42 protein-coding genes, 1 other RNA gene and 3 pseudogenes (1 of these 46 only partly in view) are annotated in these 86,106 nt (G+C 39.7%); 12 read left to right on the top strand and 34 right to left on the bottom strand.

Going from position 1 to position 86,106, the window contains the following annotated elements:
- The 5 genes and pseudogenes from NSP_RS27110 to NSP_RS21850 form a co-directional block, all read right to left on the bottom strand.
- Positions 1-213, bottom strand: a pseudogene (locus tag NSP_RS27110) (RNA-guided endonuclease TnpB family protein); the annotation flags it as partial.
- Positions 206-604, bottom strand: a complete 399-nt coding sequence (gene tnpA, locus NSP_RS21870) for an IS200/IS605 family transposase (RefSeq protein ID WP_006194806.1) — start codon at positions 602-604, stop codon at positions 206-208. The gene tnpA and the pseudogene NSP_RS27110, both read right to left, overlap by 8 nt.
- A gap of 374 nt (positions 605-978) precedes the next feature.
- Positions 979-2,124 carry a SpoIID/LytB domain-containing protein gene (locus NSP_RS21860; protein WP_044482860.1) on the bottom strand — a complete coding sequence of 382 codons (1,146 nt, stop codon included), beginning with the start codon at positions 2,122-2,124 and terminating at the stop codon, positions 979-981.
- Between the two features lie 252 nt (positions 2,125-2,376).
- Positions 2,377-4,575 carry a GumC family protein gene (locus tag NSP_RS21855; protein ID WP_006199150.1) on the bottom strand — a complete coding sequence of 733 codons (2,199 nt, stop codon included), beginning with the start codon at positions 4,573-4,575 and terminating at the stop codon, positions 2,377-2,379.
- Positions 4,576-5,288: 713 nt separating this feature from the next.
- Positions 5,289-6,248, bottom strand: a complete 960-nt coding sequence (locus NSP_RS21850) for a ribonuclease Z (RefSeq protein WP_006199151.1) — start codon at positions 6,246-6,248, stop codon at positions 5,289-5,291.
- Positions 6,249-6,372: 124 nt separating this feature from the next.
- Here NSP_RS21850 and NSP_RS21845 point away from each other — a divergent pair, with 124 nt between their 5' ends.
- Positions 6,373-8,025 carry an RluA family pseudouridine synthase gene (locus tag NSP_RS21845; RefSeq protein WP_017804421.1) on the top strand — a complete coding sequence of 551 codons (1,653 nt, stop codon included), beginning with the start codon at positions 6,373-6,375 and terminating at the stop codon, positions 8,023-8,025.
- Positions 8,026-8,080: 55 nt separating this feature from the next.
- Here the strand turns inward: NSP_RS21845 and NSP_RS21840 are convergent, their stop codons facing one another.
- Entirely contained in the window at positions 8,081-8,614 is a 534-nt protein-coding gene (locus NSP_RS21840; protein WP_006199297.1) for a PadR family transcriptional regulator, read from the bottom strand.
- Between the two features lie 124 nt (positions 8,615-8,738).
- Between NSP_RS21840 and NSP_RS21835 the strand changes: the two genes are divergently transcribed.
- From NSP_RS21835 to speB, 5 genes are all read left to right on the top strand, one after another.
- Positions 8,739-10,055 (top strand): efflux RND transporter periplasmic adaptor subunit, encoded by a 1,317-nt coding sequence (locus NSP_RS21835; RefSeq protein ID WP_017804420.1) that lies wholly within the window; start codon positions 8,739-8,741, stop codon positions 10,053-10,055.
- Between the two features lie 221 nt (positions 10,056-10,276).
- A complete protein-coding gene (locus NSP_RS21830) occupies positions 10,277-13,369 on the top strand; it encodes an efflux RND transporter permease subunit (protein WP_006199169.1) in 3,093 nt (1,030 codons plus the stop codon).
- Between the two features lie 79 nt (positions 13,370-13,448).
- Positions 13,449-14,624, top strand: a complete 1,176-nt coding sequence (locus NSP_RS21825; protein ID WP_006199168.1) for a carboxylate-amine ligase — start codon at positions 13,449-13,451, stop codon at positions 14,622-14,624.
- 11 nt (positions 14,625-14,635) lie between these two features.
- Complete coding sequence (locus NSP_RS21820; RefSeq protein ID WP_017804419.1) at positions 14,636-16,153, top strand: FAD-dependent oxidoreductase; 1,518 nt, start codon at positions 14,636-14,638, stop codon at positions 16,151-16,153.
- 183 nt (positions 16,154-16,336) lie between these two features.
- Positions 16,337-17,389: an agmatinase SpeB gene (gene speB / locus NSP_RS21815; protein WP_006196378.1), complete on the top strand. Its 1,053-nt coding sequence runs from the start codon at positions 16,337-16,339 to the stop codon at positions 17,387-17,389.
- Here speB and NSP_RS21810 read toward each other — a convergent pair.
- From NSP_RS21810 to NSP_RS21800, 4 genes are all read right to left on the bottom strand, one after another.
- Positions 17,366-18,190: a M90 family metallopeptidase gene (locus NSP_RS21810; protein WP_006196376.1), complete on the bottom strand. Its 825-nt coding sequence runs from the start codon at positions 18,188-18,190 to the stop codon at positions 17,366-17,368. The genes speB and NSP_RS21810 overlap by 24 nt on opposite strands.
- 106 nt (positions 18,191-18,296) lie before the next feature.
- Positions 18,297-19,478 (bottom strand): GNAT family N-acetyltransferase, encoded by a 1,182-nt coding sequence (locus NSP_RS21805; RefSeq protein WP_006196374.1) that lies wholly within the window; start codon positions 19,476-19,478, stop codon positions 18,297-18,299.
- Positions 19,479-19,525: 47 nt separating this feature from the next.
- On the bottom strand, positions 19,526-19,663 hold the full coding sequence (locus NSP_RS26110; protein ID WP_157133655.1) for a hypothetical protein: 138 nt from the start codon (positions 19,661-19,663) through the stop codon (positions 19,526-19,528).
- A 46-nt stretch (positions 19,664-19,709) separates the two neighbouring features.
- On the bottom strand, positions 19,710-20,441 hold the full coding sequence (locus NSP_RS21800) for a RibD family protein (RefSeq protein ID WP_017804418.1): 732 nt from the start codon (positions 20,439-20,441) through the stop codon (positions 19,710-19,712).
- Positions 20,442-20,735: 294 nt separating this feature from the next.
- Between NSP_RS21800 and NSP_RS21790 the strand changes: the two genes are divergently transcribed.
- Complete coding sequence (locus tag NSP_RS21790) at positions 20,736-22,682, top strand: sensor histidine kinase (RefSeq protein ID WP_006196368.1); 1,947 nt, start codon at positions 20,736-20,738, stop codon at positions 22,680-22,682.
- Between the two features lie 5 nt (positions 22,683-22,687).
- Here the strand turns inward: NSP_RS21790 and NSP_RS21785 are convergent, their stop codons facing one another.
- From NSP_RS21785 to groL, 6 genes and pseudogenes are all read right to left on the bottom strand, one after another.
- On the bottom strand, positions 22,688-23,731 hold the full coding sequence (locus NSP_RS21785; protein ID WP_006196366.1) for a Gfo/Idh/MocA family protein: 1,044 nt from the start codon (positions 23,729-23,731) through the stop codon (positions 22,688-22,690).
- A gap of 102 nt (positions 23,732-23,833) precedes the next feature.
- Positions 23,834-24,553, bottom strand: coding sequence for a ribonuclease III (gene rnc / locus NSP_RS21780; RefSeq protein ID WP_006196365.1), 720 nt, complete (start codon positions 24,551-24,553; stop codon positions 23,834-23,836).
- A 135-nt stretch (positions 24,554-24,688) separates the two neighbouring features.
- Positions 24,689-25,126: RNase P RNA component class A (gene rnpB, locus NSP_RS23765), an RNA gene on the bottom strand.
- A gap of 49 nt (positions 25,127-25,175) precedes the next feature.
- On the bottom strand, positions 25,176-25,880 hold the full coding sequence (locus NSP_RS21775) for a hypothetical protein (RefSeq protein WP_006196360.1): 705 nt from the start codon (positions 25,878-25,880) through the stop codon (positions 25,176-25,178).
- Positions 25,881-25,930: 50 nt separating this feature from the next.
- The gene (gene corA / locus NSP_RS21770; protein ID WP_006196359.1) at positions 25,931-27,079 is read right to left on the bottom strand and encodes a magnesium/cobalt transporter CorA; all 1,149 of its coding nucleotides are present in this window, start codon (positions 27,077-27,079) and stop codon (positions 25,931-25,933) included.
- Between the two features lie 350 nt (positions 27,080-27,429).
- Positions 27,430-29,110: pseudogene (gene groL / locus NSP_RS21765) on the bottom strand (chaperonin GroEL).
- 157 nt (positions 29,111-29,267) lie between these two features.
- On the opposite strand from groL, the gene NSP_RS21760 reads away from it, so the two are divergent.
- Positions 29,268-30,350 carry an MraY family glycosyltransferase gene (locus tag NSP_RS21760; protein ID WP_006196355.1) on the top strand — a complete coding sequence of 361 codons (1,083 nt, stop codon included), beginning with the start codon at positions 29,268-29,270 and terminating at the stop codon, positions 30,348-30,350.
- 312 nt (positions 30,351-30,662) lie between these two features.
- Here the strand turns inward: NSP_RS21760 and NSP_RS21755 are convergent, their stop codons facing one another.
- The 17 genes and pseudogenes from NSP_RS21755 to NSP_RS21680 form a co-directional block, all read right to left on the bottom strand.
- Positions 30,663-32,339: a GUN4 domain-containing protein gene (locus tag NSP_RS21755; RefSeq protein ID WP_006196354.1), complete on the bottom strand. Its 1,677-nt coding sequence runs from the start codon at positions 32,337-32,339 to the stop codon at positions 30,663-30,665.
- A gap of 24 nt (positions 32,340-32,363) precedes the next feature.
- Positions 32,364-34,148: an ABC transporter ATP-binding protein/permease gene (locus NSP_RS21750; RefSeq protein ID WP_006196353.1), complete on the bottom strand. Its 1,785-nt coding sequence runs from the start codon at positions 34,146-34,148 to the stop codon at positions 32,364-32,366.
- A gap of 18 nt (positions 34,149-34,166) precedes the next feature.
- Positions 34,167-35,147 carry an MvdD family ATP-grasp ribosomal peptide maturase gene (locus NSP_RS21745; protein ID WP_006196351.1) on the bottom strand — a complete coding sequence of 327 codons (981 nt, stop codon included), beginning with the start codon at positions 35,145-35,147 and terminating at the stop codon, positions 34,167-34,169.
- Positions 35,148-35,264: 117 nt separating this feature from the next.
- On the bottom strand, positions 35,265-36,242 hold the full coding sequence (locus NSP_RS21740; RefSeq protein WP_006196349.1) for an MvdC family ATP-grasp ribosomal peptide maturase: 978 nt from the start codon (positions 36,240-36,242) through the stop codon (positions 35,265-35,267).
- A 252-nt stretch (positions 36,243-36,494) separates the two neighbouring features.
- Entirely contained in the window at positions 36,495-36,656 is a 162-nt protein-coding gene (locus tag NSP_RS21735; protein WP_006196348.1) for a microviridin/marinostatin family tricyclic proteinase inhibitor, read from the bottom strand.
- 512 nt (positions 36,657-37,168) lie between these two features.
- Positions 37,169-39,385, bottom strand: coding sequence for an ABC transporter ATP-binding protein/permease (locus tag NSP_RS21730; protein WP_006196345.1), 2,217 nt, complete (start codon positions 39,383-39,385; stop codon positions 37,169-37,171).
- 236 nt (positions 39,386-39,621) lie between these two features.
- Positions 39,622-40,800, bottom strand: coding sequence for a 2-isopropylmalate synthase (locus NSP_RS21725; RefSeq protein ID WP_006196343.1), 1,179 nt, complete (start codon positions 40,798-40,800; stop codon positions 39,622-39,624).
- 64 nt (positions 40,801-40,864) lie between these two features.
- Positions 40,865-45,049 carry a non-ribosomal peptide synthetase gene (locus tag NSP_RS21720; protein ID WP_006196342.1) on the bottom strand — a complete coding sequence of 1,395 codons (4,185 nt, stop codon included), beginning with the start codon at positions 45,047-45,049 and terminating at the stop codon, positions 40,865-40,867.
- On the bottom strand, positions 45,046-52,722 hold the full coding sequence (locus tag NSP_RS21715) for a non-ribosomal peptide synthetase (protein ID WP_006196341.1): 7,677 nt from the start codon (positions 52,720-52,722) through the stop codon (positions 45,046-45,048). Before NSP_RS21715 ends, NSP_RS21720 begins: the two co-directional genes overlap by 4 nt.
- A 121-nt stretch (positions 52,723-52,843) precedes the next feature.
- Complete coding sequence (locus NSP_RS21710; RefSeq protein WP_006196340.1) at positions 52,844-56,071, bottom strand: non-ribosomal peptide synthetase; 3,228 nt, start codon at positions 56,069-56,071, stop codon at positions 52,844-52,846.
- 77 nt (positions 56,072-56,148) lie between these two features.
- On the bottom strand, positions 56,149-62,736 hold the full coding sequence (locus tag NSP_RS21705) for a non-ribosomal peptide synthetase (protein ID WP_006196339.1): 6,588 nt from the start codon (positions 62,734-62,736) through the stop codon (positions 56,149-56,151).
- A 373-nt stretch (positions 62,737-63,109) separates the two neighbouring features.
- Positions 63,110-63,532 (bottom strand): hypothetical protein, encoded by a 423-nt coding sequence (locus NSP_RS21700; RefSeq protein WP_017804417.1) that lies wholly within the window; start codon positions 63,530-63,532, stop codon positions 63,110-63,112.
- A gap of 313 nt (positions 63,533-63,845) precedes the next feature.
- Positions 63,846-64,256 (bottom strand): hypothetical protein, encoded by a 411-nt coding sequence (locus NSP_RS21695; protein ID WP_231859509.1) that lies wholly within the window; start codon positions 64,254-64,256, stop codon positions 63,846-63,848.
- Positions 64,257-64,428: 172 nt separating this feature from the next.
- Entirely contained in the window at positions 64,429-65,706 is a 1,278-nt protein-coding gene (locus NSP_RS21690) for a 3-isopropylmalate dehydratase large subunit (protein ID WP_232288162.1), read from the bottom strand.
- 132 nt (positions 65,707-65,838) lie between these two features.
- Positions 65,839-65,988, bottom strand: a pseudogene (locus NSP_RS27575) (3-isopropylmalate dehydratase); the annotation flags it as partial.
- Positions 65,989-66,136: 148 nt separating this feature from the next.
- Positions 66,137-67,228 carry an isocitrate/isopropylmalate dehydrogenase family protein gene (locus NSP_RS21685; RefSeq protein ID WP_173403316.1) on the bottom strand — a complete coding sequence of 364 codons (1,092 nt, stop codon included), beginning with the start codon at positions 67,226-67,228 and terminating at the stop codon, positions 66,137-66,139.
- 633 nt (positions 67,229-67,861) lie between these two features.
- Positions 67,862-70,309, bottom strand: coding sequence for a hypothetical protein (locus tag NSP_RS21680; protein ID WP_044482858.1), 2,448 nt, complete (start codon positions 70,307-70,309; stop codon positions 67,862-67,864).
- Between the two features lie 837 nt (positions 70,310-71,146).
- Between NSP_RS21680 and NSP_RS21675 the strand changes: the two genes are divergently transcribed.
- Positions 71,147-72,517 carry an AAA-like domain-containing protein gene (locus tag NSP_RS21675; protein WP_006199156.1) on the top strand — a complete coding sequence of 457 codons (1,371 nt, stop codon included), beginning with the start codon at positions 71,147-71,149 and terminating at the stop codon, positions 72,515-72,517.
- Positions 72,518-72,540: 23 nt separating this feature from the next.
- Here the strand turns inward: NSP_RS21675 and NSP_RS21670 are convergent, their stop codons facing one another.
- Positions 72,541-74,403, bottom strand: coding sequence for a patatin-like phospholipase family protein (locus tag NSP_RS21670; protein WP_006199155.1), 1,863 nt, complete (start codon positions 74,401-74,403; stop codon positions 72,541-72,543).
- 463 nt (positions 74,404-74,866) lie between these two features.
- Here NSP_RS21670 and NSP_RS21665 point away from each other — a divergent pair, with 463 nt between their 5' ends.
- The 3 genes in view from NSP_RS21665 to NSP_RS21660 are tightly spaced (at most 1 nt apart) and all read left to right on the top strand, a layout consistent with a single transcriptional unit that may run on beyond the window.
- Positions 74,867-78,295 carry an SDR family NAD(P)-dependent oxidoreductase gene (locus NSP_RS21665; protein WP_231859508.1) on the top strand — a complete coding sequence of 1,143 codons (3,429 nt, stop codon included), beginning with the start codon at positions 74,867-74,869 and terminating at the stop codon, positions 78,293-78,295.
- Positions 78,273-79,073 carry a phosphopantetheine-binding protein gene (locus NSP_RS27105; RefSeq protein WP_231859507.1) on the top strand — a complete coding sequence of 267 codons (801 nt, stop codon included), beginning with the start codon at positions 78,273-78,275 and terminating at the stop codon, positions 79,071-79,073. The genes NSP_RS21665 and NSP_RS27105 overlap by 23 nt, the downstream gene beginning before the upstream one ends.
- Before the next feature lies 1 nt (position 79,074).
- Positions 79,075-86,106 carry the 5' portion of a non-ribosomal peptide synthetase gene (locus tag NSP_RS21660; RefSeq protein ID WP_006198652.1) on the top strand. Its footprint extends 5,484 nt past the window's final position, so the window shows 7,032 of its 12,516 coding nt (coding positions 1-7,032); its start codon is at positions 79,075-79,077; its stop codon lies off the right edge, out of view.

The raw sequence follows: 86,106 nt of genomic DNA, 5'->3' as shown, positions 1-86,106 counted from the left end.
GTGGGAATAAAGAGCCTGAAAATGAGCGTTAGATTTCAATAGCCGATGCAACTCAGCTTTGCTCGGTATCTTGCCAGTTTTAAAGAATAACTGGCGAGAATAATATAGTCCACAGTTAGCAAGTTTGTTTGACTGTTCGCAAACAAACTCTAAGATGGCTCTCAATTCTTTGTCTGGACTGATTAAAACTTGTTGGCAACCATAATTAGACATTTTTTTGATTTTCGATGTATTGCTTAATAACTGAAATCGGCGCACCCCCAACAGTTGAAACAAAATAGCTATTTGTCCAAAGTGTTGGTAGCCGACTTTTTAGCCAAGGAAACTCTTGTCTCAAAAACCGAGATGAACGTCCTTTCATATATCGAATTAATTTTGCAATTCCAAATTGAGGATCTACCTCGACTAATATGTGTACATGATCTGGCATTACTTCCATCTCGATAAGTTCGCTCTTGAACTCTGTAGCTACTTCCTGCAAAATAGCTTTAAGGCGAACATCTACACCTTGAACTAAAACTTTCCTCCGATATTTGGGACACCAGACAACATGGTATTTACAAGAGTAGGTAATATTGTTGTTTGATTTGTATTTTTGGATCATTCCGTAATTATACAGCTTTGAGCTAAATAACAATTTAAAGATTATATGAAGCTAGTCCTATATATCTTTTTAATTGCGGCTAAAGCCGCACCCGACTTATCCCCATGTCTGAAGCCAGGGGCTTGCGTCTCGTTTTTCGGTCAAAGAAGAGACAGGGGGGAAGGGGCAGAGAATAGGGTTTTCTCATGCCGTGGAGGCGAGCAGAACATGAGTTTGAATCCCCCACTTCTACTAGAGAATGAAATACCCTTGCCCTGTCCCTCTCCCCAGTCCCTCATACAGGACGGCGTAAATAAACCGACCATTTAAAATCAATAAAAAGCCTACATCATCTGACTTTTGACTTTTGACTTCACGGCGGTACTAGTCCCTAATTACTTGGTTTGAATTGGTGTGAGGGCTACTCCTTGATAGTAATGTCCTAAAATTTGTAGGTGGTTGGCTCCCTGTCGAGCTAGATTGTACGCTCCCCACTGACTCATTCCTAAGCCATGACCAAAGCCTAAACCTTGTAGTACAAAACTTCCATTTGCGCCTTTAGTGATATTAAAGCGAGTACTTCTCAGTTTGAGTGCAGTCCGGACTTGTTCGCCTTTTAGCACCCTTGTACCTTTGTCACCGACAATTCTTAAGGATTTAACACTACGGAAAGGCGAGAGGGCTTCTGCAATCATGTCTGTGACATTTCCTACACCAGAAATTCTAGAGCTAATTTCGTTAGAGGTAAAGGTTCTCTCCCAATTACAGGCGCTGATGTTTTGATCGTAGTCTTGAACAGCACGCAGGTAAGCGAGGGGATTTCCCCAAACATCTTCGACATTTTCAGTGTGTCCCCCCGAACAAGCGTGGAAAACTGAAAGAATAATTTCGTTATTATGTGTTAATACTTTTCCGGCTGTGGCATCAACTGCGGCGTAAATAGAGGGTGATTCGCTGATCACTCCTTTATAAATTTGCCAACGGTCGGGACTATCGCCTAAGTCGTAGGTGGGGTTGTTGCGCTGTTCGTTGCGCTTGTAGAGGGCATAGGTACGAGCTGCGATCGCTTGGGCTTTGAGAGCCTCCTGGGGCCATCCAGAATCCATTTCGCCACCGATGACACTGTAAAGATATTCTTCTAAATCAACCCAGTTAACGACATCTAAACCTTTATCTGTGGGAACAACCAGCGTTCTGCCACGATACCAGCGATCGCCAATATAAACAAATCCATCACCTGTTGGTTCAATCCAAAATAAGCCAGATTGCCACCTATCCAAAGCTACACCACCGGGGATAGTTTGAGCATTAAATGAACTCATAGCCGGCAATTGTCCGAGAGTACGACCAGTACTATCTTTAACAACCGCAGTTGTGGAACTACCAACTTTCACCTGATTAACTCCCCTCTCAATTGCCACGCGCAGGATTACAGATGCTTGAGCTGGGGCGACTAAAGCCATCCACAAGAAGATACCTATCCACCAATGACGGACTTTGATCTGGGAAAATAGAGAGCCTAATAACAGTTGAAATTTCATACTGACCATTTAAATCACATTTAGTATCTGTTTGATGCTCTGGACTATAGTGTCTACCACTTAAGATGAGACAGTTATCCACCCTGGGAAGTTGCCACTTCTTCATAATTATGCGATCAGTATGGAAAATCAGCTATAAGTCATTAGTCATTAGTCATTAGTCATTAGTCATTGGTCATTGGTCATTGGTCATTGGGAAGTTACCCTCTTGTCCCCCCTGCTCCCTGCTCCCCTGCTTCTTCTCCCTACTCCCTACCCCCTGCTGACATCGTTAGCAATAATTCCCACTAAATTCAAATTGCTTAATATTTCTGTAGTTTGCATGAGTTCATTGGGCGTGATCTGACCAATGCGCCCTACGATCACAATTCCATCACAGAATGATGCCAAAATCCTAGAATCGACTGTGCCTAAAATGGGCGGAGCATCTATAATCACTAGATCATAGGTCTGCTCAAACAACTCTATCAGTTCTTGCATTCGTTGAGAACTCAGCAGGTTGATTGTGTCTTCGGCTGTAGGGCCAGCAGTCAAAATATCAATGGAAGGGTGAATCGGCTGGATATAATCTTGAACTTGGGTATTTGTTTCATCGACTAATAACAGAGATAGTCCCCAGTCATTAGATAGTTGCAAGTTTTTGTGTAGGTTAGGACAACGCAGGTTAGCATCAATCAATAGTACGCGCCGATGCATCCGAGCCGCACTAGCCGCTAGTCCCAGCGCTAAGGTTGTCTTACCTTCTCTAGATAGGGCGGAAGTTAACATCAGGGACTTGAAGGGGTAAGGATGCTTGAATATTTGAATGTTTTGGTACACCATATTCAAGCTTTCGTGACAAGGTAACCAAGTGGTCGCTTCTACCAAAGAAGGAGCTAAATTTTGTTGTTTCTGCCAAAACCTGATGGGTAAACGCTTTTTGAGACCAAGGGGCGCTAGTTTTGGTACTGAACCGAGTAATCGCAGTTTCGTTAGCTTCTGTAATTCTTGTACTGAATAAATAGTGTAATTAAACATTCCCCAAGTGAGGGCGATCGCCAGCCCTAAAATCGGGCTGACTACAACTCCTCCCAATAAAAGTATGGATCTGCGGTTACTTGTAGAAGTCCCCAAAGCAGGTTCCTCTAATACTTCCCAATCAAAGCCTCCCTGAGAGATCTTTAATCCCAAATACTGTTGCGTCTGGAGTAATTGCTCAAGTATTTTACGTTTATTTTCTACTGCTGGTAGTAAGCGGTTATACTCAGATATCAGGCTGGGATATTTGCTTAGTTGCGAACTGAGTCGCTTTTCTGATTCAGATAAACTATTTTCATGAGCAATGAGTCCTTTAACAATTGTTTGTACCTGAATAAACTCTTGTAGCAGTACTGGATCAATTTCTGCTGTTTGCTTTTGGATCAATAGTAAATTTTTGGTACTGGTGGTATTGATAGCTTTGTCACCGAGCAATTTTTTCACTTCTTGCTGTAACAGCCTTTTTTGATTCTGGTTTTGCTGTCTGAGTTGTTGTAATATTGGGGACTCCTCTGTGTAGCGGATTTGCTCTGTAGCGATCGCCAATTCAGTCTTTTGAACTTCATTCAATAGCGATTGGTAACGAGTTGACTGATTTAAACGAGAAGCAATTTTTGCATCCTCAGATAAAACAGCTATTTTTTGTTCTAGGTTATTGTACTGAGCTTCTACATCTTTTAGCTGTGCGCGGGTGGTTTGTCGCTGTTGTTGAATATTAGCAAGAGATTCTAGCAGGATTTTACTTTGCACTTCCGGATCGAGTATATTATGCTTGGTGCGAAAGTTTTCTAAGTTTTCTTCTGCTTGACTGAGTTCTTGTTTAATCTGGGGTAAGCGAGTGCTAACAAAAGTTAGTCCTTGGTTGAGTCGTTCTTTTTGTTGCTCTAGATTGTAGTCTTGATAAACTTTTTGTAGAGCTTTCAGCACTCTTTGTGTTTTAACTGGATCGTCATGATTAAAGGACACTTCAATTACTGGACTAGGAACTTGATTAACTCCACCCTTACCTTCTAATTGACTGACTACCAAAGGTGATTCTTTGTTGTTCTTATTATTACCCTTAATATCTTCTACGGTAATATCTGGATAATCAGAATGAAGAATATCTACAGCTTTCTGGATCAATTTAGAACTCACCATCAGTTTCATCTGAGCGCTGTAGTCAAATACTGGTAGGTTTGGTTCAGTAAATTCACTATTTCCACTTAATTGGATATTATTTAATCTGACACCTTCATATAAATTGGAATTTACCAGTATCTGCATAGAGCTTTGGTAATTCGTTTTGGTATTGACAGCCAGGAGAGCAGCAATTGACATCAAAATTCCGGAAACACCTAAGCACAAAAAGCGTCGACGAAGCAAACTTTTAGCTATTCGTCTGACATCAACTGCGTTTATTGAAGAGTGATGAACCAGTTGGTTTTGATTCATACTTGTGTTAGCCACTATCAAATTCCTCTAATATCTAAATCCAGACACACTATATATGAAAGATTATGAGATCCTTGCCGAAAAATGATTTGTTTTTAATCTATAGACCAAACATCATACTAAATGTTTCTCCTTCCGATTATGAAGAGTTTATCCAAAAATAAATTGGCTATTTTTGTGACATTTTTCCAATATTTTAATGATTAAAAATAATACTAAGAATAATAATTATTTCCAAAAAAAGCACATTCAATTACTGGTTTTGTCAATAAAATTACCTGAATATTCAACTAAAATAATTAGCTATTAATGGCTGTGCAAGCATTTCAGCAAATTTCTTTATTAACTACTTAGATTTTTACTGTGTATTTATTTGAAAATTAGGAATTAGCAAAATATTGGTTTTGGATAAAAAAATACATATGTTTAATTGTCAAATAATTAAACATATGTAATAAAGAAGTCTTTGATCACGAATATTTACTATTAAGATTCAAGTTTGTGTGAAATTACGCCATAATTTCCTGTTTGCCAGTTAAACTGTTTGATCATCCGATAGATGTAATTTATCGAGTTCCATGATAAAACGGAATGATTAGGAGTTTTTTGTCTGATCGGTAATGAGAGAGGACGGGCAAGATGCCCGTCCCACAATTGGGAATAATTTATTTTCTGTTGTTCCCCAAAGTCAGAGACTAACCTTTAGGGAAATATTACTTATTTATTGGAGTTAACTCGGCTTCTCGTCTCCTGGGTACACCATAATCCATGAAATCATAAGCCATATCTGTTTTTGGGAAAATCGCCCTAGCTTCATGAAGTAAATCTTTTAATTCTATTGTGTTTCCCGGCGCATAGCGGGGACTGAAATGTGTCATAATTAATTTATGCGCCCCAGCGACTAAGGCTGTTTGCGCCGCCATTGTGGTTGTGGAATGCAATCGCTGAAAGGCTAAATCTGCATCTTGGTGGGCAAAGGTAGCTTCATGAATCAAGACATCGGCATCTTGTGCCAATTCTACCGCGCCTTCGGAATAAATTGTATCTGTACAATAAGCTATCTTACGTCCAATTTCTGTGGGACCACATAATTGATTCCCGTTAATGACTCTTCCGTCGGGAAGTGTGACTGTTTCACCACGTTTGAGTTTACCGTAAATCGGACCGGAGGGAATTTGCAAGGCTTGGGCTTTTTCTATATCAAAGCGTCCTGGTCGGTCTTTTTCGGCTATGCGATAACCAAATGCTGTAATACGATGATGTAAAAGACTACAGCTAACGGTGAATTCATCATCTTCATAAATGATTCCGGGTTGGACAACATGAACTTTCACCGGATAGGAAAAGTGTGTGTGTGAGTAACGTGTAGCTGCTTGGATATATTCATTTAGTCCCGGTGGTCCATAGAGATCAACTCGTTGCACATTTCCGGCTAAACCGCAACTAGCAAGGAGTCCCATTAAGCCAAAAATATGGTCACCGTGCAGATGGGTGATGAAAATTCGCGATAGTTGACTCATTTTTAGGTCACTCCGCAATAGTTGATGCTGAGTGCCTTCGCCACAGTCTAATAACCACAGTTCTGCTCTTTGGGGTAATCTCAGCGCTATGCTGGAAACATTGCGCGATCGCGTGGGTACTCCAGAACTTGTCCCTAAAAATGTGATCTGCACAGCGTTTTTTGGCCTTCCTTTTGCTGAATTTTATGCTTATTGTCTCTATATTGGCATGGTTGGTAAGATTTAACGAACCGCCAAGTCGCCAAGTTCGCCAAGAGAGGAGGAATATTTTAGTTCTATGGTCGGTGATTTAAGGGTTAGTTATTGGTATGAGGGGTTTTGTCCTGTCAGTGGGGAATGCCTGAGATTGCCCCGCACTGTTTTTGTGGAGGCGATCGCTCGTGATTTAATGCAGCAATTAGCGACCGATGCGGTTTATAATCGGGAGGGGAAGATGTACGGTGTTTTGCTGGTTGAACTTCCTACGGGCGAAACACAAGTTTTAAAAGCGTTTTCTGGTGTTCTCAATGGTTTCAGTGTAATTGAGGGTTGGGTTCCACCAATTCCGGGACGAGATGACGTAGCTTTAGAGGAAGCCCACACTTTAGCTGAATTAGAGAATATCAAGCAGGAATTAATTACTCTCAAGCAACTCAGAGAACGACAGCAGTGTGAAATTCTATCTTACGATTTTGAGCAGCAATTGCAACAGATGAGTAATTTCCATCGCCAGTCTAAACAAGAACGCGACGCAAAACGTCAGCTATTTTACCAAGAAATCACAGGGGAAGCACTGACTACTGCATTGGCAGAACTGGAAGAGGAAAGCCGTCAGCAAGGAATTGAACGCCGCAAACTCAAAGCTCAACAAAATGCTGTGTTGCAACCTTTACAGGAATTCATCTCAGCAACAGACAGACAGATACAGCAACTAAAACAACGGCGTAAAGCACTATCTCGCCAATTGCAGGCGCAAATGCACGCGGCTTATTCCCTAATGAATTTTTTAGGGCAATCGGCATCTTTACAAAAATTAATGCCAGCCGGGTCTATACCAACGGGTACGGGAGATTGTTGTGCGCCGAAGTTACTGCACTATGCGGCACAGCAGGGACTGAAACCTCTAGCAATGGCGGAGTTTTGGTGGGGGGAATCTTCAGAAAATCAGGAGAAAGTACAAGGAGAATTTTATCAAGCCTGTGTTGAGCGTTGTCAGCCGTTAATGGGGTTTTTGCTTTCTGGTTTAAAATCTCAGTCTCCAGTACCTTCAACACCAATGCAAAGCAGTTTAAGCAGTAATTTAAATGATAGAGCAGGGTTTAATTTACCGATTATTTATGAAGATGAATGGCTGATTGCTGTGAACAAACCCCCAGGGCTACTTGCGGTTCCTGGTCGTTATCGGGATACTCAAGATAGTGTTCTGAGTCGTTGGCGTTATTGGTTTCCAGATGATGCGGAAATTATGGCTGTGCATCGGCTAGATCAGGAAACTTCTGGTATTTTACTATTGGCGCGGGTTAGGCAAATTCATCGACAACTGAGCCAGCAATTTCAACAACGCCAAGTTCACAAGGTTTATGAGGCTATACTTTTCGGTGCTGTGACAGATGAACAAGGTGTAATTGAATTACCTCTGTGGGGAAGTCCGGAAAATCGCCCTTATCAGCAAGTTAATTGGCAATATGGTAAAATCAGTGTGACTCAATTTCGGGTGATAGGAAGGGAAGGAAATTATACACGTGTTGAGTTTATTCCCGTCACAGGACGCACGCACCAATTGAGAGTTCATGCTGCTGATCAGCTAGGATTGGGGATGACTATTTTAGGCGATCGCCTGTATGGATGCAATGCTGCTGCGAGTCGGTTACATCTACACGCCAGACAACTTAGTTTTAAACATCCACAATTGGGTGAAACTATTGATCTAGTAGCAAAAACGCCGTTTTAACGGTAAAGACTTTGAGCGCTCATCGTGGTTCAGTTTCTGCGGTTCTGGCAAAAGTTTAACATTTTATTAAACAGGCGATCGCTTCATCGCACCATTCTATCCACATAGTTTCGTAGCGAATACCGCACCGCAAGGTGAGATACATATGTCGTTGCGGGCGAGACAGATGATCCACATCGCCAAATTCTAGTTCGCGGGAGCGATAATACGCCAATTTTTGCTGATGGAATTGCTTGCGGCGTTCAATTTCACGGATGAGGATATCTTCAGGAATTATAAACCCACCGCGTACCTTTACCAGTAAATCCTCACGGATTGCTGTTGGTTCAGAGGGTTGAGCAATCCAAGAAATCAATTCTTGTCTACCTACATCGGTAAGAGAATAGATTTTTTTGTCAGGACGAACCGATTGTGGTAATACTTCCACTTCTACCCAGCCTTTTTCCTGCATTCTTGCTAGTTCTCGGTAAATCTGCTGGGAGGTAGCTTGCCAATAGCAACTGACTCTTTCACTAAATTCTTTGCTCAGATCGTAACCTGTCTGAGGAGATTGAAGCAAGATAGTGGCGATCGCATGGGCTAGGCTCATAATTCTTTCTTGACATGAACAATTAGTTGCATATACGCTTTGATTTATAAAACTAGGTTTATAACAGTTAATTGAATATCACAACACTTCTTGTAAACGTAGCACAAAAAAGAGTGGTCAGCTGATGGAAGCCCAAATACCAGAAATAGATGAGGCCGCCTCGCCTCGGAAATATCCAAAAAAGACTGGCGTGAGGAATCTGCTAATTGCGAGTGGGATGGTGGTGGCGATCGCCTTTGGAATTTATCAACGGTTATCTGCTGAACAGGAAGTTGCTGTTTCTCCCCCATTGACAGTGCAAACCCTGAAGCTCAAGCCTGTACAGTCATACCAAGTAACGCGTTTTTATACAGGCGAAGTAGTAGCCACTCGCCGCAGCGACTTGGGCTTTGAGCGGGGAGGCAAAGTCATTGAAATCATCTTCAATCAAGGACAAACCGTAGAAAAAGGCGCAGTAATTGCCCGGTTAGATACGCAAAGTCTCCAAGCACAATTGGCACAGTTAGCAGCGCAAAAATTGCGTGCAGTGGCAGAATTACGAGAATTGCAGAATGGTCCACGCCCAGAAACCATTGCTGCGGCTCGTTCTCAAGTAGCAGATTTAGAAAATCGGTTGCGTTTGGAAAATATTCGCCGCGATCGCCGCAGTTCCCTGTACGCAGAAGGCGCGATTTCCCGTGAACAGTTGGATGAAGTGGCATTTAATCGAGATGCCCTCGCCGACCGCCTGTCCGCCGCTCAGAGTGAATTAGAAGCATTGCAGAACGGTACACGCTCTGAACAAATCGCCGCCCAAGCTGCTACTGTGACGCAAATTGCAGCCAGTATACGCGATGTAGAAATCAGTATCGAGAAAAGCACCCTCCGCGCTCCCTTTCGTGGTGTGGTTGGGGAACGAAATTTAGACGAAGGCACTGTGGTACAAGCCGGACAGGCTATTGTGCGGCTAGTGGAAAATGTCACCCCGGAAGTAGAAATTGGCGTACCGCCCCAAGTCGTGCAGACCCTGAAAGTAGGCAGCCGTCAACAGGTGCAGGTAAGCGATCGCATTTATACTGCCCAAGTCCTGGCTCATAAACCAGAAATCAACCCCCAAACCCGGACTAGAACGGTGGTTTTGCAATTAGTTTCTACAGGTCAAACCATGCCAGCATCAGGAGAAATCGCCCGTCTGCAAGTGGAACAAATGGTATCTACCCAAGGATTTTGGTTGCCAGTATCCTCCTTAATTAAGGGAGAACAAGGATTATGGTCTTGCTTTGTGGTTGCGTCAGAGGGAGAAACCGATGTTATTGAACGACAGGATGTGGAAGTGTTGTATACCGAAGGCGATCGCGTTTTAGTGCGCGGTACAATCACCGCCGGGGAAGAGGTTGTTAATAGTGGCACTAACCGCTTAGTTTCTGGGCAAATCGTAAAATCAGTGAACAGTGAACAGTGAACAGTTGGTGATTTAGTAAAGAATTTCCTTCTTTCCTTCTTTCCTTCTTTGTGTACTTTGCGTCCTTTGCGGTATGCGCTTCGCGCACGCTACGCGAACGTTTCTCATATAATTTGGCGCATCCTCATAAAGAATTGGTATTAGGTGGTTGAGTGTTTTTTTATTTAAAAATCCCTTATCTCTCTTGACTGATAACTGATAACTGATAACTGATAACTGATATGGCACAGCTATTTTTTCGCAACTTGCGCTTGCTATTGTTGGCGATTTTTTTGATTGTGGCTTGGGGAACTGTCACTTTTCAATCCTTACCCCGACTGGAAGACCCAGAACTGACTTCTCGTTTTGCTCTAGTTACTACTTTTTTGCCAGGAGGAACGGCTGAACGCACGGAATCTCTGGTTACTGACCCGATTGAAGCCAAGATTGCCGAAATTCCCGAAGTCAAAACCTATGAGTCTACGTCACGAGCTGGGGTTTCGACTATTTCCGTAGATTTACTTGATAGTGTGGGTAAAAATCGTGTGCCTTTGGTGTGGTCACGGGTGCGGGATAAATTGCGGGAGGTGCAAGGGGAATTGCCCAGGGAAGCCAGTGAACCAAAATTAGTTGAGGGAGAAGTGCGTGCTTATGCTCTCCTTACCGCTCTGACTTGGGAACAGTCTGATGCACCGAACTACGCCATTTTGCGGCGACGGGCAGAGATGTTAAAAAATGCCTTGCGATCGCTCTCTGGTACAGATGAAGTGGAAATTTTTGGCGCACCCCAAGAAGAAATCACGGTGAATGTGAATACAGAAACTCTTGCTAGTTTGGGAATTACCGCCTCAGAATTAGCAGAGCAAATTCAACAAAGCGATGCGAAAATCTCCGCCGGACAGTTTCGCGGTGATAATACATTACTCTATGAAGTCCAGGGAGAATTGGATACCCTGAACCGTTTGCAGCAAATACCTGTGGGCTGTTCTAACTGTGAATCTAACCGGGAATTTCGGCTTTTGGCAGACATCGCCACTATTGAAAAAGGAATTGCCACACCGCCCACAGAATTGGCATTTACTGCCGGTAAAGCTGCGATCGCCGTTGGTGTTTATGTCCAGTCCCAATATCGTCTGGATCGCTGGATAGTAGAAGCTCAAAAGGCGATCGATATTTTTCGGGCTGATTTACCTAAAGGGATAGGGTTAGAAATTGTCTTTAATCAGAGTCGTTATGTGTCGTCGCGATTAAATAATCTGATTGGGAATTTGCTATCTGGTGCTTTGATCCTGTTTGTGATTTGCATGATCATGATGGGTTGGCAACAAGCATTAGCCGTACAGATTGCCTTGCCTCTTTCAGTAGCGATCGCTATCATTGTCATGGGTTTATTGGGTATTCCCTTACATCAAATGTCAGTGACGGGGCTAATTGTGGCCTTGGGCATTCTGGTTGATAATGCGATTATTCTCGTGGATGAGATGAATATCCGCCTGAAAACGGGAATGTCTTTAGAAACTGCCATCGCCGAAACCGTGCAGTATCTGCGTGCGCCTTTGCTGGGGGGAACACTCACCACTGTATTCTCCTTTGCACCCATTGCCCTACTTCCCGGTGCAACTGGTGAATTTGTCGGGACGATTGGTTTAAATGTAATTGTGGCCGTGCTGGCTTCGCTGTTGGTGGCCTTAACGATTTCCCCAGCGATTACCGCCAAAATTTATCAGTGGAATCATCGTCGCTCTCTCACTTCTAAAGGCGTGATTGACAAAGAAAGATGGTGGGAATCAGGATTTTCTCATCCTGGACTTAGCGCTTGGTATCGTCGTTCTTTGCACTGGTCTTTGAGGTATCCCAAACGAGCGATCGCCCTCACGCTGATTTTACCAGTAATGGGGTTTACTTTGATGTCTACCCTAAGTTTACAATTTTTTCCCCGTGCCGACCGCGAACAATTCACTGTGGAGTTAGAACTGCCTCCTGTTAGTTCTCTAGGGCAAATTCAAGAGCTGACACAAGAAGTAGAAGCCGCTTTACGCCGCCATTCTGAAGTTGAACAAGTGTATTGGTTCTTGGGTAAGAGTCCGCCGAAAGTCTATTACAACCAACTCACGAATCGGGAGAACGAGAGCAGTTTTGCTGGGGCGATTGTGCAGATGAATGGCATTGCTGGCGATCGCTTCATTCGCCAACTGCAAACAGAATTTAACAGTGCCTTTCCCAATGCTCGTGCTTTGGTGCGGTTGTTTGAACAGGGGCCACCTTTTGAAGCCCCGATTGAGTTACGCATTTACGGCTCTGATGTGGAGCGTCTACAACAATTAAGTGAGCAACTTCGTTCTATTTTGGCAGAAGTTCCTACCATTACTCACATTCGCAGTCGCGTCAACGATGTGCTTCCCCAACTGTCCCTGAATATTGACGAACCAGAAGCGCGATCTCTGGGTTTGAGTCGTCGCGAAACAGCACGGCAATTGCAAATTATCACTGAGGGGGTAAACGGTGGCACGATTTTAGAAGATAGCGAAGAAGTGCCTATACGAGTCCGTTTGAGTGATAGCGATCGCTCTGACTTGAGCCAATTACAATCAGTGAATCTTCTCCCAAGCAATAGCAAAGGCTACATTCCCTTAGAAACTATTGGCAAACTGAGTTTAGTCCCCAAAAATGCCGCTATCACTCGCAAAAACGGTCGCCGAGTCAGCACCGTGCAGGGCTATCTCACCGCCGGAACCTTACCAGCCAATGCTTTGGCTGATTTTCGCCAACGTTTGCAAAACTCTTTCTCACTGCCTCAAGGCTATAGCCTGGAATTTGGTGGTGAAGAAGCAGAACGTAACAGTGCCACTGGCGGACTAATCGGTTATGGCATTGTGCTAGGAATTGCCCTGGTGGTAACTTTGGTAATTTCCATGAATTCTTTCGCCCTTGCGGGTTTGATTGGCATAGTGGCGATTCTGTCCATCGGTGGGGGTGGATTATCGGTTTGGCTATTTGGCTATCCTTTTGGCTTTAATCCCATTATCGGCACAGTCGGATTGATTGGGGTTGCGGTGAATGATGCGATTACTGTTCTCACTGCTTTGAAGACTGATATTCTTGCCCAAACAGGCAATCGCGAAGCGATGGTAGAAACAGTCATTCACACTACGCGCCACGTACTCACAACCACATTCACCACAATGGCAGGTTTTATTCCCCTGATTCTCGGCGGTGGTGGATTTTGGCCGCCTTTAGCAGTGGTGATTGCCGGCGGTGTGGGTGGTGCAACCATTCTCGCCCTTTACTTTATTCCCAGTGCCTATTTATTATTGCGATCGCCATATCAGCTTTAAAGTAGAAGTACAGAATACAAAATGTCAATTAAACTGGTAATTCACTTCTGCTGACCTGTACTAGCAAGAAATAAATAGCATGACAGGCATAGAATTTAAAAGCTCTCCAGAATTCTCTCTGGGTATGGAAATTGAGTTACAATTGCTTAATCCCCACACCCTGGAATTGGTAGATGGAATTTTACCTTTATTGGCACAAAAACCTGAAATTCCTTGCATTCAGCCAGAGTTTAAGCAAGCGTCAGTGGAAATTAGTTCCCAGGTTTGCAGGAATATCCATGAGTTAGAAGCCAATATTTTGGCAAATCTTTGTTACCTCAAAGCCAAATGCCAAAATTTGGGGATGAATATTTGTGCAGCTGGGACTCATCCATTTTGCGTAGCTTGCGGCCGTAGGCATCACTTTACCCCTGTCACCCCTATTCCCAGATATCTCGCCCAGCATACCGCATCCGGCTATATAGCCGATATAATGACAACTTTTGCCCTTCAAATCCACGTGGGAATGCCATCAGGTGATGTAGCTGTAGATATCATGGGTAAGCTCAAACCTTATCTGCCAATTTTACTGGCGCTGTCTGCTAGTTCACCTTTTTGGTGGGGTCATGATACCGGCTTTGCGTCTTATCGGCGATGCTTTCTATCATCCTTTAGAACTTATGGTAGCCCTCCCAGCTTTCCCACCTGGCAAGATTTTTCTGATTTCTTTATTACCGCCCAACACGCCGGAATGTTTGAAATTATCCGCGATATTCATTGGGATTTGCGACCCCAACCCAATTTGGGAACCCTAGAAATCAGGATCATGGATGCTCAACCAACGGTGAAAGAGTCAATTATGCTGGCAGCTTTTGTCCATTCTTTAATATTATATCTCCATGACTACCCCCAAGGAACACAAACAGGATTTTTGTTATCTCCCCTACCCTCGTGGATGGAAAAAGAAAACATTTTCAGAGCGTCTCGCTGGGGTTTAGATGCCAATTATATTGAAGATCAGGAAGGCAACAGCAGACCAATGAGGAGTATAGTTAAGGATATATTAGATGCGATAGGCATGACTGCCGATACTTTAGGAGAAAGGCCGTATTTGCATTTACTGGAGCAAAGATTAGACACAGGGGCTAGCTATATCCGCCAGCGACGGGTATTTGAAAGTACAGGTTCTTTGAAAGCGGTAGTTGCTTCTTTAGTAAAGGAATTGGCAGAGGAATTGACAATCTCACCATATTATTTAGCTTATATCCCCAAATAATTTGGATCAATATGTCAGCAACTAAATCAGACAACCGTATAAATACAGACAGCCAGACCTTAACCGGGGAAATCTACGATGTTGTCATAGTTGGCGCTGGGCCTATCGGGTTAGCAACAGCTATTGGCTTACGCAAATGTGGTATAGAAAATATTCTGGTTGTTGATCAAACTCGCGCTTTTCGTAAAGTTGGTCAAGTATTGGATATTCTTCCCAATGGCTTAAAATCTCTCAAATATTTAGATAATCAAGCTTACGAAGCAGTTAAGAACACTGGGATGGGGTTCATGAATTCCCCTCAGTCTAATGGCGAAAAAACTCAGGGAGAAAAACCTGCTAAAACTTCACCCGAATGGGTTTATAAGAATTTGCAGGGGGAAACTATTCGGTCAACTCCTCTGGGGTTTGATCACTGGTTTCAACAATATGGTGAGGGTCGAGTATCAATTGCTTGGTACAATTTGCAAACCACCCTCAGAAATCTCATTCCTGAAGACAGAGTTAAAGCAAATCATCGTTGTATAAATGTTATTGATGAGCCAGAAAAGGGCTGTGTTCGGATAGATTGCATTTCTGATCTAAGAACAGAAGCCAACCCTTATGCTTATTGGGCTGATGGACAAAAAGTCGATAATAACGAGCCTCAGAATTTAGATCCGACCTCTCAACAATTAGGTTCAAAATCATTCCGAGCCAAACTAATTGTAGCAGCAGATGGTATTAACTCGACAATTCGCAAAGTACTTTACAAAGATACTCCTGATAGTGATTTTGCCCAACCTAAATATTCAGGATTCGCAGCTATATCTTGTCGGGAAATCACCGAAATTCCCCAGGAATTACAGACACAAATTGAAGAGAAGTTTTTTCAAGATTCACCCATTGTCACTATTAGTAATGCTTCCGAAATTACCGATTCTCTGAATGAGCTAAGGATGATGTTATTTCGCAGACCAGGTAGCCACATAGGATACATTTTACATCTGGCTGTGTCTTTGGAATCGTTAGAAGATAAATCTGAAAGTTCTTTGCTGGATTTAGCAATGCAGCAGTTAGAAAAAGCTGGTTATCCCGATGTACTTCAGGAATTAGTTCGTCTATCTCCTCCTGCTAATATGCAGCAACGCCCATACTACATTCACCACGCAAGCACATCTGACGGCGAAAGTCAACCTACCTGGAGTAGAGGACGTGTGGTATTAGTGGGTGATGCAGCTCATGGTATGCCTCCTTTTATGGCACAAGGGGTTAATCAAGGATTTGAAGATGCGCTAGCAGTGACAACGTTAATTGCTCATATTGCCGAGACAAATAAATGGGATAATGGGGAAGCGATGGGCTACGCCCCGCCAGAGGCGATCGCTACAGCCTTTGAGAAATACGAAAATCTGCGTCGCCCCATGATGAAATATATTCAACACGCAACATTAACAAGGTTTCCCCACTCCTCAGACGAAGCATGGAACAACTATGGACAACAGGTATATCAGCGCAATTTTGACGAAATAATTGCTGCATTGTCATCATGACAGCAAACTTCATCTGAGTGAGGTAGATAAATTTATCCTTGAAATCACCAGCACCATTTTTTAGTTAAAATATTTGGGATTGCCGAATTAGAGAATGAAAGTCAAAAATTCAAACTCTCAAACTCTCATTCTCTGCGCCTCTGCGCCTCTGCGTGATAGAAATCCATATTAAATTACAAAACGATGACTATTCAACAACCAGACTACAATCCCAGTGGCGTAGGTGAAATCAATGGTAACATCTTCGGTTTACCATGCGATTATGAGTCTGCAAACTTGATTGTCATTCCTGTACCCTGGGAAGTCACAGTATCCTATGGTGCTGGTACAGCCAAAGCACCACAGCAAATACTCGATGCTTCCATTCAACTAGATTTATTCGATTTCGATCATCCTGATGGCTGGAAACAAGGAATTTTCATGATGGAAATTCCCCAGGATATTTGCGAAAAAAATGAATATTATCGCACCTTAGCAGCCAAAATTATTGCCAGACTAGCACAAGGCGAACAACTGACCGCTACACCCGATTTAACTCCTGTGCTGACAGCAATTAATCAAGCTGGTGAACAGGTGAATCAATGGTTATTTACCCAGTGTCAAGCAGCAATGAATCAGGGGAAGCGTGTTGCAGTTATTGGTGGTGATCACAGTGTACCATTAGGTTACTTCCAAGCTTTAGCCGCTAAGTATCCCAACTATGGCATTTTACATATTGATGCCCACGCAGATTTACGCGATGCTTATGAAGGGTTTGAGTTTTCCCATGCTTCGATTATGTTTAATGGGTTGAAAATTCCGCAGATTTCCAAATTAGTCCAGGTAGGCTTGCGTGATATTTCTCATGATGAAGTGAAAATGATTGATCAATCAGGCGATCGCATTATCGCTTATTACGACCCAATTATCAAACAAAAGCTTTACGCCGGCAGCACTTGGATTGATATCTGCCAAGAAATTATCAGTCATTTACCAGAGTACGTTTATCTTAGCTTTGATGTGGATGGACTTGATCCCAAACTTTGCCCCAGTACGGGTACTCCTGTTCCTGGTGGGTTAGAATTAGAGCAAACTTTTTGTTTATTCCGGGAATTGGTCAAAAGTAATCGTAAAATTATCGGTTTTGATGTCTGCGAAGTCGGTGATGCTGAGTGGGATGGTAATGTCGGGGCGCGAATTGTTTATAAACTAGCTAATTTAATGGATTTATCCTTAAGTCCACTGCACAGGGTCTAATTGATAATACCTTTGTAATTGCTCATACAGCGCCGGATGCTTCCCCCTTAACTGGCGAGGTTTTTCATAAAATGTTTCCGTAGCTACAGCAAAAAACTCAGCCGGATTAATTGTACCATAGCCATCCATGACAGTTTTGACGTTTCTGGGAATATCATCACAAAGTTGTTGATATTCTGCTGTCATCACCTGCGCCCACACAGTATACTCTGAGTTGCGTTGCAAAATAGGCACTCCGTTGGCGGTTCCATCTTCTTGGTCTAACTGATGGGCAAATTCGTGTAGGACAACATTATGTCCATCTTGCCAGTTACCAGTATCTTTTTCAACCTGTTCCCAAGATAATATTAATTGGTCTTGAGTCCATGATTCCCCTAATCTCGCCTCGCGTTTTTCTTCGACTACATAATTTCCCGTTGCTACAGTTTGATTTACAAAATATGTCCTGGGGTAAATTAAAATAGAACGCAGTTTAGGGAAGTATTTTCCTCGCTCGTTCAGTAAAAGTAAACAAGCTACAGCAGCAATAGTTACCTTCATTTCTGGTGTGACTTGCAATCCTCCACAGCCAATGAATTGCTTTTGTGCTAAAAATACTTGAATATGTCCCTGAAGTCTCCGACGTTCATCAGGTGAAAGCTGGAGATAAATGGGGAGATGATTTTCAATGATAGCACTCCACAGTGGCGGGAATGGACGGCGTTTAACACGGTTGTGACGCTGTTTCACGAGGATAGGATTGGCTAAAATACCAATCACAATCAGCCCAATGAGCATAAAAACAGCAATTATCTCCACCATTGATTTTTGAGTGCCTCAATAATTAAATCTTGTGTAATTAGAGGTGCTATTTTTTATTATCTCAGATTTGTAAGTGTTCAGGTTAGGGATTTTACTGTCATATGGGTTATTCATTTTTGAGATTAAATGGTAAATCCTGATTAATCGCCGCCATCTCTTGTTGTTCTAGTTGATTAACTTCCCGAATATATGGGGGGATAATTTGTTCTAAACGACTATTGTAAAAGCGGTGCAAACTGTAATTTGGCATAGCGGGAAAACCACGGCGTTTTTTGTGTCGTCCCCCAGCACCGGGATCAAAACTTTGGATATTATGAGCGATCGCCCACTCAATCGGTGTATAATAGCAAGCATCAAAATGTAAGCAATCTATTTCTTGGAAACTACCCCAGTAGCGTCCATATAAGCGATCGCCTTTAAATAAACAAAAAGACATCCCCACAGGTTGACGCTCATCTTGTTCTGTATACGCCGGAAAAAATACCACTCGATGCCGGTAATTGGTATGTAGTTGCTCAAAAAACTGCTTTGTGAGGTATTTACTACCCCACCAGCCAAATTTATCACAAGTATCAGCATAGAACTCGTACATCAAAGGAAATAAAGACTGAGGAATTGCATCACCAGTCAGTGGTTGTAGTCGTAAACCCACTTTTTCCACAGCTTTGCGTTCTCGCTTGATATTGCGGCGCTGATTGGCGTTGAATAATTTTAAATAATCATCAAAAGTTTTAAACCCGACATTTTCCCAAATGTAGCTATGGTGTAACCAAGTTGTAAAACCTTGGCGTTCCAGCACAGTCCGCCATTGGGGATCGACATAGAGAAAATGACAACCAGAAATCCGATGCTTGATGCAGAAAGCATCAATCTCATGCACCATCAGGGCTGTAATTTCATCCTCATCTTCCCCTGGGGCGATTAAAAAACGATAACCTTCAGCCGGGGTAAATGGTGTCATTCCCAGCAATTTAGGATAATACTGTACTCCAATGCGATCGGCTAATTCTGCCCATTGGTGATCAAAGACAAATTCACCATAACTGTGTCCTTTCAAGTAAAGTGGCGCAACTGCAATCAGCGTTCTGTCTCGCCAAAGAGTTAAGTGATTAGGTAACCACCCAGTTTTAGCCGTAGCACTCTGGGAAATTTCGAGATTATTCAGCCAATCCCATTCTAAAAACGGCGTTTTCAGTGGCATTGCTAAAGCATCCCAGGCATTTTGGGGTACTTCCGCAATTTTGTTAATCCAACGGCTAGAGTAGCGAGGCTTGATTTGTTCCACCATTGTGGGGCTTTTTTGAAGAATAAGGGACTGGGAGCGCTGCGCGAAAGTCAAAAGTCAAAAGTCAAAAATCGAAACAGGGTTAAAAATTTCCCTCTACCCAATGACCAATGACCAATGACTAATGACCAATGACCAATGACTAATGACCAATGACCAATGACTAATGACCAATGACTAATGACCAATGACCAATGACCAATGACTAATGACTAATAGGTTAATCTAATTTGCTCAACGTTGCAGCCGATAGTGCAGAAACACTTCTTGCTCAACTTGATGAACTTCTAAAAGTTCTAATTTGGGAGCAAATTGAGATAAAAATCCGACTCCTTCTACTGGTGTTGGTGCAGATGCACCACCTAAAATCAATGGACAGACTGTGAGCCAGAGTTCATCAATTAAATCTAATTGCAACATAGAAGCGACTAACTCACCTCCCCCCAAGATCGCTAAACGTGTTATATGTAGAGATGCCAGGTGTTGCAAAGCAGCAGACGTGTCAACCTTTCCCGTTGGTGTGTCAAAAATTATCATCTGCTCAAATTTGGGAGGACACTCCCGTGCTGGTGTTAACCCTGTAGAATGAAGTGTCTGTTCTCGTCTTTGCCAAGAACCTGCTCCCATTGTTGTTGTCAGCAACCAGCGTTCTATTGGCTGTTGAAAAAACTTAATTTCCGGATTGATATCAGCAGACTGTGTAATGACTATATGAACCGGTTGGGCGGGCTTACCCCCTTTTATTCGATGTTGCAGCAGAATTGGTTGTGATACTGTAAGTGTTGTACCGTAAGCACGAAGAGTGCCAGCACCTATTAAAACGGCATCAGAGGCAGCAATTTGTTCTTCCAGGTGTGCTTTATCAGCCCCTGAGCCAAACCGCGCAGGCGATCGCCTAAAATCTGCTATCTTGCCATCTGCACTCATTGCCAAAACGACTGTAGTATGAGGACGATTGTGCATCATTGGCTTGGTTTGATAGTCTTGATATTTGGCTTGTTAGTGGATTGATTGGAGAAAAATATTTGCCCGCCAGCTACTGTGAGTGCAATTTCATAACTGTATCTATATGCAACACCAGTCACTTTCACATCTACCTTATATGAGTTTTGGTATGCCTGATTCCTTGTTATACCTTCAAGATTTGCCATTTTTGGGAGTTGACCAGCAAATTATTATAACTTAGCAGAATATCTCCTTGAGCTATTCTAATTGCACATCGTTACTTTTGTGGTTTACAGATGCGAAGTGAGATCCTCGATGGCTAAGGCTTGTCAATCATCCTTTAGACGTATTTTAGTAACAAGAATTTTACTGTTGTTTGTCCCAGCATTATTGTTGGGGCAAATTGTAGCCTTGAATAAGGCTAGGTCTAGCCTATTAAAAACTGCCCGTCAAAATCTGACAGAGAGCGCTATTTTCAAAGGTGAGACAATTGCTAATGCGATCGCTACCCTACAAACTCACTTGCTCACTGTCAGTCAAACAACCGTTATTCAGACTGGTTCATCTAAACAAGCACAAAAATATCTCACTCAGCTAGCAAAACAATTACCAACGCATATTGAGTGCCTGCAATTAACTCATCTACAAAGCAGTAAAATCATTGCCAGTACCTGTGGAAACCAAGCAATTGCCGAATCGAGATTATCTTTTCCTGATCAAGGAGAAAAAATTGTTATCAAAAAAATATTACCTCCCAAGGCAGGAACCACAGGTAAAAAAAATACCCATAATCAACTGCAATTAATGCTATCCACTCCAGTGTATAGTCGCACTGGGAAAGTGCTATATGCCTTGAGTATTCAATCAGCACTATACAAACAAAGCAAAAATCAGCCGGGGTCCTTAACAGGCGCTACTGTAGTAATTGCTGAAAACGGGATGATTTTAGCACACCCATCAGCCGAGCTAGTAGGGACGAATATTCAACAACACCCAGATGCTGCCCAACTGGAACAGATTGTCAAAAAGGCAATGGCTGGACAAAGTAATTCTATAAATTTGCCGAATCAAGAGGGCAATGGATTCATAGTTGGTTACACAGCTATCGCCAACCCCATTACAAAAGAGCAAGGGCAAAAATGGATAGTCGTCGCTGTGACAACTGTGGATAATGCTCTGCTAGGTTTGGAAGAAATCAAACTGATCCTGATTGTTTTAACAGTTGGTTTAATTGGTGCGAGTTTGTTGGCATCTTTATATCTAGCTCCTTACCTGGCCAATCCTCTAGAAGAATTGCGCGACTATGCCCTGAATCTTCACAGCCACCACGCCGCACAACCAGTACCACGCAACTTCAAAATCCGGGAGTTCAACCAACTGGCGCAAGCAATAGACCAAATGGTTGAGAGACTCAAAGCCTGGGCAGAAGAACTAGAAATTGCTTGGAAAGAGGCAAAAACTGCTAACCAGATCAAAAGTCAGTTTTTGGCTACCACTTCCCATGAATTGAGAAATCCACTCAATGTGATTATTAACTGCGTGCGCGTAGTTCACGAGGGCTTGTGCGATAACCGAGAAGAAGAAATAGAGTTTCTCAAACGTGCCGACGACACAGCTATTCACTTGCTAGGTATTATTAATGAACTACTTGATATCTCCAAAATTGAAGCAGGTAAACTGTCAGTAGTTAAAGTACCGATTGATCTCCGGCAAATACTGCTGGAAGTGATTAATTTACAATCAGTAAATGTGCAGAACAAAGGCTTGCAGTTAAAAACTGATTTAGGTACTGACTTGATTCCCGTAGAAGCAGACGCAGCAAAGTTAAAGCAGGTACTAATTAATATCATTGGTAATGCTACTAAGTTTACCGACGAGGGAAGCATTAGGATTGCTACAATTTCCCACAAATTTCAGGTGATTGTCAGCATAACAGATACAGGTTTAGGCATAGAACCTGACCAGCAGCACAAACTATTTCGCCCCTTCGTGATGCTAGATGGAGGCGCAACACGCAAGGTTGAAGGTACGGGACTAGGACTAGCGATTTCCCGCAACTTAATTGAACTCATGGGAGGTACTATTACTCTGGAAAGTGCGGGTATAAACCAAGGTACAACGGTGAAGATTACCTTGCCGATGATTGATATTACCCGATTAAATGCTTCTACAACAGAAGGGAATTTACATAATCGGGTAGTTGCTTCTGAGGATGAGGGGGTAAGGGCTGGTAACTGTTCGCTAATTTCTACCAAGAAATAGAGAAATCAGAAACCGTTGATTTTTAAAACCACAGGTTGTCCGCCCTGGTTTAGAGATGCTGTCAGACCAGAGAGAATCTGTACTAATTCTGTGCCTACCCAACCAGATGAGATGTCTGGGGTAGTGTTCTGAATAATACTGAGAATAAAGCGATCGCAAACTCGCTGCAATGGTTCCCCTGTTTTTAATTCCAGCATTTCTGGTTTTTGATTCACAGGTAAAAACTGATTTCCTTGACGTTCAAACTCACCATGTAACAGAGTTAAAGGCGATGTAGTGGACATTTCATCAAAAATCAAGCAACCACGGCTACCCACAACCGCCAGTCTTCTCTGTTTATCAGGATTTCCCCAGCACAGGTGAATATATACCTGAAACTCATCCGGGTATGTCAGCGTTACCCAGACTAAATCTGCTAACCCTGATGGTGAGTGTGTCAGTTCCCTATTCTCTACTCCCTGTAACCACACCGTACCCGTAGCCTGTACTTTCACTGGGATCTGACCCAGCCAGTTGTTAAAAATAGCAATATCATGAATAGCTAAATCCCACAAAGCATCAACATCTTGGCGGACTGGCCCTAAATGTGTACGTGTGGCGTAACCATAGCGTAAATTACCTAATTTACCTGCCTTAACAACAGTTTGCCCTTGTTCAACAGCTGGATGAAATAAATAAGTATGGTCAACCATCAAGATTAAATGCTGTTGTTCTGCTATCTGGCAAAGTTCCAGACATTCTCCTGGGTCTAGAGTTAAGGGTTTTTCTGCTAAAACGTGGTAGCCCAGATGCAGCGCCTCTTTAATTAAAGCATAGTGGGTAGTAGCTGGAGTGGCGATCGCCACTGCTGTCAGCCCCGCTACTTGCTGTAAAGCTGACCACTGAGTAGTCAATAATATATTTTCATCTAAATTAAACTGTTGCTTGACTGCTGCCAATCTTTCTGCTTGGGGGTCTACTACCGCCACTACACTCACTTGGGGATGTGCTAAAAAATTCCGCAGTAAATGTACTCCCCAACGCCCCACACCAATCACAGCAATTTTCATTTCGTTAGTTATTATTTATTAGTTATTTACTACTTTAGTAGTCAGAGACTGCCAAAAGAAATACATCATCTAAAAATAATAAAAACAGTAAAAATGCTGAGTTTAGGGATTTTCCGGCTGAGAAATTCCTAAGAAAGCGACTTTAGCGGCGGCTTGTTCAGCAGCTTTGATGGAACGTCCTTTACCTTCACCTAGTTTGTTGTCATGTAGCCAAACTTCAGCCGCAAAACGCTCTTGATTTTGGTTACTTTGATTAACTTCCGTTACCCGATACTCAGGCAAAACTTTAAATTCTGCCTGTGTCCATTCTTGCAGGGCGGCTTTGTAATTAAGTCTAGCGGGATCGAGGCGAATTTCCGTTGCTAGCTTTTTCAAATGAAAATCTAGCCAAGGACGAATTAATTCCAAATTGTTCGTGCTGAGGTAAAGCGCACCCAGAACAGCCTCAAAAGCATCTGCCAATCGTGATTCTAGACCAATTTTGTCACTTGTAGCACTACCAGCCACAAGTAAGTATAATTGTAAACTATATTCTCTTGCCAGTTGCGCGAGGATGCGATCGCTCACCAAAACCGAACGAATGGCCGCAAAATCCCCCACTGGACAATCAGGATAAGTTTCCCACAACACTACAGCCGCAGCTAATCGCACCACTGCATCACCAACAAATTCCAATTGTTCATAATTTGCCGATTCCGAAACCGTAGGATGAGTCAGAGCCAAATCCAACAGATCCCACTTAATGGGTAAACCTGGTGGTAAACCTAACCTTCTAACTAAACTTTCGAGCTGTCGCTGACGGCGTGGATAAACAAGTGTCATCAAGGGGACTGGTAAGAGGCAGAGGGGCAGAGGGGCAGGGTGCAGGGGGCAGGGGAGAAAGGGACTGGGGGAACTTGTTCAGCACTCAGAACTTTCTTGACTCAGCACTCAGCACTCAGCACTTAAAAATTAGGGGGAGAGAGTCGGACATAAGCCGGGTTCTGTTCTCGCCAATGTTTAAAAACACCTTTGAGGGCAGTTATCTATCTGGGACGCTTGTTACCAAACGCCTCTAGCGGCTCTAATGCACGGAAACTGGTAAAAGACCAACCGTAGTTTCCTCTGGCCTTGCTCCCTACCGGGGTTTACCGAGCCAGCGCCTCTCGACGCTGCTGGTGCGCTCTTACCGCACCTTTGCACCCTTACCATTTTCAGTTATCAGTTATCAGTTATCAGGTTTTGACTGTTCACTGTTCACTGTTCACTGTTCACTGAAGATGGCGGTATCTTTCTGTGGCACTATCCTCACGATCGCTCGCACTGGGCGTTACCCAGCAAGTTTGGTCTTTCGGGAGTCCGGACTTTCCTCAAACCAGTCACTCTGACTGATCTGCAACCGCCTGCGCCTACTCCCTCCCTAACTCCAGTGTAATCTGGGATGGCATCATGTGTCCGGTTTGGATTATTTCTTTTTCTTCCAAGGCAGAGCATAAGTCCAGGGTAATTTTCTAATGGTGAAGGGACAATTAATAATGCACATCGGTGGGATATTCACACCTGGAGCTAAACCTACACGGACTTCAGAGATGCGTAGCACCAGTTGTAGTGAAAATTCTAACTCCTTTCTTTCCTGCATAAAGTCGTTATATAATTTTTTTTGCGGTCCTCCACCTTTGCTCAATGCAGTAATATTAATTATGGGTTTTGTAGCCGAGTAAGTTCCAGTATCTTTATTACGCTCAAAAACATCTTCTGCTGTGACTGTTTCGGACAGTGTTTTCTGAGGAGCAATCAAACTAGGACTTTGTGGTACAGCTAAGTCACGGGTCAAATCTGGTGATTTGCGAATAACTCGGCGCGATTGCTTGCTATGTTCGACAACTAACGAGCTATTATCCCAGTCAACATATATAGCAATATTATCAGATTTATTATCGATACTCAGCGATAACTCCTTGACATCATCTACAGAAGATGAGGGTTTAAATTTAAAAGAAATCCCTATTTTGTCTTGAAGATTTTGTTCTTTGAGTTGTTCATCAACGACTGCTTTTTTAAATTCAAATTTAATTTGCTCGTCAATAGACTCGACCATACGATTAAAGACGTAGGAAACGCCAATAATATAAAGGGTCAAAACAACTAAATTTTGGTCGCCATTACTCATAAATCAGAATATTAACTCCCTATAAAAATTTTGTATATGGGACGCATGAGCTATTTCCCATCTTGGTTAATTGTGGAAGAGTCTTTGAGCCAGCCTCGCCGCCAGAAAAAGAATAGCAAACCAAAAGCGATCGCTGCCATTACAGCCAAGCAAATTGGGTAGCCCCAATACCAATTTAGTTCAGGCATATTATATGGAGATCTTTCGGTATTAAAATTCATGCCATAGATTCCAGCCACAAAAGTTAATGGAATAAAAATAGCAGAAACCACCGTGAGCAACTTCATGATTTCATTCATTTTGTTACTCACAGCCGATAAATAAACATCCATCAATCCAGATGCTAGTTCCCGGTAATTTTCCACCATATCCATGACTTGCACGGCATGATCGTAACAATCTCGCAGGTAAATTTGCACTTCTGTTCCTATTAGTTCACTACCATCTCGAATTAAAGAACTAATTGCATTTCTCTGAGGCCAGATAGCACGACGTAGTTGCAGAAGTTCTCGCCTAACTTGATAGATTTGTTGTAGTGTTTTTCGGGTAGGGTTAAGTATTACTTCCTCCTCTAATTCTTCCAGTCGTTCCCCATACAGTTCCAGCACTGGGAAAAAGCCATCAATAATTGCATCTAACAAGGCATAAGCTAAATAATCAGCCCCCTGTTTGCGAATGATCCCTTTACTTCGCTCAATTCTTAACCTCACGCCTTCAAAGCAATCATGTTCTGGTTCTTCCTGCACTGTGAGCAAATAATGTTTCCCCAAGACAAAACTCACTTGCTCGCTGTAAAACCCACAGTTTTTTGCCATTGGAACTACCATTTGGGAAATTATCAGTAATTGATCTTCATAATCTTCAATTTTGGGACGTTCTCCCATATTGACTACATCTTCTAAAACTAGAGGATGTAAATCAAAAACTTTACCCAATCGTTGTAATATGTCTGGATTCCCTAATCCTTGTACATCCACCCAAGAGACAGATTCTTGATCTAGATAAGTGGTACATTCTTCAGGAACTTCTATTTGTTTGCGAAGGCAGTTATTTTGGTTATAGTCAAACAAACAAATTGTGGGTTCTTCAGCATTTACGTCAACGATGATAGTTCCGGGAAGAGTTCCTGGTTGGTGATAGAATTCCTTTTTGTAGAACTTCTTCACTGCTTTGGGTATACGGCGAATTTTTCTTACCATGCAGTTTTACTTAATAGTCATTAGTCAATGGTCATTAGTCATTGGTCATTAGTCATTGGTCATTAGTCATTAGTCATTGGTCATTAGTCATTGGTCAAAAAATTGCGCTTTTGGATTTTGGCTCCTTCATGCTAGAAAAGTAGCTGTGTTTATTTAACCTTTTGTCAGAAATTTTACAAGTTTTAATATCAAGATGTCATTGATAGATGACCTAGTTTTGTCAAATATAACATCAGTATGCAAGCGGTTATCATATCACTTAATTGTCTGGGAATCAGCAAGGGTATAAAAAAACAGTTTGCCATCATAAGACAAACTGCTCACAAAATATTTACATGAAGCAACAGAGATTAGAACATACCCATGCCGCCCATGCCACCCATGCCGCCCATGCCGCCCATGCCGCCCATGCCGCCCATACCGCCCATGTCAGGGGCTGGAGCCGCAGATTTAGGCTCTGGTTTTTCGACTACGATCGCTTCAGTGGTAATAACCATACCAGCAATGGAACCGGCATTTTGCAAAGCTGAACGCACTACTTTCGCAGGATCGATGATACCAGCTGCAATCAAATCCTCAAATTTTCCAGTAGCGGCGTTGTAACCGATATTGCCAGCGCTTTCTTTGACTTGAGAGACAATCACGGAACCTTCGTCACCAGCATTATCTGCTATTTGACGTAAGGGAGCTTCTAAGGCTCGTTTGACAATATCAGCGCCTAATTTTTTCTTCTTCGCTGAGGTGGGCTTTGATTGCGTCTATTTTGGTAATCAACTTGATTAAGGTTGTGCCACCACCAGGAACTATGCCTTCTTCGACAGCAGCTTTAGTGGCGTTGAGCGCGTCCTCAATCCGCAGTTTACGGTCTTTGAGTTCGGTTTCTGTGGCCGCACCCACTTTAATAACTGCGACACCGCCAGCTAGCTTGGCGATGCGTTCTTGGAGTTTTTCTTGATCGTAGTCAGAATCAGTTTCTTCTAATTGCTGACGAATTTGAGCAATTCGGGTTTGTACTTCTGGTTTGGTTTCACCAGCAGCTACGATTGTGGTGCTTTCTTTGTCAATGGTGATTTTGCGGGCTGTTCCCAGCATTTCCAAAGTAGCGGTGTCTAGGCTTAAACCGATTTCTTCAGAAATCATCTGTCCATCGGTGAGAATAGCAATGTCTTGTAACAAAGCTTTGCGGCGATCGCCAAATCCTGGTGCTTTAATCGCAGCCACAGCCAGCACACCCCGTGCCTTGTTGACTACCAAAGTTGCTAAAGCGTCGCCTTCTACATCTTCAGCAATAATCAGCAAGGGTTGACCAACACGGGCAACTTTTTCCAACACGGGAACTAAATCCTGAATGCTGCTGATTTTTTTGTCAGTAATCAGGATGCGAGCGTTTTCAAACTCGACGATCTGGCGGTCGTTATTGGTGATGAAGTAGGGAGAAATATAACCCCGGTCAATCTGCATCCCTTCCACTACTTCCAGTTCTGTGGTGAGAGATTTGGATTCTTCAACAGTGATTACACCGTCTTTGGTGACTCTTTCCATTGCTTCGGCAATCATCGCGCCGACTTGTTCATCATTACCAGCTGAAACAGTGGCAACTTGAGCGATCGCACTGCCTTCTACAGGCTTGGCCATCTCGGCAATTTCTTTGACCAGAGCTTCAATAGTTTTGTCGATTCCGCGCTTCAAGCTGATGGGGTTAGTACCAGCTGCGACGTTCTTTAAACCTTCTCTAATCAGCGCCTGTGCTAAAACTGTAGCGGTAGTGGTGCCATCACCAGCAATGTCCTTGGTTCTGGATGCGACTTCCTGGATTAGTCTTGCACCAGTGTTTTCTAAGGGATCTTCTAATTCCACTTCTTGGGCGACAGTGATCCCATCGTTAACGATTTGAGGTGCGCCAAATTTCTTTTCTAAAAGGACGTTGCGACCTCTTGGTCCCAAAGTAATTTTCACAGCATCAGCCAGGGCGTTGACTCCCCGTTCTAAAGCCCGCCGTGAATCTTCATCAAAGGAAATAATTTTTGCCATGTTTAATTTCTCTAGCGGTTCCATTAAACAATTTAGCACTCACAAGAGCAGAGTGCTAATTACCCAATTAGCTCAGATTATAAATGGAAATAAAAAAATTGATTAATATACTATTGATACTCATACAGGATACTGGCAGTAATGCTTGAATTGGGGGATGAACCTAGACAACTTTCTTGAATCCCTCGGCATTGCCGACCCTCGCGGCTCCGGCTGGTTGGCAGTAGTATTTACATTTTGTTTGGCTTGGCTGGTAACGTGGCGATTAATTCCCACAGTCCGCCAATTTGCCCTGCGGGTAGGTTGGGCTGACCAACCAAACGCTCGACGGCTCAACCAGCAGCCCTTGCCCAATGCCGGGGGTTTAGCTATTTACGCGGGAGTAATTGCCGCAATGGTACTAGCTACCCTCTTACGACCGATTGCCCTGCAAAACGTATTAGCTCAGGTGCTAACTATTCTACTAGGAGGTTCAATCCTAGTGCTGGTTGGTTTTATTGATGATCAGTTCGGTTTACCGCCCTCTGTGCGCTTGTGGGCGCAGATTGTCACGGCTTTGTTACTGTATGCAAATGGCATCAGTATCGAGGTTGGTTTCAGTACACCCATTGACTCGCTGCTTTCCATGTCGGTGACGGTACTTTGGGTAGTGGGGATCACTAACGCCATCAACTTGATGGATGGTATGGATGGATTAGCGGGAGGGGTAAGTTTTATCACCGCTATGAGTTTATTAGGAGTTGCAGCCCAATTTCCCAATCGCGCCGCCGCTATTTTAGTGCTAGCAGCTTTAGGGGGTGGAGCCTTGGGCTTTTTGCGTCATAACTTCCACCCCTCACGGATTATCATGGGTGATGCGGGTGCATACTTTTTTGGCTATGTGCTGGCTGCAACCAGTATTTTAGGTAATCTGCAAGAAAGTACTATTTTCGCCCTGGGACCGACTGTGTTATTTCTGCTGTTGCCTGTACTGGATACTACACAAGTGTTTGTCCGCAGGTTATTGGCAGGAAAAAATCCTCTCAGTACCCCAGGTAAAGACCACCTACACCACCGTTTATTGGCTTTGGGATTTTCCCAGCCCCGTGCGGCGTTCACTCTTTGGTCAATCACTCTCGTTTTTAACTTGCTGGCGATGAGAATACAAGGTGTGAATTTTATGGTGATAATTTCTACCGCCATTAGTATCATTTTTCTGTTGGGCTTTACTGTCTGGCGAAAAGATACTCAACCCTCTTGAGCTATTTTATGTCTGTTTTAACACTGACAATGGTAGCAATTTTATTTAAATAAAACCCATTGTAGGGGAAAGTTTTTTGCGCCCCTACTCAATTTTTTTGTGGTGAAAATATGGGAATTATTTCAGAATAATAACGTAATATAAGGATATTCTCATCAATTGACAATTAAGTTTTTCAGTATGCCTTTTGTTCGGTATAAGCAACTTTTTTAGCTTTTCTTGTTCTCGTAATTTATACGCGAACAAAATATCTTTGACTTTACCCCCTATCTCCCCTTAACCGAACAGTATTGCGTTTCTCCCTAGTGAAGTTTAGTGACAGCTTTTTACACGAGAAAAGAATAAGTGCATCTGCCAAATCAACCAAGATTTTACCCGCCAAGCTGCCATTGAAAGGTGTTCTGTCGATGATGGTGAAGATAATTCAAGGCTGTGTGGTTCATAGTGTAACCATTTGGCTGGTAGGTGTCCCATCGGTGTTATGGGGGACAATTGAAAAGTTAGTGCTTCATAGTCTAACCATTTTCCATCTTTTCGCCACCCCAGGCGATCGCCTAGTTTCTTTTCTGTTTCATAATCTATTTGACCACCCATTTGACTCCAGATAGTTTGTTGAATCCTAAAACCAAAATAACCATAACTGTATTGTTCCCAAAGTCGATCAATAATATCCAGGTCTTGACAAGGGAAGTTTTCAATATCTTCTTGATAAACGTCATTCCAATAATTCTTTTTCATGACTTTTAGCATTAATATAGCAGTTTCAATATCAGCTTCTTTCCATTTATTTCCTGCCAGCAGATCCCGCAATCTTGTATAGTCAATATCTTGATCACTCAAAAATTCTGGCTGGGAACTAATATGCTCATTAGCTACTTCCATTAATTCTGTCTTTTTAGTCGTAGCTAGAGATGGTGTAGAGATAAAATTTACTTCTGCTTTGTCTAGAGTTTGGATTTGATCAGTTATTTGTTGAGATATATAATTAGAGATTAAATCAATACCGTGACCTAAAAAAACACCGTTTTCACCATTTACATTGGTATCAAAATTAGGGCTTTGCCACTCTAATAATTGAGATTGAATTAAAGCATCTTTTAATCTAGAATTCTTCTCATAACTTTTTACCATAAAATCGAGGAAAGTTTGAGAAAATGCTTCATTATCTTCGACTTTCAATAAATTGGACTGATAATTTAAAATATTTTCCCCTAGACTTTTAATATCTCCAACAGTTGCATAAAAATATTCATCTACTTTCACTACTTCTTCTATTAAAGATTGAAAGGGACTAAAGTAATCTTGGATAGAATCTTCAAAATTAATGGCATTATGGGCAAGTTGCGCTATTTCCTGACGAATTTTATAAGCTTTTTGTTGATATTCGTAAATTTCTTGATATACCGCTAAATCTTTTACTATTTGCTGCACAATTTGTCTTTGGTTCTGAGTATCTTCTGCCAGCTTGCTAATTCCTTCACTAATTAATTTGATTTTTTCTAAAGTTAATAAATAAGCATTGCTCAATACAATAACAGCTTTTAAATTTTCTTTATTTTCCCATCTGAGTTCATTTAATATTCGCGGATTTTGTTGGTTTTTTAATTCTAATTTATTTCTGGCATCTTCTAGGTTTTTGATTTCTAAATATTTTTTTTGAAATAATTTCTTTAAATTATCCATCAGGGTTAACAAAAAATCCTGATAACTTTCCTGATAATTTTCGAGAAAATCAATAATATGATTATAGTCTATGATAAATAATTTAATTTCTCCTAAAATCTCTCCTTGGGTAATAGCTTTCTTTCGTTTAATTATCCCAGCAATATGATGATAACGAACACCTTCTTTAATTAATTTTTGACGTTCACGAATTTTATTTTGTAATGTTTTTACACAATGATTTTTCAGAACTGGTAATTGGTAGGTTCGTTGATAAATTTTGATGCTTTTATAATTAATGAATTGTCTTTGTTGTTTGGTAAGCATAATTATGATTTTTAAAATTTATGATTATGATTTAACAAGAAAAATTGATTTTTTACGACGATAATCTGCGACTGATACAAGTTCCCAATGATTATTCTCTGTAAGTTCTAAAACCCATTGATGATAATTAAACAAACTTTCTCTATGTCCCACACTAATAAAAGTTGTGTTTGTAGCTTGTAATTGAGAATATAAATTTTCTTCGTTTTTTAAATCTAAAGCACTCGTTGCTTCATCTAAAATAGTAAAGTTAGGCAGAGAAATTAATAATCTGGCAAAAGCTAAACGTTGCTGTTCTCCCAAGGATAAAATATTTTCCCAAGCAACTTCTGTATCAAAGCTATTGACGCGGGTGAGCAGGTTTTGTAAATTCACTTTATGGAGAATTTCTTCCAGTTGGCGGTCGCTCATTTTCAGGTCTGGATGCGGATAAAGTAGTTGTTGACGCAGAGTTCCTAAAATTATATAAGGACGTTGGGGAAGAAACAACATTTCCTTTAATGCAGGTCTTACTAACCTACCACTTCCGGCATTCCACAAACCAGCGATCGCTCTTAACAAAGAACTTTTACCCCTACCACTAGCACCAACTATCAATAATCCTTCTCCTGGTGAAACAGATAATGATAAGTCTTTAACTATCACTTGTTCATAATTGGGTGTTTTTAAGGTGACATCCTCAAACCCTAAACGCGGTTCTTCTATGACTTTGATAGTACTAATATTTTCAGGTTTTTTGCTTACCGATGCTAACGCATCTGAAAATTCAGCTAAACGCTGGACGTAACTAGAAAATCTTCCTGAATTGCCGAATTCAGCTATTAATACACCTAAAGCATTAGAAAACATAAAACTACAAAATGTAGCTTGGCTAATTTCTCCATAGTTTATCTGATCTTGAATAAATAAAGGTGTAAGAATAAACATAGAAAATAAACTGATTGCCGACTGATAGGCACTGTTAAAAATATCTTGACCCCTTTCCCAATTTAGCCTCCGTTCCGCATTTTTCAGTATATTATCAAATCTGCGGTTAATAATATTTATTTCTTCGGTTTCTCCTTGGAAAAAGGCAATTGATTCAGCATGATTTCTGACATGAGTTAGGCAATAATTAAAGTCAGCTTTAAATGATAGCTCCTCTCGATTTATTTTCGCTAATTCTTGACTTAGAAAGATTGCCAATAAATTACCTATAATTGTATAAATAATCAGATAAATTGCCACTTGTGAAGAAATAGTCCAAAGAATGATTACAGCAGCAACCATATCCATGAACTTCTCTATGAAAGTAGTGGAAAATCTTAACGCATTGATGGTAATAGGTTCAATTTCTTGGGCTATGCGTTGGTCTGGATTAGTAATTTTAGACTTAAAATTGATTTTATAATAGGCTTGATTACTCAAATATTTGTTTAAAATATGATTATTTAGCCACTTGTACCAATCCATAGCAATTTTCTTTCTAATATATTTAGAAAAGGCTACTAAAAGTACAGTGACGACAATAAAAATCACAGATATCCATAATGTACTGAGATACTTTTCTAGGTTTTTCTCTTCAATGACAATATCAAAAACGTAGCGACTCCAGAAGCTACTGAGACTATTGATACCCACAATGCAAGTGATTAATATGAGCAGCAGAATAAACATTCCATAAGAATAAATCACTTCGGAAAATGCTCTTGTTCCTACCTCTGTTGGATACCAATAGGGACCAGCGACTAATTTCAAATCCCGCCAAAGTTGTATAGCAGTAGAAAACGGATTAAATTGTGTTTGATCAGTAACACTACGAGTTTGCATAATTCGATATTTATTACTTTAATTTTTACCAGTTAGAAGAATTTCCGCGATCGCTTGAGAAATTGGGAAATGTGGTGCAAATATTTCTAACCAGAAAAATTCCCCAACTGGATTAATTTCCAGAAAAACATAATCTCCATCAGGTGTGACAATCATATCAATTGCTCCATAGTTTAAACCAAATTCAGCCATCAATTGCAATAGTTTTTTCTCAACATCTGGCGGTAAATCATAAGATTGCCAAGCGTCTTTTAATGCTCTCCCTTGTTTACGCCAATCATAAGTAGCTCCTTGACAACTTTGGGAATTTACTGCTGCTGTAAATACGCGCTGTCCTACAATAGTTATCCGCAATTCTAGCGCCTTGGGTACGTTTTCTTGAAACGTCATCGGACAAAAACGCAGTCCTTCCAGATTCTCCAAATCCTGATCTTTAACTGGACTTGTAAACACAAAAAACTGCTCTCCCTGTTCGCCAAAAATAGCAAAGGAAGAAAGCATTTTCGTTACTATACCTTGTTTATGACATTCAGCAGCAAATTGCTTAACTGCTTCTGGGTTGTTAGTCGTCAGAGTGCGTGGGATAAGCAATCCTATTTTTCGTGCTATTTGTAGCTGTAATTGTTTATGATGAGTTCGTTGTACATTGGACATCAAATCAAAATGGAAACCAGGAAGACTGGCAATCATACCCCGAATAGTAGCGCGAGATTCGTTAATTGATGCTTCTCTATATTGCTTTTCCATTGTGTTGGGGATTTTTGCCCCATAACGCATTCTTCGATACCAAACCGCAGAAACTTGACTTAAATCAAGTTGCTTATCCTCATCACTGATAATTACCTGTTCTGTATCACCTTGGTAAATATCTAATTGGACTTCTGTAGGATATCTGTCAGTGTCAAACCGAAATGCTTTTTCTCCTTGTGCTTCAATTGCTTTGATGACTAAGGGAATGCTTTCATTATCGTTGCTATATGTGACTATCAAAACTGTCATAAATATATGTTTTTAATTAAATTAGGAATTATAACCGTAGACAAGGCGTGAGGACATTCACCAAAACTAAAAGTTAGACAATAGAAGACTGCTAACACTGTCACCTGTCCTTAGTAACTATAAAAGTAGAGTATCAGCGATCGCATTCGCAATAGGCAAATCCAAGTCTTTTTCTAGCATTCCCCATTCACCTATGGGGTTAATTTCTAAAAATACATAGTCTTCTGATGGTGTGACGATAAAATCTAACGCTCCAAACAATAGCCCCAATTTATCCATAAAGATTTGCAAACGACGCAGCACTTGTTCAGGAAGCTCATAGTTTTGCCATACACCAACATCAACACCAGGTTTACGCCAATCAACTTTAGATGTGTCATAAACGCTGGCATCTAACGCACCGACAAATACTTTACCATTTACGTACACTACCCGCAATTCCCACTGTTTAGGAATTTGCTCTTGAAACACCATCGGACAATAACGCAAGGACTCAGCATTTTCTAAGTCTGATTGTTTAATAACACTGGTATAAAGAAAAAAAGAAGTAGATTCCATAGTCCGGGATAGAGGAGTTAATAACTTACTCACCATCTTGCCGTTAACTTGTTGAAAAAACTTCCTTGCAGCTTCAGCTTTGTTAGTAACAAGAGTTTGAGGAATGACAAAACCTGCCTGAGTAGCAACCCGCAGTTGGCGCAACTTATCACTGGCAGCATTTATACATTCTAATTTATCTACCCAATGAGCTTTCCGCAGACTATCCCAGAAACCATTTAAAGTTGCTTGTGATTCTCTTATGCAAGCTTCTCGAAACTTGGGTGCTAAGTCTGCACTTAGTTTTGGTTCCCATATTCGGCGCAGCCACACCGCTTGCACCTGTTCTGTACTGATACAATAACCGCCATAGTCTATAGTGTGATAGGTTTTGTTGTTATCAAAATGTGCTGTTAATTGTACTTCTAGGGGAAACCTATCAGTATCTAAGCGAAATGGTTGCACCCCTTTTTTTGACAATGCTTCAGCCACTCTATCTATTGTGAAAAAATCACCCCTGTGAGTAATTAATAAAACAATGTCACCAGATAAGTGCATAAAAACTTTTTTAATTGGGATTTGATTAGCTAAATATTCGTAACTACCTAAAAAAGTTACTTTTTAATTATAAATCCCCGATTTCTTGTAGACACCTGTATAGTGGCTGTCCAACGAGTAGAATTCGGGGATATTCAACCAGCAGCGATCGCTTAAATATTATTGATATCTGAATATGCTATCTATTCAGAAACAATCAGCAGGTTTCAATTTCTTGATTCTGCTATTTTTGCAATTTCAAATTTACTTTATTTAGCAATCTTCCCAATCAGAAGGCCACTTTAAAGTAAATATTGGTGGAGGTAATGGCTGTTCTTCTGGTTGTGGTGCTGGTGTTTCTGGTGGTTCTTCTGCTGCCAAAAAGCGAGCGAAGAAAGGCACGGCTTCAATATTTGCTAATGTTGCTGTTGTCATAAGATATTCCTGTTTTCCTGAGAGGAACTTTATGTTACCCATGAAATATATATCAGTAAATGAGTGTTAAAGCAAGGACATTTAAGATATTTAAGATATAGCAGGAGTTAGGAGTCAGGAGTAAAACCCTTTTGCAGTAAGAGTTTCATGATTAAATAAAATGTAAAATCTAAATCGGGTATATCGCCAGCTTCTTCAAGAAGTAGGGGATCTGGATATTCAGTAAACCAAAAAGTCTTTCCCAAAGAGCGATTCCTATAAAATACTGGCGCTATATGCCAAGTATTTTGTAGCGTCAGATGCTCTTCACCTCTCAGTGTTCTAACCAGTAGATATCATATAGATAATAATTACTTATGATTAGCTGGGTAATAATTTCTTGAGGCTAACCGGATGGAAGATAAATGCTTTCAATGACTTGATATTTCCTTTGTAGGACTTGAGATAAAAAGGCTAACATTGGGAAAAACTTTTTGGTTTACTGATATTACGTTTTTTTACTTTTGAGTTACTTAATTCTCAAGGTGTTCAACTCTTACCCATTTCAAAACCTTTGAGTCTTTATTATAGCGGTAGGTAGAACCATCCTTTGTAGCAATGGTTTGACCTTTGCTGGCCTTGCTTCTGACAGTACCTAGTGAATAGTCAGTTAATTCCTGCATTTTTCGATGAGAAAGTCCTACAATTTCACCTGTATCTGCTGTTAATGTTTCTGGTTTATTTCCAGTTTCATCGTCAGGTAAAGAATCTATGATAATTTCTGTATTTTCAGAAGAAGCGGTTAATGTTTCTGGTTTATTTCCAGTTTCATCGTCAGGTAAAGAATCTATGATAATTTCTGTATTTTCAGAAGAAGCGGTTAATGTTTCTGGTTTATTTCCAGTTTCATCAGCAGATTTATTATTGGATACAACTTCTATAGTGATACCAGAATTTTCAGAATTATCAGTAGCAATTTCTTGTGCTTTTTGCCGTCTATAATCCTCAACAGATAGCAGATGCCAACTAGAATCTTGTGATAGTTCTAAAACCCATTGATGATAATTAAATAGGCTTTCTCGATGCCCTACACTGATATATGTTGTGTTTGTTTCTTGTAATTGGTGATATAAATTACCTTCATTCTTCAAATCTAAAGCACTTGTAGCTTCATCTAAAATAATAAAGCTAGGACGAGTAACTAATAAGCGTGCGAATGCTAAACGTTGTTGTTCTCCCAATGAAAGGATATTTTCCCAAGAAAGTTCTGTATCAAAATTATCTATTCGACTCAATAAATTTTGCAGATTCACTTGTTTTAAAACTGCTTCCAGTTCGCGTTCGCTCATTCCCCGTGTTGTATGGGGATAGAGTAACTGTTCTCGCAAAGTTCCTAAAATGATGTAAGGACGTTGAGGTAAAAATAATACATCTTCTAGGGGTGGTCTGACCACACGACCGGTTCCTGCGTTCCACAAACCAGCGATCGCTCTCAACAGAGAACTTTTACCCCGACCACTCGGACCAACAATTAATAAACCCTCACCAGGTTGAACCGTCAGCGATAATTCTTCAACAATTACCTGTTCATAATTGGGAGTTTGTAAAGTAACATTCTCAAAAGCTAGTCGTTTTTCTTCTTGTGTCTTAATCGTACTCACATTTTCCGGTTGTTGAGTGACAACTGTTAACCCTTCCCAAAGTTCAGCTAAACGCTCAATATAACTAGCAAAACGCCCTGAAGTCGCAAATTCTCTGATTAATTCTGCCATAGCATTAGAGAACAGATTACAAGCTAAACTAGCTTGGGCAATTTCGCCAAAATCAATTTCTCCCTTAATCTGTAAAGGACCAAATACTATAAATGGAAATATTTGAATGACAGCCTGATATCCTCGATTAAAAATATCTTGACTTCTCTCCCAATTAATCTTTTGTTTAGCACCTTGAATAATCTTATTAAATCTGCGCTGAATGATATTTAATTCTTGGTCTTCTCCCTGGAAAAAAGCAATTGATTCAGCGTGATTGCGAACATGAGTTAAACTATATGTATAGTCTCCTGTACATTCGAGTTCTTTTTGTCTAATTTTATTTAATTCTTGAGCTAAATAAAGACCAATTAAATTACCGATTATAGTATAACAAACCAAAGCAATTGCTACCCACGGAGACAGTATCCAGAGAATAATTAAAAAAGCCGTCATTTCTATAACTTTTTCTAGCAATGTAGCTAAAAAGCTGAGAGTATCTCTGGTCAAAGGTTCGATTTCTTGCGATATTTGTTGATCGGGATTATTAACATCAGATTTAAAATTTAATTTATAATATGCACGATTGCTTAAATATTTTGATAAAATATGATTATTGAGCCATTCATACCAATCAAGAGCAAGCTTTTTCCTCACAAATCTAGAAAAGCCTAATAATATTGTTACTAGAACCAGGGCAGAACCGTAAAGAAATAATATATCAGTAAATTTCTTTAAATCTTTCTCTTCAGTAATAACATCAAGTAAAAAGCGGCTAACAAAGCTATTAAAAACTGTTACCCCCACAAGTGAAATGATTAACAATATGAGGAGAATCAGCATCCCCCATGTGCGAATTACATCTGAAAATGCTCTGCCATTAGCATCTGTAGGATACCAGTAAGGTCCGATAATCTGGTGGAAATTTTTCCAAAATTGATTAGTACCTGGAGCAGAATTATTATTTGCGGACTTATTAATAAAAGTTGTTGCTTGCATCTGGATAAAATTCTTTGATTCTTCTAAAGTAAGTAATAGAGAAAACTAAAACAAGGCTAATGTATATGTGATTTGTCAACGAAAGCCCAGGCTTCGCTCACAAAAATCAAACCGCATTCCTGTAATTAAGATTCAGGATTGACACACCATAAATTAACAAGTAATTCAGGATTCAGCCAAGATGCTCCTGAGTTGATAACGATTTGGAATTTTGAATTGTAAATTATCACAACGGGCTATTCAAAGATACCATCCTTCCAGAGTTTTAAAACTTCGTTAGCGGTAAAATAACATTCTTGTTCCGTCGCCAAAGATTTGATTACAGAACGCATTTTCTCATACTGTTGTCTGGTTTGCGGATTTTGCAGTTGCTTTTCAAATAGATATTGAAAATTACTGACTCCACTCCATTTGCCAAAGACAACATCTATCTTATTGTGAGGAAATATGGCATAGCTCTGAGGATCACGAAACAAAGAATTGACGTGGATACCTGATTCATGACGTTGGGAAGTTTGAGAATAGGGGGGTGCAGGACGAATCCCCATCTCCTCAATGTAATTAGTTACTGCGTCAACAGCATCATAGTTTATGCCCTCAACTTCAATGCCAAAACGGACTCGCAACCCATTTAATACTTGCTCAAGGGCAACATTTCCGGCTCGCTCCCCCAAACCACAAAAAGTCCCAGATACTAAAGTTGCTCCGGCCATTAGAGATTGAAGAGTATTCTCCAGAGCCAATCCCATATCATTGTGGTAGTGTACCCCAAATGCTACCCCTGTAGTGGATTGGAGCAAATCGTTAATCCAGATATAGCTCTTTTCTGGACTCAGAACCCCCACCGTATCGCACAGTAGAAAGTGTTCAATATAAGGACTGCATGAGCGAATACATTGGACTAAAAAGTCAAAATCGGCTCTAGAAGCATCCTCAGCCGCAAAATCTACTCTCAAACCAGCGACTTTTGTGGCATAGTGCAGATTTTCCACAATCACATCAAGAGCATCTTGACGAATTTGATTGATGATGTGAGATGGGATATCGTCATCAATGGTTTTGTCTTGGAATTCGCTCATCAGACGAACATGGGGATTGCGTAAAAACAGCAAGCGATCAGAAACAGCATGGAAGAGAATGATGCGCTTAACTCCGCAGTTCTTCGCATAATCTATGTAGTCTTTTCCCATCATCGTATCAGCAGTGATGAGATCATCCCATCCTTCTGATATTAATGTTTTGACTAGTTCTGCTTCTTGTTCACAGACACTGGGCATGATGCAAAGTTCATCAACTCCTGTTTGAGCAATCAGATGGGCAAGTTTGTGTTTGGTTGGTAAAGAGAAAAAAACACCTACTTGTTGTTCTCCATCGCGCAGGGTTTCATCGGAAATTTTGATTGGAAGAGTTTGCATTGTTTTATACCAATTTAGAATTAAGAAAATCAGGTTAATGATTGTGGGCAATCGTCTCGACAGGTTAAGTCATCATCATCCGTAATTGCGAGGCTAAGATTTTTACATTTGGTTCATAAAACATTCGACCGTGGTTTCCAGATATAGATATCACCTTGACAGGATTTTGGGTGTATGCTTGCCATCCCCAATCCGGTAAATCGTAATCAGAAATAGCTCGGAGTTCTTGCAAAACAATTTCATGCACTTCTTGAGCGCGGAATAAAACAATCGGTGCAGAAATTCGATGAGAAGGCTGATAATTTACGTAATTGTGCGTTAGCACTTTCATCACTTGTATATTGGTTTTGAGTAAAGAAAGGCTTGAGTGTTCCGGTAGGACATTGTATTTGTATAAATACTCTGCTGCCAAATCCCAACGGGCTTGATCATCGCATTGAGCAGCTAAATCAGCGTATTCTAAACCTAAAGAAACTCCTTTTAAAGCTTCAATCCGTTGGAGTAATTGCCAAATCCAATCAATCTCTGCTCTATCAGTTAAATATTCAGGGTGAGAAACTAATCCAGCGTCCAAGATAGCTAGTAATCCTACCTTTTCACCTTGCTGTTCCAGTTGGGAAACCATTTCAAAAGCAACAGCACAACCTGATGAGTATCCTGCAAGTATGTATGGACTTTTGGCTGGCTGCTGATGTAATAACTCAATTAGTTGATTTGCATGACGCTCTACTGAATCTGGAACTTTGCTCAGTCCGTCTCTCCCTGGAGTTTCCAAGCTATAAACTGGATGCTGTCCTAAATTGATAGCCAAATCTTGAAAATAGAAGCCGTGTCCGTTTGCTCCAGGTAGACAAAATAGAGGAGTTGCATCTCCTTGGGGTTGGAGTGACAGCAAATCGGGATGGGACTGTTGTACCTCAGTATTACAGAGTGCTTCTGCTAATTGAGCAATAGTAGGATTCTGAAATAGACTGCTTAAGGCAAGTTGTTGCCCGAACTCCTGTTGAATATTATTGAGCAATTTGATCGCCAATAAAGAATGGCCACCTAAGTCGAAAAAGTTATCATGAATTCCAATCTTTTGACGTTCGAGTACAGCAGACCATAATTGCTCTAGTTGTTGTTCAACTTCGTTGCGTGGGGCTACATATAAGCCTTCAACCCCAACATTAGGAGCAGGTAAAGCTTTACGATTAATTTTGCCATTAGGAGTTAAAGGCAACTTATCCAATACCATGATCTGAGCAGGAATCATGTAATCGGGTAAACGGGATTTGAGATGATTTCTTAATTCAGGACATAAATCATGGGTAATTCCCGTTACATAAGCAATTAAACTTTGGTTGCTCTCAGTTTTATATAAAATTACAACAGCTTCTTTAACTGATGGATGTTGTAATAATTGTGATTCAATTTCACCGAGTTCAATTCTAAATCCCCGTAATTTAACTTGCTCGTCAATGCGCCCCAGGTATTCCAGGTTGCCATCAATACCCCATCTTGCTAAATCACCTGTTTTGTAAATTCGCTTAACTTTACCGAATAATTCCACTTCAATAAACTTTTCGGCGGTTAATTCAGGACGATTGAGATAACCCCGTGCTAAACCAACTCCGGCAATACACAATTCTCCTGGTATTCCTGGGGGTAACGGTTGATGATGAGCATCTAAAATATAGATTTGGATATTAGGCCAAGGTTTACCAATGGGCGGTTTTTTGCCATTGGGTTGACAAAGAGCAATACTTGTACAAATCGTAGATTCTGTGGGACCGTAGGCATTAAAAAACTGCCTTCCCTTTGCCCAGCGGGTCACTAATTCTGTTGGGCAAGCTTCACCTGTAGCAATGATGATTTGCCAATCCGGGAAGGGTGCTTGGGGTAGTAGGGATAAGACTGAAGGAGGTAAGGTTGCGTGGGAAATTTTATGATTCGTTAAAAAGTTTACTAAGTCTTGATTGGGTAATAAGGTTTCTTTTTTAGCAAGATACAAACAAGCTCCCGCAGCAAGGACAGGAGCAAATTCCCAAATTGAAACATCAAAACTGAAAGAAGCAAACTGAAGCAACCGGCTTTGGGGCTGAATTTGCAAAACTTGATTAACTGCCAAAGTCAGATTGACCAGTCCTCCATGTTCAATCATTACCCCCTTAGGTCGTCCCGTCGAACCAGAAGTATAGATCACATAAGCTAAATTCTCAGGCGTAATTTTGGGACTGGGATTATCAGTTAATTCTTCAGCAAAAGCTTCTTTATCTAAACAAATGGCTTGGTATTTCTGTTCTGTGATGGGCAATTGCTCTAATATAAAACTTTGGGTTAATAATACTGATACCCCAGAATCTTCTAACAAGAACTTAATTCGTTCTTGGGGATAATTAGGGTCAATCGGTACATAAGCACCACCAGCTTTAAGGACACCGAGTACACCAATAATCATTTCTAAAGACCGTTCAACACAGATACCCACTAAAGTGTCTGGCTGAATCGGGTAATTTTGAATTAAATAATGAGCTAGTTGGTTCGCTTTTTGATTTAGTTGTTGATAAGTTAGCTGTTGAGATTCAAAGACTAAAGCGATATGATCAGGATTTTTTTCAACTTGTTGTTCAAATAAGTCAACTAAAGTTTGATCTTCAGGATAATCGGCTTGATTTTGATTCCAGCGTTGGAGTTGTAGGAGTTCGGCTGCTGTCATCAAAGGAAGAGTATTAATCGCTTGGTTCGGATTGTCAATAATTCCCTTCAGAAGAACTTCAAACTGTTCCGCCATCCGTTGGATACTACTCTTTTCAAATAAGTCGGTAGCGTATTCCCAAGAGCAATTTAACTGGTTGTCATATTCCATCACCAGCAGTGTTAAGTCAAACTTAGCGATCGCACCCTTGACTCCCAGCCATTGAATCTCTAATCCTGGTAAACTCAAATCTGGACTTTCATTATTCTCCAGCGCAAACATTACCTGGAATAAAGGGTTATAACTCATGCTGCGTTCTGGTTGTAACTTTTCTACCAGAACCTCAAAGGGGATATCTTGATGAGCGTAAGCATCTAAACAAGTTTGGCGAGTTTGTTGCAGGAACTCGATAAAACTTTGCTCTGGTTTAATTTGCTGACGCATAACCAATGTATTGACAAAAAAGCCAATCAATGCTTCAGTTTGGCTATGGGTGCGGTTGGCTATGGGAGAACCAATACAGAGATCCTCTTGGCGACTGTAACGAGACAGCAAAATACTTAAAGTAGCCAACAAAGTCATAAATAGACTTACGCCTTGTTGTTGGCTAAAAGCATTAACAGCGGCACTTAATTCTGGAGAGAGAGAGTAGAGATAGCGATCGCCTTGGTAGCTTTTTTGTGCTGGACGGGGATAATCGGTAGGTAATTCCAGTAATGGGGAAGCATCGTTAAGTTGATGTTTCCAGTAATTAATCTGGTTTTCTAATACCTCCCCTTGTAACCAGTTGCGTTGCCAAGTTGCATAGTCGCTGTATTGAATATGTAAGGGAGAAAGGTTTGGGGTCTGACCTTGAGAATAAGCTGTATAAGCTTGCCGTAACTCCCGCACAAATACCCCCATTGACCAGCCATCACTGATAATATGGTGCATATTAATCACCAACACAGATTTCTGATCCTGTAATTGCAGCAGTTTGGCTTTAAACAAAAGTCCAATATTTAAGTCAAAGTGTTCTTGTGCATGAGCATCAATTAAATCTTGGATATTTGGGCATTGTAAAAATTTCTCCCCTGCTTCTTCCCGGCAGTCTTGTACAGTTAAAACTTCGATTTCGTCTAAATTAAGAAATGCAATTTGGGGTTCTCCTGCCACTGTGGGAAAATACATCCTGAGACTCTCGTGCCGATTGAGCAGATAAGCCAAACTAGAGTGCAGGGCATCAATATTCAGATTGCCGTTCAGTTGTAAAGCAATCGGCATATTGTAAGCGGCTGATGACCCTTGCAGTTGTGCTAATAGCCAGAGGCGTTGTTGAGCAAAGGAAAGAAGCTTGGGAGAGTCAGGACTTAAAGCCGGAATTTCTTCTGCGGAAACAGCTTGTGTCTTAGCAGCTTTCAAAAAAGCGAGAATATCTGCTTTGTTATGTTGAATTTCCTGCTTGAGTTCGGCAGTGAGGGCGTTTTTGCTAGTACGAATCCGTAACTTATCATCTTCAGCCCAAATTCGGCAGCCCATGTTCTGCAAACGAAGCATTAAAGAAACTACTTGCTGATTTTGTGTTATAGTCATAGTTCAATTTCCTCTTCATCTGAGTTTAAAGGTTGTATATCTGTGGTTGTGGAATTAACCCAAATGCAGCTATCTATATAATTTGCTAAGTCAATGAGAGTGGGAGACTCAAATACTTGACGCAGTGGAATCTCTACTTTGAAAGTGTCGCGGATGCGGTAGCACAGTTGGGTAGCTAATAAAGAATGTCCTCCTAAGTTGAAGAAGTTATCTTGTCTGGAAATCGCTTCATATTTCAGTAACTTTGCCCATAGTTGAGCCAGCAATTTTTCTGTCCCTGTTACAGGTAATTCAATGTCTGTGGCTGCAACTGCTGTATCGGTTGCAGGTAAAGCTTTGCGGTCTACTTTACCATTTGGTGTCAGTGGTAGTTTTTCCAAAACAACAAAATGGCTGGGAATCATATAATCAGGCAGAGTTTTGCCCAGAAAATCCCGCCATTCTGCTAATAAAGCTGGATCAACTTGATTGGTACGATATTGCAAAGGTTGGTTGGCGTAATGTTGCCAAGGTTTCAACCGCCAATTACCTTTGGTCGCAAATCGTGGTGTTGTCACCTCTTCGGGGATATTCCGTTGAAAAACAACATCGTAACCAGAAAATCCTGTAGAGCTATATTGAATAAAAGCCGTATAGGGCAAATCTGGTGCTAAAGTTCGGAATGCTTCGGGTTCTATCCCTGATGTGGCTTGGGCAATTGCCGCTTTTAAATCTGTAACAGTACCATCTAATTGAGGAATTTGTTCTAACAATGCCATTTCTGAGGTTAGACGCGCATTAGGAATATCTTTAATGCCTAGTAAATCTGGTTGCTCGGTTATTAAAATTCTCTCGATTGTTTCCCGATTCAACTGATGCTCTTGCCAATCTAACCATTCAGGTTGTGTCAGGGGAGTATCTACCTGATCTAAATGTAAAACAACGTCATAACGAAAACGACTCATTTCCGTATGACTGTAGCCCCGTTTCAATTGAATTTGTACATGACTAATCCGAGGAAATCTTTGTTTGAGGGCGATAAAGAAATCAGGGTCAATCAGTAATTCTTCTTCGGTGCGAATGCTTTTTTGAATCTGTTGGCGTAAATCCTGAATTGATAAATCATCAGCAGCACGATAAAACTCAACTGCGGTATGGAAAGCCTCCAATAAATGGAGATTTCGCACATCTCCCATGAAGATTTTTCCCTGATTACTTACAGTTTTGATCGCCCCTTCGATGACTGACAACAAGTAATCCAAAGAAGGAAAATACTGAATCACAGAATTGATGATTACCAAGTCATAAGCATTGGTTTCAATACCATCAAACTGGTGGGCTGCACTAGTTTTTAAGGTAACTTTCTCCTGGAGAGACTGCTGTTCTAGATGTTGTGCTATGTACTGCAAAGCCTCTGGAGCAAAATCTGTACCGAAATAATGCTGACAATGGGGTGCGACTTTAAATAATAACATCCCTGAACCGCAACCGATTTCCCAAACTCTTTCGGGTCGAAGTTCCAGAATTCTATCAACGGTTGTATCTCGCCATTCTTGCATTGCTGCTGGGGGAATGGGTTGTGCTGTGTAGCTATCATTCCAACCAACTATATTCAGGGTTGGGTCATCGGTTGGGGTTTGTTGCCCAGAGTAGTTATCATTAAACAGGTGTTCCCACAATTCCACCAATTCATCTGGGTTTGTGCTATCTTCTGTTGCTGTTGGGACAATATAACCTACCAGACGTTTATCAAGGTCAGTTTCTTCCCTAACAATGACAACTGCTTCCTGAATTTTTGGATGTTTGAGTAATGAGGCTTCAATTTCACTTAATTCAATCCGAAAACCACGCAGTTTGACCTGATGATCGATCCGACCTAAGTATTCTAAATTGCCGTCAGGTAGCCAACGCGCTAAATCACCTGTTTTATAAATTCGCTCAACTTTACCGAATAACTCAATTTCAATGAACTTTTCGGCGGTTAATTCAGGACGGTTGAGATAACCTCTGGCTAAACCAACACCAGCAATACACAACTCACCAGGAATACCAGGGGGTAATGGTTGATAGTCGGTATCTAAAATATAGATGCGAAGATTAGATAATGGTTTACCGATAGGCGGTTTTTTGCCATTGGGTTGACAAAGAGCTAAGGCCGCAGTCACGGTGGTTTCTGTCGGACCGTAGCAATTATATAAGCTTTGTTCTGTTCCCCATTGGCTAACTAATTCAGCAGTACAAGCCTCTCCACCAACGCTGAGGCATTGCAAATCCGGTAAACTCACTTTTGGTAAGACAGATAAAGCTGAAGGAGAAAGAAAACTGTGAGTAATTTTGTGTTCAGTTAAAAAGTCAACTAGGCTTTGACTAGGTAACAAAGTTTCTTGATCGCCCAAACACAAGCAAGCGCCCGTGATCAAACTAGTAGCAATTTCACCAATGGACAAATCAAAACTAAAAGAACCAAACTGAAGTAAACGGCTGTGGTTTTTAACTTGAAAAGTCTGCGCCCAAACCAAACTTAAATTGACAATGGCGCGATGTTCAATCATTACCCCTTTAGGTTGTCCTGTCGAACCAGAGGTGTAGATGACATAAGCTAAATTATCAGGCGTACTTTGGGAACTGGGATTATTGGTTAACTGCGAACTGAAAGTTTCCTCATCCAAACAAATTACTTGAGGTGGATGTTCTAGTTGAGTTGTCGGTAATTGGTGTTTGAGGGAAGTTTGGGTTAATAATACCGATGTCCCACAATCTGCTAACATGAACCCAATCCGTTCTTGGGGATAATTGGGATCAATCGGTACATAAGCTCCACCGGCTTTGAGGATACCGAGTAGACCAATAATCATTTCCAATGACCGTTCCACACAGATACCAATTAATGTGTCTGGCTGAATTTGGAAATTTTGAATGAGATAATGAGCTAGTTGATTAGCTTTTTGATTCAGTTGTTGATAAGTCAGGCTGCGGTCTGCAAACACTAATGCAATATTATCAGGGGTTTTTGCTGCTTGTTGTTCAAACAAAGTCACCAGTGTTTGGTCTTGAGGGTAATCGGTGTCAGTTTGATTCCCAGCTTGCAATTGTTGGATTTCTGCTGTTGTGATTAATGGCAGCGTACTGATAGGCTGTTGGGGATTTTGGGTAATTGCTGTCAGCAAGACTTCAAAGTGTCTCGCTATCCGCTTAATTGTGTCTGCTTCAAATAAGTCGGTGGCATATTCCCACACACAGTTTAATTGGTTGTTATTTTCCCGAATATCTAGTCCCAGGTCAAACTTAGCAAATGGGAAACTTTGCTCGAAGGATTGAATATCAAGCCCTGGTAAACTAACATTCGTCCCTGCGCCTTCGGTGTTTTGCAAGGCTATCATCACTTGACAGAGGGGATTACGGCTGAGGCTGCGCTCTGGTTGTAGTTTTTCTACCAGATACTCAAAGGGAATGTCTTGATGAGCATAAGCATCTAAGCAAGTTTGACGAGTTTGTTGCAGTAACTCACTAAAGCTTTGCTCTGGCTTGATTTTGCTCCGCAATACTAAGGTATTGACAAAAAAGCCGATTAACCCTTCTGTGTAGCTATGGGTGCGATTAGCGATCGCACTCCCGATACATAAGTCTTCTTGGCGGCTGTAACGAGATAGTAAGATACTCAAAGCTGTCAACAGGGTCATAAACAAACTCACCCCGTTTTGTTGACTCACGATTTTGAGTTTTTGTGTCAGTTCCTTGCTTAAACAATATTCCTCGTGTTCACCTTGATAACTTTGTTGTGCTGGCCGGGGATGATCAGTAGGTAATTCCAGCACACGGGGCGCATCACCTAGTTGTTGTTTCCAATAATTTTCCTGGCTTGCTAAAATTTCCCCTTGTAACCAACTACGTTGCCAAGCTGCATAATCACTATACTGAATCGGCATGAGTGACAAGTTCGGAGCAGAATCCGCAGCATAAGCAGTATAAGCCTTTTCCCATTCTCGTTTAAACACACCCATAGACCAACCATCGCTGATAATGTGGTGCATATTAATCAGCAGGAAATGTTGATGTTGTCCCAGTTGCAGTAGTTTAGCTGTGAACAGAGGACCAGTATTTAAGTCAAAGGGTTCTTGAGCATGGTTATCGGCTAACCTTTGTACAGTTTCCGCTTGCGTTTGGGGATTGAGTCCCTGTAAGTTGGCAATTTCTAATACTTCTATATCTTCTATATTTTTAACTACTACTTGTGGTTCTCCCTCCAAGGCAGGGAAATAAGTGCGTAAACTTGTATGCCGTTCTAGCAAATAAGTTAAACTCTGCCTCAGAGCCTCTACATTGAGGTTGCCGTCCAATTGAAATGCGACCGGCATATTATAAGTAGCAGAAGTTCCTTTTCCTTCCAGTTGAGCGATAAACCAAAGTCTTGATTGGGCAAAGGAAAGAGTTTTAGGTTGATTTTCTGACTGGGGTAGGATAGGAGGTAAGGCAACACTCGCAGAAGCTTTGTTAATTTCCCGCGCCAACTCAGACAAAATGCTTTGCTCAAATACTTTGCGGACAGGCAATTCTACCCCAAAACTATCACGAATTCGAGCAATTAATTGAGTTGCTAACAGGGAATGTCCTCCCAGTTCAAAGAAGTTGTCAGAGCGACCAACAGACTGAATTTTTAATAACCCTTGCCATAAACTAGCCAGTATTTCTTCTGTGGGAGTTACTGGTATTTCCAAATCACTGGCAGCGGCTGTATTTGGTGCTGGTAATCCTCGGCGATCTAGTTTACCGTTAGCAGTTAAAGGTAATTGTTCCAGAACCATAATCTGGCTAGGAATCATATAATTGGGTAAGCGATTTTTCAGATACTCTTTAATTTCAATCCCTAAAGTGACTGATTTTTCTGCCTGCGTGACATAAGCTACTAACCGAGGATTACTATCAGTTTCATATAGAATTACAACAGCTTCTTTAACTAATGAATGTTGTAATAAAAGCGATTCAATTTCACCAAGTTCAATTCTAAAGCCCCGTAATTTAACCTGCTCATCAATGCGCCCCAGGTATTCTAAATTGCCGTCAGCACACCATCTGGCTAAATCACCAGTTTTATAAATGCGCTCAACTTTACCGAATAAATCAATTTCCATAAATTTTTCGGACGTAGTTTCAGGACGGTTGAGATAACCCCGTGCTAAACCTACTCCCGCAATACACAATTCCCCAGGAATGCCAGGAGGTAATGGTTGATTGTGAGGATCTAAAATGTAAATACTGTTGTTAGCTATAGGTTGACCAATGGAGGGCTTTTTCCCATTCGGTTCACAACGAAATATACTGGCAATAACCGTTGATTCCGTCGGACCATAGCAGTTGAAGAAACTTCTTGTTGTTCCCCACTGTTCTACCAATTCTGCTGCACAAGCTTCACCACCAATGATTAAGGCTTGCAAATCAGGTAAGGTCGCTTGAGGTAATACAGCTAAGGCGGAAGGAGGTAATGCAAAATGGGAAATTTTGTGTTCAGCTAACAAGTCCACCAAGGCTTGACTAGGTAACAGAGTTTCTTTCTGGGCTAGATATAAACAAGCACCGGCAGACAGAGTAGTGGCAATTTCACCAATAGACAAATCGAAACTAAAAGAACCAAACTGAATCCAACGGCTGTGGTGTTGAACTTGAAAAGTTTCAGTCCAGGCTAAAGCTAAATTGACAATTGCTTTATGTTCAATCATCACCCCTTTAGGTTGTCCTGTTGAACCAGAAGTATAAATGACATAAGCTAAATTGTCAGGTGTACTTTTAGGATTGGGATTATCTATTAATTGTTCAGTAAAAGCTTCTTCATCTAAACAAATGATTTGGTGTTTTAGTTCACTTATAGGTAATTTTTCTTGGAGAAAACTTTGGGTTAATAAAACCGATATCCCTGAATCTTCTAACATGAAGCGAATCCGTTCCGGGGGATAATTGGGGTCAATCGGTACATAAGCACCACCGGCTTTAGTAATCCCAAGGACACCAATAATCATTTCTAAAGAGCGTTCAACAGAGATACCAATTAAGGTGTCTGGCTGAATTTGAAAATTTTCAATTAAATAATGAGCTAATTGATTGGCTTTTTGATTCAATTGTTGATAAGTTAGCTGTTGAGACTCAAAAACTACAGCGATATTATGAGGATTTTTAGCAACTTGTGTTTCAAATAAGTCAACTAAAGTTTGATTGTGGAGATATTCTGTTTGAGTTTGATTCCAAATTTGTAGTTGCTGAAATTCATCCTCTGTCAGCAAGGATAGAGTATTGATTCGTTGGTTCGGATTATCAACAATTCCCTTGAGCAGAACTTGAAGATGTCCTGTCATTCGTTGGATAGTTTGAGCCTCAAATAAATCGGTTGCATATTCCCATTCTCCTGTTAAACCTTGGGATGTTTCACGGAAAATTAGGGACAAATCAAACAGCGTTGTGGTGTTTTCCCACTCAAAACGAGTCCAAGTTAATCCAGGAATTTCTAATTTTTCTTGATTTCCACTTTGCAAGCTAAAAGCAACTTGAAACAGGGGATGATGAGAAAGCGATCGCTCTAAGCCTAATTCATCAATCAGTTTTTCAAAGGGTAAATCTTGATGATCATAAGCATCCAGAGTTACTTGCTTCACTCGTTCCAGTAATTCTAAGAAAGTGGGATTTCCTTGTAAGTTGGTACGCAAAGCTAAAGTATTAACAAAAAAGCCAATTAGTGATTCAGTTTCACGACGGTTGCGATTAGCGATCGCCGAACCAACAACAATATCATCTTGTCCACTGTAGCGCGACAATAACAGTGTGAAAGCTGTCAGTAAAGTCATAAACAGGGTAGTCCCTGACTCCTGACTTAAACGTTTTAATTTCTGTATTAAATCCAGATCAAGTTGTAAAAACTCACTACGTCCCTTGAAGCTTTGCACTGATGGACGTGGTTGATCTGTGGGTAATTCTAATAAAGGTGGAACATCAGCTAATTGTTTTTGCCAGTAATTGAGTTGATTTTGCAGTACCTCTCCCTGTAACCATTGTCTTTGCCAATGGGCAAAATCGGCATATTGTAGCGATAATGACGGTAAAGGAGATGTTTCTTCAGCACAGAAAGCGGTATAAAGAGTAAACAATTCCCGACGAAAAATGTCCATTGACCAGCCATCACAAACAATATGATGGATAACCAGCAACAGCAGATGGGATTTATCAGCCAGTTGTAACAATTTTACCCGCAATAAAGGAGGGTTTGATAAATCAAATGGCTGTTGTAATTCTTCTTTCGCTAAATGCTGCGTCTTGCTTAATTGGTCTTCTGCTGTCAATTGTCGCCAATCTAATACTTGCATCTTCAGTTGCGGATGAGCATTAATTACCTGTATCGGCGACTCATCAACAACACTGAAGCTAGTACGTATGACCTCATGACGTTGGACAATTTCTGCGATCGCTTTTTCTAAAGCACTGATATTCAGAAATCCGTTAATTTGCCAGAAAAACGAGACATTATAAACACAATTTTCGCCTTCTAGTTGGTCAAGAAACCACAATCTTTGTTGTGCAAAGGATAGGGGAAGGGGGTTTTCCCGTGATACTGGTTTGAGGAGTGGGGTTTGTTGTTGCTTTTTTAGTTTTTGTAAAACTAATTCTCGTTTTTCTGGTGATAGGTTTTCAAGACGTTTTAGTAAATCGCTCATAATATTTTTGTGAAATTTATTTTTTATCTAACCACAGAGACACAGAGAACACAGAGATTAAGAGAGGTAATCTTTCATTAATTTATAGTGATTTCTCTATCAAAATACGTTTGAAAAATTTTTATAAAAGTAATTGTTGTGTTACCTCCTCTTCTGATAATTGATCTACTTCTGCTAAAATCCTGGCTAGTTCATCATTTTCAGCTTGCTCAATTTGTTGTTCAATAACTTTCTGGGCAAGTTCAGCAATAGTTGGATTTTCAAATAAATAACGCAGAGGAAAATCTAGAGAAAAAACTTCTCTTAAACGAGAAATAGCTTGAGTAGCAAGTAAGGAATGTCCTCCTAGTTCAAAAAAGTTATCGTTAATTCCCACTTGTTTTAATTTCAGAACTTCTGTCCAAATATCTGCTAATTCTTTTTCTGTATCGGTGCTAGGTGGAACAAAATCAATTTCTAAATTTCTTTGTGTATGATCGGGAATTGGCAAAGCACGGCGATTGATTTTACCGTTAGGAGTTAGGGGTAAATTTTCTAAAAATACAAAAGCAGCAGGAATCATGTAATCTGGCAGTTTTGATTTGAGGAAGTTTCTCAAACTGCTGGGAGTTAGTACATTATTCTGTGCTACTAAATAAGCTACTAATAATTTCTGACCTGGTTCATCTTCCCGCGCCATTACTACTGCTTGTTTAATATCAGGATATTGAATTAAAACGGCTTCAATTTCTGCTAATTCAATTCTAAACCCGCGAATTTTAACTTGGTTGTCAATTCGTCCGATAAATTCTAAATTCCCATCAGGTAAACGACGAACTAAATCACCAGTTTTGTAAAGTATATCTCCCTCAATGAAAGGATTAGGAATAAATTTTTCTCTGGTTAGTTTTGGCTGATTTGAGTAACCTCTAGCAACACTCGCGCCACCTACATATAATTCACCTATCACACCAATAGGAACTCTCTGTAAATTATTATCTAATATATAAACTGTTCTGTCTCCAATGGGTTTCCCAATGGGAATAGAATTAATATTTTCAGGTAGTTGTTGAGGAACTGTGTAACAAGAGGTAATGACTGTACATTCACATGGTCCATAGCCATGAAGTATTTTTGTTCCCGGCAATAGTTCTAAAGCACGACGAACATGAGGTACAGAAACGGACTCTCCCCCAAACATCAGTTGTTTAATTTCTAACAACCCTTCAGCCATTGTATCAATCATGAGATTGAATAATGCTGTAGTCAGAAATAGGATGTTAACTCCTTGTTCTTTAATAATCTGGCTTAAGCCTTCTGGTGTGGGAATTTTTTCTGGATAAAGTACACAACGTCCACCATAAATTAAGGGTGTCCAAAGTTCCCAGGCTAACATATCCCAGGAATTTGATGAATGTTGGAGAAAAATTTGTTCCGCATCAAAGTGAATGTAATCAACCCCCAACATCAAACCAATAATGCTACGATGCAGAATTTCCGTTCCCTTTGGTGTTCCCGTTGTGCCAGAAGTGTAAATTATAAAAGCTAAATTTTCTGCATTAACTTCATTAGGTAAATTGTCTTGTGGATATTGGGCGATAATTTCCCTATCTATATCAAGATTTACCACAGTTTGATGATTGAGTGGGAGTATATTTTGTAAATGAGTTTGTGTTAGGACAATAGGTGTTTGTACGTCTTCCAGCATGAAAGCTAATCTTTCTCTAGGATAAGCTGGATCTAATGATACATAAGCTCCTCCAGCTTTAAGAATAGCGAGTATTCCGACTACCATTTCTAAGGAACGCTCAACACAAATTCCTACCGTCGTTTCTGGTTTAACTCCTAATGATTTTAAATAATTTGCTAATTGATTAGCACGGTTATTTAATTGCCGATAAGTTAAATGTTCTTGTTTGTAAACAACTGCAATCTTATCAGGTGTTTTCTGTACTTGTTTTTCAAATAAAATATGAACACATTGATAATTAATATTGTCTTGATTTTGATGATTCTCTAAAAGTATTAATTCTTGTTCTTCTTCTGCACTAAGTAAAGATATTTGTGAAATATTTTGTTGTAAGTTTTCAGAAAAACTTGTGAGCAATGTTTGGAAATGTCCAATTATGCGGCTAATTCTTGGTTCATCAAAGCAGCTAGTATCATAAACAAATCTACCTCCTAATTGTGAACCAGGATTAATCACTATGGTTAATGGATAGTTTGTTCTTTCAAAACAACTCAGATGACTAATTTCTAAGGTTTTTTGTGTATCTTGTTTACTGGAATCTACAGGATAATTTTCAAAGACTAACAGACTTTCAAATAATGGCATTCCTGGAAGAATATCACTGAATTGTTGAATTTCTGCCAGGGGAAAATAACTATATTGTTCTTGTTCTACGGCTTGAGTTTGTAATTCTTGCAGCCAAGATAATATTTCTTTTTGATTATCAATTTTTACAAGGGTGGGAATGGTGTTAATTAATAATCCCACCATTGATTCTATGTTTTCTATTACAGGTTGACGACCGGATACAGTTGCACCAAAAACTACATCCTTTTCGCCACTGTAGCGGGAAATTAATAAACCCCATGCTCCCTGGACTAAATTATTTAATGTTAAATGATGTTGTCGTGCCGCAGCTTGCAATTTTTCAGTTATCGTTTGAGATAATTGAAAACGTTTTTCTTGATATATTCCTTTGCTGCTGTTACCTGTTCTCTGTTCCCTGTTACCTATTAAGGTAGGTGTTTCAAAACCTTTTAATGTTTGTTGCCAAAATTGTTTAGCTTTTTCAATATCCTGTTGTTGTAACCATTCAATATATTCTTTATAAGGTCGAACTGGTGACAATCTTAAATGTTCACCTCGTTGATTTGCTTCATACAAAGCGAAAACTTCTTTGAGAATGATTTGCATTGACCAACCATCAAAAAGAAGATGATGGTGACTCCAAATAAATTGGTAGGTGTTCTCAGTTAATTGAATGATAGTAAAACGCATTAAAGGAACTTGATTGAGTTCAAATCCCTTGTAGCGATCGCTCACCAAAAAATTATCTAAATTCTTTTGTTGTTCATCACTTGTTAAATGTCGCCAATCCATTTTTTCCCAGGGAAGATCCACTTGCTTACTTACCATTTGCAAGGGTTTTTCTATTTCTTCCCAAAAGAAAGAACTGCGTAATATTGAATGTCTAGCTACAACTTGTTCCCAAGCTTTTTGGAAAGCGGGAAAATTCAATTCTCCAGAAAGAATGCAAAGTAACTGTTCAAAATAAACTTCTGATTCTGGTGCATAAAGGGTATGAAACAACATCCCTTGTTGCATGGGTGAAAGTTCATAAAGGTCTTCGATACTTTGCATGAAATTACCTCTGAGTTAGTGATTGGGGACTGGTGACTGGTAACTGGGGAAGAATTAAGCAATTACCAATTACCTGTTTATTTCTTCTTGTTCATTTTGGCTAGGAATTTATCTAGCTGTTTTTGATTGAGTTTAGCAGCAGAAAAATCAGACGGGGTATAGCTTTGATCGTCTTTTGATTGACAGTGATTTATGAGGTTGGTTAATGCTTCCATAAATCCTGAAGCTAACCTTTCTATAGTGTCCCGCTTGTGAATTTTATCACTATACGCCCAAGTCATTTCTAGTTTTCCAGCCCGAATAAAACCGCTAATTCCTAATAGGTGACTACGACGATTTAATGAACTTTGTTCTGATTTAAATTCTTTAGCTTCACCTAAAACTGATGATGCTTTCAGCACTTGATCAAATTGTCCCAGGTAGTTAAAACTAATTTGCGCTGATGGGAAGGAAGCTAATTTTTCGCGGATGCTAGTGTCTGCATTTAAATATCGCAATACACCATAACCTATTCCCCGGTTGGGAATGCTTCTCAGTTGTTCTTTGACTGATTTTAAAGCCTCCCCTAGTTGGTTTTCTTTGAGTTCTAAACCCACAGGAAATAATGTTGTAAACCAACCTACAGTGCGGGATAAATCTACATCTTCAAATAAGTCTTCCCGTCCATGTCCTTCTAAATCTATTAGTAAGGAATTTTCTCCTGTCCACTGGGCAAAACTCTGGACTAAGGCTGTCAATAGTACATCATTAATCCGGGTATTGTAGGCAGCAGGTACATCTTGTAATAGGGCGCGGGTTTGTTCTTCATTTAACGCCAATGACACAGATGCAGTTGAGGCTAGGGTGTTATTTTCTGCAACCCCAGGATAGTCTACTGGTAATGTTTTTGTGGCAATATTAGATTGATTTACCCAGTAATCTAACTCTTTCACAGCTTGGGTTTGAGCGTATTCTGTTAAGCGATCGCTCCAATATTTCCAAGATGTTGTTTTCTCTGGTAATTTTATCGCCTGACCCCGGCTTATTTGTTGGTAAGCTGTTGCTAAATCTTCCAATAAAATCCGCCAAGAAACTCCATCAACTGCTAAGTGATGAATGACGACGAGTAAACAACTGGGTTGATTTTTGCCTAATTGAAATAATGCAAATTTGGCAATTTTTCCTGTTGCTAAATCCAAACTAGCTTGTAATTCTGTATCTTTAGTTTTTATCGCTGTTTCCTGTTCTGCTGCTGACAGGTGCGATAAATCAAAGATGCTTAATGGTACAGTTTTTTGTACATCGGTGTGGATTTGTTGCCAGTTTTCTCCTTCCTGGACAAATTGCGATAGCGAAGCGATGCTGCAAGCAGTTCGCAAAGCATCATGGTGTACCAAAAGTTTTTGTACCACTTCTTGCAATAATTCAGGTTGCAAATCGGCAGGAATTTCTAACAATGCTGATTGGTTAAAGTAATTGATTTCTGGTAATTTCTGCTCAAAAAACCATTTTTGAATCGGTGTTAAACCCACTTTACCAGTTACTAAACCTTGTTCGGCGTTGATTTGGCGAGTCATACCCGCTACTGTCGCTAACTCAGCAATGGTTTGATACCTAAATAACTGTTTAGCCGCAATTTGGATACCTGCCTGATTAGCTTTAGAAACTAGCTGAATACTGAGAATTGAATCTCCACCTAATTCAAAATAGTTATCGTGAATGCCAACGTTTTCTATTCTCAGAACTTCTGACCAAATGGCCACTAATTTTTCTTCTATTAGTGTGCGTGGTGCTGCAAATTTATCTTCATCACTGCGAGAAAAATCAGGTGTTGGTAAAGCCCGATAATCTACCTTTTGATTTGGTGTCATGGGTATGCTATCTAACACCATGAACGCCGCAGGAATCATGTAATTTGGTAGTTTCTGTTTGAGAAACTGTCGCAGCTCGTCAATTGTTGGTTGTGGTCCTTGGGGTAAGAAATAAGCTACAAGTCGCTTTTGTCCAGTAATTTCTTGATGGGCGATCACAACCGCTTGGGATACTTGGGGATGTTGTCTTAATACTGTCTCAATTTCTCCCAACTCAATGCGGAAACCACGAATTTTTACCTGATTATCAACCCGTCCCAGGTATTCTAAATTGCCATCTCTGCGGAATTTGACCAAATCCCCAGTTTTGTATAATCTATTCCCTTCTGTGTTCTCAATAAATTTCTCTGCTGTGAGTTCTGGACGTTGCCAATATCCTCTTGCTAGTCCTGCTCCCCCAATGTGTAGTTCTCCGGGAACTCCTATAGGTACGGTTTGCTGATATTGATCTAAAATGTAAACCTGAGCATTACTAATGGGTTTACCAATGCTCACAGAAGTATTTTCCGGGGTGAGGCGTTCTAAGGTTGTGACTACCGTGGCTTCTGTGGGTCCGTAAGTGTTAAATAATTGGGGTGCTGGGGAAAGATGCGCCGTGCAATTATGCCAATGTTGCACTTTTTCTAGTTGTACTTCTTCACCACCAATAATCACAGTTCTCAAACTAGCTGGAATAGGAGAGTTTTGGGGTTGCAGTTCTGTTACTAACTGATGCCAGTATGCTGTGGGTAAGTCCAAAACCGTTAACTGCCATTTTTGACAACACCGCCAAAAATCATCACTGGAGTTGAGCATTTCTTCGGTGCGTAATACTAAGGTTGCACCAACAGCAAGACAGGGGAAGATTTCTTCTATGGATGTATCGAAGCAAACAGAGGCAAATTGCAGAACCTGATCTTGAGCATTGATACCATACTCATCAATGGCAGTGGTGACAAAGTTCAACAATGAGCGATGTTCTATCATTACTCCTTTGGGTTTACCCGTAGAACCGGAGGTATAGATAATGTATGCCAGGTGATTTAGCTGAACGTCACTAACCGGGTTGGCTGGACTTTGGGTAGCGATTTTTGCCCAATCTGTATCTAAACAAATGGTTTGTCCGCTATAACCTACCAGTTTTTCTTGGAATCTATTTTGTGTGAGTAAAATACCGAGTTGGGTATCTGCGATCATCTCCGCTATGCGTTCTTGGGGATAAGCAGGATCAATGGGAACGTAAGCACCACCGGCTTTGAGAATACCCAATAAACCAGCAATCATTTCTAGGGAACGGTCAACACATATCCCCACCAAGGTTTCGGGTTTGACTCCTAAACTTTGCCCAAAACTTTGTAGGTAGTGGGCGATTTTGTTAGCGCGATCGCTCAATTCTCGGTAAGTTAATTTTTTACCATCCTGTTCTACAGCTACGGCATCCGGTGTTAATTCTACTTGCAGTTCAAATAACTTATGGATACACTGGCTCTGTGTAGTTTCCCTGTCTGTTTGATTCCATTCCCCTAATAGTTTTTGTTGTGATGCGGTAATTAGAGGTATTTGGCCAATTCTTTGCTCTGGGTTCGCTACCATCTCAATTAACACCTGTTCATACTGCTCTAGCATCGCTGCCATGCTTTCAGCATCAAACAAGTCACTGTTATATTCCAAATCCAGGGTAATCCCTTTTGCTCCCGTTTTCGCACCGTACTGGACGCTTTGTTCAAACCGGGGGATAACTAAGAAATCAAGATCAAACTTGGCAGATTTGTTATTAGCTGGTTCATGCAGGATGAAGTCAAAGCCAGGGAATTTTAAATAAGGCTTGGCAGAGTTATGGAAACTAAACATCACCTGAAATAGCGGATTATGACTCAGGTTGCGAACCGGTTTCACCGCTTCTACCACTTTATCAAAGGGTACATCTTCGTTAGCGTAAGCTTCCATTGTCATTTGGCGCACCCGGTCGAGTAATTCCCGCACTGTGGGATTTCCTGAAACGTCGGTACGTAAAACCAAGTTGTTAACAACCATACCCATAATCTTTTCGATCTGGTGCATCCGACGATTGGCAACCGCAGAACCGATAAAAATATCATCTTGGCCAATGTAACGGTGCAACTGGATGATGAAAGCTTCCAACATCGTCATAAATAAGGTTGCACCTTGCTGATGACTAAAAGCTCTCAGGGATTCGCACAAATCAACGGGCAATTCTCTGCGCGCGTGTTCGCCATTATAGGTTTGCTCTTTGGGACGTGGGCGATCGTAAGGTAATTCCAACAACGGCGGAATCCCGGCTAACTTTTGCTGCCAATAAACTAACTGCGCTTGAGCTTCTGGAGTTTTCGCCCATTCACGCTGCCAAGTAGCAAAGTCAGCAAACTGGTAACTTAATTCCGATAATGGGGAAGGTTTACCCGCCCAGAAAGCTTCATACAGTGCTACAAACTCACTTAAAAAGACGTTAAATGACCAGCCATCATGCGCCATGTGATGCTCAACATGGGTCAATATATAATCCTGGTCGCTCAACTGAAATACCGCCCATTGCACTATGGGTAGTTGGGTTAGGTCTAGGTGTGTGAGAAGTTCTGCCTCTACTAACTTTTGTGCCTCTATTTGTCGCTCCGGTTCAGGAATGTCCCGCAGGTCAACGACTCTCAAAGCGGCTCCTGGATGTGGGTGAATTACTTGATACAGCCTACCATTCACCTCTTGATAAGTTGTACGGAAGATTTCATGCCGCCTGACAATCTCATCTAGAGAACCTTGTAGAGCTTCAAAATCCAGTTTGCCTCTAATGTCCATTGTGGCCTGGAATTGGTAGGCGCTATTTTCTGGTGCTAATTTATGGACAAAGTAAATCCGCTCTTGGGAAAAGGAAACTGGTACAAGTCCTTCATGGGCAATGTGTTGAATGGTGGGGCGTTCCCATTGGGTTTCTTCACCACCTTGGGCAATGAGTTCAGCTACAGCAGCTATGGTGGGGTTAGCAAATACTTGAGCAAAAGATATATTTACCCCGAACATTTCCCGCGCGCGAGAAATCATTTGCGTCACAATCAGGGAGTGACCACCCAAACAAAAAAAGTTATCATTGACTCCCACTACATCCAGTCCTAATAACTCAGTCCAGAGAGTCGCTAACTGTTCTTCAATGGAGTTACGGGGTGCAACAAAAGCTTCTTCTAAATCGGGGCGTGTCCGAGCGGGGGCGGGCAGACTACGACGATCAACTTTACCATTGGGGGTCAAGGGTAAGAAGTCCAGCAGCATCCAAGCTGTTGGCACCATGTAAGCAGGTAGCTTGTCTTCTAGAAAGCTTTTGAAGGTTGTGGCGGTTACTGCTTTTTGATCAGGTACAACATAAGCAACCAACCGTTTATCACCAGGGATATCTTCACGAACAATTACTACTGCTTGTTGTATATCCGGGTGTTGACTTAAAGCCGCCTCAACTTCTCCTAGTTCAATACGGAAACCGCGAATTTTGACTTGGTTATCAACTCGCCCCACAAACTCAATATTACCGTCTGGTAAATAACGCGCCAAATCCCCCGTTTTATACAATTTTGGATTTTGGATTTTAGATTTTGGATTATGAAAAGGATGAGAAATAAATCTTTCTGCTGTTAATTCTGGACGGTTGAGGTAGCCTCGTGCTAAACCATCACCACCAATATAGATTTCCCCAGGAGTACCTACGGGAACAGGTTGTAGTTGCTCGTTTAGTATATATATTTGTGTATTAGATATGGGGCGACCAATGGGTAATGTTGTTGCTCCTTCTGGTACATTTTCTACTGGATAAAAACAGGAGTATGTTGTACTTTCTGTTGGTCCGTAAACGTGCAACAATTGTTGTGGTGCGCCATGTGTCAGCACTGCTCTGACTGTTTTCGGATCTACAGCTTCACCGCCAAATAATAAGTATCGCAGGTCTTTAAATGCCTGGGGAACAATGTTAGCTAGTTGATTAAATAAGGCAGTGGTTAAAAATAAGATGTTAATTTTTTGTTCTTGGATGTATGCTGCAAAATCCACGGGTGAAAGCAGGACATTTTGAGGAACACCGACTAAGGTAGCTCCATGTAATAAAGAACCCCAAATTTCAAAGGTGGCTGCATCAAATGAAGTATTGGAAGCTTGGGCTGTACGGTCAGTGGTTGTAAACTGTACATAATTGGTATTACATACTAAGCGATTTACAGCCCGATGGGGTACAGGGACTCCCTTGGGTGTGCCGGTAGAACCGGATGTATAAATCACATAGGCTAGATTTTCTGCTGTGACGTTGCTGGTAGGATTTTCTGGATTTTGCTGAGTGATTAATTCCCAATCTTGATCCAAACAAACTGTTTTTACTCCACTTTCAGTAAAGCTTTCTAGAAACTTCTGCTGGGTTAACAACACTTGTACTTGGGAATCTGCCAGCATGAAGGATATCCGCTCTTTGGGATAGGTGGGATCTAGTGGTAGGTAAGCTGCACCTGCTTTAAGAATACCTAATAACCCAACGATAATTTCTAGGGAACGTTCAATACAAATTCCTACTAAAACTTCTGTTCCTACACCTAAAGATTGTAAATAATGAGCTACTTTATTGGCTTGATGATTTAACTCTTGATAAGTCAGTTTCTGCCCATCAAAAACAACGGCAATATTATCTGGAGTTTTTTCCACTTGTGCTGCAAATAATTCATGTATGCACAAATGTTGAGGATAATCTACTGTGGTATTATTCCATTCCACTAATATTTGATGTTTTTCCTGTTCGGTTAAAACGGGCAAATTCTCCAGAGAATTATTTGAGTTAATCACCATTTCTTCCATGATTTTTGTATGTAAATTGATAATTTTACTAAAGTGGTCAATAATTAATACTTACTTTTTTTTTAAGTTAAGCTTATTAAGCTTGATTTTTGTATTTCAGGTTGTATTCCAGGAAAATTTATCTATTGTTAGGTAAGGTCTTCTAGAATAAATCATGACAAACTTTTATGGTGTTATAGAAATGGCCTGTGAGAGATTCATCTAGTGTAATCAGACTCAAAGGCCATTTTTTATCTCATCTCTATCTGATTTTGGTGAGATTATGTGTACCTGGTAGTTCTGGAGTTGAAAAAAGTAGAAATTTGGAGAAATTTTAAAAAGACCTTAATTTAGTGGCATTTGTTTGAGAATGTCACCAAATTTAAGCATGAAATTATGCTTCTACTGCTACTTCTTCATCTTCATCTACAATTTCCACTGTCCTTGGTTCTCCCGCAACTTCTGCTTCTGTCGCTGTATGAGTTTCTGATTCTACGTGAGTGGTTAATTTGGCTTTTAGTTCGTCGGAAATGGGTAAATCATTGATTTCTTTAACAAGTGATCTCACGGATTCATTTTTAGTCCGTTCTGAGTAAACTGCTTTGAGAATAGCTTCAATTCCATAAGCACCTACTGTATCTCCTACAACTCCTACTAGACCGAGTAAACCTATACCTCCAAGGATACCAAATGGTCCTCCTGCTGCTGTGAGGGCAGCCACAATAGCAGCATTACTACCTGATGATGCAACTGCTAAAACTACAAGAATTATGCCAGGAAGACCTAGACCAGCTAGTTTTTTTGCGATTTCGTCCATGTTCATAACCTAATATCCTTAATATTGTTGGTTAATTGTTAGTGAAAACCTGCTTGGTGGTATGAGATTGAAGTCTCTATAGTTCAAGAAGATATTGCAGTATCTAGACTAAGAGAAGATAAATTTCTCTGGAGAGCAAACTCAACTAGTTTTTTAACATTCTCTTTCCTATTCAACCTCAATATATACAACTCGTCAATTCAATAATTGATCAGGAAACACTAAAAAAGAGAATTTGTATTATAGCCAACAATTCGCTGATGAATTGAAAGCTAAAATATGATTTTTATATGTAATAACATAACACTTTATTTTAATTTAAAGCATGGCTGTTTTCTATTTTTACGCATGATATATTTACAGTTCTTAAAGATGGTAAATATTTTTTACTTTCTGATTTTAGATGATTTTGCAATTTTAGTTTTAGTTCTTGGCAAATTGGTAAATCTTGAATTTCGTAGAACAGCGATCGCAAAGTTTCGGTTTTGCCACGTTCTGAATAGACGGCTTTGAAAATAGCTTCAATGCCATAATTGGCAATGAGATCACCTACAACTTTTGTCAGACCCAGTAAACCTATACCTCCAAGGATACCAAATGGTCCTCCTGCTGCTGTCAGCACGGCAACGATAGCCGCATTACTACCTGATGATGCGAATGCTAAAATCAAGAGAATACTTCCCGGAAGACCTAGACCTGCAAGTTGTTTCACAATTTCATCCACTTTAATCACCTAACATTTTGATATTGTTGTTTTCAATTTTCTTATTTGTATGAAATTGGAGTGATTGTAGATAAAGAAATAGATCTCAGAATTTACACTCAGTTAGATAAAATTCACCCCCTCTAATCTATTCAACCTGAATTTAGCAACTTGATTTTTAATCAATATTTTTTTAATCAAGAATGTGGCTGATTTTGCCTTTTACGGCTGAGATAGCTACAGTTCTAGGAGAAGCTAAATAGTTTTTACCTGTAGGATCGCCACTGCGTCCTTTAAAATTGCGATTAGTTGCATAAACTCCTGTTTCTTCTTTGTTTAAAACCCCAATTCCCGAATTGATACAAGCACCACAACCTGATTTAAGAATTTTTGCACCTGCTTGAGCAAAAATGTCCATATATCCCAATGCTTCTGCTTTTTCCCGAATTTCTACGGAAGCAGGAACAATAAACAAGTTGACACCATCTGCCACTTGGCGATCCTGTAAAACTTCGGCGGCCTGAGCCAAATCGTATAATTTACCTCCTGTACAAGAACCAATAAAAGCTTTAGTAATGGGGGTTTCTTCTATCTGACTAATAGGTACTACTTGATCCGGTTTGGGAGGACGGGCAATTTGCGGTTCTAGATTACTGATGTCAAATTTATACACTTTTTCATATTCAGCATCAGGATCGGCTATAAGTTCCTCAAATTCTTGATCAGATCGACTTCTGACATAATTGCGGGTTGTTTCATCAGGAACGATTAAACCACAGATTGCACCACACTCAATGGCCATATTAGCAAGAGTCAATCTTTCATCAAAAGGCATTTGTTCGAGTATTGACCCTCTAAATTCCATTACTTTGCTTGTAGCACCAGCGCAACCAATTTGTCCCAGGATAAACAAAATAATATCCTTAGCACTGATGTGGGGGGGTAGAGTTCCAGATAACTCGAATACCAGTGTTGAGGGAACACGAATCCACATATCCCCCATAGCATAGATATTGGCCATGTCTGTAGTTCCCACACCGGCGGAAAAAGCTCCTAATGCCCCGTAGGTACAGGTATGGGAATCTGTACCAGCAATAATCATTCCTGGGCGTACAAATCCTTTTTCTGGTAGTAAAACGTGACAAATACCAGCAGCTTCACCGGGAGAAACTATATCAAATAAATGACATCCTTGTTTTTTGGCAAAGTCAATCATTTCTTGATACATGACATTGGCTTTTTGATCATTGCGGATGTCATTCACTTGGATAAAGTGATCTGCTACTAAAACTACCCGTTGAGCATCCCACAGTTTTGCTTCTTTGCCGTAGTGTTTATAAAATGTTGTGGCTACAGGTCCTGCTACCGCATCATGGGATAAAGCTAAGTCAACTTGGGCAAAAACTACTTCTCCAGGACGGACATAAGTATTACCAGAAGCTTTAGCGATCAGTTTTTCTACTAAAGTCATGGGTCGTTGGGGAGTTACACTTTTAGGAGTGGTAATTTTTCCCTGACGACGCATTTGATTAAAAGGTATGAGTCCACCTGCTTGGGCGATCGCCTCAACTACAGGATTCTCTTGTTTTTCCTCTAAAATTTCTAGATTTAATCCAATATTGATACTATTGCGATAAAAAATTTCTGCAAATGATCGCGCCTGAATCTTTTCAATTCCCGCAGCTTTCAAGGCTACAGGCGCAATTTCTCTACTAGAACCACAACCAAAATTTTCACCGGCGACAATTACATTATATTTTAATAACTCTCCTACTCCAATCAAATGTTCTAAAGCATATTGTTTTAAAATATCAGGATCATAAGTTGTCGCTCGATTCGCAGGAATAATATCATCAGTATTAATATCATCCCCTAAATATAAAACTTTTTTAGTTACTTCTTTATTTATAGAACTCATGCAGCACCCCAATTTCTGTATTTTGTAAATTATAAATCTCTGTTAGTAAAAGCTGTATTAATTGTTCGGTATTAACTAATATTTCGGAGCCTTGGGGAGATAAATCCGCAGTCCGATATCCTTGCTCTAAAACTCGATCTTGTGCTACCATAATTATTTGGGCGGCTCTTTTTTCCCCCCACTGCTCTAGCATTAAAACACAAGCTCCAATAGTTCCCAAAGGATTAGCAATTCCTTTACCAGCAATATCTGGCGCAGTACCGTGAATTGCTTCGTATAGTCCAAATCCATCTGCATTAAGACTGGCTGATCCTAATAAACCTAAAGAACCAACTAAAGCTCCACCAATATCGCTGAGAATATCTCCAAACAAATTGCTGGCCAAAATTACATCAAATCTCTGGGGATTCATAACCATTTGCATGGCTAAATTATCCACTAACATTGGTTCTACAATAACATCAGGAAACTGGGCTGCTTCTTCTTGCACTAAACGAGTCCAAGGCAAATTAGGTAAGGCATTTTCTTTATGGGCTACTGTTAGTTTTCCTCGACGTTGTTGGGCTTTTTGCAAGGCTTGGCGAGCAAGGCGACGTATTTCATGATCGTAATAGAGCATGGTGTGGTAGCCATAAGCTCCTTTTTCATCTGAAGCACGTCCAGCAGATCCAAAATAAATACCACTGACTAATTCTCGAATGACGAGTATATCCAGTCCTTTGATTTTTTCTGGGCGTAAGCTAGATTTATTTACTAAACTATCAACAATCCGAATAGGACGCAGATTGCAAAAAAAGTCGTAATGTTTTCGCAGTTCTAGCAGTCCTCCTTGGGTAACTGCTCCAAAGACAATTCCATCAGATCCATTACATAGCTCGGCTGTGGCTTGAGGAAAGTAAGTACCAAATTTTTCTAAGGCGGTTGTACCCAGCCAACCATAATCTACCTGCAAGGTAAATCCTTCCAGTTTCGCTACTTGTTGCAAAAGTTGTAGAGAAGCTGCCACAACTTCTGGTCCAATTCCTTCACCTGGAATAGCAACAATGCGATAAGACTGATTACTTGAAGACCTCATTGTTCCGTATTTTTTAATTGATGAGGATTCATCGAGCCTGAAATTGTCAAACCTGAACTCCCCCTCAGTAACAACGCTGGAAATATCATACTTTATAAAATTAGTGTGTAATGTGTCAATACTGTAGCCAAAATAAGAGCCTTGATAATTTTTGGCAAAAACGGCAAAAACAAGCATACATAAGCGTTTCGAGAAAAAGGTTGTTTAGAATCTAAAACCCTTATCCTACCGTCAATACATTAAAAAACCCTTGTGGGAAACCTTCAAGGAATTTTTAGGACTGATTGTTTTTGCCAAGCCTAGCAAGAAACGGGAGTTCATGGTTGAAGCATTATCATCTCACCCTCGTAATTTAGCTAAGGTATTGAATGTATAACACGCTTTTCCTTCTTTTCCCAGATTTTCAATCAGAATGCAAGGACATTTAAGACAGTTAAGATTTTTTATAAAAAAATTAAAAATTTGATTGTGATTTTTATAAATTAATTTTATATAGGTAGGACTCCTATTTGATTATTGATAGCATAGCTTGGCGTAAGCTATACAAAACTCCGTACACCCAAATGATCTAAAACCCTATTCCCTATTCTCAGCCTCCACGGAAAATTTATAAATCAAGTCGGAACACTATAATTAATTTTTGACATTAACAGACATTCCTAAAATCTTGATAATGCCATTGTTCTGACTGATTTTCACTGATGTTAGTTCTTGGTTTAATAAATAAAATCTGCCCATCAAACTAACTGAATTATAAACACCTTTCTTGGATTTTTTCAGGATGATTGTGGCTTTTTTCTGATTACTAACTCCTTTAAGAATGAGAATATCAGCAAAATTGAAGCTACCCGATGCAGTTAATTTATCACTATTCACTTTAGCGTTAATATTGGCAAAGGTATAACCCAAAAACTTGAGATTCCCTACAAGATTAGCTGAATTATTGATATTTCCATTGTTGTCTTTACCGAGAGTGACTGTAGCACCATTAAAAGCTAAAATGCCAAAATTGAAATCACTTTTTGCCTTCAATCCTCTTTCATTGAGGATAATACCTAATGCAGTGAATTTTTTACCTAAAATAGTTATATTACCTAAACCTGAAACTTTTTTCTTTGTTAAATCAACTTTCAATTTTGGAACATTTAATTTGAGAATATTAACTAAATTCAGAAATACGTCTTTGATGAAAACATCTTGAACATTAAATAATAATTTACCCTTACCTAAATCTTGATTAAATGCAGTTATATCTGCTTCACCTGTAGCAATTTGATTGTTTAAATTAACTGTTAGCAGGGGAATATTGAGAGTTAAGAAACCGACTAAATTGATTTCAAGATTTTTCAGATTAATACTATTGTGATTAATATCAAATGTAATACCTGCTAGACTATTACCTAAAACGGAAAGTTTTCCGAAACCACTACCGCAACCAGTTTTGATATCTATAATTAAGTCATCAACATCAATACTTAGCAGATTGGCTAAATTCAAATCAAAGTTTTTAAATATCGCATTGGTGTCAGTAATTTTAAATTCCACATTTGCAATTTCGTTACCCAGTAACTCTACATAGCCATCTCCCTGAAGATACTGCTCGGTAGGTGTTACTTTTAAGGCTAAATCTAAACTATCATCATCTGCTCCTGTAATTTTGGCAAATCCTAAATCTATTTCAAAAACTTTTAATGAACCACTAATATTATTTAAACTTGTGTTAGCTTGCAGGAGTAAAATCGCTTCATTACCCCAAGCATGAATTTTACCATTAATTTCTAATCCTTCTGATATCGGTTGTCCTGCAATTGTTGTGCAAAAGGGAACATATTTAATCAAGGGGTTGCGTTTTCCATCTGCATCTGCATCCACTGATTCAATCTGCAAATTATCCAATGTTTCTAATAAGGACAATGCTTTGTTAACTAAATCTGTTGAGAAACCTGATTGTTTTTCAATAAAAGCAGTGACTGGACCTTGCCATAAGTCTATTAAACTAACGGGTTGATTAACAGTTAAAACTAATGCTAATCTCTGAGGATCATTAGTATCTATAAGGAATGCTACTTCAATGTCTATTTCTTCCCATCTCAAATCACCAATGAATCCGATATTATCAAAGTAAGGAGGTAAATATGTTCCACCTCCTTGAAATCTGAGATTACGCAGTTCAGTTCCTATCAATCCATAGGGATTATGCCAGGTTTTTTCACCTTTCTGACTGAAATATGCTGTTAAAGATTCAGGTTCGAGTGAGAGATTTCCTGCAAGAAATAGCTTAGGTTCATGTTCTTGGCTGGGATCGTAACCTTGAATAATTAAATTTCCCGTTAATCCAAATTTTGCCTGTAAGTTAGCATCAATATTTAATTCGATTAGTAAATTATTAAAATCAGCCTGTAATGGTGGCTGAGAAAATAGGTTTCTCTTGCCTTTAATATTTCCTGTTAAACTCACTTCTCCTGTTGAATTTATGCTGACTAATCCTCCTAAATGACTAATTCCTAAATGTTTATGAATAAATTGATTGAGATTTTTAGGAAGGGTTTTTAAATCAATATATCCAAGAAAATTAAATCCTCTATTTAAATTAATGTTACCTATTTTTGTATGAACACAAGGATGGGTATTATTAGCTATAATTATCTCTGGTTTATCTAAGGTAAAATTATTGATGATAGGGACTGCATTTGTGAGGTTACTGAAACTTAATTTATGATTTAATTCATATTTTAAAGTGGAGTTCTTACTCAAAACTAATTCAATATTTTGGTTATTTAGTAATCCCTGCAAGTGAATTTTTATTTCTTGACCAATTTTATATATTTTACATTTTGGTTTAACTATGATAATTTCATGGTCGCCGAATACTTCAGTAATGATTCTATCGAATATCACATTTATGTATTCGACTTTACTATGAATATTAAAAATTTTGTCTAAATCTAGATGTACATCTTCATCAAAATCTAAGTAAGTTTCAGAATTTGATGGAATTAAATTGACATCATCTAAAGCTTTCAGTTTTAATTTGATAGCTTCAGGTAAGGTGATCGCTGCTAAATCAATGCTGTTAGACATAAGTAACTTAACCTGAGTTTGAGACCAAGAAAAAGACCAGCAGTGCGCTGGAAATAACAACATATCCAGCTACATAGCCTACGATACTCAATGCTAGTATCAAAAGACAGGCTGGTGAATTACGGAGTCACCTATTTTACTTAGACAAAATTTTGTATTTTCTTAAAACTCCAGTAGGGATCTTAGCATCTAATAGGGTGTTAATATGAATCTTGGTTGATTTATCTATGGAAAATTTATGATCTTATGAGCTATAGCAGTGGTCAGGATTATGAAACTAGAGAGGTTGCATACAACATCTGTACACAAGGATTTTACTCCTGAATACTGAACAGAAACAATTGCAACCTTTGGGGAAACCCACAAGGCAGCACTGACCGAAAAACGAGACGCAAGCCCCTGACTTTAGGCATGGGGAGAAGGCGGTAAGAACTTTTAAGTTCCGTCAAACGATTGCGTGGCTTTAGCCACAGTGTTAAAATAGATTAGCGAGAAAACAAGTAGGAATAACCTTCAGCGCCTTGAAATATCCTAGTACGGAGCAATCCCGGCAACGGACATATCCGACTCGATTCGGAATAGTTAAAGGGCAAATAAGGGCAGGATATGGAGCGTTCATCTTTAAAATATGAAGGACTCAGAAAGTATGCGCGAATGAGAGCAAAAGCTCTTTGAGTGAGTAGAGGGATACTTGAATGTCCCGTTGTCGCCTTTTTCAGGTGGGCAAGAATCCCCTGGCTTTAGACGTGGGGAGGTTCAATTCTCCTTATTCCTGCTATACGTAGCTAATTTTGTTAAAGTTACAATATCTAACAATTTTAGTCAACTTTTTGGATTATGGCTGTCAAACAAATTCAATCAAAAAGAAGACGAGGTGTGCTTCTATCTCCTCAAGGAATGCATCGGATACAAGAAGCTATATCATCTTGGGAGATCACAAAAAACCAAGGAGAACGATTGACTCTGGACCAGTTATCGTACCAGACAAACGTTTCTGCTAAAACTCTCAGCCGCTTATGGTCAGCAAATAAAGGTGTAGACCAGAAAACTTTAAAATTATGTTTTAATACCTTTAATTTAGAACTCCATGAAGAAGACTACATCTTCCTAAAGGAGGATTTTGAAACCAAAATACCAGATTTATTATCAGATAGTATATGTGTAAAAACAGAAAATGCATCTTTATTCACATATCCTGATGGACCACTATCTTTAGATTCTCCCTTATATATTGAGCGTCAGTGGATAGAGGAATTAATTTATCGACAGGTGACTAAACCAGGTTGTGTAGTTAGAATTCTCGCTCCTGGACAGATGGGTAAAACTTCTTTGATAATACGTCTTTTAGCCTTTGCAGATGCACAAGGATATCGCACTGTAAATTTAAGTTTTTCCCAGATAGATGCTTACTGTTTAACTCACTTAAATAAGTTTTTGCGTTCTTTTTGTAGCCAAATTGCCATAAAACTAGGTATGGCTCCTAATATTCATGAACATTGGGATGAAGATGTGGGTTATAAGTTAACCTGTAGCCTTTACTTTCAGCATTATATTCTCAAGCAAAGTAATAACCCTCTGGTTTTGGTATTGAGTGAAGTAGAACGCTTTTTTGAATATCCTCAAGTTGCTCAGGAATTTTTTGCTTTGTTGCGTTCTTGGTGCGAAGAATCACGACAAAATAATTTATGGAAAAATTTGAGGTTAGTAGTTGCTTATTCAACAGAACAGTATTTTTGTTTAGATATCAATCACTCTCCGTTTAATATTGGGCTACCTATCCGTCTGCAAGAATTTACTCAGGAACAGGTAGAAGAATTAGCTAGGCGATATGGGTTAAGGTGGACTGCTGGCAACGAGTCGGCACAATTGATATCTCTTATTGGCGGTCATCCAGCATTGACACAACTAGCGTTGTATTATCTTCACTGTGGGGCTATTACTTTACCAAACTTGATCAAAGAGGCGATCGCTAATGGTGGTATTTACCGCTATCACTTGCAGCAACATTGGGTAAAACTGTTAGCCAATCCTGGTTTAATCAGGACATATACTGAACTTGTTACCACTAAGGCAAGTCTGGTTATTGATCCTATCCATGCTTATAAACTGGAAAGTTTAGGATTAATTACCTTTGATGGCGATCGCGTATTACCCAGTTGCCAACTCTATCGGACTTATTTTGCCAAGCAATTATCTGCCATTGTTTAACTAACATCCCACAAGCAATTGGTTTACTCTAATAAAAGACTACACAATTCATCTATTTTTTTGCTATTTTGAGCAATCATCTGCTTGGCTGCTGCTTGTAGCTGGCGAGTATTTCGTAAAGTTGTCTTATCTATTTCTTCTAGTTCTGCATCTAAAAATGTTTGAAACCGATAATAAGAACTTTTAGTTTCTCGATTACTAAATGCAAACAACCTTTCTAACTCTCCAGCAACAACTTCACTACTACCATCAAACATAATATTTAAAAGTGGTCTTCCCCATTGTAAGAGTCCCCAATTTTTGACTTCATCATAAGGATAAACACTTGTCAGCGAACCTGTACCTAGAGAAACTATTAAGATATCTTCCGTATTCAGAATCCTATTTGCTTCTTGTTTACTACTTTTTGCTTCGGAAATAGCTAACTGGGATGGATTATTAGCAAAAACTCCACCATCTACTAAAGTATAAAAACCGTTAGTATTATGAGAAGTGACAATGCGATGAGGAGGGAAATAAGTGGGAGTAGCACTGGTGGCTAATGCAGCATCTAAAAGCGAAAATCCTGCACATAAATTGCGAAATTTTTTAGATTTTATTTGTTGTTTTTCCAACTTGTTGCTAAAAAATATCGGAATTCGCTGCTCGATATCATAACTCGTAACAAAAACTTCTTTGAGATTATTTTCTATCAGACTATCACCAAAATATTGTTTGAGAATTTCTACTCTGCTGGTAGAAGCATATTTGGGCTGTAAAAATATATCTTCTAAAGGTCCAAGTAACTTTTCAAATAATGGTTCATAAAATATTTCCACTCCATACTCAATAAATAGTTCTGATAGATCCGCAGCAGTGTATTCAGCCTCTGCTAATTTATCAGATGTTTCTTGATTTAATCGGGGTTTAGTTAGCCCCAGTGCTAAAATTCCCCCAGTGGAAGTACCAGCAATTAAATCAAACAAACTAAATATAGGTTTTTGTGTGCGCTTTTCAATTTCTGCTAACAAAAGTGCAGGAATCATGCCACGAATACCACCACCATCAATGGCAAGTATTTTATATTTTTGTTGCTCTGTTTGATTGATATCTTCTGCTAATTTCTCTTGAGATAATGTAGGTGATGCTTGGATATTAAAAATTGCTTCTGGTTGTTTGGTTTTGGTTTCTTCCTCCGCAGATGATTCTCCTAGAAATGTAATTTGTGTTAAATTCCAAATAGGATTACCATACAAATTTCCTTGATAAAAGTTCCCAGTTTGATTATTGACAATTGTTCCTTCCCCTTCATCTAATTTCCAATAAGCAACTAATCCTTCTTCATCCCCAACTATTAACCCAGAACGATGAGCTTGAATTTGTTCCTGATTACATGGATAATTCCAGACACTAATATGAGCTAATTGTCCTGAAAAATGTATATTATTGTGTAAAGTTCCCCCCAGAGTGATCGGACTTGTGGCTTTATTTAACGCAGAACCTGTAAAATATTCTATATATTGATTATGATCAAGATATACGGTAAGATCACCTTGATTAAAAACAATAGCAAAAAAGTGCCATTCTCCAATGGTTAATTCTCCATTACCCAGGGTTTTGATAAATTTGCTCAATTGTTCATCAATGTAAATATCTAAATTTCCTGTAGGACTAACACCAACTTCAAAATTATCACTGTATCGGTCTGAAGAACGGGCAAAAAAGACATTGCGTGTTCCATAGGTAGTAGCTTGTCTAGTGAGATGATGGGGATTAACCCATCCTGAAACTGTAAAACCTGAAGTACCCTGGGACAAAACCAGATCAGGATCATTTTTGCCAAAATCTATGTAATCATGTTGACCATCAAAGGTCAAAACTGATTGTTCAATTACTTTTTTTACCACGGAATTTTTATCTCCAATTATTCAGTTTACAAACGGGAAAGAGTGAATATTTGTGAAGACAGCAGTGTAAATAAAAATCCTGCAATCACTCCAATTCTGATTGATAGTATAACATTAGTTCTTGGCGTGTAAACAAATTGGATTGTAGGTGTAAATTCCTTCATGTCAATAAATTAATATTATTAATTACTTTTTACCATTTATTAAAAAAAATTTATATTTACATTTTGATTATATAGTTTAACTGTCTTAACTGTCTTAACGGTTGTCTTAAATGTTTAAAATGCTATTGTATTTTATGGCTAAATCTGAGATTATTTGTTTGCTTAATAAGCATTATTTTAAAATAAGCATAACTTAAAAAAAACATCAATTAAAATAAATGGACGTTTTACCTTATAATCAGCATTAATTAAAAAATAATTAACAGCCGCTTTAATCTTAATAAGGATATATAAAGATAATGCAGTTAGACAACCATAGTCAAGTTTTAGCGACTTCAACTAACGAAAATTTTACATACAAAAAAATAGAAGTTGCTATTCGGTTGAGTTTGACTGTAGATGATTGTGTAGTTATCAAGAGACAAACAGAAAAGGGAAAACAGGAATTAATAGCTTATATAGTTCCATCGGGTTTGTTTGCACCAGAACAAATTTTATCTCACCTGCAAACAATTCTCCCCAGCGAGTTGATACCCACTGCATTTGTACCCATATCTACTATACCCCTCACAGAGACAGGGCAGATAGATGAAATTGCGTTAGCTAGTTTAGAAGTAATTGAATCAGACTTAATACGAGATTTAGAAAAGCAATTAGAGTCATTGTCAGAAATTGATCGGGTTGCGGTGGTTGTTGAACCTGTAGTTAAAAGTATTCCTCCTTTGCATTTGGAAGAGTTGTTAGGGGAGACTCCAGCAAACCTCTATGAAAATAACCAACAAGAAATACAAGCAACTACACATAGTCAGAAAATAGAACACAAAAACCTATCCTCATCAAAAAAGTTAGCCATTAGTCACGGTAAACCACTGCCATACTCTCCAGACGCTCCTAAAAATTTAGTAGAAGTATTACAACGAGCCGCTAAAAATTCAAACGAAGGTATTATCTACATTAAATCTGATGGTAGTGAGACAATTCAATTTTATAGAGAATTATGGCAAGATGCCCAAAGAATTTTAGCAGGACTAAGAAACTTAGGACTTAAACCACAGGATAAAGTAATTTTTCAATTAGCAGATAATCAAGATTTTATTTGTGCTTTTTGGGGTTGTGTTTTGGGTGGTTTTGTTCCAGTTCCAGTATCCATTGCGCCTATTTATGAACCAGCTAATAATACAGCCAGTAAATTACAAAACACTTGGCAAATATTGAAAAAACCCTTGGTACTAACAAGTGCTTCTTTAGCTCCTGATATTGATGGTTTTGCCAGAGTTTTAAACTTAGAAAACTTTAAAATTGCCACTGTTGATCAGTTGCTTCAATGTGAACCAGATTTAGAATTGCATCTTAGTCAACCAGAAGATTTAGCAATTTTATTTTTAACTTCTGGTAGTACGGGAATGCCCAAGTGTGTGATGTTAAATCATCGCAATATCTTGAGTATGACAACTGGCTTAATTTTAATGGGTCATTTCTCAAGCCAGGAAAGTGTTTTAAACTGGATGCCTTTAGATCATGTTGGTGCGTTAGTTTCTCTGAGTATCATGGCTGTAAGTTTAGGATGCCAGCAAATTCATGTACCTACTGACTTAATTGTACAGAAACCGCTTCAGTGGCTAGATTTGATTGATAAACATCAAGCTACCATTAGCTGGTCGCCTAACTTTGCATTTTCCCTGATTTGCGATCGCTCTGTAGAAATCAATCGTCAGCAATGGGATTTATCTTCCATGAAGTTTATCATCAATGCTGGAGAACCAATTGTTACAAAAACAGCGAGAAATTTCTTAAAACTTCTCAGTCGTCATGGTTTGCCAACAAATGCTATTCATCCAGCTTTTGGAATGTGTGAAACCTCTTCTGGTATTACCTACTCTGACAACTTTTCTCTAGAATCTTCATCAGATGAAACTTCATTTGTAGAGTTAGGATTACCAATTGCTGGTGCTGCATTACGAATTGTTGATGACAATGAACAGATAGTAACAGAAAATACCATTGGGCGTTTACAGGTTAAAGGTGCATCTGTTACTGCTGGTTACTATCAAAATCCTCAAGCAAACGAAGAAGTTTTTACATCTGATGGTTGGTTTAATACAGGAGATTTAGGATTTCTAGATCAAGGACGTTTAACCATTACTGGCAGAATCAAAGATGTAATTATTATCAATGGATTAAATTACTATTGTCATGAAATCGAAGCTGCTGTTGAAGAAATTACAGGAGTAGAAGTTTCTTATACAGCGGCCTGTGCAGTCAGACAACCAGGAAGCAATACTGATAAATTAGCTATATTTTTCCATACTTCTTTTAATGATGATAAAAATTTATTAACTCTGCTCAAAGAAATTCGCGCTTGTGTTGTGAATAAGGTGAGAATAAATACTGATTATTTAATTACCGTAAATAAAGAAATTATTCCTAAAACCGCTATTGGAAAAATTCAACGTTCTCAACTCAGCCAACGTTTCCAAACAGGTGAATTTCAATCAATTATTAAACACATTGACATATTACTGGGTAATAGTAATACCATTCCCAATTGGTTTTACCGTCAAGTATGGAAACCGAAATCACCCATTACTATTAACTCTTCTTTAACTATTACTAATACCACGCTAGTATTTATAGATGCTTACGGTTTGGGTGACTATTTATGTCAAAAATTATCAGAAAATAAACTAACCTATATTACCGTTTACCCTGGAAAAGAATTTCAAAAAATCAATAGTTCTCATTATGTAGTTAATCCCGAAACAGCCAAAGACTATCAACTTTTAATCGCATCCCTAGCAGCAGATAAGATTATTATTGGGCGGATTATTCATCTTTGGACTTACGATAAATATCAGGAAATTAACAATATTGATATCTTAGAAAAAGCACAAGCACAGGGAATATATAGTTTATTATTCCTGGTTCAAGCTTTAGCCAAAGTTCAAGGTACTGATAATTCTATTCAATTACTATTTATTTCTTCTCATATTCAGTCTATTGCCTCAGATGATCCTATAGCTTATGAGAAATCAACAGTATTAGGACTGTTAAAAACTATTCCTCAAGAACTACCTAAACTGAACTGTCGCCATATTGATTTACCTTTTGCTGAAGTTCAGGAAAATGGGGTTTTAATTCTCCAAGAAATGCAAATTTCCTCAAAAGAACGAGAGATAGCATACAGAAATGGACAACGTTTAATTTCTCGCTTAGAACCAGTTGATTTTACCAGCAAACCTCAATCATCAATTACCTTCAAACAAGGAGGAACATATTTAATTACCGGGGGACTTGGTGGTATAGGTATTGAAATTTCACAGTATTTGTTAAAACATTACCAAGCTAAATTATTATTAGTTGGTAGAACTCGTTTAAATTCAGAAAAACACATCAAACTCTATCAAGAATTAGCACAGCTTGGGGGAGAGGTAATTTATGAAGCCGTTGATATTTGTGACTTAAAACAGTTGCAAATCATAGTGGAAAAAGCTCAATTTAAATGGGGTGCAAATCTTGATGGTATATTGCATTTAGCTGGAACTTTTCACGAACAACAGGTACTAGAAGAAACTCAGGAAAACCTAGCCGCAACTCTACGTCCTAAATTGTTGGGTGCTTGGGTATTACATCAATTAGCAAAAGAAAATCAGGCAAGTATTTTTATTAACTTTTCTTCAGCACACGGTTTTTTTTGGCAGCACTGCTGTGGGTGGTTATGCTGCTGCTAATAGTTTTCTCGATAGTTTTACTCATTACCAAAATTCCCAAAATCAATTAACCAATAAATTAACCAGCTATTGTTTTAGTTGGAGTATGTGGGATGATACAGGAATGAGTCAAGGATATCAGATGAAAAATCTGATCCGTGCTAAAGGTTCATATATCATGTCTTGCTCCCAAGCAATATCTTCTATGCTGGCCAGCTTACACCATCAACAACATAATTTATTGATAGGTTTAGAGGGCAGTAATCAAAATATTCAACGTTGGCAATCATCAACTTTTAATTTACAGAAATTAACTGCCTATTTCACAACCAATACTGGGGAGGTTGTTAAATTACCAAGCTTAAAAGTGCAAGATAATTTTGGCAATGTTTGTATTTATGACTCTGTACAACTGCCAGAAATGCCTTGTTTAGAAAACGGTGAAATTGATCGACCTAGACTCATTAAAAAAATTAACAATCAGGAAAATAGGGAGCAGATTGAACCACGTAACGAGATAGAATTAAAAATTGCTCAATGTTGGCAACAAGTTTTAAAATTGCCACTTTTAGGCATTCATGACAACTTTTTTGAATTGGGGGGAAATTCCTTACTAGCTGGTCAAGTAATTGCTCAGTTACGGGAAGATTTCTCTCTAGAATTGTCTCTCCAGCGTTTATTGCAAGCACCTACTATTGTGGGTTTAGCTCAGACTATTGAAGCAATTCAAGCAGTAACTAAAAGTCAAAATACTTTTACTGAAACATCATCACAAGAATACGAAGAGGATTATTTATAAAATGGCTATATTTGAATTTTTATCCGTACTGAATAATTTAGATATCAAAATTTGGCTTGAGGACGGTCAGTTACGTTTTCGCGCTCCTAAAGGAGCAATGACAGCAGAAATAAAACAGCAAATTAAAGAACGTAAAACAGAAATTATTGCTTTTTTACAAGAAGCACAAACAGCTACACAAATTACTTCTTTGTCTTTAGTTCCCGTTGCCAGAGATAAAGATTTACCTTTATCTTTTGCCCAACAAAGAATGTGGTTTCTGTCTCAATTGGATGGAGAAAGCACATCTTATAATGAAAGTTTCCAACTCAGAATTGTTGGTAAACTATCTGTAACTGCCTTAGAAAAAAGCATCAACGAAATTATCCGCCGTCATGAAGTTTTAAGAACTAACTTTCCTACGGTAGAGGGGGTCCCTTTCCAGGTAATTAGACCTAATTTAAATCTCAGCATTCCTGTGATAGATGTGCAGAACTTTACAGAAACTACTGTACAAAAGATCATCACTCAAGAGGTTAACAAGTCTTTTGATTTAGGTACAGAACCTTTAATAAGAGCTACTTTACTACAGCAAGATCCAGAATCCCATTTATTGCTGATCACCATGCACCACATCATTATAGATGGTTGGTCAATGGGGGTATTTTTCAAAGAATTAGAAGCACTTTATCCAGCGTTTATTCAGGGAAAACCAAGCCCCTTACAAGAGTTAACAATACAATACGCTGATTTTGCTCTTTGGCAACGGGAATGGTTAACTAAAGAAGTTCAAGATAAACAACTGGAATACTGGAAACAACAGTTAGCCGGCGCACCTCCTTTGTTGGAGTTGCCAACAGATTATCCACGTCCACCAGAGCAAACTTTCGCCGGTGCTAGTGTAGAATTTCATATTGATGCAGATTTAACATCTCAACTTGTCACCCTCAGTCAAAAGTCAGGTGTAACTTTGTTTATGACCCTGTTAACAGCTTTTGCTGTGGTACTGCATCGTTACAGTGGTCAGGATGATATTTGTATTGGTTCACCTTTTGCTAACCGCAATCGTCGAGAGATTGATACATTAATTGGCTTTTTTGTCAATACTTTGGTGTTGCGTACCCAGTGGTCAGGGAATCCTAGTTTCTCCCAGTTACTAGAAAAAGTCCGTTCTGTGGTTTGGGATGCCCACGCACACCAGGATATACCATTTGAACAAGTGGTAGAGGCATTAAAACCGGAACGTTCTTTGGGTTATAACCCCTTGTTTCAGGCGTTATTTGTTCTAGAAAATTTCTCCCTGGATACTTTAGAGTTACCTGATATTAGTCTGACTCCAGAAATTATAGACCGAGGTACATCCAAGTTCGACTTGAGTGTCTCAGCTTGGCAGACCAAAAAGGGATTAAAGGGATTTTGGGAATATAACAGTGACCTGTTCGCATCGGATACAATTAGGAGGATGATCGGTCATTTTCAAACTTTGTTAGCAGCAATAGTCAAAGATCCCCAGGAGAAAGTGCGGGATTTGCCTTTGCTCACTGAGTCAGAACGGCATCAATTGTTAGTGGAGTGGAATAATACTCACACAGATTATCCCCAAGATAAATGTCTGCATCAGTTATTTGAGGAGCAGGTGGAAAAAACACCGGATGCTGTGGCTGTGGTGTTTGAAAATCAACAATTGACCTATCAACAATTGAATAGTCGGGCTAATCAGTTAGCACATTACTTACAATCTTTGGGTGTAAAACCAGATACACTGGTGGGGCTTTGTGTTGAGCGATCGCTAGAAATGGCGATCGGAGTTTTGGGTATACTTAAAGCTGGGGGGGCTTATTTGCCAATTGACCCAGAATATCCTCCTGAGCGTGTGAGTTTTATGCTCGAAGATGCTCAAGTGTCTTTGTTGCTGTCTCAAAAGTCACTATTAAATCAATTACCTTTAGATAACCAAGCAAACCCTTGTCAGATCATTTGTTTAGACCAAGAAACTTTTAATTTAGCGTTAACTGAAAATCCCAGTCTCCAAAGTCAGCCTGATCATTTAGCCTACGTAATTTATACCTCTGGCTCTACAGGAAGACCCAAGGGGGTAATGATTGAGCATAGCGCCATTGTCAATTTAAGTTTAACTTGGGCTAAGACTTTCCAAGTTCAAAACCACAGCCGTTTGCTACAATTTGGTTCTTTTAGTTTTGATTTATCTGTGGCTGAAATTACCACGGCTTTCGTCACGGGTGCTTGTTTGTATTTGGCAAATAAGGAAACTTTATTACCAAGTCAAAGCTTAGTTGACTTTTTAACTGCAAACAAAATTACCCATAGCTTTTTATCGCCTTCGGCTTTATCTGTCTTACCGAAGGCGAGTTTACCTGATTTACAATGTCTAACAGTTGGTGGGGAGGCTTGTACTACTGAATTAGTTAATCAGTGGGGAACAAAGAGACGTTTCTACAATTGCTACGGGCCAACAGAATCCACGGTGACGGCTACTATATTTCTTTGTCAACCTAATGGTAAGAAACCACCCATAGGTAAACCATTATCTAATCTCCGCATCTATATCTTAGATGCACATCATCAACCATTACCGCCAGGAATACCAGGGGAATTGTGTATTGCTGGGGTTGGTTTAGCTAGAGGGTATTTAAATCGTCCCGAAACTACTGCTGAAAAATTTATTACAATTGATATCTTCGGTCAAGTTGAGCGAATTTACAAAACTGGCGACTTAGCAAGATGGGGTGCTGATGGCAATATCGAATACTTGGGACGGATTGATAATCAAGTAAAAATTCGTGGTTTTCGCATTGAGTTGGGAGAAGTCGAAACCGCACTCAACCGCAATCCTGACATACGGACATCCTGTGTTATTGCTCGTGAAGATATCCCTGGACAGAAGCAACTAGTCGCCTACGTAGTGCCAGATCAGCACTGTACAGTAACCATAGGTGAACTGCGCCAATATCTCAAAGAAAAACTTCCAGAGTATATGGTGCCTCATGCTTTTGTGATACTAGAGTCTTTACCTGTAACTCCCAACGGTAAGATAGATCGGCGAGCCTTACCAGCACCAGACTCTCGTGATGGACTAGAAGTAAGTTTTGTGGCTCCGCGTAATCAAACCGAAAAAATACTAGCGCAGATTTGGGCAGAAGTGCTGAGAGTAAAGCAAGTAGGTATTTACGATAACTTCTTTGAACTCGGTGGAGATTCTATTCTCAGTATCCAAATTCTTGCCAAAGCCAAGCAAGCAGGACTGCAACTGACACTGAAACAACTTTTTGCCCATCAAGCGATCGCCCAGTTAGCAGCAGTAGCAGGTACAGTCAAGACTATAGAAGTCAAACAAGAAGTAGTCACAGGTGCATTACCTCTAACACCCATTCAACACTGGTTTTTTGAGCAAAATCTCCCTGAAGCTCACCATTTTAATCAAGCTTTTTTGCTCTCATTTCCCTCTGACCTCAAACCAGAGCTATTAAAACAAGTATTCCAGCAATTGCTAGTACATCATGATGCTTTGCGCTTACGGTTTACACAGTCTGAGTCTAATTGGCAACAGATGTACTCTGCGCCCAATGATAATATTGCTTTCTCTGAAATAGACATATCTGTATTGCCAGAGAGTGAACAACAAGCAGCTATTGAAGCTAAAGTAGCTTTGTTTCAGGCGAGTTTAAATCTGTCAGACAATCTAGTGCAAGTCGCCTTTTTTAATCTGGGTAATCAAAAAAGAGCGCAATTACTCATAGCTATCCATCACTTAGCCATTGATGGTGTTTCTTGGCGGATTTTATTAGACGATTTACAGACAGCTTACCAGCAACTTGATCAAAGTAAAGCCATTCAACTTCCTGCCAAAACCACTGCTTTTAAAGATTGGTCTGAGAAATTAACAGCTTATGCACAATCACAAGCTCTCAAGTCTGAAGCAGCTTATTGGTTGAATGAAACTCGCGCCGCAGTTCCTTCTATCCCCGTGGACTATACAAAAGGGGAAAATACTGTTGCCGCAGCTAACACAGTATTATTGTCTTTAAGTGAGGCAGAAACTCAAGCCTTACTGCACGATGTACCAAAAGCTTACAACACTCAAATTAACGATGTCCTACTGACAGCCTTGGCCTTAGTTTTGAGCAAATGGACTAACTCTAAGAATGTGCTGTTCAATTTAGAAGGTCATGGACGAGAAGATATAGTTGATGGTGTAGATTTATCACGTACCATTGGTTGGTTTACAACCATCTTCCCTGTAGTGGTAGAACTCCCAGCTACAGACAATCTAGCGGATGCTTTAAAATCTGTTAAAGAACAACTGCGGGCTATTCCCAATAAAGGCATTGGCTATGGACTATTGTGCTATCTAAGTCAAGATCCAGAAATTGCTACTCAACTAAAAACATTACCCCAAGCCGAAATCAGTTTTAATTATTTGGGTCAATTTGATCAACAGATCAATACAACTTCTTGGATGCAGGTAGCTAGTGAGTCTGCGGGAAAAATGCACGGTTTACAAAACAACCGCCCTTATGTGTTAGAAATTGACAGCATTATTGCCGAAGAAAAGCTGCGAATAGAGTGGACTTACAGTACAAATCTCCATCAACGTGCCACAATCGAAAATCTAGCACAGGAATTTGTCAAGACTTTACAAGAACTTATTGCCCATTGTGCATTACCTGAAAGTGTAGGTAACACACCTTCAGATTTCCCGTTATTGAAGCTCAACCAGTTAGAAATAGACCAACTATTAGCAAGTTTAGGCAAAAATAATTCGCGCAATATTCAAGATATTTATCCACTCTCCCCTATGCAAGAAGGGATACTGTTTGAAAGTTTGTATGCTCCTGATTCTCAGGCATATTTTGAGCAGTTAATTTACAGTTTGAGTGGTAATGTCAACATACAAGCTTTTGAGCAAGCTTGGCAGCAAGTAGTAGCCAGATATTCCGTTTTGCGGACTGCTTTTGTATGGGAACAATTAGATCAACCACTGCAAGTAGTATATCGGCAAGTGGATGTTAAAGTACACAGTGATGATTGGCGTTTGCTATCTCCACAACAGCAACAACAAAAACTAGAATCTTTATTACAGTCACACCGACAACAGGGTTTCCAACTTTCTGTTGCACCATTGATGAACTTGAGTCTCATTCAATTAAATGCAGATAGATATCAATTTGTTTGGAATTTTCATCATTTATTGCTTGATGGCTGGTCAGTACCTTTACTTTTCCAAAACTTCTTGTATTTTTATCACGCAATTTCTCAGGGTGAAATTAAGACACTACCACCAGCTATAGGCTACCGCAACTATATTGGTTGGTTACAACAACAAGACTTTACCCAATCTCCAGAATTTTGGAGACAAAAACTTCAAGGTTTTACTGCACCTACTCCTTTAACAGTTGATAAATTATCCTCAAGCCGCAAACATTTAGATTCTAGTTACAGAGAAGAAAAAATCCAACTGACAGCGCAACAAACAGAGGCTTTACAAACTTTTGCCCGACAGCATCAACTGACGATGAATAATTTGGTGCAAGGAACTTGGGCTTTACTGCTATCTCGCTACAGTCAAGAACCAGATATAGTTTTTGGTGCTACTGTATCCGGTCGTCCACCATCTTTGATGGGTGTAGAGTCAATGGTAGGACTCTTTATCAACACCTTACCAGTAAGAGTTCAAACTTGGCCTGAAACTGAAGTTTTGTCTTTGTTGAAAGATTTACAAACACAGCAAGTTGAGTCTGAGCAATATTCCTATAGCTCATTGGTAGATATTCAAGGATTGAGTGATGTTCCCAGAGGAACGTCTTTATTTGAGAGTCTTGTTGTTTTTGATAATTATCCAATTGATGAAGCAGCGCAACAAAATAATTATGGTTTCTCAATAGATAACTTTCAGGCTATCGAGCAAACCAATTATCCTTTAACAGTGATGGTGATTCCTGGTCAGGAATTATTGGTAAGAATTAGCTATGATATTAGCCGATTTGATGATTTTGCAATCGCTCGTTTGTTAGGACATTTCCAAACATTACTATCTGGAATTGCTGTTAACCCCAAAGCGCAAATTTCCCAATTACCATTACTTACAGAAGTTGAAAAACAGCAGCTATTAAAACAATGGAATCATACTCAAACTGAATATCCCCTTGATAAGTGTATCCATCAGTTATTTGAGGAACAAGCAGAGCTTACACCAAATGCTGTAGCTGTGGAGTGTGGTAATCAACAACTGACCTACAATGAATTAAATAGCCGTGCTAACCAGTTAGCGCATTACCTCCAATATTTGGGTGTGAAACCTAATGTTTTGGTAGGTATTTGTGTTGAGCGTTCTTTAGAAATGGTTGTAGGAATATTGGGTATTCTCAAAGCCGGTGGTGCTTATGTGCCACTTGACCCAGAATATCCTACTGAACGTTTGGCTTTCATGTTAGAAGATGCCCAAGTTTCAGTGTTGTTAACTCAGCAGTCACTTCTCAACCGACTACCCCAGCGGGAAAAAGCAGGGGGGCAGGGAGCAGGGGAAGATGAGGTTTTGAGTTCCCCTGCTTCTTCTCAGCCAAAAATTGTCTGTTTAGATACTGACACTCAAGTAATTTCCCAATTAAATCAAGAAAATCCCATCTCTGCTGTACAAACCCATAACTTAGCTTATGTAATTTACACATCCGGTTCTACAGGTAAACCCAAGGGTGTAGCCATGAATCATTTACCATTGTGTAATTTGATTCTCTGGCAATTGGAAAATACCACAGTTGCTCAGGACGCAAAAACCCTGCAATTTGCTCCTATTAGCTTTGATGTTTCCTTCCAAGAAATCTTCTCTACTTGGTGTTCTGGCGGTACATTAGTGTTAATTACAGAGGAATTACGCCGGGATGCCTTGGCTTTATTGGGTTTTCTGGAAGAAAAAGCTGTTGCTAGATTGTTTGTTCCCTTTGTCGCTTTACAACAACTCGCGGAAGTAGCAGTTGATAGTGAATTATTTGCAACTGATCTGAAAGAAATTATTACTGCTGGTGAACAATTGCAGATT

The sequence above is a fragment of the Nodularia spumigena CCY9414 genome (assembly GCF_000340565.2).
In the GTDB taxonomy this organism is placed as follows: domain Bacteria; phylum Cyanobacteriota; class Cyanobacteriia; order Cyanobacteriales; family Nostocaceae; genus Nodularia; species Nodularia spumigena.
This window is presented reverse-complemented; position numbering and strand designations above follow the sequence as displayed.

What these genes read in the sequence shown, in the direction of transcription:
- NSP_RS21665 (WP_231859508.1), top strand. Translation starts at nt 74,867, where the DNA reads ATGCAGTTAGACAACCATAGTCAAGTTTTAGCGACTTCAACTAACGAA.
- NSP_RS21705 (WP_006196339.1), bottom strand. Translation starts at nt 62,736, where the DNA reads ATGGAAGAAATGGTGATTAACTCAAATAATTCTCTGGAGAATTTGCCC.
- NSP_RS21810 (WP_006196376.1), bottom strand. Translation starts at nt 18,190, where the DNA reads ATGGTGGAGATAATTGCTGTTTTTATGCTCATTGGGCTGATTGTGATT.
- NSP_RS21845 (WP_017804421.1), top strand. Translation starts at nt 6,373, where the DNA reads ATGGTCGGTGATTTAAGGGTTAGTTATTGGTATGAGGGGTTTTGTCCT.
- NSP_RS21700 (WP_017804417.1), bottom strand. Translation starts at nt 63,532, where the DNA reads ATGGACGAAATCGCAAAAAAACTAGCTGGTCTAGGTCTTCCTGGCATA.
- NSP_RS21690 (WP_232288162.1), bottom strand. Translation starts at nt 65,706, where the DNA reads ATGACTTTAGTAGAAAAACTGATCGCTAAAGCTTCTGGTAATACTTAT.
- NSP_RS21755 (WP_006196354.1), bottom strand. Translation starts at nt 32,339, where the DNA reads ATGCTTACCAAACAACAAAGACAATTCATTAATTATAAAAGCATCAAA.
- NSP_RS21800 (WP_017804418.1), bottom strand. Translation starts at nt 20,441, where the DNA reads ATGATGCACAATCGTCCTCATACTACAGTCGTTTTGGCAATGAGTGCA.
- NSP_RS21830 (WP_006199169.1), top strand. Translation starts at nt 10,277, where the DNA reads ATGGCACAGCTATTTTTTCGCAACTTGCGCTTGCTATTGTTGGCGATT.
- NSP_RS21840 (WP_006199297.1), bottom strand. Translation starts at nt 8,614, where the DNA reads ATGAGCCTAGCCCATGCGATCGCCACTATCTTGCTTCAATCTCCTCAG.
- NSP_RS21775 (WP_006196360.1), bottom strand. Translation starts at nt 25,880, where the DNA reads ATGAGTAATGGCGACCAAAATTTAGTTGTTTTGACCCTTTATATTATT.
- NSP_RS21805 (WP_006196374.1), bottom strand. Translation starts at nt 19,478, where the DNA reads ATGGTGGAACAAATCAAGCCTCGCTACTCTAGCCGTTGGATTAACAAA.
- NSP_RS21680 (WP_044482858.1), bottom strand. Translation starts at nt 70,309, where the DNA reads ATGTCTAACAGCATTGATTTAGCAGCGATCACCTTACCTGAAGCTATC.
- NSP_RS21760 (WP_006196355.1), top strand. Translation starts at nt 29,268, where the DNA reads ATGAACCTAGACAACTTTCTTGAATCCCTCGGCATTGCCGACCCTCGC.
- NSP_RS21715 (WP_006196341.1), bottom strand. Translation starts at nt 52,722, where the DNA reads ATGAGCGATTTACTAAAACGTCTTGAAAACCTATCACCAGAAAAACGA.
- NSP_RS21790 (WP_006196368.1), top strand. Translation starts at nt 20,736, where the DNA reads ATGGCTAAGGCTTGTCAATCATCCTTTAGACGTATTTTAGTAACAAGA.
- NSP_RS21835 (WP_017804420.1), top strand. Translation starts at nt 8,739, where the DNA reads ATGGAAGCCCAAATACCAGAAATAGATGAGGCCGCCTCGCCTCGGAAA.
- corA (WP_006196359.1), bottom strand. Translation starts at nt 27,079, where the DNA reads ATGGTAAGAAAAATTCGCCGTATACCCAAAGCAGTGAAGAAGTTCTAC.
- NSP_RS21825 (WP_006199168.1), top strand. Translation starts at nt 13,449, where the DNA reads ATGACAGGCATAGAATTTAAAAGCTCTCCAGAATTCTCTCTGGGTATG.
- NSP_RS21725 (WP_006196343.1), bottom strand. Translation starts at nt 40,800, where the DNA reads ATGCAAACTCTTCCAATCAAAATTTCCGATGAAACCCTGCGCGATGGA.
- NSP_RS21820 (WP_017804419.1), top strand. Translation starts at nt 14,636, where the DNA reads ATGTCAGCAACTAAATCAGACAACCGTATAAATACAGACAGCCAGACC.
- NSP_RS21740 (WP_006196349.1), bottom strand. Translation starts at nt 36,242, where the DNA reads ATGCACTTATCTGGTGACATTGTTTTATTAATTACTCACAGGGGTGAT.
- tnpA (WP_006194806.1), bottom strand. Translation starts at nt 604, where the DNA reads ATGATCCAAAAATACAAATCAAACAACAATATTACCTACTCTTGTAAA.
- NSP_RS21750 (WP_006196353.1), bottom strand. Translation starts at nt 34,148, where the DNA reads ATGCAAACTCGTAGTGTTACTGATCAAACACAATTTAATCCGTTTTCT.
- NSP_RS21745 (WP_006196351.1), bottom strand. Translation starts at nt 35,147, where the DNA reads ATGACAGTTTTGATAGTCACATATAGCAACGATAATGAAAGCATTCCC.
- NSP_RS21675 (WP_006199156.1), top strand. Translation starts at nt 71,147, where the DNA reads ATGGCTGTCAAACAAATTCAATCAAAAAGAAGACGAGGTGTGCTTCTA.
- NSP_RS21720 (WP_006196342.1), bottom strand. Translation starts at nt 45,049, where the DNA reads ATGACTATAACACAAAATCAGCAAGTAGTTTCTTTAATGCTTCGTTTG.
- rnc (WP_006196365.1), bottom strand. Translation starts at nt 24,553, where the DNA reads ATGACACTTGTTTATCCACGCCGTCAGCGACAGCTCGAAAGTTTAGTT.
- NSP_RS21735 (WP_006196348.1), bottom strand. Translation starts at nt 36,656, where the DNA reads ATGACAACAGCAACATTAGCAAATATTGAAGCCGTGCCTTTCTTCGCT.
- NSP_RS21860 (WP_044482860.1), bottom strand. Translation starts at nt 2,124, where the DNA reads ATGAAATTTCAACTGTTATTAGGCTCTCTATTTTCCCAGATCAAAGTC.
- NSP_RS21685 (WP_173403316.1), bottom strand. Translation starts at nt 67,228, where the DNA reads ATGAGGTCTTCAAGTAATCAGTCTTATCGCATTGTTGCTATTCCAGGT.
- NSP_RS21710 (WP_006196340.1), bottom strand. Translation starts at nt 56,071, where the DNA reads ATGCAAAGTATCGAAGACCTTTATGAACTTTCACCCATGCAACAAGGG.
- NSP_RS21785 (WP_006196366.1), bottom strand. Translation starts at nt 23,731, where the DNA reads ATGAAAATTGCTGTGATTGGTGTGGGGCGTTGGGGAGTACATTTACTG.
- speB (WP_006196378.1), top strand. Translation starts at nt 16,337, where the DNA reads ATGACTATTCAACAACCAGACTACAATCCCAGTGGCGTAGGTGAAATC.
- NSP_RS21855 (WP_006199150.1), bottom strand. Translation starts at nt 4,575, where the DNA reads ATGAATCAAAACCAACTGGTTCATCACTCTTCAATAAACGCAGTTGAT.
- NSP_RS21730 (WP_006196345.1), bottom strand. Translation starts at nt 39,385, where the DNA reads ATGCAAGCAACAACTTTTATTAATAAGTCCGCAAATAATAATTCTGCT.